The organism is Nocardioides furvisabuli, assembly GCF_021083185.1.
GTDB classification, from domain to species: Bacteria; Actinomycetota; Actinomycetes; order Propionibacteriales; family Nocardioidaceae; genus Nocardioides; species Nocardioides furvisabuli.
In genome coordinates this window covers 115,344-226,791 of the sequence record NZ_JAIGQB010000001.1, presented here as the reverse complement: position 1 = coordinate 226,791, position 111,448 = coordinate 115,344, and the positions used below count along the sequence as shown (strand labels likewise).

The window sequence follows — 111,448 nt, the reverse complement described above, 5'->3', positions numbered from 1 at the left end:
GACCTGCAGGTCGTGCCCGCCGCGCACGGCGAGGGCGCCGGGCTGGTCGGCTGCGCCCAGCTCGCCCTCGACGCGGTGCTGTCCCCCGCCGCGGTCGACGCGGCGCTCAGAGGCTGATCAGAGGTCGATCAGCACCTTGCCGACCGCGCCGTCCTCGACGGCCGCGTGCGCCTCGGCGGTCCGCTCGAGCGGGTAGTGGTGCAGCGGCAGGCCGTGCTCGTCGCCGACGCCGTACGCCCCGTCGGCGACCGCGGCGTTGACGTCCTCCGCCGCCGCGCGCAGCGCCTCCTGCCCGACGGTGTAGAGCAGCACCCACTGGAAGCGGGCGTTGGTGGAGAAGGTCTCCCGCACGCTGAGCGTGACCTCGTCGCCGCCGTTGTTGGCGTAGATCGCGATCGTGGCGCGCGGCCTGATGACGCCGAGGTCGAGGCGGAGATTCTGCGCCGGGGCCACCTCGACGACGAGGTCGACGCCCCCGGGCGCGAGGTCGCGGATCGCGGTGGCGGTGTCGCCGTCGCGGTAGTTGACCACGTGCTGCGCCCCCGCGGCTCGGGCGAGGACGGCCTTCTCGTCGCTGCTCACCGTGCTGATCACGGTCGCGCCGGCCCAGCGGGCGAGCTGGATCGCGGCGTTGCCGACCGCGCCGGCACCGCCCGCAACCAGCACCGTCGTCCCGGCCAGCGCGCCGGGAGCGAGCCGGTCCGGTCCGTCCTCGGACGTGGTGAGGGCCCGGTGCGCGGTGACCGCGGGGACGCCGAGCGAGGCGCCCAGGTCGTACGACGCCGCGTCGGGCAGCTTCGCGACGTTGGCCACCGGGAGGACCACCAGCTCCTGCGCCGTGCCGCCGGGGCGGGTGTGCTGGGCGAGCATCGTCCAGACCCGGTCGCCGACCGCGAGGTCGGTGACACCTGGGCCGACGGCGTCCACGTCGCCGGCGCCGTCCTGGCCGGGGACGATCTCGGGGAAGGCGAGCTTCCCCATGCCGCCGGCGCGGAACTTCCAGTCGGTCGGGTTGACCCCGGCGCGGACGATCCGCACCCGCACCTCACCGGGTCCGGGCTCGGGGGCCTCGCGCTCGACCAGCTCCAGCACGGAGGAGTCGCCGCTCTCGGTGTAGACCACTGCACGCATCAGGTGTCCTTCCTCGGGGGATCGTCGTTCGAGGGGCCCAACACCGGCGGGCGCCGGACTATGCCTCGGCGTGCGCAGGCATCGGCAGTGCCAGACTCGGTGCCATGGCTGTCATCGAGCTGCACGACATCGTCAAGACCTTCGGCACCACCCACGCGCTCGACCACCTCGACCTCACCGTCGAGCAGGGTGAGGTGCACGGCTTCCTCGGGCCCAACGGCGCCGGCAAGTCCACCACCATCCGGGTCCTGCTCGGACTGCTGAGGGCCGACTCCGGCACGGTGACCATGCTCGGTGGTGACCCCTGGCACGACGCGGCGACGCTGCACCGCCGGCTGGCCTACGTGCCGGGCGATGTGTCTCTGTGGCCGAACCTCACCGGCGGGGAGGTCATCGACGTGCTCGCCCGGATGCGCGGCGGGCTCGACGAGGCGCGCCGCGAGGAGATGCTGGAGCGCTTCGACCTCGACCCGACGAAGAAGGCACGCACCTACTCCAAGGGCAACCGGCAGAAGGTCGCGCTCGTCGCCGCACTGGCCAGCCGCGCCGACCTCTACCTCCTCGACGAGCCGACGTCCGGCCTCGACCCGCTCATGGAGGCCGAGTTCCAGGAGGCGGTCCTCGAGCTCAAGCAGGAGGGCGCCACGATCCTGCTCAGCTCCCACATCCTCGCCGAGGCCGAGGCGCTCGCCGACCGCATCAGCATCATCCGCGCCGGGCGGGTCGTGCAGTCCGGGACGCTGGCCGAGCTGCGCCACCTCACCCGCACCACCGTCATCGCCGAGACCGACCGCCCCGCGACCGGGATCGCCGGGGTGCCGGGCGTCCACGACCCCGAGATCCACGGCAACCGGGTCACCTTCGACGTCGACTCCGACCACCTCGACGCGGCCGTCACCGCGCTCGCCGGGCTCGGCGTACGCTCCCTCGCCGCGCACCCGCCCACGCTGGAGGAGCTCTTCCTGCGCCAGTACGGCGACGAGGTGGACGCATGAGCGCCCACCCGCCCAGCACGTCCGTCACCGGCGTTGGGCACCTCCTGCGCCTGGTCCTGCGCCGCGACCGCGTACGCCTGCCGGTGTGGGTCGTCGGCCTCGGCGGCACCATCGTCGCCAGTGCGCTGGCCGTGCCCCCGCTCTACGACACCCCCGAGAAGATCGCGGGCTACGCCCGGATCGTCGGCACCAGCCCGGTGAGCTACCTGATGGCCGGTCGCCAGGTCGGGCTCGACACCCTCGGCGGCATCGTCGCCAACGAGATCTCCCAGGTCGCCCAGCTCGGCATCTGCCTGATGGTGGTCTTCCTCGTCGTGCGCCACACCCGCGCCGAGGAGGAGTCCGGGCGCGCCGAGCTGCTCCGCTCCACGGTGCTGGGCCGCCACGCGGCCACCCTGGCCGGTCTCGTCTACGGCGTCGCGACCGCGTTGCTCATCGGCGCCGTCACCACCCTCTCGATGCTCGGAGCCGGGCTGGACGCCGGTGGGAGCCTGACGTACGGCACCGGGCTGGCTCTTCTGGGCGTGGCCTACACCGCGGTCACGCTCGTCGCCGTGCAGCTGTCCACCTCGGCCCGCGGAGCACTCGGCCTCGCCGGCGCGGCGGTCGCCGTCGGCTACCTGGTGCGCGGCCTCGGCGCGATGGAGGACAACGCGCTCGTGTGGCTCTCGCCCTTCGGCTGGGCGCAGGGCATGGACGCCTTCGGTGACGAACGCTGGTGGCCCGCGGCGCTCCTGCTCGGGTTCACGGCGCTCCTGCTGGCGGTGGCCGCGCGGCTGATGGCACACCGTGACTTCGGCGGCGGGCTGCTCGCCACCCGGCCCGGTCCGGCACGCGCGGGCCGGTTGCTGGGCACGCCGTTCGGCGTCGCGGCCCGCCTCCAGCGCGGCCTGCTCATCGGCTGGGGCGTCGGGTTGTTCCTGCTGGGCATGCTCTACGGCGCGGTGATCCCGACCGTTCCCGACCTGATCGCCTCCAACCCCGAGGTGGCCGACGTCCTCGGCGCGTCCGGGCGGGCAGCCGAGGACGCTCTCGTGGACGCCTTCCTGGCCTACATCCACCTCTTCATGGCCGTCGTCGCGTGCGGCTTCGTCGTCTCCTCCGTGCTGCGTCTGCGCGCGGAGGAGGAGGCCGGCCGCTCCGAGGTGGTGCTGGCGACGCCGGTCAGCAGGACCAGCTGGATGGCGGCGACCACCGCCCTCGCGCTCGTCGCTGCGGTCAAGCTCACCGTGATCATGGGGCTCGGCCTCGCCGTCGGCTACGGCCTCGGCAGCGGCGAGTGGGACCAGGTCCTTCCCCAGCTCGGCGGCCAGCTGGCCTACCTGCCCGGCACCCTGGTCGTCGGCGCTCTCGCCGCGGCGCTCCACGGCCTGCTCCCCCGCGGGACCGGGCTGGCCTGGGCCGCGGTGGCGCTGATCGCACTCCAGGTCATCCTCGGCCAGCTCCTCGGGCTCCCCGGCGCCGTCCAGGCGATCTCACCGTTCTGGCACCTGGCCGCGGTGCCGGTCGACGACTTCGAGGTCGTGCCGTACGCCGCCCTGCTCCTGCTGGCCGCGGTGCTCGTCGCGGCGGGACTGTGGGGCTACCGCAGGCGGGATGCCGTCGCAGGCTGAGCGAGCTCCCAGTAGTCGCGGTCGTGGTGCACCAGGGGGCGCACGTCCGGGTCCCCGACCACCACCTCGTCGACCTGCATCAGGGCCAGCACCGACGCACCGGCCGGCACCCGGTTCGTCACCCGGCCGTGCAGCTGGCTCGCCGCCCCGGTGAGCGCCAGCCGCCCGTCGGGCAGGACGTCCCACCCCAGCGCCGCGTCGAACGCACCCGGCCCCGGCCTGGCGAGTGCGGTCGCGACCGGTCGCTGCGCCGCGCTGAGGACGTACACGCCCACCCGCGCACCGTCCGCGAGCGCGAGCGCGAGACGGCTGGAGCTCGCTGCGGAGAACGAGACGATCGCGGGGTCCGCGCTGACCGACGCCACGCTCGTCATCGTCGCGCCGACGGGGCCGGCCTCGTCGTGCACGACCACCACGCACACGCCCGCGGCGTGCCGACGGAAGGCGCGCTTGAAGAGCTCGGCCTGTGCTGGAGCGATGGCGGGACGGTGCATGACACGACCGTACGAGGTCACGTGCACTTCAGCGCCAGCGGTCGTGGCACACCTCACCCCACGAGGACGACGTGGAACGTCCGCGGGCCGTGGACTCCCTCGACCCGGTCGAGCTCGATGTCGCTGGTGGCGGACGGGCCGCTGATCCACGTGAGAGGTCGGGCGGGGTCGAGCAGGGCGATCGCGTCGGGCACGTCGTCGACGACCTGGCTCGCGTCGACGACGCACACGTGCAGGTCGGGGACGAGGGTGATCGCGCGCCGACCCTGGTCGGGCTGGTGGTCGAGGACGACGGTGCCGGTCTCGGCGATGCCGACGGCCGCGCGGGTCACGACGGCGTCGTACGCGTCGAGCTCGGTGGCGGTGAAGTCCTCGTCGACCACGGTGCCGGGGAGGTCGAGCCCGAGGGCCGGGGGCACCACGGCGCGGGCCGACCCGAGCACACCGCGGACCACCTGCTCCACCTCGCCGGGAGCGCAGCGGGTGACCACGGCGCGGTAGTCCTCGACGCGCTCGACGAAGAGCGTGACCAGGTCGCCGCGGTCGGGGGCTCGCGGTGCGGGTGGCACGTCGACCGCCGGGGAGACGTCGGCCAGCGCCTGGCGTACGCCCCGCAGGATGTCGTCGCGCGCGCTCATCGGACTCCCCCGTCGCGTCCGCCGTCCGTGCGGTCCCACCAGTCCCGGAACGACTCCTCCGGCGGCGCTGGCAGGTCCCGGGCGCCGGTCCAGCCGGCGGCGGGCCCGGGCAGCCGACCGGCTGCCGGGCGTCCCCCCGGGAGGGTCGTGCGGGAGAACCGGCCGAAGACCCGGCCGGCGAGGCCGGAGGCGCGCTCGACCCACGCGAGCCTGCGCGAGTCGGAGAACGCCCAGGCGGCGGCCTTCATTGCGACCGCCTCGGCCTTGGGGACCCGGTCGGCGCGGTGGGAGTCGACGACCGCGGCGCGCTGGTCGACCAGCACCGACGGGATGTCGATGCGCACCGGGCAGACCTCGAAGCACGCCCCGCACAGCGAGGAGGCGTACGGCAGCGACGCGGTCTGCTCGTCGGAGACGCCGTTCATGAGCGGGTTGAGGATCGCGCCGATCGGACCGGGGTAGACCGAGCCGTAGGCGTGGCCACCGACCCGCTCGTAGACCGGGCACACGTTGAGGCACGCCGAGCAGCGGATGCAGCGCAGCGCCTGGCGGCCGACGTCGTCGGCCAGCGCGCGGGTGCGCCCGTTGTCGAGCAGCACGACGTGGACCTCCTGCGGACCGTCGCCGGGGGTCACGCCGGACCAGGTGGAGGTGTAGGGGTTCATCCGCTCGCCGGTCGACGAGCGCGGCAGCAGCCGCAGCAGTGGGTCGAGGTCGGCCCAGGTGGCGACGACCTTCTCGATGCCGACCACGCTGACCAGCACCTCGGGCAGCGTCAGGCACATCCGTCCGTTGCCCTCGGACTCGACCACCACGAGGGTGCCGGTGTCGGCGACGGCGAAGTTCGCGCCGGACACGGCGACCTTCGCGCGGAGGAACTTCTCGCGCAGGTGAGCGCGGGCGGCGGCGGCCAGGACCGCCGGCTCGTCGGTCAGCTCAGCCGGGGCGGGACGGCCCACGTCGCCCATCCGGCGCAGGAAGAGCTCGCGGATCTCCGCGCGGTTGCGGTGGATCGCCGGCACCAGGATGTGGGAGGGCAGGTCGTCGCCGAGCTGCACGATGAGCTCGGCCAGGTCGGTCTCCCAGGCCGCGATGCCCTCGGTCTCGAGCGCCTCGTTGAGGCCGATCTCGGCGGTGGCCATCGACTTCACCTTGACCACCTCGTCGGCGCCGTGGGCCTTGGCCACCGCGGCGACGATCGCGCACGCCTCCTCGGCGTCACGGTCCCAGTGGACGGTCGCGCCGGCACGGACCAGCGACGCCTCCAAGGTCTCGAGGTGGGTGGCCAGGTCGCGCAGCGCGGCCTCCTTCACCCCGGCCCCGGCGAGCCGCAGCTCCTCCCAGTCCTCGACCTCCGCCACGACCTTCGCGCGCTTGTCGCGGATCACGTGGGTCGCGTGGGCCAGGTTGCGGCGCAGCTGCGTGTCGCCGAGCGCCTCGCGCGCCGCGGCCGGGAAGGCCGGCATCCCGACGAAGGTGCCCGTCATCCCAGCTCCCCCTCGGTGTCCTCGGTCGAGGCCAGCACCTCGGCCAGGTGCATCACACGTACGCCGGCACGCTGGCGCGAGAGCATGCCGCCCACGTGCATCAGGCAGGAGCTGTCGCCCGCGACCAGCACCTCGGCGCCGGTGTCGCGCACGTGGCGCGCCTTGTCGGCGCCCATCGCGATCGAGGTGTCCGCGTTCTTCAGCGCGAACGTGCCGCCGAAGCCGCAGCACTCGCTCGCGTGCGGCAGGTCGACCAGCTCGATCCCGCGCACCGCCTCGAGCAGCCGCGTCGGACGGTCGCCGACGCCGAGCATCCGCAGGCTGTGGCAGGTCGGGTGGTAGGTCGTCCGGTGCGGGAAGTAGGCCCCGACGTCGGTCACCCCCAGCACGTCGACGAGGAACTCCGACAGCTCGTACGTCCGCGGTCCGGTCCCGGCGACCGCGGCGGCCAGCGCCGGGTCGCCCGAGCGCTCGGCCACGATCGAGTGCTGGTGCCGCGCGGAGCCCGCGCACGAGCCCGACGGCGTGACGATCGCGTCGTAGCCGGCGAACGCGTCGACGAAGCGGCGTACGACCGGCACGGCCTCGTCGAGGTAGCCGGTGTTGACCATCGGCTGACCGCAGCACGTCTGCGCCCGCGGGAAGTCGACCTCGACGCCGAGACGGCGCAGCAGCCTCACGACGGCCTTCCCCGTGTCGGGGAACATGGCGTCGTTGACGCAGGTGATCTGGAGGGCGACCCTCACGCCTCGGCATCCTGCCACGGACGACTCCGAGTAGCCTCGCGCCATGGGCCGGGTCGATGTCGCGCGGTGGAGGGCGATCCTCGTCCAGCTGGTCGTCTTCGCGTGCGTCGGCGGTGCGTTCAACGTGCTCTACGGCCTGCTCTACGTCCTGCTGCGGGCAGAGCTCAGCGCCCAGCCGGCGAACGCGATCGCCCTGGTGCTGTCGACCATCGCCGGCACCTTCGGGCACCGCCGGATCACCTTCGGCGTCCGCGGCACCGAGCGGACCGCGAGACACCAGGCGCTGGGCCTGGCGCTGCTGGGCTTCAGCCTCGCCGTCACTGCCGGATCACTGTGGCTGCTGGGGGCCCTGGTCGACGCGCCGTCGCGCACGCAGGAGGTGGCGGTGCTCGTCGCGGCCAACCTCAGCACGGGCCTCGTCCGGTTCTTCGTGTTCCGGATGGTCATGGTGGGTCGGAACAGGAGACGCCCCCAGGGTCTCGGGTCCCCGGGGGCGTCAGAGCCGCCTGTCGGAATCGAACCGACGACCTAGTCATTACGAGTGACTCGCTCTACCGACTGAGCTAAGGCGGCGTGGTCCGCCGAGGAGTGCTCGGTGGACCGCGGGCGAGTATACGGAGCGGGCGCCCCGGGACTGAAATCAGCCCCGCTCGCCCATGGACGGCCGGGCTAGGGTCGAGTCGTCCGTAGAACTTTCAACGAGGAGGATCCATGCCCACTCGCTCCGCACGCACTGCCTGGAACGGCGGACTGCAGGACGGCTCCGGCCAGGTCGAGCTGACCAGCTCCGGCGTCGGGACGTACGACGTCTCGTTCCCCAAGCGCGCCGCCGAGGAGGCCGGAGGCACCACCAGCCCCGAGGAGCTCGTGGCTGCCGCCCACTCCTCGTGCTACGCCATGCAGCTCTCGGCGCTCATCGCCGAGGCCGGTGGCACTCCGCAGTCCCTCGAGGTCACCGCCGACGTCGAGCTCGGTGAGGACAAGGACGCTGGCGGCTTCAAGCTCACCGGCATCACCCTCACCGTCCGCGGCGAGGTCGACGGACTCGACGAGGCAGGCTTCAAGGACGCGGCCGAGAAGGCCAAGCAGAGCTGCCCGATCAGCAAGGCGCTCACGGGCGTCGACATCACGCTCGACGCGGCGCTCGAGGGCTGACCACCGGCCCCTCTCTGCGTCATGCGGACCTGCACCCATGGGTGCGGGTCCGTATGACGTTCGAGGGGTCCGGCGAGAGAGCCGCTCAGCAGGTCGTGCCGTCGGCCGGCACGTCGCCCGCCAGGAGGTAGTCCTCGACAAGGGTGTCGATGCACTCGTTGCCGGCGTTGTAGGCGGTGTGGCCGTCGCCGTCGCGCTCGACGAGCACGCCGGAGTCGAGCTGGCCGGCGAGGGTGCGCGCCCACTTGAGCGGCGTCGCGGGGTCGCGGCTGGTGCCGAGCACGACGATCGGCGCCGCACCCTCCCCGCGGATCGTCAGCGGCTCCTCGCTCGAGGTCACCGCGATGCCGCGACAGCTCGTCATCCCCCAGGCGAAGACCCGCCCGAAGGTCGGCGAGGCCTCCTCGAAGACCTCGAACAGCGCCGGCACCTTGCCGAACGGCACCGACGTGGGGTCGTCGAGGCAGTTGATGGCGTAGTTGGCCTCGATCGAGTTGTCGACATAGGTGCCGTCGGCGTTGCGCGAGGCGTACGCGTCGGCGAGCTGCATCAGCGCCGACCCCTTGCCCTCCAGCGCCGATGCCAGCGCGGTGCTGAGCAGGAACCAGTAGTCGCGGTTGTAGAGCGGCGTGATGATGCCGTAGAACGCGTTGCCGACCGTCAGCTCTCGCTCGCCCGCCGGGAGCGGCTTCTCGTCGATCGTGTCGAGCAGGCCGCTGATCGTGGCAAGACCCTCCTCGACGCTGTCGCCGAGGAAGCAGTTGTCGGTGGAGTCGAGGCAGTTCTGCACGTAGGCGCGCAGCGCGGTCTCGAAGCCCTCGGCCTGGTCGAGCGAGAGAGACTGCGGGTCGAGCGCCACGTCGACGGCGCCGTCGAGCACGAACCGCCCGACCTGCTCGGGGAACAGCTCGGCGTAGGTCGCACCGAGCTTGGTGCCGTAGGACGCGCCGAAGTAGGTCAGCGTCTCCTCCCCCAGCGCCGAGCGGAGCACGTCCATGTCGCGCGCGGCCTCGGTGGTGGTCACGTGCCCGACGACCGGGCCGGAGTTCTCGACGCACTTGTCGCCGTAGGACAGCACGCCCTCCCGGTAGGCGGCCTGCTCCTCGGGGGTGTCCGGGGTCGGGTCGCCGGCGAGGGAGGCGTTGAGCGCCTCGTCGCTGAGGCAGTCGACCGGCGCCGAGCGGCCCACCCCGCGGGGGTCGAAGCCGACGACGTCGAAGCCCTGGAGCAGTGGCTCGCGGAAGACCTGACCGGCAGCAGCGGCGTACGACGTCCCGCGGGCGCCGGGACCGCCGGGGTTCACCACCATCGAGCCGACGCGCTCGCCGCTGGCGGGCACGCGCAGCAGCGCGAGGTCGATCGCCTCCCCCTGCGGCTCGGAGTAGTCGACGGGCACGGTGAGGAGGCCGCAGTCGTGCTCGTCGTTGGTCTCGCACGGCTGCCAGTCGATGCGCTGGGAGTAGAGGTCGGCGAGGTCCGGCGCAGGCGCCTCGGTGACCGACGCGGGCGGTGGCGTGGTCGGCGAGGGTGTCGGGCGAGCGGTCGGGCCGCTGTCGTCGGGCAGCGCACCGCGGATCGCCAGACCCACGGCGGCGAAGGTGGTGACCGCCAGGACCAGCACGGCGATCACGGCGACGACCCGCTTCACCGACGACCTGCCGGCAGTCGCAGCGCGACCATCATCGACTCGAGGGCCAGCTGTGGGGGCACGTTGAACTCCAGCATCTGCTCGCGGGCGGTGAAGATCGCGTCGATCATGCGCAGCAGCTCCTCGGACGTCGCGGCACGTGCGAGGGTCTCGACGTCGCCACGCAGCTCCTCGTTGACCAGCATGCCCGGGGCGCCCATCGACAGCGCGATCGCGTCGCGGTAGACCGAGACGAGGTCCATCAGCGCCCGGTCGATCACGTCGAGCACGCGGCGCTTGGCCTTCTGCTTCTGCAGCTTCTCCAGCGAGGAGAGGGCCGCGCGGTAGGAGCGGCTGGCGAGGTCCTTGCGCTCGCTGCCGAAGATCGACTGGAGGTCCTTGAGCTCGCGCTGCTCGGTCTCGGCGGTGATCGCCTCGGTCTCCACCTTGGCCAGCTCGTTGAGGTGGGTGGCCGCGGTCATGCAGCTCCCGATGCCGGTCAGCCGGGCGGGCAGCGACACGATCTCGCGGCGCCGGCTCCGGGTGCCCTCGTCGACGCAGAGGGCGCGGGCGCGACCGATGTGGCCCTGGCTGGCGCGGGCGGCGAACGACGCGACGGTGGCGTCGATCCCGGAGCGGACGAGGAAGTCGGTGATCTGCTCCCCGGTCGGGGTGGCGAGGGTGACGTGGCGCGAGCGCGAGGCGATCGTGGGCAGCACGTCGGCGCGGGTCGGCGCGCACAGCAGCCAGACCGTGCGCGGCGTGGGCTCCTCGATCGCCTTGAGGAGGGCGTTGCCGGTGCGCGGGTTCTCGGGCGTGCCGAGGCGGTCGGCGTCCTCGATGACCACGATCTGCCAGCGACCCACCGACGGGAACTTCGCCGCCGCCTGCACGAGGTCGCGCATGTCGTCGACGTAGAGCACGGACGTCTCCGAGCGCACCCACTTGATGTCGGGGTGGGAGCCGCTGATGCCGAGACGGCACGGCTCGCACTCACCGCACCCGGTGCGGGTCTCGCACTGCAGCGCCGCGGCGAAGGCCCGCGCGACGTTGGACCGGCCCGAGCCGGGCGGGCCGGTGAAGAGCCAGGCGTGGGTCATCCCCTCACCCGCGGCCGCGTGGCGGAGCGTGTCGAGGACGGCGCGCTGGCCGACCAGGTCGTCCCAGACGCTCATCGCGTCCCCAGCAGGGGCGAGATGCGCTCCTGGATCGCGGCGGCGATCTCCTCGACCGGGGCGCGGGCGTCGAGGACGACGTAGTGGTCGGGGTCGGCGGCCGCGAGGTCGAGGAAGCCCTGCCGGACCCGCTCGTGGAACTCCAGCGACTGGCCCTCGATCCGGTCGCGCCCGTCGAAGCGGCCCAGGCCGGCCTCCGGCGCGAGGTCGAGGACGACGGTCAGGTGCGGGCGCAGGTCGTGGGTGGCCCAGCGGGCGACCGCCTCCACCTCGGCGACGTCGAGCGTCCGGCCCGCGCCCTGGTAGGCCAGGGTCGAGTCGACGTAGCGGTCGGTGATGACGACCTCGCCGCGCTCCAGCGCGGGCAGCACGACGTGGTCGACGTGCTCGGCCTTGTCGGCGGCGTAGAGCAGCGCCTCCGTGCGGTCGGACAGGTCACCGGTGGCGGGGTCGAGGACGATCCGCCGCAGCTCCTTGCCGACCGGGGTGTCGCCCGGCTCGAAGGTGAGCAGCACCGTCTCGCCGCGCGCGACCAGCCAGTCGTGGAGCAGCCGGGACTGGGTCGACTTGCCGGCCCCCTCGCCGCCCTCGAAGCAGACGAAGAGCCCGGTCTCCGACACCACGCCAGCGCTCACGTGGCACACCCTACGGGCGGGCGCCCACACCCGCCGCGGCGCCGATGCCCAGACCCGCAGACGCGCAGGCATTGGTGAGCCCACGACCGCGCCGCCCCGCGTGGCAGGCACGACTCGGAAGACCAATGTCCGCGCGTCTGCGGGAGGTCCGGGTCAGGACTTCTTCGCCGCAGCCTTCGTCGTCTTCTTGGCAGCAGTCTTCTTCGCAGCAGTCTTCTTCGCCGGCGTCTTCTTGGCGGCGGTCTTCTTGGCCGGTGCCTTCTTCGCGCCCTTCTTGGCCGCCTTCTTCGCCGGACCGCGCTCGCGACGCTCGGCGAGCAGCTCGGCCGCTCGCTCGAGGGTGAGCGACTCGACGGTGTCGTCCTTGCGGAGCGTGGCGTTGTACTCACCGTCGGTGACGTACTCGCCGAAGCGGCCCGCCTTCACGATCACCGGCTGCCCGGAGACCGGGTCGTTGCCGAGCTCCTTCAGCGGCGGGGTGGCCGCACCGCGACCGCGCTGCTTGGGCTGGGCGTAGATCGCCTTGGCCTGGTCGAGGGTGATGCCGAAGATCTGGTCCTCGGAGGTGAGGCTGCGCGAGTCGGTGCCCTTCTTGAGGTAGGGCCCGTAGCGACCGTTCTGAGCGGTGATCTCGGTGCCGTCCTCGTCGGTGCCGACGACGCGGGGCAGGTCGAGGAGCTTGACCGCCTCCTCGAGGGAGACCGTGTCGAGGGTCATCGACTTGAAGAGCGAGCCGGTGCGCGGCTTGGCGCTCTTCGGCGCGTCCTCGGGCAGCACCTCGGTGACGTAGGGGCCGAAGCGACCGTTCTTCGCCACGATCTGGAGCCCGGTCTCGGGGTGGTTGCCGACGACCTGCTCCTCGCCGGCCGGGTTGGCCAGCAGCTCCTTGGCCTTGGCCACGGTGAGCTCGTCGGGCGGGAGGTCGTCGGGGACGTTCGCACGCACCGGCGCGCCGGCCTCGCCCTCGCCCGGGCCCTCGACGTAGGGGCCGTAGCGACCCACGCGGAGGTCGATGCCCTCGCCGATCGGGAAGGTCGCCATCTCCTTGGCGTCGATCTCGCCGAGGTCGGTGACGAGCGTCTTGAGCCCGACCACCTCGCCGGCGCCGTAGTAGAACTCGCCGAGCTCGGTGGCGCGGTCCTTGCGACCGCCCGCGATCTCGTCGAGCACGTCCTCCATCGAGGCGGTGAACTCGTAGGACACCTGGCGCGGGAAGTGCTCCTCCAGCAGCCGGATCACCGAGAAGGCCAGCCACGCCGGCACCAGCGCGGTGCCCTTCTTGTAGACGTAGCCGCGGTTGAGGATGGTGCCGATGATCGAGGCGTACGTCGACGGACGGCCGATCTCACGGTCCTCGAGCTCCTTGATCAGCGTCGCCTCGGTGTAGCGCGACGGCGGCTTGGTCTCGTGGCCCTCGGGCGACAACGTGGCGGCCGAGACGGCGGCGCCCTTGGTGAGGTTGGGCAGGCGGGTCTCGGCGTCGTCCTTGCGCTTGGACGCGTCGTCGATGTCCTCGACGTAGGCCTTGAGGAAGCCGTGGAAGGTGATCGTGCGACCGCTGGAGCTGAAGACGACGTCGCGTCCGTCGGCCGCGGCGCCGCCGATGCGGATCGTCACCGAGTTGCCGACCGCGTCCTTCATCTGCGAGGCGACGGTGCGCATCCAGATCAGCTCGTAGAGACGGAACTGCTCGCCCGACAGCCCCGTCTGGGCGGGCGTGCGGAACGACTCGCCGGCCGGGCGGATCGCCTCGTGCGCCTCCTGGGCGTTCTTGACCTTGGACGCGTAGGTGCGCGGCGAGTCGGGGAGGTACTCGGCACCGTAGAGCTCGCGGACCTGGTCGCGAGCGGCACCGACGGCTGCTCCCGACAGCGTCGTGGAGTCCGTACGCATGTAGGTGATGAAGCCGTTCTCGTAGAGCCGCTGCGCGACCGACATCGTCACGCTCGCGCTCATGCCGAGCTTGCGGCTGGCCTCCTGCTGCAGCGTGGTGGTGCGGAAGGGGGCGTACGGCGAGCGGCGGTAGGGCTTGGACTCGACCGAGCGGACGTCGTACGACGTCTCGGTGAGGCCCGAGGCCAGCGCCTCGGCGTCGGCGCGGCTGAGGTGGACCCGCTCGGCCTTGCCCTTGAGCTCGCCGGTGTTGTCGAAGTCGGAGCCGCGGGCGACGCGGACGTCGTCGACGCTGTGGAGCTTGGCGGGGAACATCCGAGGGTCGTGACCGGTGCCGGCGTCGAAGGTGGCGTCGAGGTCCCAGTAGGACGCGACGCGGAACTTCATCCGCTCGCGCTCGCGGTCGACCACCAGGCGGGTCGCCACCGACTGCACGCGGCCGGCGGAGAGGCCGGACATGACCTTCTTCCACAGCACCGGGGAGACCTCGTAACCGTAGAGGCGGTCCAGGATGCGGCGCGCCTCCTGGGCCTCGACGAGGTCGTCGTTGATCTGGCGCGGGTTCTCGACCGCGGCGAGGATCGCGGGCTTGGTGATCTCGTGGAAGACCATCCGGTGGACCGGCAGGCCCTTCGGCGGCTTGAGCTCGTCGAGGAGGTGCCAGGCGATCGCCTCGCCCTCGCGGTCCTCATCGGTGGCGAGGTAGAGGGCGTCGGCCTCCTTCACCAGCTTCTTCAGCTTCGCGATGTGGCTCTTCTTGTCGCGGGGCACGACGTAGTAGGGCTCGAACCCGTTGTCGACGTCGACCGCGAGGCGGCCCCACGGCTTGTCCTTGATCTTGGCCGGGGTGTCCGCGGCGTTGTTGGGCAGGTCGCGGATGTGCCCGATCGAGGACTCGACGACGTAGTCCGCGCCCAGGTAGCCGCCGATGGTGCGGGCCTTGGCCGGGGACTCGACGATGACGAGCTTTGCCACTTCTGTTGCTCCCTCAGGTGTGCGCTGCGATGTTGCTCAGCGCCGCAACGGTAGCGCCACATCCGGACTTCGCCACTCCGGGCGAGCTCCGGCGACCCGTCCCGGGCCACTTTCGGACCCTCGGCCTGTGGATGACACCCCGTCCGGAGCGACCTGTGGACGAGGGTCCCTCGGTGTCGGAACCGGTGCTCACGGTGGACCCACGCCCACTACCCAGGAGGACCGATGTACGACCACCGCTACGACACGCTGCTCTGGCCCGAGCCCCGGGAGCGGCTCCACGAGGGCGGCCGGCTCAGCCACCTCGTCTTCGTCGACGGACGGCTCGTCGACGCGTGGAGCGAGCGTGTCGAGGACAGCACATACGCCGACGTGGCGCGACGCCACGACGAGGACCTGCGACCCCCGGTGGTCCAGGCCCCGCCGCCGCTGCCGCGACACGAGCAGGCGCTGCGCTGGCTGGACTGCGTGGCCGGCAGCCGCGAGGAGCTGCTGGCGATGACCGGCTCCCCCGTCGCGCTGCCGCGCCTGCGCGACCACCTCGACCCCGTCGCCGACGAGGCGTGGCTGGTCGCCGACGAGCTGCTGGGCGACCTGCGCGAGACGCTGCTGCCCGCCGACCTGGCCGCGCCGCTGAGGGAGTGCCTGCTCCTGGCCCGCGACCGGCTGCCCGAGCTCGCCGAGCGGATGACACCTGCGCGGCTCGCGGGAGGTGTCGCGTGGGTCGTCGGCAAGGCCAACGCGGCCATCGGACCGGAGGGGCCGATCACCCAGGTCCGGGTCGCCGACCTGCTCGGCACGTCCTCGCTCAACGCGTGCGGCAACCAGGTCCTCGGGCACGTGCGGCGCCTCGGCTGGGACAGTGCGCGGCCGTGGTCGTGCGGCGCCCCGGCGCTGCTGGCGGTCGGGCGGGTCGAGCTGCTCGCGGCATCCGTGCGCCGCGACCTCGTCGAGCTGCGCGACACCTCGCTGGCCGAGCAGGCGCGCGACGACGCAGCGCTCACGCCGGTCCGATGACCTCCAGGAAGCCCTCGCTCACGAGCTCGCGCACGACGGGGAGGTAGGTGCTCTGCAGCTGGTCGGCGTCGGTGTCGGTGAGCTGGGCGAGCGCCCCGAGGAGTTGGCCCACGCCCAGGTCGCCGTCGCACGCGCCGAGGAAGGCGGCCTCGACGGTGTCGGCGGTGCGAGCACGGCGGAAGCCACGCTGCTGGCGCAGCACGATCGCCTCGGGGTCCTCCGCTCCGGGACGGCCGACCGCCTCCTGCTGGACGTCCTCGCGGGCACGCAGGGAGGTGCCCATCAGCGCGTCGTCGGTGAGGCCGCGCAGGTCCTCCACGGCCGTGCCCCAGTCGTGGATCGCCGCACCGATGGGCTGCTCGACGTCGTAGGGCCACTCGAGGAGCTCGTGGCGAGCGGCGGTCCCGGCTCCGAGGCGCACGTTGATCCAGCCGAAACCGATGCCTTCGATGCCGCTCTCCTCCAGCCACGACAGCCAGGTGTCGTAGCGACGGGCGTAGTCCGGCCCGCCGTGGTGGCCGCTGTCCTTGAGCCACAGCTCGACGTAGGACGCCGGGTCGAGGGTCTCGCGCTGCACCACGAGCGCGTCACAGTCGGCGCGCAGCCAGGAGCCCAGGCGCTCGTCCCAGGGGCGGCCGTCGACGATCGACCAGTTGGCCAGGACCTGCAGCCAGCCTCCCTCCGCGAGGTGGTCGGGGCCCGTGCGCACGATGTGCTCGACGACGCGGTCGCCGGGCAGGCCGGAGTCGCGGTAGACCAGCCGCTCGCCGGTCGCCGGGGAGATCACGAAGGGCGGGTTCGTGGCGATCAGGTCGAAGCGTTCGCCGGCGACGGGCTCGAAGAAGGACCCGTCGCGCACGTCGACGGAGACGTCGTTCAGCGCGGCGTTGAAGCGGGTCATCCACAGCGCACGGGCGTTGACGTCGGTCGCGACGACGTGGTTCGCGTGCGCGGCGAGGTGGAGCGCCTGGACGCCGCAGCCGGTGCCGAGGTCGAGGGCGCGACCGACGGGCTCGCGCATGGTGAGCTGGGCCAGGCTCGTCGAGGCGCTGGAGATGCCGAGCACGTGGTCGGCGCCGACAGCGACCGGGGCGCCGTCGAGCCCAGGGGTCAGGTCGGAGACCACCCAGAGGTCGCGGTCCTCCTCCACCTCGGAGGTCGCGTAGGGCCGACAGTCCATCCGTGCCGCGACCTCGCCGACGCTCTGCTGGAGGAGCCCGGCGTTGCAGAGCCGGTCGACGAGGCCGGGAAGCGTCCGCTCGGCATCGGCGCGGTCGACCGGGGACTGCAGCAGGAAGAGCCGCACCAGCGTGTCGAGCGCCGAGCCGGACGACGTACGCCGCAGCGCGGGGAGGGTCTCGTTGCGCCCGAGCGCGCGGTGCGCGTCCTCGCCGATCGCCTCGGCGACCCGGTCGTAGGTGAAGTCGGCGGCGAGCAGCGCCTCACGGAGCGGCGCAGCGAGGTCCAGGTCGTCGGGCATGGCGCCAGCCTCCCAGACCGCCGCGGCCCGATCGCCTTCCGCTCCGGGGCTTCCGTATCAAGACTGGAGCCTCACCCCCGAAGTTTCGGGGGTGAGGCTCCAGTTTCCCCGGGTACCCGGGGATCGCGACCGAGGGGCCGCGGCCGCGTCAGGCGTGGTCGGGGTGCGGGGTGAACGACGACGAGCCGGCGTTGTCGCCGTCGTCGGAGATCACCACCTCGCGCCGCTTGGACACGACCACCGCGCCCGCGATGAACGCGACCGCGACCAGCGCGATCACGATGCGGAGCGCGTCGTTCTGGTCGTCGCCGACGCTCAGGGAGACGACCGCGCTCGCGATGAGCAGCGAGACGAGGTTCATCACCTTGATCAGCGGGTTGATGGCCGGGCCGGCGGTGTCCTTGAACGGGTCACCGACGGTGTCACCGATGATCGTCGCCTCGTGGGCGGCCGAGCCCTTGCCACCGTGGTGGCCGTCCTCGACCAGCTTCTTGGCGTTGTCCCACGCACCACCGGCGTTGGCCAGGAAAACAGCCATCAGGGTGCCGGTGCCGATGGCCCCGGCGAGGAAGCCGGCCAGGGCGGTCGCACCGAGGCCGAAGCCCACGGCGATCGGCGCCAGGACGGCCAGGATGCCGGGCGTCACGAGCTCGCGCAGCGAGTCCTTGGTGACGATGTCGACGACCTTGCCGTACTCCGGACGACCGGTGCCCTCCATGATGCCGGGGATCTCGCGGAACTGGCGGCGGACCTCCATCACGACCGCGCCGGCAGCGCGGGCGACCGCGTTGATGGCGAGGCCGGAGAAGAGGAACACCACGGCCGCACCCAGCAGCACGCCGACGATGACCGCCGGGTTGAAGACGCTGAAGTCCAGCAGGTAGGCCTCGTCGAGGCCGACGTTGGCCTCGGCCAGCGACTCGAACACCGACGTGGCGTACGAGCCGAACAGCGCGGTCGCGGCGAGCACGGCCGTCGCGATCGCGATGCCCTTGGTGATGGCCTTGGTGGTGTTGCCGACCGCGTCGAGCTCGGTGAGGATCTGCGCGCCGGCGGGGCTGACGTCGCCCGACATCTCGGCGATGCCCTGGGCGTTGTCGGAGACCGGGCCGAAGGTGTCCATCGCGACGATGACGCCGACGGTGGTCAGCAGGCCGCAGCCGGCCAGGGCCACGGCGAACAGCGACACCGTGAGCGCCGCGCCTCCGAGGAGGTAGGCACCGAAGACCGCGGCACCGATGACGAGGGTCGTGTAGACCGCCGACTCGAAACCGACCGACAGCCCGGACAGGATGACGGTGGCAGGACCGGTGATCGAGGTCTTGCCGACGTCCTTGACCGGGCGGTACTCGGTGCCGGTGTAGTAGCCGGTGAGGGCCAGGATGCCGGCCGACATCACGATGCCGATGACCACTGCGGAGGCGGCGATGAAGCGGGGGTCACCGTCGGCGCTCGTGAGGTCGGCGGCGATGTTCGTGAACTCCGAGAAGCTGCTCGGCAGGTAGAGGTAGGACAGCACGACGCTCGCCACCGCGGCGATGCCCGAGGAGATGTAGAACGACTTGTTGATCGTCGTCAGCCCGTTCTCGTCAGCCTTGGGCTTCGTCAGGTAGACGCCCGCGACCGCGGTGAGGGCACCGATGGCAGGGATCAGCAGCGGGAACACCAGGCCCTTGTCTCCGAAGGCCTGCGAGCCGAGGATCAGCGCGGCGACCAGCGTGACGGCGTACGACTCGAAGAGGTCGGCGGCCATGCCGGCGCAGTCGCCGACGTTGTCGCCCACGTTGTCGGCGATGGTCGCGGCGTTGCGCGGGTCGTCCTCGGGGATGCCCTGCTCGACCTTGCCGACCAGGTCGGCGCCGACGTCGGCGGCCTTGGTGAAGATGCCGCCACCGACGCGCATGAACATGGCGAGCAGCGCCGCGCCGAAGCCGAAGCCCTCGAGCACCTCGGGCGCCGAGGCCTGGAAGAACAGCACGACGAGGCTGGCGCCCAGCAGGCCGAGGCCCACGGTGAGCATGCCGACCATCGCCCCGGTGCGCAGGCCGATCGTCATCGCCGGCTCGCGGCCGGTGGACTCGGCGGCTGCCGCGACGCGCAGGTTGGCGCGGACCGCGAGGTTCATCCCGAGATAGCCCACGGCTGCCGAGAAGCCTGCGCCGACGATGAAGAACACCGATCGGAAGATCCGCACGGTCATGTCGTCGGCCGGCAGCACGAGCAGCGCGAAGAACGCGATCGCCGCGAAGATGGCAAGGGTCCGGAACTGCCGGGTCAGGTAGGCGTTGGCGCCTTCCTGCACGGCCTGGGCGATGGTCTTCATGCTGTCGGTGCCTTCGCCGGCGGCCAACACCTGCGACCTGAACATCGCGGCCATCCCGAGCGCGCCGAGCGCGATCAGGGCGACGACGACGACCAGGACCAGGTTGGTGCCTTCGAGCTCCGGCTTCACGAGCGCGGGCAGGATCCCCGTCATGCGCGTCCTCCTAGGACTGATACGTCAACCTCGAACGCGCCGGAGTCTACGCAGACGTGACCCAGATCACGTGGCGGCGTGACCTACGCCACACTGCGCAACTGGACCGGAGCACGACAAACCCCTCCGAACCTGCTTGGAGGGGGAGGTGCAAGCGCAGGGGCGGCGTCAGGCGCCGGACGCGCCGACGGCGTCGTGGATGACGAAGACCTTCGCCAGGCCGGTGATGCGGAAAATCTTGAGCAGGCGCTCCTGGGTGCAGACCAGGTCGAGCGAGCCGTCGTGGGCGCGGACCTTCTTCAGCCCCCCGACGAGCACGCCGAGGCCGGTGGAGTCGAGGAACTCGACGGCCTCGAGGTCGATGACGATGTCGTAGGTGCCGGCGCCGACGAGGTCGGTGATGCAGTCGCGCAGCTTGGGTGCGGTGTAGACGTCGATCTCCCCGCCGACGGCCACGACGGCGCGGCCGTCCACCTCGCGCGTAGCAAGGGTGAGATCCACGACTGCTCCCCGGTCCCCGAACTCGTTCGGACAGTGCGCCTGCGGGCACGCGAGTGCCCCTTTTTCTTTCCGGGTCGTATCAAACCACGAGTCACAAGGGTTGCGCAGGACTCCCCTGCACTTGGGGACGGGCCACACTCCACCGCTCACCGTCCCAGGCGTTTGCCAGACTGCGTGGGTGAGCCAGTCCCCACTCCGCGCGCTGCCCCCGGTCGACGAGCTCGTCCGACGGCTCACGGGGGTGCCGGGTCGCGAGGAACGGCTTCAGCACCTCGAGGTGCTGCCCGCCCGGGAAGCGGTCCACGAGGACTGGCCGGACTGGGTGCCCGACGACGTACGCGGTGCGTTCGCCGCCCAGGGCGTGGCCCGTCCGTGGCGCCACCAGGTCGTCGCCGCCGACGCCGCCCACGCCGGCGACCACGTCATCGTCGCCACCGGAACCGCGTCCGGGAAGTCGCTGGCCTACCAGGTGCCGGCGCTCTCCGCGATCCGCGCGGCCCGTGGTCCCCGCGGCGAGCGGGGCGCCTCGGTGCTCTACCTCGCGCCGACGAAGGCGCTGGCGCACGACCAGCTCGCGGGCCTGGAGTCGCTGCGCCTCGACGTACGCCTCTCCGCGCACGACGGCGACAGCTCGCGCGAGGAGCGGGACTGGACCCGCGACCACGCCGAGTACGTCCTGACGAACCCCGACATGCTGCACCGGTCGTTGCTGCCCTCGCACCACCGCTGGGCGCGGCTGCTCGGGTCGGTGACGTACGTCGTGGTCGACGAGTGCCACCACTACCGCGGGGTCTTCGGCGCGCACGTCTCGCACGTGCTGCGGCGGTTGCGACGGGTGTGCGCGATGTACGGCGCGCACCCGACCTTCGTGCTCGCCTCGGCCACCGTCGCGCAACCGGAGGTGACCGCGGCGCGGCTGACCGGGCTCGACGTCGTCGCGTTGACCCGTGACGACTCACCGCGCGGCACGGTGTCGCTGCTGCTGTGGGAGCCGCCCTTCACCTCGCACGCCGGTGAGAACGGCGCCCCGGTGCGGCGCGCCGCGTCGTCCGAGGTCGCCGACCTCCTGGCGGACCTGGTCGCCGAGGACGTGCGCACCCTGGCCTTCATCCGATCGCGCCGCGGCGCCGAGCAGGTGGCACTGACGGCGGCCGGGCTGCTCGCCGAGGTCGACCCGTCGCTGCCGGGACGGGTCGCGGCCTACCGCGGCGGCTACCTCCCCGAGGAGCGTCGGGCACTGGAGTCGGCGCTGAGGCGCGGCGACCTCGTCGGGCTCGCCGCCACCAACGCCCTCGAGCTCGGCATCGACATCAGCGGCCTCGACGCCGTCCTGATCGCCGGCTTCCCCGGCACCCGCGCTGCCTTCTGGCAGCAGGTCGGGCGCGCCGGCCGCGGTGCGCAGGACGCGCTCGGCGTGCTGGTGGCCAAGGACGACCCGCTCGACACCTACCTCGTCACCCACCCCGAGATGCTGATCGGGGCGCCGGTGGAGGCGTCGGTCTTCGACCCGTCGAACCCGCACGTCATGGGCCCGCACCTGTGCGCGGCGGCGCAGGAGGCGCCCCTCACCGAGGTGGACCTGCCGCTCTTCGGGCCGACGGCGCGCGAGGTCCTGGACCAGCTCGTCGGGCTCGGGCTCCTGCGGCGGCGCCCGCGCGGGTGGTTCTGGACCGACTCCGGCCGCGCGGCCGACCTCGCCGACATCCGCTCGGCGGGCGGCTCGCCGGTGCAGCTCATCGAGGCCGGCACCGGCCGCGTGGTCGGCACGGTCGACGCCGGCGGCGCGCACAACCAGGCGCACCCGGGCGCCGTCTACGTCCACCAGGGCGAGACCTGGCTGGTCGAGGAGCTCGATCTCGAGCACCACGTGGCGACGATGCGCCGCGACGAGCCGGCGTACAGCACCACGGCGCGCGAGACCACCGACATCAGCATCGTGGCCACCCACGAGCGCCGGTCGTGGGGTGGCTGCGAGCTCGCGCTCGGCGAGGTCGACGTGTCGCACCGGGTCGTGTCCTTCCTCAAGCGCCGCCAGCCCGGCGGGGAGGTGCTCGCCGAGGAGCCGCTCGACCTGCCCGAGCGGACCCTGCGCACGAGCGCGGTCTGGTGGACGGTCCCCGACGACGTGGTCACCGAGTCGGGTGTCCCGCTGCTCGACGTGCCGGGCGCGGCGCACGCCGCCGAGCACTGCTCGATCGGCCTCCTGCCCCTCTTCGCCACGTGCGACCGCTGGGACATCGGAGGGGTCTCGACCGCGCGTCACGCCGACACGGGCCTGCTCACCGTCTTCGTGTACGACGGCCACCCGGGCGGCGCCGGTTTCGCCGAGCGGGGCTTCCGGACGGCGCTCGCGTGGCTCTCAGCCACCCGCGAGGCGATCGCGAGCTGCGAGTGCGCGAGCGGGTGCCCGTCGTGCATCCAGTCGCCGAAGTGCGGCAACCAGAACAATCCCCTCGACAAGCCCGGCGCCATCGCCCTGCTCGATGCCCTCCTCGCGGGTGCGCCCCACGAGGAGGAATGACGCTAGATTCGCGGCATGGTGATCCTCGGTCTGGGCCTGCTGATCCTCGGCGGCATCGCGATCATCTCTGCCGTCTTCGTCAGCGAGCCCGGGTCGGATGGTGAGCTGCTGGGCTTCGACGTCACCACGCTCGAGTCGTTCTTCGTCGGCGTCGCCGCGGGCGCGGCCATCCTGTGGGGCTTCTCGATCCTCAAGTGGGGCACCCGCCGCAGCCTCGCGCACCGCAAGGAGCGCAAGGAGCTGACCAAGCTCAACGAGAAGCTCGAGCGCGCCGAGGCCGAGCGCCGCGACGACGGCCCCGAGCGCGACACCGTCTGAGGGGCCTACCCCGGACCGGCCCGGGCCTCCGCGCTGACCCGCACGTCGCGCCACGGCACCCGTGGTCCGGGAACGGAGACCGCGACCGTGACCTCACGCCCCACCACCTGGCACCGGTCGAGGGAGGCCGCGTTGGCTGCGGCGACCCGGGCGGCTGCGGCGCACGCCGTCGCCGGGTGGTCGGCCCCGCCCAGGGCGGCCAGGTCGGCGGCCGCCTGTGCCTGCCGTTGCGCGGTCACCAGACCTCCCGCGGCGGCGAGCCCGGTCGCGACGAACATCAGCACCGCCGCCATCGCCACCACGAGGACCGTCGCGGCGCCGGTGTCGCGGCGCGACCATCCGGTCGCCCTCACGACGCCTCCGCCAGCGCCACCGCGTCGGCCGACACCGTGACGCCCGGCAGTGCGCTGAGCAGCCCTCCCGGGCCTGCCACCCGGACGCTCGTGGTGACCTCGACCTGGCCGGCACCCTCCTCCACGCTCACCCGGGCCCCGTTGGGGGCGATGCGGAGCGCCACCGCCCGCGCCGAGGAGGCGTCGTCACCCCGCGCCACGGCGCGCGCCGCCTCCCGCGAGGCGTCGATCACCCGCACCTGGGCCGCGCCGAGGGCCAGCATCCACACCAGCCCGGCGGTCAGCGCGACGAGCAGCGGAATGCCGAGGGCGAGCTCGGCGGTGGCCGACCCTCTCTCGCACCGAGCCCGCCTCCCCATCAGCCGATGCCCAGCAGGCCCATGACGTGGTCGAAGAGCCGCTCGAGCAGCTGGTCGCCGAAGCGACCGGTCAGCAGCGTGTAGAGCAGTCCCGCGAAACCGGCCCCGGCAGCCGTTCCCACGGCGTACTCCGCCGTGGTGATGCCGGACTCGTCGTGGCGTCGGATCTTCATCGCTTCCCCTGTCGTCCCGGGGCTCCCGATGAGCCCCGCTGCCTCCACCCTCGGGCGCCCGAGCGGACCCGCGCACCCGTCCGGTCCCGGGCCTGTGGATCGCGACGTCCCGGGGCGGCATGTGGACGGAAGACGGCCCGTCACGGGGCCACCGTGGCGAAGAGCGAGGCGACGGTCGGCACCACGCCGAGCAGCAGGAAGGCCGGCAGCAGGCACACCCCCAGCGGGACCGCGGCCGACACCCCGACCTTGCGGGCGGCGTCCTCGGCGCGGGCCAGCGACTCGCGCTCGAGCTCGTCGGCCAGTCGCTCGACGGCCTGCACGACCGAGGCGCCGGAGGCCTGGGAGCGCACCATCGTGCGGGCCAGCGGCGCGAGCGCGGGGTCGCGGGCGAGGGTGTCCCAGGCGTCGGCGGCCGACGCGCCCCACCGCGAGCGCTCGACGACGGGCGCCAGGCGCTCGGCCGTAGGACCGGGCATCGCCATGCAGACCCGGGCCAGCCCGGAGACGGGTTCGGCGCCCGCGCGCAGCGTGGAGGCGAAGAGGGCGACGAGGTGCGGCAGCGAGTGCTCCACCTCCTCGCGCTCCCGGCGCGAGGCCGACGACTCGGCCCGGGCCAGCACGTGCCGGGCACCGAAGGCGGCGACGACCGCGGCCACCACCCCGGCGACACCACCGACGACGAGCCAGGCAGCGAGCGCGACGCCGACCACGGCGACAGGGCGCACGCCGGGCCGGGCGACGGTGCGCTGCCGGGGAGGCGCCACCGACGGGGGCAGCCAGCACAGGGTGGCCGCAGCCGCGGCGAGGACGGTCACCCACGTCATGGCGCGGCTGTCCGGTCCGCCAGCCTCTCGATCCACCACAACCCCAGCCCCAGCAGGGCGAGACCCAGCACGAGGCAGCCGATCCCGACGGGGGTCGCCAGCAGGAAGGCCCAGGGGTCCGATCCCGCACCCGAACCCATCAGCAGGACCGCGAGCGGCAGGCACGCGACGAGGCGGGCCGTGGCGCGCGCCGAGGCCAGCTCCGAGTCGATGAGGCGGCGCGTGCGCCGGTGGGCGCGGAGGCCACGAGCGGTGCGCTCGAGGGCGGCCGCGAGGCCGTGCCCCGAGTCGTGCGCGACCTGCCAAGCGCCCGCGACCCACCGGAGGTCGATGGCGCCGCGGCGCTCGAGGGCCAGGCGCCGCATGGCGTCGGGGACGTCCGCGCCGAGGCGGGCGGCCTCCACCGCGACGTCGAGCGGTGGCCACCGCTGCGCCGCCGAGGCCAGTGCGACCCCGGCCGGTCGGCCGGCTGCCAGCTCGGCAGCCAGGAGGTCGCACACCTCGAGCACCGCCGCCTGCGCGGCGGCGGTCTCGCGACGGTTCGCCCACCACCCCGCGGGGCGCGTCCGAGGCTCGCCAGGACTCGCCGGCTCCCGGACGGCCCCCGCCCCTCCCGCCGGGACCCACGCCGCCACCGCGGCCGCGGCGAGGATCGCCACCAGCCACGCGCTCACGCGACGACCGACCCGAGCCGAGCGGCCAGGCTGGAGGCAGCCGGCCCGCGCACCACGCGGTCGGCCTCGAAGGTCACCGCGGTGCGCAGCACCACCAGCCCTGACGCGTCGCGCTCGGGCACCCCGAGTTCGAGGACCCGGCGCCGACCGTCACGTCCGCGACCGAGGTGGATCACCACGTCCAGCGCGGCGGCGAGCTGGCTGTGCGCCGCCTCCCGCGGCAGCCCGGCGGCCAACGACAGGGCCTCGATCCGGGCGGGCACGTCGGCTGCGGAGTTGGCGTGGAGGGTGCCGCAGCCGCCGCCGTGGCCGGTGTTGAGGGCGGCGAGCAGGTCGACCACCTCGGCCCCGCGCACCTCCCCGACCACCAGCCGGTCGGGTCGCATCCGCAGCGCCTGGCGCACGAGCGTCTGGAGGGTGATCTCGCCGGCGCCCTCGATGTTGGGTGGCCGACTCTCCATCGCGACCACGTGCGGGTGCTCGGGTCGCAGCTCGCTGGCGTCCTCGACCAGCACGATGCGCTCGCCGGTGTCGACGAGGGACAGCAGGGCCGACAGCACCGAGGTCTTGCCGGTCCCGGTCCCGCCGGTCACGAGGAAGGCGCAGCGGGAGTCGACCACCTCCTCGAGCAGGAAGGCACCGTCCGGCGGCACCGCTCCCGCCGCGACGAGCTCGGGCAGCGTCCAGACCCGGCCGCGCGGCACCCGCAGCGACACGACCGTGCCCGAGCGGGCGACCGGGGACAGCACGGCGTGGAAGCGGGTGCCGTCAGGGAGGCGTACGTCGGCGTGCGGAGTGGCGTCGTCGAGGCGCCGACCGGCCGAGGCCGCGAGGCGCTGGGCGAGCCGGCGGACGGCGGCGTCGTCGGGGAAGGACACCGTGGCCCGCTCGAGACCCGCACCGCGGTCGATCCACACGTCGTCGGGCCCGTTGACCAGCACGTCGGTCACGTCGGGGAGTCGCAGCAGCTCCTCGAGCGGCCCTGCGCCGAGCACGTCGCGGCGGAGCAGGTCGTGCACGGCGAGCACGGTCGCGTCCCCCACGGGCGATCCCGACGCCCGCAGTGCCTCGGCCACCCGGTGGGGCGTCAGGTCGCCGACGGAGCCGGCCAGCCGACGGCGTACGTCGTCGAGGACGGCGGTGGGCACCGCCGGCACCGTGGGGGCGTTCATGCCGCCTCCAGGAGGCTGCGCGCGGCCCGCGCGAGCGGTCCCCGACCGGTCAACGGGCCGAGGCCGCGATCGACCGCGGCGGACAGGCCGCGCTGGTCGGCGACGGACGCCACCACGGGCAGCCCGGTCACCCGCTCCGCATCCGCGTCGCCGAGCGCTCCGGGGCGCACCACCAGTCCTGCATCCGCCTCGCGGCCCAGCGTCGCGACGAGCCGAGCGGTCGCGGCGAGGGCCGGCACCGTGGTGGGCGTGACCACGAGCAGGTCGTCGCACCGCTCGACGAGCTCGCCCAGGCACGGGTCCTGCCGGGCGAGGTCGAGCACGACCAGGTCGTGGCCGCGCGCCGCCGACGGGAGGATCCGGCGCGCGGTCGGCACGTCGAGCCGCCGCTGCAGGCCCGACCAGGTCAGCACGCCGAGGTGGTCGCGGCGCGGGACCCCCTCCCGCAGCGCCCGCGCACCGAGGCGTCCGGCCGTGTCGGCCAGCCCCTCCCACCGCACGCCGGGGCGCTCCTCCATCCCGAGCAACCGGTCCACCCCCGCACCGAGCGGGTCGGCGTCGACGAGCAGCGTCGGTGCGCGCAGGGCGTGCCACTGGGCGAGCGCGCAGGCGAGCGTCGTCGCCCCGGCCCCGCCCGCTCCGCCCACCACGCCCACGGTGCGGCCCGGGGAGGCGCGCTCGCCCACGTCGGCCAGCGCCTCCACCAGCCACGGAGCCGCGTCCGGCAGGTCGACCACGGACGTCGCCCCGATCGCCACCGCGGCCCGGAAGACGGTGTCGGCCGGCGACAGGCCGACCACGTGCACGTCGGGCCGTCGCGGCGGGGCGAGCGCCACGACCTGCTCGGCGAGGTCGACCCCGACCAGCACCAGCTCGGCGCGGCTCCAGGTCGCCAGGCAGAGGGCGGGGTCGCCGCCCACCTCCACCTCGACGCCCGCCGCCGCGCAGAGCGGGACGACGGCGTCGTGGACGGGACCGGAGCGGGTGAGGAGGAGGACGGGCATGGGGGCGAGCCTGCGCCGGGCCACCGACGCCGGCCAGTGCGGCGTACGCCTCCCTGTGGACAGGGCCTCCCGGAGCCGCCTGTGGACGGTTGGTGGCCCGTCCCACGTGTGCCATGCCCCCTACGATGAGCCCATGACCCGCCCGACCGCGGCCTTCTTCGACCTCGACAAGACGATCATCGCCAAGTCGAGCACGTTGGCCTTCAGCCGCGAGTTCCAGGCGGGCGGCCTCATCTCGCGGCGCGCGATGCTGCGCTCGGCCTACGCCCAGTTCGTCTTCTTCACCGGCGGCGCCGACCACGACCAGATGGACAAGATGCGGTTGTTCATGTCGCAGCTGTGCGCCGGCTGGGACGTGGCCACGGTGCGCGAGATCGTCCACGACACGCTCGACAACATCGTCGAGCCGCTCGTCTACGAGGAGGCCGTGCGGCTGATGGAGGAGCACCGCGCGGAGGGGCGCGACATCGTCATCGTCTCCGCCTCCGGCGCGGAGGTGGTCGAGCCGATCGGCCAGATGCTCGGCGCCGACCGCGTGATCGCCACCCGGATGGAGATCGTCGAGGGGAAGTACACCGGCAACATCGACTACTACGCCTACGCCGAGGAGAAGGCGCGTGCGATCGAGCACCTCTCCGCGACCATCGGCTACGACCTCGACGAGTGCTACGCCTACAGCGACTCGGTCACCGACGTGCACATGCTCGAGGTCGTGGGGCACCCGTTCGTGGTCAACCCGGACCGGGAGCTGCGGCGGACGGCCGTCGCCCGCGAGTGGCCGGTGCTGAGCTTCGTGCGCCCGGTCGCGCTCCGCTCCCGTGTGCCGCTCCCGCCGGCGCGCCCCACCCTCGCCGCCCTCGCGGTGGGCGGCGCGATGGCCGCCGGTGGCGTGATGTGGGCCAATCGTCGGCGCCGGCCCACCTGATCGGCACCCGATCGCCGGCTGATCCCCGTGCACCCACCGCCGGAGGCAGAAGTCAACCCTTGAACGTGGCGCCCGGCAGGACTAGAACTGAGTCAGAACTCCAGAGCAGCACGTGATCCAGGTACCCACGCGGCGATCCACCCATCCGATGGGGTGCTAGCCATTCGGGATCTTCCCGAGGGCGGCGACTTAGAGAATGCACGCTTGGTAGCCACGGCATCACGTGTCAGCGGCGGCACCCGATCCTCGTGAACGGGTGCCGCTCGCATGCCCGGACCGGTGCGGCTCACCCCCGAAGCGGCGAGGCCTCGGCGCCCGCGGAGAACGCCTCCGCGCCGTAGAGCGCCCACGCGTGCACGCCGCGGGGCCCTCCGTCGCTGTAGGCGCGCAGGTTCGACTCGTACGCCGCCCGCTGGGCCAGGTGCCCGGCCTCGGGCACGACCAGCGACTTGGCGTCGACGCCGCGCGAGACCAGCACCAGGCGCTCGAGGGCGCGGGCGACGATCCCGTTGTGGGAGGCGAAGGGCGCCGCGGTGGCGACGTCGGCGTGCGCGATCGCGGCCACCAGGAGCGCGGGGGCGTCGGTGTCGGACAGGAGCAGCTCGGCCACGCCGCGCAGCCGGTCGGCCGAGGCCGCGTCGCGCGGGCGGCCGAGCTCGTCGGCGGACAGTGCCGAGGAGGCCACGACCGTGTGCAGCCGCGCGATCGCCTGCAGGGGCGCGGTCTTGAGCAGTGGTGCCAGGCCCAGCATGGAGGTGGAGAGGCGTACGGCGTCGGCGGCGATCTCGTCGGTCTCCCCCGCGCGGACCTCCTCCAGGCTCGAGGACGAGCCCTCCAGGACGGCGCTCGCGTGGGCGCCGCGCAGCAGCGACTCGGCGGTCAGCTCCGGCGACGTACGCCGCAGGCCGCGGTCGCGCAGCATCACGTCGATCCCGTCGCGGGTCCCGGCATAGGCCGAGCGGACCCCTTCGAGGTCGGTGAGCCAGGCGAGCGGGTCGGTCATGGGAAGGAACGGTAGTCGTGACGACCTCCGGCCCCGAGCGCGCGTCCCACCCGGTCCGGTCGCGCTGACGGACCCGGCTGATCTCCGAGGGACCACGGGCCGGAGTTCTGACGACCGATACGGTGATCCGGATGAGCGACAAACTCCCCGAGCCCCCCGCCACCGTCGACCGCGCGCGGTCCTTCGGTGCCGTCGCCGAGGCCTACGACCGGGGTCGTCCGGGCTATCCCGCCGAGGCGGCCGCGTGGCTCGCCGGCGGAGAGGCCAAGGTCGTCCTGGAGCTGGCGGCGGGCACGGGGAAGCTCACCCGGCAGCTCGTCGACCAGGGCCATGCGGTGTTCGCCACCGAGCCCGACGAGGCGATGCTCGAGGTGCTGCGCGAGCGCGTGCCGGAGGTGAGCGCGAAGGTCGCGACCGCCGAGGAGATCCCGGCCAACGACCGCTCCGTCGACGTGGTGGTGGTCGCGCAGGCGTTCCACTGGTTCGACCACGAGGCAGCGCTGCCCGAGATCGCCCGGGTGCTCAAGCCGGGCGGTCACGTGGCGCTGGTGTGGAACAGCCGCGACGAGCGGATCCCGTGGGTGCGGCGGATGGGCGCCATCCTCGGGCGCCAGGACCTCGACACCTCGTCGGCCGAGCACCTCGTGCACAGCGACCTGTTCGGCTTCATGGAGGAGACGACCTTCAAGCACTGGCAGGAGATCGACCGGGAGTCGATCCTCGACATGGCCCGCTCGCGCTCGAGCTTCGCGGTGATGGACGAGGCGGAGCGCGAGCGCCACCTCGCCGAGGTGCTCGCCTTCTACGACGACTTCGGGCGCGGCATGGACGGCATGCGCGTCCCCTACGTCACCCGCTGCTACCGCGCGGTGGTCGTCGACCGCGACGAGCCGCCGAGCCACACCGATCACCCGGACGGCTCCGACGACGAGGGGACGGACGGTCCGGTCGTCAGCGACGGGACCGACACGGACATGCTGCTCATCGACTTCCGCTGAGTCCGCAACCTCCGGGGCCGCACGCGCGTCACACGACCGACAGCACCACCACGAGCTCGGGGGACCCCATGCGACGTACGACGACACTGACGGCCCTGGCGCTGATCGGCCTGGCCGTCCCTGGCCTGGCACTGCTCGGCCCGAGCGCCGCCACCGGTGCCGCCGGGACCTGCCAGGGCCGGACCGCGACGATCGTCGGCGATCCCGGCCGCGCGGTTGTCGGCACCGAGGACTCGGACGTCATCCTCACCCACGGCGCGACCGCGGTGCACGCGCTGGGCGGCAACGACCTGGTGTGCGTGACGGGACGACGCACCGTCTCCGTCACCGTCGAGGCGGGCTCGGGCGACGACGTCGTGGACGCTCACGACGGGCCCGGCCAACCCGTCCTCGCCGACCTGGGCACCGGCACCGACACCTTCCTCGGCGGACCCGGGGACGACCGTGTCGAGCTGGCCTACCCCGACAACACGTCAGGGATCGACGTGGTCCGGGGTGGGGAGGGCGACGACCAGCTCCAGCTGCAGACCGGCCCTGGGGCCGCCGTCATCGACAACGCCGCGGGTGGCTTCACCTCCGCGGGCGTCCTGCTCGCCCAGTGGTCGGACCTGGAGGACTTCTGGGTCATGACCCCACCGGCCCCGCGCCACCTCACGTTCGAGGGCTCGACGGCACGCGACCGGCTGGTCCACGACTCCTGGCAGCCCGCTGTGCTCGACGTCGACCTCGGCGCCGGCGACGACGTCGTCGAGACCCGCCTCCCGCCGCTCTCCGGAAGTCGGCTCGAGGGCGGCAAGGGCACCGATCTCGTGGCCATCGCCTCGGAGGGCTCGCCGCTCGCACTCGACCTCGCGCTCGGTCGGCTCGGCGTACGCCTTCCGGACCCCTACGACGTGGACGCAGCCGGCTTCGAGGACGCCGAGGTCTTCGCACCCGAGGTCCTCCTCGCCGGCACCCGGGGCGACAACCGGCTCGGCGTCATGGCGTGCGCCGGTGTCGTGACCGGGCGCGCCGGCGACGACGTGCTCCGTCGGCAGTACGACGCCACGTTCGAGACCGACCTCGACTGCTCCGACTCGCTCACCTTCTCGGGCGGCCAGGGCAGCGACCGGTTCCGGGGCCACGGTGGCGACGACACGATCTCGGGCGGACCCGGCCGGGACGTCATCAACGGCCGCGGCGGTGACGACCTCGTCCGCGGCAACGGCGGCGCCGACCGGATCTGGGGCAAGGGTGGTGACGACACCGTCTACGGCGGCGGTGGCGACGACCGGATCGTGGGAGGTCCCGGTCGTGACCGGGCCCTCGGCGGCCAGGGCCGCGACCGGTGCGATGCCGACGTGGAGAAGAGCTGCGAGCGCTGAGGTGCGCCCGCGGCTAGTCTCCGAGCGTGGCGAGATGGAGGTGGCGGCGTACGTCGCTGGGCGGTGAGGCCGACCGCGCCGCGTTCCGCGCGCTGCACAACGCCTCCCTCGCCAGCCCCGCGCTGCGGGAGGGCCTGACGACCGCGAGCGCGGAGAGGTCGGTGCGCCACCTGCGCGCGTTGCTCGGCACCCCGGCCGCGGGGCTGGGCGACACCAGCGGGCTGCTGGCGTGGGACGGCCTCGGCGGCCACCACCGCAGCCAGCTCGCCGCCACGATCAGCCAGGTCGCGGAGACCGGGCGCACGATGATCGTCGACGAGCGCACGCTCGTGTGCGACGACGGCGGCTGCCAGGTGCGGCAGGCGATCGTGAGCCCGCTGGTCGTCGAGGACACCCTCGTCGGCGCGCTGGTGGTCGGCGCCCCGCACACCACCGGCGGCCTCGTGCGTGCGGCCGACGAGGTGGCGTCGTGGGTGAGCGGGCAGCTCGAGCTGGCCGAGCTCGACCTCTCGCGCAACCGGCTGATGGAGGCCGAGGTGCGTGCGCTGCGGGCCCAGATCAGCCCGCACTTCATCTACAACTCGCTCGGCGCGATCGCCAGCTTCGTGCGCACGGACCCCGACCGCGCCCGCGAGCTGCTGCTGGAGTTCGCCGACTTCACCCGCTACTCCTTCCGCCGCCACGGGGAGTACACGACCCTCGCCGAGGAGCTGCGCTCGGTCGAGCGCTACCTCCTGCTCGAGCAGGCCCGCTTCGGCGAGCGGCTCCAGGTGCGGCTCAAGATCGCGCCGGAGGTGCTGCCGGTGGCGGTGCCGTTCCTGTGCATCCAACCGCTGGTGGAGAACGCCGTACGCCACGGGCTGGAGGCCAGCGCCGACAAGGAGGACGGCGTCGGTCGGCTCTCCATCACCGCTCGCGACCTCGACCAGGAGTGCATCATCGAGGTCGAGGACGACGGCACCGGTGAGGACCCCGAGCGGGTGCGGCAGGCGCTTGCCGGCGACGCCTCGATGGACTCGGTCGGACTGGGCAATGTGGATGCGAGGCTTCGCAACGCCTACGGCGACGACTACGGTCTGGTCGTCGAGACCGCACCCGGCGCCGGCACGAAGGTCATCGTGCGGGTGCCCAAGTTCGCCCCGGGAGTCCAGGTATGACGCAGCTCAAGGTGCTCGTCATCGACGACGAACGCCCCGCCCTCGACGAGCTGACCTTCCTGCTCGGCCGCGACCCGCGCATCGGCGAGGTGCGCGGCACGGACTCCGCGACCGAGGCGCTGCGGGTGCTGCAGGCCGAGGAGGTCGACGCGGTCTTCCTCGACATCCAGATGCCCGGGCTGACCGGGCTCGACCTGGCCCAGGTGCTCTCGCGCTTCAAGGCCCCGCCACCGGTGGTCTTCGTGACCGCCCACGAGGAGCACGCGGTCGCGGCCTTCGAGCTGCGCGCGGTCGACTACGTCCTCAAGCCGGTGCGCGAGGAGCGCCTCGCCGAGGCCGTACGCCGCGTGGTGGAGGCCGGCGCCCCGGTGCCGTCCGGCGACGTGCAGATCCCCGTCGAGCGCGGCGGCGTCACCCGCTTCATCAACCGCTCCGAGATCACCCACGTCGAGGCGCAGGGCGACTACGCCCGGCTGCACACCGCCGAGGGCTCGCACCTGGTCCGCACGCCGCTGTCGTCGCTCGCCGAGCAGTGGGCCTCGGCCGGCTTCGTGCGGATCCACCGCTCGGTGCTGGTCGCGCTCCCCCACGTCGAGGAGGTGCGCAGCGAGGGCGGCCGGGTGAGCGTGGTGGTCGGCGGGTTCGACCTGCCGGTGAGCCGGCGACACACCCGCGAGCTCCGGTCGGTGCTGACGAAGCGGGAGCCGCTCGCGTGAGCGAGCAGCCGCCGCCCCGGGTCCGGGTCACCGGCCCGCCGCGGCGGCGCGCGTCCGGCGTACGGTCTGCCGGGACGCGCGAGATCGACGCGGAGACCGCGCTGGGCGAGGTCTTCATGCGCTCGCTGCTGCGCGAGCAGCTCCTCCTGGCGCTGCGGGTGCTGGCGGTGCTGGCGCTCAGCGTCGGGCTGCTGCCGCTGGCCTTCCACCTCTTCCCCGCGCTCGGCGAGGTCCGGGTGGGGCCGTTGCCGCTGGCGTGGCTGCTGCTCGGGGCCCTGACCTATCCGTGGCTGGTGCTGCTGGGCTGGCTCTACATCCGCCGCTCGGAGGCCAACGAGCGCGACTTCGCCGACCTGGTCGGGTCGGTCATCCCGGAGGAGCCACGGTGAGGGCCTCGTGAACGCCGACATGGTGCCTGGCGTCGTCGCGGTCATCCTGGTCTCGGTCGCGACGCTGGCGATCGGCACGTGGGGCCTGCGGATCTCGCGCACCACGAGCGACTTCCTGGTCGCCTCGCGGACGGTGCGGCCGCGGCTCAACGCGAGCGCGATCGGTGGGGAGTACCTCTCTGCAGCGTCCTTCCTCGGCGTCGCAGGCCTGCTGCTGACCTTCGGCGCGGAGATGCTCTGGTACCCCGTCGGCTGGACGGCGGGCTACCTCGTCCTGCTGGTGCTCGTCGCTGCCCCGCTGCGCCGCTCGGGGGCGTACACGCTGCCGGACTTCGCCGAGGCGCGGCTGGGCTCGCGCGGGGTGCGCAAGCTCTGCTCGGTGCTGGTCGTGGGCATCGGCTGGCTCTACCTGCTGCCGCAGTTCCAGGGCGCCGGCGTGACGCTGCGCTCGACGATCGGAGCGCCGCCGTGGGCGGGGTCGCTGGTCGTCGCGCTGGTGGTGCTGGCGTCGGTGAGCCCGGGCGGCATGCGCTCGATCACCTTCGTGCAGGCCTTCCAGTTCTGGCTGAAGCTGACCGCGCTGCTCGTCCCGGTCTTCGTCCTGCTGGCGGTGTGGGCGGCCGACGGGGCGCCCGACCCGACCACCACCGCGGCCTCGTCGTGGTCGGTCCCGCTGGCCACGGGCGGTGGCGTCGGGCTCTACACGACCTACTCCCTCATCGTCGCGACCTTCCTCGGCACGATGGGCCTGCCGCACGTGGTCGTACGGTTCTACACCAACCCCGACGGCCGGGCGGCACGTCGTACGACGCTCGCGGTGCTGGTGCTGCTGGGCGTCTTCTACGTCCTGCCCCCGCTGTACGCCGCCCTGGGCCGGATCTACGCCCCCGACCTGATCGACGGCCGGTCCGACGTGCTCGTGCTCGAGCTGCCGTCGCTGATGGTGGGCGGGCTGCTGGGCGCCGTGCTCACCGGGCTGGTCACCGCGGGCGCCTTCGCGGCCTTCCTGTCGACCAGCTCGGGCCTGACTATTGCGGTCGCGGGCGTGCTGTCGCAGGACGTGACCGGGCGGCGGTGGGGCTCCTACCGCCTCGGCGGCGTCGCGTCGTTCCGCGTCGCCGCGGCCATCGCGGTGGTCGTGCCGCTGCTTCTCTCCCTGCCCGCGCAGGACGTCGCGGTGGCGCGGACTGTGGGCCTGGCCTTCGCGGTGACCGCCTCGACCTTCGCGCCCCTGCTGATGCTGGGGATCTGGTGGCGTGGCCTGACGCCCGCTGGTGCTGTGGCTGGGCTGCTGGTGGGCGGGCTGGGGTCCGGTGCCGCCGTCGCCTGGACGCTGGCGACCTCGACCTCCACCGGCTGGACCGCCGCGCTGCTCGGGCAGCCGGCCGCCTGGTCGGTGCCGGCGTCGCTCGCGACCATGGTCGTCGTCTCCAAGCTGACCGCCGCGTCGGTGCCCGCGCACGCTGGCCGCTTCATGGTGCGGCTCCACACGCCCGAGGCCGTCGACCTCCAGCGCTAGCCATTCTCGCTGGTCGAGTAGCCGAGCGAGAAACGAGCTCGGCGTATCGAGAGCGACTCGACTCGCCTCCCGGTGGTCGAGCAGGCCAGCGAGCAACGAGCTCGACGTCGCACGAGCGAAGAACGGGCGCCGCCCCGGCGTCAGCGGGCGTCGTCGTGACGAGGAGCGGCGCGGTGAGGGCGACAGCAGCAACGTCCCCAACACAAGCCTTGATCATGGCCAGGAGGCTTAGGTCCCCTGTGAGCCGCATTCACAGGGCGAACCGGCGATCAGTGGTGGCAGACGGATGACCTCGCTGCTACGTCCGGCTTGCGCCTAGCTCGAGGCACCGGGATAGCGCCCGCACGGGTTACCAACCGGCGCTGCACCCCGCCGCTTGTCGGCGACGTCCGGATGTGCGGCGGACCGGTGTGCGTCCGTTGACGCCAACGGACCATTCGTCTCGTTGAGCTACTAGCGGATGCGCACCGCAAGCAGGATGCTCGTGGGATGACATCACGAATAATCCGCGCCGGAGAGGGCGAAGTCCTTGGTCCGCCCCTGGGATGCCGTGACCGCTTCCTAGTGGACTCGAAAGACTGGAGCGGGAATCTGGGCGTAGTCGAGCACTTGCTCGCGCCGCACTCGATCGCTGCCCCGATGCATCGCCACAGCAGGGAGGACGAGTTCAGCCTCATCCTGGAAGGGCGCGTCTGGTTTGTGGCAAGCAACGAGGAACATGTCGCCGAGGTTGGTGACCTGGTGTTCAAGCCACGCGGCGAGTGGCACACGTTCTTCAACGCCGCAGACGAACCTGCCCGGTTGCTGGAGCTGATCTCACCGGGTGGCTTGGAGGAGGCGTTCAAGCTCATCGACACGGACACCGATGACTTCGGCCCTGACTTCGACCTTGGTCCCTACCTTGCTGCCTACGGCCTCGACGACGACTTCGAAGCCACCGCACCCATCATGGAGAAGTACGGGCTGACATTCGGGTGAAGCACCGACAGCCACGACAGTTCGGCTCCGAGGTCCACTGCACCGTCGGGCTATGCCGCCACGAGTGCACCTGCCCGCCGACCACACGTGCGATCGCACGTGAGGTGACCCGTCGTCGAAGGGGCCAGTCGTGAGTCATCCGACCATCTTTGCCGTCTCCGACCTGCGCGCGGTGTTGAAGGGGGTCGCGAGGGTGAACCCGACCTTCATGTCGACCGAGGACACGGCGACGGCACTGCGTGAGCTGGTGCGGGCCTGGCCGTCGCACGGAGCGAGCACCCGCTGGATCGCCGCCTGCTCCGGCGATCAGGAAGATGCGCCGGCACCTCACCCCACCGCCAGCCGATACCCCCGCTTCACGACGGTGAGCACAGCCTTCGTGCCGATCGCAGCCCGAAGCCGCGCCACCGCCATCTCCACAGCGTGCTCCGACCCCGCCTGCCCCGAAGGCAAAGCAGCAAGCAGCGCCCGCCGCGAGACCACGAACCCGGGGTTCACCAGCAGCGCCATCAGCACAGACAGGGGCGCGGGCGACAGCTCCACGGGCACCCCGTCGAGCAGCAGCGAGTCGGAGTGCACGATCAGGGTCCGCCCGTCGGAGAGCCGAACGTCGACGCCGTCACGTCGCGTCGGGAGCTCGGTCTCGAGCTGCTTGATCATCCCGGCCAGGCGGGAGCGGTCGGGGAAGATCGTCGGCACGCCCCACATCTCGAAGGCGGCCGCGGTGACCGGGCCGACGCACGAGGCGACGACGTCGGACTGGAAGGCGGAGACGATGTCGTCGCGGCGCCCGACGCTGTAGGCCGCCTCCATCAGTGCGGCCACGGCCGGCGCTGACGTGAAGGTGACGGCGTCGAGCTCGCGGTCGGCGATGAGGTCGATCAGGTGGAACATCGGCGACGGGTCGTCGGCCGACTCCACGCGGTAGATCGGGACGGTCACCACCGACGCGCCCTGGCGGCGCAGCGCGTGGGCGGCCATCGACAGCGACTGCCCGTGCTCCTGCACCACGATCCTCTTGCCGGTGAGGTCGCGCCCGCGCAGGTGCGCGAGCACGTCCTCGAAGCACTCCGACTCCGGCGACCACAGCTCGCGCAGGCCGTGGCGGCGCAGCACGCCGACGCTCTTCGGCCCGCGGGCGAGGATCTCCGAGGCGCCGAGGGCGGCCACCAGGTCGTCGTACAGATCCGCTTCGGTCGCGGCGTCGAGCCACGCCTTCATCCCGATGCCGGTGGTGGCGAGGAAGAGGTCGACGGGCGCGGAGACCACGTCGCGGGTGGCGGCGAGGAGCTCGGCCAGGTCGACGTGGTTGGGCTCCATCGACAGCGCTGCCGCCCACTCGACCTTCGCGCCGCGACGCTCCAGCAGCGCCACCTGCTCGTCCGCCTTGCGGGCAGCGGTCACCCCGATCCGGAAGCCCTCCAATGGACTTGTCTCAGTGCGGGGCAGGCTCACCGGACGCCCCTGACGAGCACGACACCGTCGACCACCGAGACGTCGTACGACGGGACGGACACGGACGCGTCGTCCAGGCAGGCGCCGGTGCGGAGGTCGAAGGCCTGCTTGTACATCGGCGAGCTCACGACCGGTGCGTCTCCACGGGTTCCCACGATCCCGCGGGAGAGCACCGACGCACCGCTGAAGGGGTCGACGTTGCCGATCGCGTGGACCGAGCCGTCGTGGGTGCGGAAGACCGCGATCGCGACGCCGTCGACCAGGGCGGCGACGCCGCCCTCGAGCGGGATGTCGGCGACGGCGCACAGGGCGGTGGCCCGGGCGACGTCCATCACGAGGGTGCTCCCACGGGGATCAGCGCGGGGGCGATCGGCTGGATCTGGTCGCGCTCGGTGGTGAAGGCGATGGTCGGGTCGGGGGTGTCGGGGGCGTTGACGAAGGACACGAAGCGCTCGAGCTTGGCCGGGTCGGCCAAGGTCGCTGCCCACTCGTCGGCGTACCCGCCCACGTGCCGCGCCATCTCCGCCTCGAGCTCGGCGCCCAGTCCGAGAGAGTCGTCGACGACGACTTCGCGGACCCGTTCCAGCCCGCCCTCGAGCTGCTCGATCCACGTGGAGGTGCGCTGGAGGCGGTCGGCGGTGCGGACGTAGTACATGAGGAAGCGGTCGAGGTACGACACCAGCGTCTGCGTGTCCAGGTCGCCGGCGAGCAGCCGAGCGTGGGCCGGCGTGGCGCCGCCGTTGCCGCCGACGTAGAGGTTCCACCCCTTCTCCGTCGCGATGACGCCGAAGTCCTTGCCGCGCGCCTCCGCGCACTCGCGGGCGCACCCGCTGACGCCGCCCTTGAGCTTGTGGGGGCTGCGCAGCCCGCGGTAGCGCAGCTCCAGCGCGATCGCGAGGCCCACCGAGTCCTGCACGCCGAAGCGGCACCACGTCGAGCCGACGCACGACTTCACCGTGCGCAGCGACTTGCCGTAGGCGTGGCCGGACTCGAAGCCCGCGTCGACGAGTCGCTTCCAGATCGCCGGCAGCTGCTCCATCCGGGCACCGAAGAGGTCGATGCGCTGGCCGCCGGTGATCTTGGTGTAGAGCCCGTAGTCGCGCGCCACCTCGCCGATGACGATCAGCTTCTCCGGGGTGATCTCGCCGCCGGGGATGCGCGGGACGACGCTGTAGGTGCCGTTGCGCTGGATGTTGGCGAGGTACTTGTCGTTGGTGTCCTGCAGCCCGGCGGTCGCGGGCTCCAGGATGTGGGTGCTGGTCTGGCTGGCCAGGATGCTCGCGATCGCCGGCTTGCAGACGTCGCAGCCGCGGCCGGTGCCGTGGGCCTCGACGATGTCGTCGAAGCGGCGGTAGCCGTGCACCGCGACGACGTCGAAGAGCTCCTGCCGGGTGAGCCGGAAGTGCTCGCACAGGCCCTTGTCGACGACCCTCCCGACGCTGGCGAAGTGCTCCTCGACGAGGTTCTTCACCGTCGGCACGCACGAGCCGCAGGTGGTGCCGGCGCGGGTGCACTGCTTGACGTCGGCGACGCCCTCGCAGCCCTGCTCGGCGACCGCGTGGAGGATGTCGGCCTTGGTCACGTCGTTGCACGAGCAGACCTGCGCCTCGTCGGGCATGCCGAGCCGGACACCGCTGCCCGCGGGCAGGATCAGCTGCTCGGGGTTGTCGGGCAGCGCGAGCCCGCTGCTGACCATCGGCCGCAGGATCCCGTACGCCGACGCGTCGCCGACCAGGATGCCGCCGAGCAGCCGCCGACCGTCCTCGCTGACGACGAGCTTCTTGTAGACCCCGCTCACCGCGTCGGCGTACGTCAGCTCGAGCGCCCCCTCGGTGGTCGCGAAGGCGTCGCCGAAGCTGGCCACGTCGACGCCGAGGAGCTTGAGCTTGGTGGACATGTCGGCGCCGGTGAAGGTGCCGGGGCCGTCGAGGAGCGCGTCGACCACGACCTCGGCCATCGCATATCCCGGCGCGACCAGGCCGTACATCGTGCCGCCCGGCGCCGCGCACTCGCCGATCGCGAAGACGTGCGGGTCGGCGGTGCGGCACTGCTCGTCGACCAGTACGCCGCCACGCGGGGCCGTCTCGAGGTCGCACTCGCGGGCCAGGGCGTCGCGCGGGCGGATGCCGGCGGAGAAGACGACGACCTGCGCCTCGACGACCTCCGTCCGGGCGCCCTCCTCGGTGCCGGCCTGCCTCACACGCAGGCCGGTCACGCTGCGGTCCCCTTCGATCTCTTCGGTCAGGACGCCGGTGTGGACCTGCACGCCGAGCTTCTCGACGTGGCGCACGAGCGTCACGCCCGCGACGTCGTCGAGCTGGACGGGCATCAGTCGCGGCGCCATCTCGACGACGTGGGTGTCGAGGCCGAGCTGGACGAGCGCGTTGGCCGCCTCGAGCCCGAGCAGTCCGCCGCCGATCACGACGCCGCTGGTCGCGGCCTCGCTGGCGGCCTTGATCGCCTCGAGGTCCTCGATCGTGCGGTAGACGAAGCAGCCGTCCTTGCCGCGCCCCTCGACCGGCGGGACGAAGGGCGCCGCGCCGGTCGCGAGGACGAGCACGTCGTAGTCGTGGACCGTGACCGCGCCCGGCTCCCCCCGCTGGTCGAGGAGGGCGCCCTGGCGCCCGTCACGAGACCCCGCCGACGGCGGGGACACGACGGTGACGGTGCGCGCCGCACGGTCGATCTCGGTCACGACGCTGTCGAGCACGAGCCGCACCCGCGGGTCGTCGTACACCCCTCCCGGCAGGAGCGAGAGCGCCTCTGCGCCGTCGGGATGGCCGAACCAGCTCGTGAGGCCGACGCGGTCGTACGCCGCCCGCGGCTCCTCGCCGAACACGACGATGTCGTGGGTCTCGGTCAGGCCGCGCTCGACGGCGGCCTGGGCGAAGCGGTGGCCCACCATGCCGTGCCCGACGACGACGATCCTCTGGCGCTTGGTCATGCCGAGGACGGTAGGAAGGCGATGTTGTCAGCGGGCTCCGCGAATGTTTCGGGCGTGAAAACTGGGTGGCACGGGCTCACTGCGGCCTTCGGGGTTACCTTGGCCACATGCCCACATCGATCGAAGCCTGGTGGCCCCGGCTGTCGCAGGAGACCCGGGACTGGCTCGTCGCCCACAACGGCGACGAGGTGACGCCCACCGTGATGGCGGAGATCAACCGTGCGGGCGGCCTCGTGTCGACCGATGCGTGGGGCGCGGGGCACGACACCCCGCAGGGTGCCTACCTCCCCGACGACGTCGTCGACTGGATCGAGGCGGTCGCCAACGGCGAGGTGCCGCCGCGCTAGCGGCCCTCAGTCCACCACCGGCAGGTGCACCACGACGTCCTTCATCCGCATCGCACCGACCACGCGCGAGCCGAAGCCGACGTACATGTCCGAGATCGGCGCCACCGTCAGGAAGAGCGTCTTCCCGGCCGGCACGTCGACCGCGACCGACGGCAGCTCGATGCCCGTGCGGAGCTTGTTGATCACGACGCCGCTCTCGCGGACCGGGAGCATGTTGTTCTGCACGATGCGGGCGTCGAGCGGGCTGGTGCCGACCGACAGGCCGAGGAAGGCGCGGTTGTCGAGGCCGAGCGTGGTGAGGGTGGCGTCGAGCTTCGAGGAGCCCGCGATGGTGAGCGGGCCCTGCGCGATCGGGTAGGCGATCGGGGCGCCGACGCCGACGGTGCTGACGACCTCGCCGAGCTCCACCGCAGTGGTGGGCGCGGAGGCCGGCACGGTGACGCAGCGGTCGCCGGCGGCGGTGGTGAGGTGCAGCTGGCCGAGGCCCTTCAGACCGGTCTTCACGCCCTTCAGGTTCTGCGTGAGGAAGCGCAGCCCGAGGTCGGCGAAGGTCGGGCTGCCGAGCATCGGCGAGCAGGCGTCGCTGGTGGCGAGCGGGACGTCGAGGTTGCTGCCGAACGGCAGGGCCGACGGCAGGGTGTGCCCGCCGTTGTAGCCGACCAGGATGCTCTGCGCGCGGGCCTTGTCGGTCAGCGCGCGACGGAAGTTCTTCAGGCCCTGGTCGAGCGGGAAGAGGTTGTCGGTCGCGCCCTGCCCGAAGAGCACGGGGATGTCGAGCCTGCGCCCCTGGCGCACGTGCCACTCCGGGCCGTTGCGGTCGAGGAAGTCGTGGAGGTACGCCGGCACGTGGCCGGTCGCGGTCGCCTCGGCGAAGCCGCGGAGCACGATCGGCGGCAGCGCGTCGGTCGGCAGCGCGGCGGCGGTGAGGGCGGTGGCCCACTCCGTTCGCGGGACGCCCTGCGGGAAGAGGCTCTCGGTCAGGCTCGACCAGGTGATCTCCGGGACGAGCGCGTCGAAGCGCGTCGCGCCCTTGTCGCGCAGCTCGCTGAAGGCGCCGACGAACTGGTAGCCGCCGCCGTAGGACCCGCCGATCGCGCCGAGCACCGGGTCGCCGGGCTTCTGCTTCTTCACCCACGGCTGCGCGGCGACGACGTCGACGACCTCCTGGACGTCCTTGCCCTCGACGTCGGGGTTCTCGATGTGGGCCTGGCCGCCGCTCTCCCCGAAGCCACGTTGGTCGAAGCTCAGCACGCCGAAGCCTGCGTCGGTGAGGTAGGCGAACGCCGTCGGGTCCGTCGTACGACTGCCGCCCCAGCCGTGGCTGTGCAGCACCATCGGCACCGGTCGGTCCTTCGTCGCGCCGGCCGGGCGGAAGAGCGTGAAGCAGATGTCCACCGGGGCTGTCGTGCCCGGGTCCGGGACGCTGGTCAGGCAGCCGTCGGTCGTGGTGACGGCGTCCGCGGCGGTGGCCGGCGAGGCGACGTACGGGACCGAGGCGAGCGCGAGGACGCCCGCGACGGCGGCGGTGGTGCGGCTGACGAGGTGACGGGGCATGGCTTCTCTCCTGCGATGGGGTCACTCGAGACAACGAGTGGCCCCGCCCGCGGCTACGCACCCCGCCAGCCGCGGTCCCCTCAGCAGTCGTGCGCGTCGGCCGCGGCGATCCAGGTCCCGACCATCTCGTCGGCCAGCGTCGAGCCGGCCCCGAAGTACTCCAGGCCCTTGCCGTCGGCGCCGTTCGGCGTCGGGATCCGCCCGGTGCCCTTGGGGTCGCCGATCGTCATCTTATCGAAGATCTTGATCCCGACCGGCATGCCCTCGGCGCGCAGCGCGCCGTAGCCCGCATCGGCGGCCTCGTCGCACGCAGCCCGGTAGCCGAAGACCAGGTCGGCCCCCGTCTCGGCCGAGACGACGAACCAGTTGCTCGACGCCGGGGCGCTGAGGGAGTACATCGGCACGTAGCAGTGGTGCGCGCTGGCGCTGGTCGCGGTCACGGCGACCGCCGCAGCCGCTGCGGCTGACACGACGCCGAAGCGGCGGATGGTGGCTCTCATGGTGCTGACCCTTTCGTCACGGACCCCCGTCGGGTCTCGGTGCCACCAGTGCACCCGTCAGGCCCGGGCGGCGACCACGGCGTGGACCCGCACAGTCCTCGTACAGTTCCGCGCACTGCGAGAAACATGACCTCAATCTGCGCCGTACGCCTGTGGCCCCGGTCGTGCGCCGGTGCGATGTTCGCGACACGCCTCTCGGGACTCACGAGGGAGCCCACGATGCCAAGACGCCGCTCCACGCTCGCCGCGACCGCCCTCCTGGTCGCCGCCCCGCTGCTCGTCGCAGCCGCGGCACCCGGGGCGTCCGAGCCGCCGGCCGCCGCAGCCGCGGCCGCGCCGACCAACGGCATGATCGCGGCCTTCGCCTGGCGGGCCGGTGCGCACGTCTCCGACGACCTCGACCTCGTGGTGATGAACGCCGACGGCTCCGGGGCGCGAACGCTCGTCCCGGCGGCCGCCAAGCGCAGCCTGTGCGGCTTCGACCTCGACTGGTCGCCCGACGGCAACCGCATCGCCTGGGCGTCCGCCAACCAGGTGTGGACCGTCGACGCCGACGGCACCGACCGCGCGTCCGTCGCCACCGGCTGCGTCACCCACCTCGAGTGGTCGCCCGACGGCACCACGCTCGCCGTGGAGATCGATTCGCGCACCGGCCTGCTCACCGTCGCGACCGGTGCGTTCCGATGGCTCCGGACCTGCGACTACGGCGAGCTCGGTGCCACCTTCTCCCCGGACGGGTCGAAGATGGCATCGGTCGGCACCGCCGACTGCGACCAGGACCCGATCGGGTGGGGGATCTACGGCTTCGACGTCGCCGACGGGAGCCTCGACGCCCGCTACGCCGACACCAACCTGCGCAGCCAGCCACCCAACGGGATGCTCGCCGCCATCCCGTCCGGGGCCGAGTGGCACCCGAGCCAGGACCTCGTCCTCACCACCATGGCCGACGGCTCCCTCGGTGGCAGCTGCCACCCACTCGGCCAGACGGGGAGCTGGTCCAACGCCGACCTCTACACCGTCGCCGCCACCGCCGACGCCCCGCTGGTGAAGGTCGGCTCGACCTCCGGTGAGTACGAGCTGTCCGAGCGCGATGCGAGCTGGTCACCCGACGGCACCCGGATCCTGTTCGCCGGCGACCGCAACGCCTCGTGCCAGAGCGGGAGCTACGTCCGCTCGGCCACCGAGCTCTGGACGATGAACGCCAACGGCACCTCGGCCACCAAGATCTGGACGCCGTGGAGCGTCGAGCTCGGCTTCGTCGGGTCGAGCTGGCAGCCGTGCACGGCCGCGACCACGACGTGCGTGCCCGTCGTGCCGCCCGACCCGGACGCGGACGACGACGGTGTGCCCGACGCCGTCGACGCGTGCCCTTCGGTTCCCGGTCCGGCCGACAACGCCGGCTGTCCGGTCGAGGACCCGCCGCCGGACCCGACCGACCCCACGGACCCGACGGGCCCGACGGGCCCGACATCGCCCACCGTCCCGACGGCGCCGACGATGCCGACCGTGCCGCCGTCGGCCGCACCGCCGAGCCGGATGGACGCCCCGCGCGTGATCAAGCGTGGTCGCAAGGTGATCGTGCGGTGGGCCGCCGCCCGCGACAACGGCAGCGCCATCACCCAGTACGTCGTCGACATCAGCCGCGGCCGGGACAAGAGGGCGGCACCGTGGGCCCGCAAGGTCGTCTACAAGGGGCTCGAGCCGGGCCGCTACAGGTTCCGGATCACGGCCGCCAACGCGGCAGGGCAGTCCGACCCCAGCCCCTGGGCGAGGGTGCGGGTAAAGCGCTGAGGTCGCGCCGGAGCCGCGGCGTGGACCCACAGACGTCTCTCACAGCCCCTCACGCCTGCCGCGTCGCCAGCTCGAGGCCTGCGCCCCATCCCGGGGCGCGGCCACCTGCGGGCGGTCGGATCGCGTCCATGTCGTGGCCGGACCGTGCCAGCACCCACGCGACGGCGGAGTTCGAGTTCCACATCTCGCCGAGCGCCAGCTCGTCGCGGCCCCACACCAGCGGCGGGACGAGGGCGAGGAGCTCCAGCACCCGAACGGCCCGGGCCGGGTCCTCCGTCGTGCGGACGGGGCTGTCGACCGCCTCGGCGACGTCGGGGATGCGACCGCCGGCCCAGCAGCGCAGCTCGTAGCGCAACGCGCGGAAGCGACCGAGCCGGGCGGACCCGACGGGGCCCTCGCAGAGCACGCCGCGGTCGCTGTCGGTCACGTTCCACACCGGCCCCATCTCCCCACCCGCCCGCGCCGAGGGGCAGCCAGTAGAGGTCGACCCATGAATCCACTGGCTGCCTCCCCCTCGTGCCGCCAGAGAACCAAGAAGCGGCGCGGAGCCGACAGGGCCGAAGGTCCCGAGGTCGGCAGTCAGGTCTCTCCCAGCGCGAACAAGGTCAGCTGCATGCCGTCGGGAGCGGCGACGCGGGCGTTGCGGTCGCCCCAGGGCGTCTCCTTCGCCCGCGCGACCGCCGTGGCACCGGCCCCGACGAGCGTGGCTGCCGCCTCGTCCGCGTCGGAGACCCGGAGGGCGAACCGGACCGGGCCCGAGACCCGGGCACCGACCTCGAGGTCGTCGACCATCGCCGCCTGCGCCTCGTCGAAGAGCTCGAGCGTCGCGCGTCCCGCGTCGAGCAGCAGCACCCGACCCTGGTCGCTGCTCCAGTCAGCGAGCTGCGGCAGGCCGAGGCCGTCTCGGTAGAGCCGCACAGCGGCGTCGAAGTCCTCGACGGTGAGGGTGATGCGGAACTCCTGGACACCGGTCATGCGTCGATGATCGGACCTCAGGTGCACGTGAGGTCAAGGGTCGCCCCCTCAACCCACCGGCACCCGCACCGGCCCGACCTCGCCCACGAGTCGCCGTACGGCGTCCGCGCACCCGCCGCAGCCGGTGGTCGCGCGGGTCCGGTCGACGCACTCCGCCACCGTCCCGCACGCCCGGATCTCCCCCGCGCTGACGCCGGCGCAGGCGCAGACCTCGGCCTCGTCGGGCAGCGTGGTGGGGGCGTCGGCGGCCTCGGGCAGCAGCAGCTGGCCGGGCTCGTCGGGTCCGAGGATGGTGCCGCGGTCGTAGAGCTGGGTGATCAGCCCGACGCGCGACAGGTCGCCGACGAGCGCGGCCGCGACGATCCGTCCGCCGTGGACCACCAGGCGCCGGTGCGAGCCGGCGATCGGGTTCGTCACCTCGACGACCTCGCCCTCGGCGGTCCGCGGATCGCCCAGCACGGCGACCTCGAGGCCGGTGGCGCGCAGCCGCGCGACGCTGCGCAGGCCGTCGTACGCCGCCTCCTCGCCGCGCAGCACGCGGGCCAGCACCTCGGCCTGCTCCCAGGCCGGTGGGACGAATCCGGTCGTGCGCCGACGGTGCTCCGCGCAGTCGCCGATGGCGTGCACGCGGTCGTCGGTGACGCTCGTGAGCGTGCTGTCGACGACGATCCCGCGGCCCACCATCAGCCCGGCGCGACGTGCCAGCGCGGTCGACGGCCGGCCGCCGGCGGTCAGCACGACGAGGTCGGTCGGGAGCAGGGCGCCGTTGTCGAGCTGGACGCCGTCGTCGGTCATCCGGACCGCGCGGGCGCCGGTGTAGACCTCGGTGCCGAGGCGGCGCAGGTCGCGGGCGAGCACCCCGCCCGCCGCCGGGCCGACCTGGCCGGCGAGGAGGTGGTCGGCGCCCTCGACGACCTCGGTGAGCACTCCGCGCACCGACAGGGCACGGGCGACCTGGAGGCCGAGGAGGCCTCCGCCGACGACCACGGCCCGCGATGGTTTCGAGGCTCGCTGCGCTCGCACCTCGACCACCGACTTGTCGAGGCGGCGGCAGTCCGCCAGGCTCCGGAAGGGATGGACCTTCGGGTGGAGCGTGCCGTCGCGCCGCACGAGCCCGCGGATCGGCGGGAGGGTGGGGATCGATCCGCAGGCCAGGACGAGCCGGTCGTAGGCGATGCGTTCCCCGTCGACCAGCACCACCTCGCGCGTGTCGCGGTCGAGCTCGAGCACCCGCGCACCGAGCCGCAGGTCGAAGCCCTGCGCGGCGAACCACTCCGGCGAGCGCAGGGTCAGCGCGTCGGCGGAGTGCGTGCCCTCGAGGACCGCGGAGAGCAGGATCCGGTTGTAGGGCGCGTGCGGCTCGTCGGCGAGCACCGTGAGGCGTACGTCGGCGCCGACGAGCTGCTCGGCGAGACGGACGGCGGCCATGCCACCGCCGACCACGACGACCCGCTCAGCCACGGCCCACCGCCGCGAGCCGCGCGGCGCACACCTTGAACTCCGGCATCCGCGAGGCCGGGTCGAGCGCGTCGTTGGTCAGCCGGTTGGCGCCGACCCAGTGGAACGGCACGAAGACCGTGTCGGGGCGGATCGTGGTCACCACCCGCGCGGACGCGGTCATCGTCCCGCGGCGCGTCGAGACCTGCACCGCCTCGCCCGTGGCGAGACCGAGCCGGCCGGCGAGGAGCGGGTGCAGCTCGACGAACGGGCCGTCGTCGGGAAGGTCGCGGACCCGCCGGGTCTGCGCGCCGGACTGGTACTGCGCGAGCACCCGCCCGGTGGTCAGGTGGACCGGGTAGTCGTCGTCCGGGACCTCTGCCGCGCCGCGGTGCTCGACGGTCAGCATCCGGGCCCGGCCGTCGGGGTGGTTGAACGACGAGGCGAAGAGCCGTTCACCTCCCCAGAAGACGCCACCCTCCTCCCGGATCCGGTCGTAGGTGATCGTCGAGTAGTCCGCCGGCCCGCCCGCCGAGGCCCGCCCCAGCTCGGCGAAGACCTCCTCGGGATCGGTCGCGAAGGTGGCCGTGGACCCCAGCCGCTCCGCGATCGCGGCGATGACCTCGAGGTCCGACCGCACGCCGGACGGCGGGGTGATCGCCTCCTGCCGCAGCACCACCCGTCCCTCGAGGTTCGTCATCGTGCCGGTCTCCTCGGCCCACTGCGTCACCGGCAGCACCACGTCGGCGATCGCGGCGGTCTCCGACATCACCACGTCGCACACCACCAGCAGGTCGAGCGCCTCGAGGCGCGCGGTGACCTGGGTGGCGTTGGGCGCGCTGACGACGATGTTGGAGCCGAGGACCAGCATCGCGGAGGGGCCGTCGTCGGTGCCGCAGGCGTCGAGGAGCTCGTACGCCGACCGCCCGGGGCCGGGCAGGGAGTCGGGGTCGACGCCCCACACGCCGGCGACGTGGGCGCGGGCCGCGGGGTCGTCGATGCGGCGGTAGCCGGGCAGCTGGTCGGCCTTCTGCCCGTGCTCGCGCCCGCCCTGGCCGTTGCCCTGCCCGGTGAGGCAGCCGTAGCCCGCACCGCGCGTGCCGACCATGCCGAGGGCCAGGGCAACGTTGATCCACGCCAGCACGGTGTCCGAGCCGGTGGAGTGCTGCTCGGCGCCACGGGCGGTGAGCACCATGACGCGCGGTGAGCCGGCGAGCACCGCCGCGAGCTCCCGCACCTGCGCGGCCTCGATGCCGGTCACCCGCTCGACCCGCTCGGGCCACCACGGCGCGACCGACTCCTTCACCTGCGCCCAGCCGGTCGTGCGGGCGGCGAGGTAGTCCTCGTCCACCGCACCGGCGGCGACGAGCAGGTGCAGCAGGCCGAGGGCGAGCGCGAGGTCCGTGCCGGGCACCGGCTGGAGGACGAGGTCGGCGCGGTCCGCGGTCGGCGTACGCCTCGGGTCGATGACGACGACGCGACCGCCACGGGCGCGCAGCCGGTCGAGGTGGCGCGCGGCCGGCGGCATGGTCTCAGCGAGGTTGGACCCGACGAGCACCAGCACGTCGGTCTCCTCCACGTCGGCGAGCGGGAAGGGCAGGCCGCGGTCGAGGCCGAAGGCGCGGATCCCTGCCGAGGCTGCTGAGCTCATGCACCAGCGGCCGTTGTAGTCGATCTGGGAGGTGCCGAGCGCGACGCGGGCGAGCTTGCCGAGGGCGTACGCCTTCTCGTTGGTCAGCCCGCCGCCGCCGAAGACCGCGACGCCGTCCGGGCCCTTCTCCGCCTGCGCGGCGCGGATCCCGGCGGCGACCCGGTCGAGCGCGTCGTCCCACGACACCGCCGCCCACTCCCCCGTCGCCCGGTCGCGCACGAGGGGCGAGGTGAGCCGCTCGCGACCGCCGTACAACCCGGCCGCCGCCCAGCCCTTGCGGCACAGCGCGCCGGCGTTGACGGGGAACTCCTCCCACGCCGACACCTCCGGCACACGCCTGCCGGTGAGCCGCATCCCGCACTGCAGCGAGCAGTAGGGGCAGTGGGTCTCGGTCGCCATCAGGTCACCGCTCAGATCCCGGCGCCGGCCAGGCTGTGGGCCCGGACCTCGGCGGGGCGGCGCAGGTAGACCGCCCAGGTCACCGCACCGCAGACGACGTAGAAGACGGTGAAGACCAGGAAGGCGCCCTTGGTGGCGGACATCGGGTCGGCCACCCACGGTGCGCTGAAGGCCATCGGGATGAGGAAGCCGCCGATGGCGCCCACCGCGCCGATCACGCCGATCGCGGCGGAGGCCTGCTTGGTGCCGGCCAGCAGGGCGGCGGTGCGCTCGGGGGTGCCGGCCGGCGTGGCCCGCTCGGCCTCGGTGCGCCAGATGGCCGGGATCATCTTGTAGGTCGAGCCGTTGCCGATGCCGGTCGCGGCGAAGACGCAGAGGAAGAAGCCCAGGAACCACGGGAACCACGACTGGTTGGCAGACGCGATCGCCGGGTCCGCGGTCGGGTTGGGGGTGAGCTGCACGAGTGTCCAGAGCACGGCCAGGGTGAAGACGACCATCGCGGCGAACGCGCCCAGCGTCACCTTCGCACCGCCCAGGCGGTCGGCCAGCCAGCCGCCGAAGGGCCGGGTCGCGGAGCCGACGAGGGCGCCGAGGAACGCGAAGTAGGCGAAGTAGATGCCGGTGCCCAGCGGCGCCGGCTCCGGCACCCAGAAGTTCAGCTTGATGAGCAGCGGCATCGCGGCGGAGTAGCCGATGAAGGAGCCGAAGGTGCCGATGTAGAGGAATGCCATGATCCACGTCTGCCGCTTGCGCACGACCTGCAGCTGCTCGCGTGGCGAGGACTTCGCGGTGCTGAGGTTGTCCATGAAGAAGTACGCCGCGAGCGTCGCGACGATCGCGAGGCCGGCGTAGACCCAGGCCGCGCGCTGCAGGTCGATCCCGCCCTCGGAGGCCTTGACCAGGCCGAAGATCCCGGCGCCGCCGACGATGACGGGCAGGAGGAGCTGGATCAGCGCGACTCCCACGTTGCCACCCGCGGCGTTGAGACCCAGCGCCGCGCCCTTCTTGGCCGCGGGATAGAAGAAGTTGATGTTGGCCATCGAGCTGGCGAAGTTGCCGCCGCCGAGGCCGGCCGTGGCGGCGATGAGGCAGAACACCCAGTACGGCGTGTCCGGCCGCTGCACGGCGTACGCGAAGCCGAGCGTGGGGATCAGCAGCAGTGCCGCGCTCGCCATCGTCCAGTTGCGGCCGCCGAACCTCGGCACCGCGAAGGTGTAGGGCAGGCGCAGCATCGAGCCGACGAGGTTGGGCAGGGCCACCAGCAGGAAGAGCTGCTGCGGCGTGTAGTCGAAGCCGGTCGCCACCAGGAAGGCCGAGCTCACGCTCCAGATCAGCCACACCGAGAAGCCGAGGTGCTCGGCGAAGATCGACCAGACCAGGTTGCGCCGGGCGACCCGGCGGCCTCCTCCCTCCCAGAAGTCGGGGTCCTCGGGACGCCAGTCCTCGATCCAGCGACGGCTACGGCGGGTGGGGGTCTGCGTGCTCATGGCAGCAGCGTGGTGGGCGACTGTGACGTGCGCGTGGGCCCGGCGGTGGCAGGACCGTCACGTTTCCCTCACGACCTCACGGACCTCACCGCCTCACGGTCCCGGCCGGCTCCGGACGCACGAAGAGCCCCGGCCGCACGAGGCGGACGGGGCTCTTCGAGGAGATGTCAGGCGATGCGGACGTTCTCGGCCTGGGGACCCTTGGGGCCCTGGGCGAGGTCGAACTCGACCTTCTGGTTGTCCTCGAGCGACTTGTAGCCGTTGGACTGGATCGCGGAGAAGTGGACGAACACGTCCTCGCCGCCGCCGTCCTGCGCGATGAAGCCGAAGCCCTTGTCAGCGTTGAACCACTTGACGGTGCCCTGAGCCATGATGTGTTTCCTTTGTTTTCGTTCGCGGGCTGTGTGCCGGCGACCTGCTGAAGACATCCACCTGATGGAGTCCAGCGAACCGAAAACCAGGAGTAAGAACACGAGCCGCACATCGTGAGCGGCCAGGACGATCCGGGGATCGTCCCTTCAACAACGACCAGCGTACGCCATCGGAGCCGGATGCGGGACTTCGTGGAGCGTGGTGACCGTTTCGAGCGCGGTGGCAGGATCGTTGAAGGTGAAGTGAACCTGAGCTCGAGGAGCGTCTGTGATGGGTGCGCACGACCTGCTGCCGATGGGCGAGGTCTCCCGGCGCAGCGGCTTCGCCGCGTCGGCGATCCGCTACTACGAGGCCGAGGGACTCCTCGAGGCGCACCGCTCGGCCGGTGGGCAACGCCGGTTCGAGCGCAGCGTGCTCCGTCGCCTGGCCTTCATCCGCGCTGCCTCCAACGTCGGGCTGAGCATCGAGGAGATCCGCGGGGAGCTCGCCCGGCTTCCCGGCAACCGCACCCCCACCAAGGCGGACTGGCAGCGCATCTCGCGCCACTGGGGCCGCCGCCTCGACGAGCAGATCGCCGCGCTCGAGCGGCTCAAGGGCGGCCTCGACGGCTGCATCGGCTGCGGCTGCCTGAGCCTGCGCAGCTGCGCCTTCTCCAACCCCGACGACGTGCACGCCGAGCGCGGGGCGGGTGCCCGGCTGCTGCCCGACACGTTGCGGCGGCCGCACCCGACGCGGCGTACGTCCGGGTAGTCCACCGGGAAGTGGCTGACGAGGTCGGGTAGTCCACCGGGAAATGGCTGGCGGGGACGGGACGGGACGACCACATCCCGGTGGACTACCGAGGGTCACGGGCGGCGGCGACACCCCGGGCTCAGGACTCCCGCAACCCCGCCTGCAGCTCCGCGAGCGCGTCCTCGAGGGTCACCCGCGGCGACCAGCCCCAGCCGCGTGCCCGGTCGGCGCGGATCTGACCGGTCCATGCGGGCTCGTCGTCCCACGACGGCTCGAGCCCGAGGGCGGACGCCACGGCCCCGAGGTAGTCGCGCTGCGTCGCCGGACCGCTGGCGACGTTGACCGGGGTGCAGCCGCCCGCGACCGGTCCGGTCGCCGGGTCCGACCCGGCGGGGATGGCGCCGGTGGCGAGGTCGGCGGCGATGGCCGCCAGGTCGTCGACGTGCACCCAGGCGAAGGTCGCCTCGGCGACGGCGTGCTGCTCGGCCGGGTCGGCCGCGATGTCCCGCGGGCGGATGGCGTTCCACACCGACGACCCGCCCGGGCCGAGGATCGCGGGCGGGCGCAGCAGCACGCGGGTGGTGCCGGCCAGCCGCTCGAGGGCGGCGTCGGTGTCGCGCTTGATCACGCCGTACGCCGACGACCCGTCGGGCACCAGCGCACCGTCCTCGTCGACGTCCCCCACCCCGGGGCTGCGGTCGTAGACACCGGCCGTCGAGACGTGCACCAGCAGGGGTACGGCGGCGGCGACCGCGGCCTCGGCGATCACGAGCGTGCCGTCGAGGCCCACGCGGCGCTGGTCCTCGGCGTCCGAGCCGAGCGGGTGGACGGTGGTGACGAGCGCGTCGGCACCCGCGACCACGGTGTCGGCGAAGGCCGGGTCGGCGAAGTCTCCGACGTGCTCCTCGACGCCCGGAGCGCTCGGCGCGGTGCCCACCCGGCGTACGACGGCGCGCACGGCGGCACCCCGCTCGGCCAGGGCGGCCACCACGTGGCTGCCGACCAGGCCGTTGGCACCGGTCACGACGACGACGGGATCAGGGACGTGTGAGGTCATGGACCCCACCTTGTCACTCCGCAGAAACCCGCCTCGGCAGCACCACGTGGGCGACGACCGCGACCCAGACGGGGGCGAACACCAGGCTGGTCAGCACGTCGGTGGGGTGGTGGGCGCCCTCGTAGAGGCGGCTGGCCGCGACGACCAGCGGGACGGCGTACAACGGCCACACCCAGCGGCTCGCGCCGGCCACGGTGCGGGTGAGGTGGACGGCGAGGGCGGCGTAGACCACGACCGAGGTGGCGACGTGGCCCGACGGGAAGCTGTGGTCGGGCACGAGGCCCGGGTCGAGGATCTCGACCGGCGGGCGGTCGCGGGTGATGAACCACGTGGCCACGAGGTAGAGCGCGAGGGTGCCGACCACCAGCACGCCGTAGTAGACGAGCAGGCGGCGCGAGCCCTGCCGGCGCCAGGCCACGAGAGCGATGACGACGGCCAGGGCGATCCCCACCACGGTGTCCGCGACGTGGCTTCCGGCGGCCGCGACGACGTCGAGGGCAGGTGTCCGCCGCTCCTCGATCCCCACCGCGACGCTGTCGTCCCACGGGTCCACCACCGACGCCAGCGGTCCGGTGAGCAACCAGCCCACGGCGAGGACGGCCAGGGTCAGCAGCACCCAGGCGGAGGCGAGGACGCGTACGCCGTCGCGGCGGGTGTCGGTGTCGGTCACGGGGCGAAGCCTCGCACCCCGACCGCTCGTCGTACGCCACCCGCCGCCCACCGCTCGGCGGGCGCCATCGACAGACCGACCGGACCGCGCCACTGCCGCACGGATGTGACGGCTGCCACGGTGATCGCGGTCACAGTGCGTGACCAGGACCCCCTTGCGAGAGGACGACGCCGTGACCACCGAGGCACCCGACCAGGCAGCGCGCCACGATCCGGTCTACGACCGGCTCCACGAATCCAGTGAGTTCACCGAGCTGAGGAAGCGCTACCGCGGCTTCGTCATCCCGGCCACCGTGGCCTTCCTGGCCTGGTACCTGCTCTACGTCTTCATGTCGAACTGGGCGGGTGGCTTCATGGCCGTCCAGGTCGTGGGCAACATCAACGTGGCCCTGGTCTTCGGGCTCCTGCAGTTCGTCACGACCTTCGGGTTGGCGTTCATGTACAGCCGCTACTCCAACGCCAGGCTCGACCCGCTGGCGCGCAACCTCGAGCAGTCCTACCGCGACCAGGCCGGCACCACCGGAAAGCGGGGCCAGGCATGAGTGACCAGTTCCTGACCACGTTCCTGTTCCTGTCGGTCGTCGCGCTGACGGTCGGCATCACCTTCTGGGCCAGCCGCCAGACCAAGACGGCCACCGACTTCTACTCCGGTGGCCGGTCCTTCTCCGGCTTCCAGAACGGCCTCGCGATCGGCGGCGACTACATGTCGGCCGCGTCGTTCCTCGGCATCTCCGGCGCCATCGCGGTCTACGGCTACGACGGCTTCCTCTACTCCATCGGCTTCCTCGTCGCGTGGCTCGTCGCCCTGCTGCTGGTGGCCGAGATGCTCCGCAACGCCGGTCGCTACACGATGGCCGACCAGCTCGCCTTCCGGATGAACCAGCGCAAGGTGCGGACGGCGGCGTCCGTGTCGACCGTGGTCGTCTCGATCTTCTACCTGCTGGCACAGATGGTCGGCGCCGGCACGCTCGTCGCGCTGCTCCTCGGCGTGGACAGCGAGGCGATCAAGAACATCACCATCGTCGGGGTGGGCGTGCTGATGATCTTCTACGTCGTGGTCGGCGGCATGAAGGGCACGACCTACGTCCAGATCACCAAGGCGGTGCTGCTGATGCTCGGCTCGGCGCTGATCGTGGTGCTGGTGCTCGCGAAGTTCGACTTCAACCTGTCCTCGCTGCTCGGCGCCGCCGCCGAGAACTCCGGCAAGGGCGACGCGTTCCTCCAGCCCGGACTGCAGTACGGCAGCACGCTGACGTCGCAGATCGACTTCCTGTCGCTCGGCCTGGCCCTGGTGCTCGGCACCGCGGGCCTGCCTCACATCCTGATCCGCTTCTACACGGTCCCGACCGCCCGGGACGCCCGTAAGTCGGTGCTGTGGGCGATCGGCCTGATCGGCGCGTTCTACCTGATGACGCTGGTGCTCGGCTTCGGTGCCGCGGCGCTGCTGGACCGCGAGGCCGTCGACCCGGCCGTGGGCGGAAACCAGAACCTCGCCTCCCCGCTCCTCGCCGAGGCGGTCGGCGGTGGCGCCGGCTCCACGGGTGGCGCTGTCCTGCTGGCACTGATCGCGGCGGTCGCCTTCGCGACGATCCTCGCCGTGGTGGCCGGCCTGACGCTGGCCAGCTCGTCGTCGGTGGCGCACGACCTCTACAAGGGAGTGCTCAAGAAGGACGAGGTGGTCAGCGAGAAGGACGAGGTGCGGGTCGCCCGCATCGCCGCCTTCGCGATCGGCGCCATCGCGATCGTGCTGTCCATCCCGGCGCAGCGCCTCAACATCGCCTTCCTCGTGGCCCTGGCCTTCGCGGTGGCGGCGTCGGCGAACCTGCCGGCGATCATCTACAACATGTTCTGGCGCCGCTTCAACACCCGTGGCGCCACGTGGAGCATCTACGGCGGCCTGATCTCCGCCGTCGGCCTGGTGCTGCTCTCGCCCGTCATGTCGAGCCTGCCGACCTCGATGTTCCCCGACGCGGACTTCGCGATCTTCCCCCTCAACAACCCGGGCATCGTCTCGATCCCGCTGGGCTTCCTGCTCGGCTACATCGGCACGATCACCAGCCGGGAGCCCTCGGCAGAGGAACGCTTCACCGAGCTCGAGGTCCGCGCCCTGACCGGTGCCGGCGCCGAGGGCGCGACGCACCACTGATCCGCACGACCGCGCCGCACGCGCGCCGACGCCCCGGGGACAGATGGTCCCCGGGGCGTCGGCGTTGTCGTCGTACGGGTGGTGCGAGTGGTCAGATCCCGCTGCCCGGCAGGATGACGGCGCCGTTGACGGTCATCACCCCTCCGTCGTTGTAGGCGTCGGGGCCCTCGGGAGCGGTGTTGGCCTCGAAGGTGATACCGGTCGCGGTGAGGGTGCCGGTCGCGGAGTTCCACAGCCCGCCGCCCTCGTTGGTGGCGCTGTTGCCGGCGATCCGGCCGTTGGCCCAGGTGACCGTGCCCGCACCGGTGATGTGCAGGGCTCCACCGTTGCCGGGTGCTGCGCCGGTGGCGTTGTCCACGGCGTTCACGTCAGCCAGGTCGGCCGTGCCCGCGTTGACCTCGATGGCTCCGCCGGCACGGGGCGCGGAGTTGCCGTTGAGGTTGGTCCCGTTCAGCTCGAGCGTTCCGCCGAGCGACAGGACGCCGCCACCCGAACCGGCGGCCCCGGTGGCCTTGTTGTTCTCGATGGTCGAGCCCGAGACGGTCAGCGCGCCGCCGTCGTCGTAGATCGCGCCGCCACCCTGGTCGGCCGCGGCACCGGTGGCGACGTTGCCGCGCAGGTGGGTGTCGGTGACCGTCATGGTGCCGGTGGCCGAGTTCCACAGGCCGCCACCCTCGACGGCCGTGTTGTCGTGGACCTTGCTCTGGCCGACCTCGACCTTGCCGGCACCGGTCAGGTGCAGGCCGCCGCCGTTGCCGGGTGCGGTCCCGGCGTTGTTGCCCTGGAGCGTCGTGAGCATCACCTTGGTGGAGCCGACGTTGGCCTCGATCCCGCCGCCTGCGCGGTTGGCCGCGTTGTTCGTGATGGCCGAGCCGCTGATCGCGAGCGAGCCGAGGTTGTTGAGCGCCCCGCCGCCCGAACCGGCGGCGCCGGTCGCCTTGTTGGCGTCGATCGTGGTGGAGGTGATCGACGTCGTGCCGTCGGAGTAGACGCCACCGCCACCCTGGTCCGCAGCAGCGCCGGAGGCGGTGTTGCCGGAGATCGTGGAGCCGGTGATCGTCATCGTCCCGGCGGCTGCGTTCCACAGACCGCCACCCTCGACGGCCGTGTTGGCGAGCACCTTCGTGGTGTCGACGGTGACCTTGCCGGCACCGGTGAGGTGCAGGCCGCCGCCGTTGCCCGGGGCCGCTCCGGTGCTGTTGCCCTCGATCGTGGAGGCGACCACGGTCGTCGTCCCGCCGTTGGCCTCGATGCCCCCGCCGGCGCGGGGGGCGCTGTTGCCCTGCACCTCGGTGGTCGACAGGGCGAGCGTGCCCAGGTTGTTGAGCACGCCTCCGCCGGAGCCGGCCGCGCCGGTGGCCGAGTTGGTCTCGATGTTGCTGGCACGCACGGTCAGGACGCCACCGTCGTTGTAGAGACCGCCGCCGCCCTGGTCGGCTTCCGCACCGGCCGCGGTGTTGTCGCGGATCGTGGTGCGCTCGACGGTGAAGTCGCCGGTGGCGGAGTTCCACAGGCCACCACCCTCGGCACCCGCGGTGTTGTTGGCCACCAGGCTGCCCTTGACCTTGACGCTGCCGGTGCCCGTCAGGTGCAGGGCACCGCCGTTGCCCGGGACCGCGCCGGTCGTGTTGCCGGTCAGGCGGCTACGAGCGATCACGGTCGTGCCGCCGCTGGCCTCGATGCCACCGCCTGCGCGCTCGGAGGAGTTCCGCCTCACGCGGCTCTCGACGATCCGCAGCATCCCGCCGTCGTTCATGACCGCGCCGCCCGACGCCCCTGCCCCGGTGACCGTGGACTCGAGGAGGCTCGACTTGCGGACCTGGACGTCGCCGCGGCTGCGGATGAGGCCGCCGCTCTCGGTCTCGGCCGGTGCTCCGTTGCGCAGGCGCAGTCGCTTGATGACCAGGCGGCTCCCCGTGCGCACGTCGAAGACGCGGTCGACGCCCTTGGCGTTGATGGACTTCCCGCGACCCATGACAACCAGGCTGCCCCGCACGTCGAGGTCACCGCGGCCGGCTCCGCCCTTGCTGTTCTTGCCGGTCGCGAACTTGATCGAGCGCAGCAGGACGATGCGGTCCTTGCCGGAGGTCTTGTTGGCCTTGCGCACGGCCATGCGCAGCTGCTTCTCGGTGCGTACCTTGAAGACTCGCTGCTTCTTCGCCTGCTGCGTCTTCGCAGCCGTCTGCTGCGACTGGCCCTGGACCGACGCCTGCGTGGTGTCGGCCGCGCTGGCCGGTGCCACCGCGAAGGCGGCCAGTGCGAGTGCTGATGCGGCCACGCCGGTGGCCGCCCGCAGCCCTGTTGTCCTCAGTGCTGACATCGCTGTCTGCCCTTCTGGTCGTCGTCCGGCGGACGTGCCGTGCTCCGCCTCTGGTCGGCCCGCTCGTGCGGGTCGACATCGGTGGATACGGCGCCGGGACCGGTCGCGTTCACCGGGCCCCGCGATGAACGCGGCGGTGCCTGGCGCCGTACACACGGGTGTGACCGGCAGACTGGACGGCGTGAGCGACCCCGACGGAGCGGTCCCGTCCCTGGCGGACGAGGACGGTGTGACGGCGGCCTACCGGTTGCACGGCGCCGAGGTCTACCGCTTCGCCCTGCGGGGGCTGGGGGACCCGATGGCCGCCCAGGACGTCACCCAGGAGACGTTCGTGAAGGCGTGGCGCCACGCCGAGCGCTACGACCCGGAGGTGGCGTCGCTGCGGGTCTGGCTCTACGGCATCGCCCGCAACACGATGATCGACCACGTGCGCGCCGCCGCGGTCCGGCCCTGGGACAGCCAGCTCGCCGAGCCGCCCACGGTGGAGGCGGCCGCCGGCTCGATCAGCGACCAGGCCGACGCCCTGCTCGACGGCTGGCTGGTCGAGGAGGGCCTGCGCCGGCTCGCCCCCCACCACCGGGAGGCGCTCGTGCAGACCCACCTGCGCGGACGTCCCTACGACGAGGTGGCGACGGAGATGGCGATCCCGGTCGGCACCCTGCGCAGCCGGGTCTTCTACGCGATGCGAGCCCTGCGGGCCGCGATGGATGAGATGGGAGTGAGCCTGTGAGCGTCTCAGAGGAGGGTCATCGCGAGCTGCGGGAGCTGCTGGGCTCCTACGCCCTGGGCCACCTGCCCGACGACCAGGTCGCCCGGGTGCGTGCGCATCTCGACGGCTGCCGCGCGTGCCGCGCCGACCTCGACGACCTGCTCCCCGTCGTGCGACGGCTCGACGCGGTGGACGCCGACGCCTTCGGCGACGTGCCCGCACCCCCGCCCGGCCTCGGTGACGACATCTGGCAGGCCGTGTCCCGCGAGCGCGCCCAGCGCGACGCCGTACGGGAGTCCGCCGGGCGCGTCCGCACCCGGCCGGAGCGCATCCGCGTCCTGGCCGCCGCAGCTGCGGTGGTGGTGGCACTCGGGGTCGGCGGTGCCGTCGGACGAGCGACCGCACCCGAGCCCGCCTCCGTGCCGACCGAGGCCATCTCGATGCGGGTGGCGCCGGGCGACCCCGTGAGCATCGAGAGCGCCGACCTCGTGGCCCACACCTGGGGCGTCGAGCTGCGGATCGTCGCGGCCGGCTTCACCGAGGGCGAGACCTTCCGCGCCTCGTTCCGCACCGACGACGGCGCATTGGTGCCGGCCGGGGAGTTCCTGGGGGTCGGCTCGTCGCGGATGACCTGCTTCCTCCAGTCCGCGAGCCTGCGCGAGGACGTCACCCAGGTGCTGGTGACGGACGAGGCGGGCACCACCGTCGTCTCCTCGGACCTCTGAGCGAGTCCCCCCGCCCGTCCACCGCACGCCCCAGACCGCCCGTCGCGCTCCGAAGGACCGGACCTGTCGACGACCCGCCCCCGCGCAGTAGGTTCACGTGACGACAATCACGTACAACGGGAGATCGCAGATGAGCAGTGAGACCCTCTCCAACCTGTCCCGCGAGGACCGGCGGTTCGAGCCCCCGGCCGCCCTGGCCGCCGACGCCAACGTCAAGGAGGAGGCGTACGCCCGTGCCGACTCCGACCGCGAGGCCTTCTGGGCCGACGCCGCCGAGCGGCTCGACTGGGGCCGGAAGTGGGACCAGGTCCTCGACTGGTCGAACCCGCCCTTCGCGAAGTGGTTCGTGGGAGGCACCCTCAACGCCTCGGTCAACTGCGTGGACCGCCACGTCGAGGCCGGCAACGGCGACAAGGTGGCGATCCACTGGGTCGGCGAACCGGACGACGACACCCGCGACATCACCTACTCCCAGCTCAAGGACGACGTGTCCCGGGCCGCCAACGCGCTGATCGAGCTCGGCGTGAAGAAGGGCGACCGCGTCGCGATCTACATGCCGATGATCCCCGAGGTCGTCGTCGCGATGCTCGCCTGCGCCCGCCTCGGCGCCCCCCACACGGTCGTGTTCGGCGGGTTCTCCGCCGACGCCCTCGCCTCCCGCATCACCGACTGCGAGGCGCACGTCGTGATCACCTCCGACGGGGGCTACCGCCGCGGTGCGGCCAGCGCGCTCAAGCCGGCCGTCGACGAGGCCGTCGAGAAGACCGGAGACCTGGTGCGCCACGTCCTCGTCGTACGACGTACGGGCCAGGACGTCGACTGGCACGACGAGCGCGACGTGTGGTGGCACGACGCCGTCGACGGCGCCCCTGCCGAGCACGAGCCCGAGATGCACGACTCCGAGCACCCGCTCTACGTCATGTACACCTCCGGCACCACCGGCAAGCCGAAGGGCATCCTGCACACCACCGGCGGCTACCTCACCGGCACGTCGTTCACGCACTGGGAGGTCTTCGACCTCAAGGCGGACACGGACGTCTACTGGTGCACCGCCGACGTCGGCTGGGTGACCGGCCACTCCTACCTGGTCTACGGACCGCTCGCCAATGGTGCGACCCAGGTGATGTACGAGGGCACGCCCGAGAAGGGCCGCTGGTGGCAGATCATCCAGGACCTCAAGGTCACGATCTTCTACACCGCGCCCACCGCGATCCGGACGTTCATGAAGCAGGGTCGCGAGATCCCCGACGCCTACGACCTGTCCTCGCTGCGGCTGCTCGGCTCGGTCGGTGAGTCGATCAACCCCGAGGCCTACATCTGGTACCGCGAGGTCATCGGCGGCGAGCGCTGCCCGATCGTCGACACCTGGTGGCAGACCGAGACCGGTCAGATGATGATCAGCCCGCTGCCCGGCGTGACCGCCGGCAAGCCCGGCTCGGCGATGAAGGCGCTGCCGGGCATCGCCGTCGACGTGGTCAACGACGAGGCGGAGCCGGTCGGCAACGGCAGCGGCGGCTACCTCGTGATCCGCGAGCCGTGGCCCGCCATGCTCCGCACGATCTGGGGCGACGACCAGCGCTTCAAGGACACCTACTGGTCGCGCTGGGAGGGTCTCTACTTCGCCGGCGACGGCGCCAAGCTCGACGACGACGGCGACATCTGGCTGCTCGGCCGCGTCGACGACGTCATGAACATCTCCGGCCACCGCCTCTCCACCACCGAGATCGAGTCGGCCCTGGTGTCGCACCCGAAGGTCGCCGAGGCGGCCGTGGTCGGCGCCGCGGACGAGACGACCGGCCAGGCGGTGTGCGCCTTCGTCATCCTCCGCGACTCCGCGGGTGACGGTGGCGAGGACATCGTCGAGGAGCTGCGCCGGCACGTGGCGAAGGAGATCGGCGCGATCGCCAAGCCACGCCAGATCATGGTCGTGCCCGAGCTGCCCAAGACCCGCTCGGGCAAGATCATGCGCCGGCTGCTCAAGGACGTCGCCGAGCACCGCGAGGTCGGCGACGTGACGACGCTGGCCGACTCGACGGTCATGGACCTGATCAAGACGAAGGAAGGGTCCTCGGCCTCCGACGACTGACCGCTCCTGCTCTGCGTCAGACGAACCCGCACCCATCGGTGCGGGTTCGTCCGACGTCCGGGGTCGTCACCGGCGTCCGCTAGTTTCGGGTGGTGACCGACTCCACGCTCGCCGACGTCGCCGTCATCGGCGGCTCCGGCTTCTACTCCTTCCTCCCCGACCCGACCGAGCACGTGGTCGAGACGCCGTACGGCGAGCCGTCCGCGCCGATCGGGGTCGCCGAGGTGGCTGGGCGCCGGGTCGCCTTCCTCCCCCGGCACGGGCGCCACCACGACCACCCGCCGCACGCCATCCCCTACCGCGCCAACGCGTGGGCGCTGCGCTCCCTGGGCGTACGCCAGGTGCTGGCGCCGTGCGCCGTCGGCGGGCTGCGCGACACGGTCGCGCCCGGCGACCTGGTCGTGCCCGACCAGCTCGTCGACCGCACCCACCGCCGCATCGGGTCCTTCGTCGAGTCCGGCGCGGTCCACCTGCCCTTCGCCGACCCCTACTGCCCGGGCGTCTCCGCGGCGCTGGCCGGCGCCGACGCGGACGTGCGGGCCGGCGGCACCATGGTCGTCGTCGAGGGGCCGCGCTTCTCCACCCGCGCCGAGTCGCGCCACTACGCCGACCAGGGCTGGGACCTGATCAACATGACCGGGGCCCCCGAGGCGGCGCTCGCCCGCGAGATGGGCCAGTGCTACGCCCCGCTCGCGCTGGTCACCGACATGGACGCCGGCGCCGAGTCGGGCGACGGGGTCGGGCAGGAGGAGGTCTTCGCGCTCTTCCGCCAGAACCTCGAGAGGCTCACCGGGCTGCTCACCGGGGCCATCGAGGCCCTTCCCGCCCCGGAGGGTTGCACCTGCTCGACGTGGGCGGACGGCGTCGACCTGACCTACGAGGTCCCGGGCGCATGAGGGTCCTGCTCACCGGCGCTGCCGGCTTCATCGGCACTGCGATCGACCGCGCGCTCACCGAGGCCGGGCACGAGGTCGTCGGTGTCGACCTGATGCTGGACAGCGCCCACGGCTCCAGCACCCCGCCCGAGGGCGTCCACCAGCTCGACGTCCGCGAGGCCGGGTCGCCGGAGTGGGCCGAGCTGCTGCGCGGCGTCGACGTCGTGTGCCACCAGGCCGCGCTGGTCGGCGCCGGGGTCCGCGTCGGCGACCTGCCGGCGTACGCCTCCCACAACGACCTCGGCACGGCCGCCCTGCTCGCGGCGATGCACGACGCCGCCGTCGACCGGCTGGTCCTGGCCTCGTCGATGGTGGTCTACGGCGAGGGGCGCTACACCTGCGCGCTCCACGGCGACCAGCAGCCGCCGCCGCGTGACCTCGCGGCGCTCGAGGGCGGCGACTTCGACAACCACTGCCCCGTCTGCGCGGAGCCGCTCGCGTGGTCGCTGGTCCCCGAGGACGCCCGCCTCGACCCGCGCAGCAGCTATGCCGCGAGCAAGCTGGCCCAGGAGCACTACGCCGCGTCGTGGGTCCGGCAGGCCGGTGCCGGAGCCGTGGCCCTGCGCTACCACAACGTCTACGGCCCGGGCATGCCGCGCGACACCCCCTACTCCGGGGTCGCGGCGATGTTCCGCTCCTCCCTCGAGCGCGGCGAGCGGCCGCAGGTCTTCGAGGACGGCGGGCAGGTGCGCGACTTCGTCCACGTCGCCGACGTGGCCCGCGCCAACGTCGCCGCGCTCGAGCAGGTCGTCGCCGAGTCGGTGCCGCGCTACGCCGCCTACAACGTCTGCTCCGGCACGCCCGTCACCATCCTCGACGTGGCGACCCGCGTCGCGGAGGGCACGGGGCGCGACATCGCCCCGCAGGTGACCGGCGGCTTCCGCGTCGGCGACGTACGCCACGTGGTGGCCTCGCCCGCGCTCGCCGCTGCCGAGCTGGGCTTCACGGCGTCGGTCGACCCGCACGACGGGCTCGCCGACTTCGCCACCGCACCGCTGCGCGCCTGAGGCCTCACCAGGTCGTGTAGAGCAGGTGCTGCACCACCAGCGCGGTGAGCACCTGCAGCCCCAGCCCCCAGCGCCGCCAGCCGCCGGGCAGCAGCGCCAGCGACAGGGTCAGCCACGGCACGAACGGCAGCCAGATCCGCTCGACCTCGGCCTTCGACATCCGGCTGAGGTCGGCCGCGGCGACCGCCGCGGCACCGGCGAGCGCCAGCACCGCGAGCGTGCGCGCCTCGCCGACGTGACGGCGCGCCGCCACGGCCAGTCCGGCGCCGAGCAGGGGGCCGCCCGAGACGAGCAGCGCCCCGAGGTTGCCCCACATCCAGTACGTCGCGGGCCGGGTCGCGGCGATGCCGTCCCAGTAGCGCTCGACCAGCACCGGGTAGGCCTCCCACCATGCGAAGCCGAGGACGGCGAAACCCAGCACCACGACCAGCGCGGCACCCGCCGCGACCGGCAGCGGCCACCACGAGCGGGCGAGGAGCAGCACCGCGAGGGCCGGCAGGCCGAGCAGCGGCAGGCCGAAGGAGCTCATCACGCACCAGCCCAGGAGCAGCCCGGCCACGACTCCCCAGCCGATGAGGCGGCCGCGGGAGGGCGACGTCGCGGAGGCGGCGAGCGCAGCCAGCCCCCATGCGCCGAGCGCGGCGAACACCGCGTCCGCGGACACTGCCAGGAACACCGCTGCCGGCGTCAGCACCAGGAAGGGCGCGGCGAGGCGGGCTCCCCGGTCGACGCCCAGCGCGCGCAGGGCGACCAGGGTCGCCACCGGGATGCTGGCCGCCACCGCGCAGACCACGAGCGCGGCCGCGAGGTCGCCGCCGAGGCCGATCGCGACGAGTCCCACGAAGAACAGCAGGGCACCGGGCGGGTGGCCGGCGACGTGGATCGGCCAGTTGTCCGGGTGGGCCTTCGGGATCCGCTCGACGTAGCCGGCGAGCAGGGCCGGCACGTCGCCGACCGTGCGGGCGGTGACGAGGTACTCCGTGTCGTTGGTCATCACCCGCGTCAGTCCGGCGGAGCCGTCGACCAGCGCCAGCGACACCAGCCACACCAGCCCGACGACGTACGCCGTCAGCAGCAGGCGTCGCCACGACCAGGCCAGCGCCCAGGCCTCCGCGCGCCACACCCCGAGGCCGGCGACGAGCAGCGCCGGCACCGTGCCGAGGCCGACCTTCGCCTGCCAGAACCCGTGGGTCGGCGGCACGCCCAGCATGTCGCTGCGCGCGTCGACGTCCCACCCGGTCAGCGGCGGGACGACGAACGACGCCAGCAGCACCAGCGCCGCCACCGACAGGCCGATCGCGGCCCGTCTCCCGGCGCGTGCGGTCGTGCCCCCCTCGGTCATGCCGCCGAGCCTAGGGGCCGCCTGCGCGCGACCCCCGGCCCTGCGGCGCGACGTCACAGTTTTGTAAGCCGAAGGGTGAGCCCGGGCTGCGTGCGAGTGGCTACGTTCGACACCATGACCCACGACACCGTCTGCGACCTGGTGCTGCCCTGTCGCGACGAGGCCCCGGCGCTGGGCGACCTGCTCTCCCGCGTGCCGGCCGAGTTCTCCGTCGTGGTCGTCGACAACGGCTCGCGTGACGGCACCGCGGAGGTGGCCGCGGGCCTCGGTGCACGCGTGGTGGTCGAGCCGACGCCCGGCTACGGCTCCGCTGTCCACGCCGGGATGCTGGCCGCGACCCACGACTACGTCGCGGTGATGGACGGTGACGGCTCCTTCGACCCCGCCGACCTGCGGCGCCTGCTCGCCGACGTCCGCGAGGGCCGTGCGGACATGTCCGTCGGCCGACGCCGCCCCACCGGTCGCGGCGTGTGGCCGTGGCACGCCCGGCTGGGCAACGCCCTGATCGCCGCCTGGCTGCGCCGCTCGATCGGGATGGACGCCCACGACATCGCGCCGATGCGGGTGTGCCGGCGCCAGGCGCTGCTCGACCTCGACCTGCGCGACCGCCGCTTCGGCTACCCCGTCGAGCTGCTCCAGGCCGTCACCCGCGCGGGTTGGCGGATCAGCGAGCACGACGTCGACTACCACCCTCGCGCCGAGGGGACCCGCTCCAAGGTCTCCGGATCCGTGACCGGGACCGTGCGCACGGCCCGCGACTTCTGGCGGGTGCTGTCGTGAGCGGCCTCACCGTCCTGGTGATGGCCAAGGCACCCGTCGCGGGCCGGGCCAAGACCCGGCTCGCCGCACACACCGGTGACGACGTCGCCGCCGACCTCGCCGCCGCGGCGCTGCTCGACACGGTGGCCGCCGTCGAGGCGACGCCCGGAGCGCGCGGTCACCTGGCGCTGGCCGGCGACCTCGCCGACGGCGCGCGCGGCGCCGACCTGGCCGACGCAGTCCGGGGCTGGACGATCACGCCCCAGCGGGGCCGCACCTTCGCCGAGCGGCTCGTCGCCGCGCACGAGGACGCCGGCCACGGCCCGGTCGTCCAGGTCGGCATGGACACCCCGCACCTGACGCCCGCCCTCCTGCTCGGCGCGGCGCGCGACCTCGAGGCGTACGACGCCTGCCTGGGGCCCGCGCCCGACGGCGGCTGGTGGGTGCTGGCCCGCCGCGACCCCCGCGTCGCGGCTCCACTGGCCACGGTCGCGATGTCCACCGCCGCCACGCACGACGACACCCGGGCCGCGCTCCTCGCAGCCGGCCACACCGTGGGGGCGACCGCCCTGCTCCGCGACGTCGACACGATCGACGACGCGCACGAGGTGGCCCGGCTCGCACCCGGGACGCACTTCGCGCGCGCCCTCCGGGCGTGGACCGGCAGCACGGCGGTGGCACCGTGACCGCCGAGCGGTCCTTCACCGAGGTCTTCACGTCCGCGCTGCGCGGGGTGCCGACCCACGTGGTCCACGCGTACGACGACATCTTGATGCCGCTGCCGGTCGCGTCCTGGACGGGACCGGCCGACGCCGCCGACCACGCGCTGCTCGACCTGTGTCACGGCCCCACGCTCGACATCGGCTGCGGTCCCGGTCGCCTCACCCAGGAGCTCGCCCGCCGCGGCCACCGCGCCCTCGGCGTGGACCTGGTCGCCGAGGCCGTGGCACAGACCCGACGTCGCGGGGCGGACGCGCTCGTCGCCGACGTGTTCGGTCCCCTGCCCGACGAGGGCCAGTGGTCCAGCGTGCTGCTCGCCGACGGCAACGTCGGCATCTGCGGCGAGCCGCGCCGACTGCTCGGCCGGGTGCGCGAGCTCCTGCACCCGGGTGGGCGGGCCGTCGTCGAGGTGAGTGCCCCCGGCACCGGATCGACGTCGGGGTGGACGGTCATCGAGGGCGCCGGCGCCCGCAGCCGGCCCTTCCGCTGGGCGCAGGTCGCCGCCGACGACGTCGCCGTTGTCGCCGTGGCCGCCGGACTCGTGGTGCACTCCCTGCACGAGCTCGCCGGGTGTGGACGCTGGGCCGCGGTCCTCCAGGCCCCGTCGTGAGGGTCCCGCACCCCGACCACTTCACCTCGCGGCTGCGCAGCCCGGCCGTCGCGGCGCGGGTCGGCGTCTGGCTGGGCATCAGCTTCGGCACCTGCTTCCTCACCGGTCTGGTGAGCCACTGGGCCCAGCTGCCCTCGCCCGCCATCGGCTTCCCCACCTCGCCCGCCTGGGGCTACCGCTTCACCCAGGGCCTGCACGTCGTGACCGGCTGCGCCGCGGTGCCGCTGCTGCTGGTGAAGCTGTGGACGGTCTACCCCCGCCTCTTCGAGCGCGTCGACCCGCGCGCCGGCCGGCGCCTGGTCGCCGTCGGCCTCGAGCGCGTGTCGATCGCCGTGCTCGTGGCCGCCTCGGTCTTCCAGCTCGCGACCGGGCTGGCCAACGCCGCGCAGTGGTACCCCTGGCGCGAGTTCTCCTTCCGCACCACCCACTACGCACTCGCCTGGGTCGCGATCGGCGCGCTGCTGGTGCACGTCGCGGTCAAGCTCGAGGTGATCCGTGCCGCCCTCGGCGCCGACGTCGACGACACCACCGACGACCGCGAGAGCGCCGTGGAGCCGGGCCCCGTCTCGCGCCGCGCACTGCTGCGCACCACGTGGGCGGCCGCCGGCGTCGCGGTCCTCGCCACCGCGGGCGGCACCGTGCCGTGGCTGCGGCGGGTCAGCGTGCTGGCCGTGCGCACCGGCGAGGGCCCCGGCGGCGTACCGATCAACAAGAGCGCCGCCGCGGCCGGCGTCACCGCCACCGCGGCCGACCCGGGCTGGGCGCTCGAGGTGGTGGTCGGCGGGGACGTACGCTCCCGGCTCGGGCTCACCGACCTCCGCGCGCTGCCGCAGCACACCGTCGACCTGCCGATCGCCTGCGTGGAGGGCTGGAGCGCGCAGGGCCGGTGGTCGGGCGTACGCATCTCCGACGTGCTCACCGCGGCCGGGGCGACGGGTGGGCGCGACGTGCTGGTCACCTCGCTCCAGCAGAGCGGTGCCTTCCGGCGCACGGTCCTGCCCGGCGCCTTCGCCGACGACGACCGCACGCTGCTCGCGCTCGACCTCGCCGGCGAACCGCTGTCCCTCGACCACGGCCACCCGTGCCGGCTCGTCGCGCCCAACCGTCCCGGCGTGCTGCAGACCAAGTGGCTGGCATCGCTGGAGGTCGACGCATGAGCGCGGTCCGCTGGGTCCTCGGCTGCCTCGGCGTGCTCGTCGGGGCGTACGGCGCCTGGCTGGCGCTGACGCGGCAGGACCTCGTCCAGCTCGCAGAGGTCGCGCTGTGGCTGGCCGCCGCCGTCGCCGTGCACGACGTGCTGGTCGCCGGCACCGTCGTCGGGGCGACGCTCGTGGGTCGTCGCGCCCTGCCCCGCCCGTGGCACGCTCCCGCCACGCTCGGCCTCGTGGTGTGGGGCAGCGTGTCGGTGATGGCCGTGCCGGTGCTGGGCAGGTTCGGCGCCCGCACCGACAACCCGACGCTGCTCGACCGGCCCTACCTCGCCACCTGGCTGGCCCTGACCCTGCTCACCCTCGCCGCGATCGGCGTGGCCGGGCTGGTCCGCTCGCGCCGGACGGAGGCCTGAGGTGGCGCGCGTGCTGGTCGTCGACGACGACGTCACGGTCCGCGAGGTCGTCGTGTCCTACCTCCTCGCCGCCGGCCACGACGTGGCGGAGGCCGGCGACGGTGCGACCGCGCTCGCCGAGCACGCGCGCAGACGCGCCGACCTGCTCGTCCTCGACGTGATGATGCCGGGGATGGACGGCCTCGAGGTGTGCCGCCGGCTGCGCCTGGCCGGTGACGTGCCGGTCATCCTGCTCACCGCGCTCGGCGCCGAGCAGGACCGCGTCCTCGGCCTCGAGACGGGCGCGGACGACTACGTCACCAAGCCCTTCAGCCCCCGCGAGCTGGTGCTGCGCGTCGACTCGGTGCTGCGCCGCAGCGCCGGCGACCACGCTCCCGAGCTGCCGCCGGTGACCGTCGACGGCGACCTCGTCGTGGACCGCAGGCGCCGCACGGTCGTCAAGGACGGCGAGGCGCGCGCCTTCACCACGCGCGAGTTCGACCTGCTGGCCTTCCTCACCGGCCACCCCGGGCAGGCGTTCAGCCGTGAGGAGCTGATGACCCAGGTGTGGGGCTGGTCCTTCGGCGACTCCTCGACCGTCACCGTCCACGTGCGCCGGGTGCGCGAGAAGGTCGAGGCCGACCCGACCGCGCCCGTGCGGCTGGTGACCGTCTGGGGCATCGGCTACCGCTGGGACGCCGCGTCGTGAGCGAGCAGCTCCAGGTCCTCGCGGTGGCGGCCGGTGGCGGCGCGGTCGTCGGCGTCCTCGGCCTGCTGGCCGGCTGGCTGCTGCGCCGCCGGTCGCTGCGCTGGCAGCTCGCGCTGGTCGCTGTCGTGTCGGTCACCACCGTCCTCGTCGGCGTGGTGGCGATCGCACAGCTGATGTTCCTCTCGCGCCACGACCTCGGTGTGGTCATGCTCGTGACCCTCGCGGCCGCGGTGGTCTCACTGGCGGTCGCCGCGATCCTGTCCGAGGCGCTGGTGCGGTGGTCGCGCCGGGTCCGGGCGGAGGTACGCCGCATCGGTGGCGGCCTGCCCGAGGGACCCGCGCCGCACGCCCCCGCCGAGCTGCGCGACCTGGCCGGCGAGCTGGCTCGGGCCCGCCACCGGCTGGAGGAGGCCGCGGCCCGCGAGTCCCGCCTCGAGGAGTCCCGGCGCGAGCTCGTCTCCTGGGTCTCCCACGACCTGCGCACCCCGCTGGCCGGGATCCGGGCGATGGCCGAGGCGCTCGAGGACGACCTGGCCGTCGACCCGGCGCGCTACCACCGCCAGATCCGCGGCGAGGTCGACCGCATGGTCGAGATGGTCGACGACCTCTTCGAGCTCTCGCGCATCCACGCCGGGGTGCTGCGCCTCCAGCCGGAGGTCGTCCTGCTCGGCGACCTCGTCAGCGAGGCGATCGCGGGCGCCGACCCGGTCGCGCGCGCCCGCCGCGTACGCCTCGAGGGCGACGTGCAGCCCGGCCTCCAGGTCGCCGTCGACCCCGCCGGGCTCGGCCGGGTGCTGGGCAACCTCATCGTCAACGGCATCCGGCACACCCCGGCCGACGGCTCGGTGCACGTCGCCGCACGCTCGGTGGACGGCGGCGTCGAGCTCGAGGTCACCGACGGCTGCGGCGGCATCGACGACGAGTCGCGCGAGCGGGTCTTCGACGTCGGCTACCGCGGGTCCGCGGCGCGCACGCCCGAGTCGCCGCTCGACGACGTGCACACCTCACGTGCCGGGCTCGGCCTGGCGATCGTCAAGGGCATCGTCGAGGCGCACCACGGAGCCGTGGCGGTGGCCAACGTCGGTGCCGACGAGGCGGGCGTGGCCGGCTGCCGCTTCGTCGTACGCCTGCCGGCGCCGATCTGACTACCCACCGTCAGGACGTGACGGTCTCCCGGTCCTCGTCGACCACGTCGTCCTCGCCGTCGTCGGTCGGGCCGCTGGTCGAGGCCAGCAGCACCACGACACCCACGATGGCGGCGAACAGCGAGGCCAGCAGGATCGCGATCTTCGCCTCCTCGGTCAGCAGCTCGGCGCCCGGGAAGGACAACCCGGCGATGAAGATCGACACGGTGAAGCCGATGCCGGCCACCGCTCCGAGGCCGACGACCATCGGCCACGAGGTGCCCTCGGGCAACCGGGCCAGGCCGAGGCGGACGGCCAGGTAAGAGGTGAGGAAGATGCCGACCGGCTTGCCGACCACCAGGCCCAGGATGATCCCGAGCCCCACCGGCTCGGTGAAGACCTTGCCGATCGCGCCCAGCTCGACGCCCGCGTTGGCCAGGGCGAAGATCGGGAGCACGACGTAGGCCGACAGCGGGTGGAGCGAGCTGAGCAGCCGCTCCACGACGGACACCGACTCCTTGAGCAGGAAGCGCAGGCGGGCGAGCTCGTCGGGGTTGAGGTTGCGGTCGCGCAGCGCGTCGGTGGCGTAGCCGCGCGCGACCTCCTCGTTGAGCAGCGGCTTCGCCGGAGCGAGCAGGCCGATCGCGACACCGGCCAGGGTGGCGTGCACGCCGGACTCCAACAGGGCGAACCACACGCCCACGCCGAGGATCGCGTAGACCACGACCGACCAGACCCGCAGCGCCCGGGCGAGCACCATGACCGCGAGCAGGCCGATCGCGATCGCCAGCCAGGTGAGCGAGAGGTCGCTGGTGTAGAAGACCGCGATCACCAGGATCGCGCCGATGTCGTCGACGATGGCGAGCGTCAGCAGGAACAGCCGCGCCGCCGACGGGATGCGCCGCCCGAGCACGCCGAGGACGCCGACCGCGAAGGCGATGTCGGTGGCCATCGGGATGCCCCAGCCGGCGTTGCCGTCGCTGCCGGGCGGGTTGAGCGCGAGGTAGAGCGCGGCGGGCACCACCATGCCGCCGATCGCGGCGACGATCGGCAGCGCTGCCGTCTTGGGGTCGCGCAGGTCGCCGTTGACCAGCTCGTACTTGATCTCGAGACCGACGACGAAGAAGAAGATCACCATCAGCGCATCGTTGACCCAGTGCTGGATCGACTCGTCGAGCTGCAGCGGACCCGCGTCGATGACCAGGTGGGCGTGCCACAGCGCGTCGTACGACGATGCCCACGGGCTGTTGGCCCAGATCAGCGCGGCGGCGGCGGCGAGCAGCAGCAGGATCGAGCCGGCCGCCTCCACCCGGAGGAACTCCCGGAACGGCCGCGCGACCAGCCGCGCCAACGGCTTGTTGCTGGCGATGTAGACCGGCCCGGACTCCCAGAGGTCGTCGTCGGGGGCCGGGTCGTGCGGGCTGTTCTGGCGTGAGGCCATGCGGGGGCGCATCCTTCAGGGGTCGTCGGGGAACCGTGTCCGCGACGACACGTCACGGGCCGACCAGACTTCCCGGCTCACCTGTGGCTGCAGTCTAGTCGGACCCGTTGGTAGGGTCACAGCCGTCAGCCCCCGAGCGTTCACCGAAGGACCGCCACACATGGCCAACGAACCGATCAAGGACACCGATCCGACGCTCGGCAAGCTCGTCATGGACGCGCAGCGCGACATCTCGACCCTGATCTCGCAGGAGATCGCGCTGGCCAAGAGCGAGATCAAGGTCAGCGTCCGTCACGGCGGCCTCGGCGTCGGCCTCTTCGCCGGCGCGGCCTTCCTCGGCCTGCTCGCGGTGATCATGCTGTCGGTCGCGATCGCCTACTTCATCCACTGGAACGGCGCCGGCCTCGACCTGCACTGGGCCTTCCTGATCGTCTTCGGCCTCTACGTCCTCATCGCCGCGCTGCTGGCCTTCGTCGGCCTGAAGCAGGTCAAGCAGGTCAAGGCCCCCGAGCGCGCGATCGAGCAGGGCAAGCAGATCCCCTCGGCACTCAAGGGCCGCGGCTAGTTCTCTCGGTGATCGAGTAGCCGGCGAGGCACGAGCCGGCGCATCGAGATCCCGCCACACGCCCCCGCGGTGAGTGGCGCAGGTTCTGCGCGCCCGAGACGTGTCTCACGCACCGCCAGCCCGGGACGTACGCCGACTCAGCGCACGCAGGTGCCGGTGTCGACCGGGGACTCCCGGGTGACGCCGGCGGCAGCTGACCCCGCGACCTGGCTCGCGGTCAGCGCGTAGCCGGTGTCCCGGTCGCTGACGGAAGCGGCGAAGACGAGGCCCGCGACCTCGCCGGCCGAGGTGACGATCGGGCCGCCGGAGTTGCCGGGGCGGATCAGCGCGCGCAGCGAGTAGACCTGGCGGATCACGGTGCCGTCGCCGTAGATGTCGGGCGAGCGCAGGCGCTGCTCGGCGCGGATGCGGCCCGACTGCACGTCGTAGGGGCCGTCCTCGGGATAGCCCAGCACCGCGATCGGGTCGCGTGGCCCGGCCTCGGTGGCGAAGGCGAGCTGCGGCACGCCGACGTCGGGCACCGAGAGCACGGCGATGTCGAGGTCGGCGTCGTAGAGGACGACGGAGGCGACGACGCTCGAGCCGCCCACCTCGACCTCGGGACGGGTGACGCCGGCGACGACGTGGGCGTTGGTCATCAGCCGGCCGGGGGCGTAGAAGAAGCCGGTGCCCTCGACGCCGCTCCCGCAGCCGTTCGCCCCGCGGACCTTGACCACGCTGGCCCCGGCCGCCATCACGTCGGGGTCGGTGAGCATCCGCGGGTCGCCGGGCTTGACCGCGACGATCCGCTCCGGGGCGAAGGGCTCGAGGTAGCGCGGGAAGAAGGTCGTGCCGACGACGTTGTTGAAGGTCGCCAGCACCTTGCCCGAGTCGGGCGGCAGGGTCTGGTCGACGCGGGCCAGGATCGCGGAGTCGCGCACCAGCGGCGTGATCGCGCCGATGCGCGTGCCGGAGACGGCCACGCCGAGGGCCCACGCCACGAGCAGGACGGCGACGGCGCTCAGGGCGGACCCGCCCACGGCGTCGAGCGCGCGCACCGGCTGCCAGGTGATCCGGTCACGAAGCCGGGCGCCGAACCACTGGAAGACCGCCTGCCCCAGCGACGCCGACAGGATCACGATGAAGAGCGCACCGAGCGAGACCCAGAGCGAGGGGGCTGCGTCGCCGAGCGCCAGCGGCGCCACCCAGATGCCGAGCAGGCCCCCGATGAGGAGGCCGGCGGTGGCAGCCGCGCCGGTGATGAAGCCCTGCCAGTAGCCCGAGAGCGCGTAGATCCCCACGAGCGCGACCAGGCACCAGTCGAGGACGTTCATCGTTGCTGCTCCTCGAGCCTGGTGTGGGGGCTGGCGTGGTCCGGCCCGGGATTGGGCGCCAGGTCGGACTGTCGGGGCTCACCCTGCAGCATGTGGTCCGGCAGGTCACGCACCCGCGCCCGGTCCCAGCTCTCGTCCCAGCCGAGGTAGGAGAACAGCCGGGCGATGATCCCGGCGGTGAAGCCCCACAGGATGACGTCCTTGCCGGGCCCGATCAGGAAGCCCGGGCCGGTCCAGCCGCTGGGGTGGCGCACGTTGATCCGGTGCTCGGGGTCGAGCAGCTCGGCGATCGCCACGTGGTGGATCTCGTGCACCTCGTCGGGGCTCGCGATGCGCACCTGGCCGCGGTCGCGCCAGTAGCCGAGGATCGGGGTGACCGCGAAGTTGCTGGGCGGCAGCCACAGCTCGGGCAGCTCGCCGAACACCTCGACCTCGGAGGGCTCGAGGCCGATCTCCTCGTGGGCCTCGCGCAGCGCTGCCTCCACGGGCGTCTCGCCGGCGTCGAGCGAGCCACCCGGGAAGGACACCTGGCCGGGGTGGGAACGCATGTGGTGGGCGCGCTCGGTGAGGAGCAGCTCGCCACGGTGGGCGAGGTCGTCGGGAGCGGTGGGGTCGTCGTCGCGGTCGGCGAACACCATCAGCACCGCCCCGCGCCGCGCGTCCGCGTCCTCCGGCGGCATGAAGCGGGTCAGCTCGTGGACCGTGATCGTGGAGGCGGCCTCGACCACCGGGGCCAGCCACCCCGGCAGGGACGTCACAGGTCGACCCCGAGGTGCTCGGCGACGAGGGCCTTGAGCTCGTCCATCGACTCGACGCCGCCGGAGTCCTGGCCCACGACGACACCGTCGGCGTCGACGAAGACGAAGGCCGGCAGGCCGCGACGTGCCACCGCGAAGGTGCTCTCACCCATCAGCTCGCCGCCCGGGTCGGCGACGGACGGGTACGTCGCCCCGGTCTCCTCGGCCAGCGCGAGCGCACCCTCGGGGTTCACGTCGTTGAAGTCGACGCCGACGATGCGCACGCGGTCGGCGTACTTCTGGTGGAACTCCTCGAGCACCGGCATCTCGTCGCGGCACGGCTCGCAGAACGCCTGCCAGAGGTTCACCACCAGCGGTCCGCGCAGCGACGACAGCTCGACGTCGGGACCCCCACCCAGGCACGGCAGCGTCAGCTCCGGCAGGCCGCCCTCGACGGGGTCGCCGGTGCCGGGCTCGCAGTCGTCCATGCCGATGCGCGCCTTGACCTCGCGCAGCTCGGAGGTGTCGACCCGCACGTCGGGAGGGCGTACGTCGAAGCCCCCGCCGTCGTCGGACGTGCACGCGGTCAGCGACGCGACGAGCAGCGCCGCGAGGAAGACCTTCCTCATGCGGGCCCCTGGGTCTTCACGAGCTTCTCCGCCTCGACCGGGTCGGTGGGGCCCGCGCCGAAGGAGGGGCACAGCCGCGCGACCGGGCAGGCGCCGCAGGCGGGCTTCTTGGCGTGGCAGCGCCGACGGCCGTGCCAGATGAGGTGGTGCGACAGCATCGTCCAGTCGCGCTTGGGGAAGAGCGCGCCGACGGCGTGCTCGACCTTCACCGGGTCGGTCTCCTCGGTCCAGCCGAAGCGGCGCGCGAGCCGGCCGAAGTGGGTGTCGACGGTGATGCCGGGCTTGTCGAACGCGTTGCCGAGCACGACGTTGGCCGTCTTGCGGCCCACCCCGGGGAGGGTGACGAGGTCCTCGAGCCGGTCGGGCACCTGGCCGTCGAAGCGCTCCACGAGCGCCTGGCTGAGCTTGAGCACCGAGTCGGTCTTGGCGCGGAAGAAGCCGAGCGGGCCGAGCAGCTGCTCCATGTGCTCGCGCGGGGCGGCGGCCATCGCCTCGGGCGTCGGGTAGGCCGCGAAGAGCGCGGGGCTCGCGGCGTTGACCCGGCGATCCGTGGTCTGCGCGGAGACCACGGTGACCACCAGGCACTCGAAGGCGTTGGTGAAGTCGAGCTCTGCGCGGGCGTCGGGATAGGTCTCGGCGAGGATCCGGTCCATCTTGCGGGCCCTGCGCACCAGTGACGTGTCGGGCTTGGCGCTCACAGTGGGGGCAGGCACGCGCCCAGCCTACGGTCCGGCACCGACACGCTCCCGATCGACGACTTCCCTCTGCCACACCGGCCCTCAGTGGCCGTTGTGAGCCAGACCACGGCTAGGATCGTGCCGATCCCGAGGGCTCGGCACCGGGCCCGGCACGGGACGCACTCACTTGGAGGATCAACGTGGACAACGACGTGCTTCGGCAGGCACCGCTGTTCAGCTCGCTCGACGACGAGGCGGCGACCGCGCTGGGCGGTTCGATGGCCGAGACCACGCTGCGTCGCGGCGACGTGCTCTTCCACGAGGGCGACTCGGGCGACAAGCTCTACATCGTCACCGAGGGCAAGGTGAAGCTCGGCCGGTCCTCCTCCGACGGCCGCGAGAACCTCCTGGCGATCATGGGCCCCGGCCAGATGTTCGGTGAGCTCTCCCTCTTCGACCCGGGTCCGCGCTCGGCGACCGTCACCGCGGTCACCGACGCCACCTTCGGCTCGCTGTCCCACGACGACCTGCTGCGCTGGCTCGACGGCCGCCCGCAGGTGGCGCGCGGCCTGCTCTCGCAGCTCGCCGCCCGGCTGCGCAAGTCCAACGACGTCGTCGCCGACCTCGTCTTCTCCGACGTGCCCGGCCGCGTCGCCAAGGCCCTGCTCGACCTCGCCGACCGCTTCGGCCGCACGGCCGACGACGGCGTCCACGTGCACCACGACCTCACCCAGGAGGAGCTCGCCCAGCTGGTCGGCGCCTCCCGCGAGACGGTCAACAAGGCGCTCGCCGACTTCGCCTCGCGCGGCTGGCTGCGCCTGGAGCCCCGCTCCGTGGTCATCATGGACCTCGAGCGCCTCTCGCGCCGCGCCCGCTGACACCTCTCTGCCACACCTGACCCCGGCCGCTCCGGAACTTCTCTGCGGTCACTGCCACCCGGCACCACGCCAGCGCGCGTCGTACGTGGTGAGGTGCTGGTCTTCGGGGGAGGTTCGACGTGATCACAGGGGATGAGTCGGGCTTCGACGCCTTCGTGGCGGGGCGTCAGGCTGCCCTGTCGCGGACGGCGTACCTGCTGACCGGCGACCACCACCTCGCGCAGGACCTCGTGCAGGCCGCGCTGCTGCAGGCGGCGAGGCACTGGACGCGCATCCACACCTCGCCCGAGGCGTACGTCCGGCGCGCGATGTACCACCAGAACATCTCCTGGTGGCGCCGCCGCCGCTTCGCCGAGTCGCCGCTGCTCGGGCACGACGGCACGGCCGACGCCGTCGACACCGACCTGCGGCTGACCCTCGACCAGGCGCTCGCCCGCCTCACCGCCAAGCAGCGGACCGTGCTGGTGCTGCGCTTCTACGAGGACCTCACCGAGGTCGAGACCGCACGTGCGCTCGACCTCTCGACGAGCACCGTGAAGTCCACGACCCGGCACGCGCTGGCCCGGCTGCGGACGCTGGCCCCCGAGCTGGCCGACCTGATCGGAGCAGACGCATGAGCGACGACCTGCGCACCCGGATGCACCACGTGGCCGACGAGATCACGCCGCTCCCCGTCTCCGACGACCTCTGGCGTCGTGGGCAGGCCGCCCGACACCGGGCTCAGGCGCTCGCGGTGGCCGCGGTCCTCGTGGTCCTGGCCTCCGTCGGCGGCGGCGCCGCGCTGTGGTCCACATCGGACCGGGAGGCGCGTACGGCGTCGGGCGAGGTGCCCGGGGGCGGTGCGATCCCCAGCCGGATCGTGGACGTCCCGGCCGATCTGGACGTGACCACCGACCTGGCCGTGGGGCGGGGTTCGGCCGCGTTCATCTCGCGCGATCGTGAACCTGTCGTCATCACCGCTGCCGACGGCGTGGCCCACCGGCTCGAGCTGGCCGGATGGGCGTCCGACGCTGATGCCCCGGGCACCACCCGGCTGAACCAGGCGCTGGCCCTGTCGCCCGACGGCGCCCGCCTCGCGTGGCAGGGGGCCGATGACGAGAGCGGTCGAGCCACGATCAACGTGCTCGACCTCGCGACCGGCGACGCGAGCACCTACCGCCCCCTCCCGCCGGACGAGGGGCTGCGACTGAGGGAGATGTCGTGGTCGCCCGACTCCTCATGGCTCGCGTGGATCGCAGACGCTCCGCCCACCGCCTGGGTGGGACGGCTCCGTCCCGGACCGGAGCCCGACAGCCAGGCCCACCGGGTGCGCGCCAACGTCCCGGACGTGGCGGTCGACACCCTCGGCACCCTCGTCCACGGCTCGGCGGCCGGTGGCCTGGAACGGATCCGTTCCACCGGCGACACCTCCCCCCTCACGCCCGGGAAGGACGTCGACGTCACCTCTCTCGGCGCCGGTCGGTTCTCCCCCGACGGGCGCTACCTCGCGCTGCGCTCGTCGCTCGACCCCGTGTCGTACACGTTCGACACCGAGGACAGGAAGCTGCTGGAGCACCCGTTCCCGGACGGGACCTTCGAGGACGGGTTCGTCATGCCGCAGGGATGGCTGGACGACCGCCTCCAGCTGCTCCTGGTGCAGGAGTCCAGCGCTCCGGACCGGGCCGAGCTGGTGGTCACCACGCCCCGGGTCGGCGCGACGAGCACGTGGCGACGCGCCGTCGCCGTGGTCGACGCGGGGCCCGCAGCGAGCCTGAGCCTCGCCGTGGACCTCATCCCCGACCTCGACGGCACCTCGTCGCAGGAGCTCACCCACGACTTCGACGACCCCGCCGAGGATCCGCCGACGCCGCTGGGGATCGAGCTCTCCCTCTTCATCGGCCTCAGCGTGGCCGCGGCGATCGCGCTGCTGCTCGCGCTGCGGTGGCTCTGGCGCCGCGTGCTCTCGTAGTCCACCGGGAAACGGTCGCTGGGCACGCCGCCGAACGACCACATCCCGGTGGACTACCCCGACGCGACGACCACATCCCGGTGGACTACCGAGCCACGGGTCCGTACGACGGTCAGCGGGGATCGCGCCCGGCGAACGACACCAGCCGGTCGTACGCCGACGCGTCCTCCGCCACCTCCACCGGCGGGCCGAAGGCCGGGCCGCGGTTGTCCGCGGTCAGCCCCTGCTGGAGGAAGGCCAGCCCGCGCTCGGCCACCTCGTCGTCGAGCGGAAGCGGCCGGTCGAGCGCGCGGACGAGGTCCCAGGTGTGGACCGCGAGCTCGGCGGTCTGCCGGTCGGCCTGCGCCACGCGGTCCTCGGGTTGACCGTGCCAGTGGTGGATGAGGTCGTCGGCGTGCGAGCGGAAGTGCGCGGGGAGCGCGTACGGCTCTACGCCGGTGCCCGCCCTCCAGTCGACCTCCTCGCCGTGGGCCAGCTGCAGGAAGCGTCGCGGGGCGGCCGCGAGGTGGTCGGCCAGCTCCCGCACGGTCCAGCCCTCGCACGGCGTGGGCCGGCCCCAGTCGTCCGCGTGGACGGCGGCGAGCGCGTCGCCTGCCTGGTCGAGCGCGCGGGACAGGACGACGACGGACCGGTGCTGGGTGTCCATGCCCCCACTCCACTCCTGCCGGAGGCGTGCGCGCAAGCCCTACTTCGGGGAGGCGAGGTGGGCCAGCTGCGCACGCACCGAGAGCTCCGCGGCCCCCCACAGCACCGGGTCGACGTCGGCGTAGACGACCTCCACGATCGCGCGGGCCGGGTCGTCCGTGGGAGGCAGGTCGCGCAGCGCGTCGCGGACCTGGTCGAGGCGCTGCTTGCGGTGGGCGAGGTAGAAGTCGAGCGCACCGAGGGCGTCGTCGATCACGGGCCCGTGGCCGGGCCACACGGACGCGATCCCCTGCTCGCCGCACAGCGCGTGGAGCCGCTGGAGGGAGGAGAGGTAGGCCCCGAGCTGGCCGTCGGGGTGCGCGACGACGGTGGTGCCGCGGCCGAGCACGGTGTCGCCGGTGAGCACCGCCCGGTCCTGCGGCACGACGAACGACAGCGAGTCCGCCGTGTGCCCGGGCGTCGCCACGACGTGCACCTCGAGGTCACCGACCGACACCACGTCCGCCTCGCCGAGTCCTTCGGAGCCGAGGCGGTGGGCCGGGTCGAGGGCGCGTACGCCGCACCCGTGGCGCTCGGCGTACTCCCGTGCGGCCTCGCTGTGGTCGGCGTGGTGGTGGGTCAGCAGCACGACGGCCACGTCGCCGGCGGCGGCGTCGACGGCGTCGAGGTGGCTGGGGATCGAGGGTCCGGGGTCGACGACCACCGAGCGCGAGGAGGACGGGTCGCGCAGCACCCACGTGTTGGTCCCGTCGAGGGTCATCACGTCGGCGTTGGGCGCCAGCACGCAGGTGCCGGTGTCGCCGAAGGAGCCCCCGTCCCAGCTCACCGGTTCGCCATCAGCGCTGTGTAGTGCGGCGGCGTCGACAGGATGAACTCGTCGCCGTCGGCCACGACCTCGGGCATGAACATGTCGACGATGCGGTCCTGCGCCGCCGCGAGCACCGCGTCGGGGTCGGCGAGCCGGCCGATCTCGAGGCAGGTCAGCCAGGTCGGCGGCAGCATCAGGATCTCCTCCTGCTCGACCTTGGCCACCGCGTCCAGCGCACCCGCCCACGTCACCGACGACGACTCGGTGGACACGTCGCGGGTCACCTGTCCCTCCGGCAGCCGTGCGACGAAGAACCAGGTGCGGTAGCGCCGAGGCTCGAAGACCGGCGTCAACCAGCCCGACCACGCGCCGAGCAGGTCGGTGCGCAGCACGAGCGAGCGCTTCTCGAGGAACTCCGTCAGCGAGATCTCGCGCGACTCCAGGGCGACCCGGTCGGCCTCCCAGTCGTCACCCGTCGTGTCGGCGACGACGGAGTCCGCGCCGGTGCCGGCGAGCAGCACGCCGGACTCCTCGAAGGTCTCGCGCACAGCCGCGCACACCAGCGCACGGGCCTTCGGCTCCTCGCACCCGAGCCGCTCCGCCCACTCCGCGGGGGTGGGCCCGGCCCAGAGGCCGCGGTCGACGAGCTCGTCGTCGAAGTCGCGCGGGTCGACACCACCACCCGGGAAGACGCACATCCCGCCGGCGAAGGCCATCGAGGTCTGCCGCCTCAGGAGGTAGACGTCCGGCCCCGCCGCTCCGGGACGCAGCAGCACCACCGTGGCTGCGTCGCGCGGCTCGGCCGGCGAGGCGTCACCGGACGCGTACGCCCTGGCCTGGGCGACGAGGGCGTCGGGCAGCGGGAGGCGCCGCACTCAGACCTCGACGACGATCTCGACCTCGACCGGCACGTCGAGCGGCAGCACGGAGACGCCGACGGCGGACCGCGCGTGCTTGCCGGCCTCGCCGAAGACCTCGCCGAGCAGCTCGGACGCGCCGTTGGCGACCTTCGGCTGGCCGGTGAAGTCGGGTGTGGAGGCGACGAAGACGACGACCTTCACCACGCGCTTGACCTGGTCCAGCGAGCCGATCTCGGCCTTCACCGCGGCGAGCGCGTTGAGGGCGCACTGTCGGGCGCACTCGTAGCCCTGCTCCTCGCTCACCTCGCCGCCGAGCTTGCCGACCGCGATCATCTCGCCGTCACGCGCGGGCAGCTGACCGGCGGTGAAGACGAGGTTCCCGGTGCGGGCGGTGGGCTGGTAGGCCGCGACCGGAGGCACGACCTCCGGGACGGTGATCCCGAGCTCGGCCAGGCGCGCCTCGGCCGACACGTCAGGCCGCCTTCGGGCGCTTGAGGAAGGCCACCAGACCGCCCTGGGCGTTGGTGTGGATGGCCACCAGCTCCCAGCCGTCCTGGCCGAAGTTGTTGAGCATGAGCGCTTCGTTGTGGAGCGGAATCGGCGCCACCTGGTATTCCCACTGGGTCATGGATCGCACCCTACTCGGGCCGCACCCGACGCGGCGCGGCGTCCTCCCGTGGGCTGACGTGCCGGCCGCGTCCGGCGTCTAGGGTCCGCACCATGCGCGATCCCCGACACTCCGACCCCTGGCGGCTCGGCCCGCGCGGCCGGTGGTGGTTCGACGCGGCCCTGACCCTGGGCCTGCTCGTCCCGGGCTTCCTCGGCCACCTGATGGCCGGACAGCCGCTCGCCGCGCTCCTGACGGCCGTCCAGGTGGCCCCGCTGTGGTGGCGACGGGTCCACCCGAGCGCGGTCTTCGCGGCGGTCGCCCTCGCGAGCGCCGCCCAGGCACCGCTGCACGACCTGCCGATCTTCGGCCAGCTGGCCTTCCCGATCGCCGTCTACTCGGTGGCCCGCTGGAGCCCGCGACCGCACGGCGTCGCGGCGCTGCTGGTCGGCTACACCGGGTCGGTCGTGGCCGCCTGGAGCTGGATCGGCGGCTTCGGCGCCCCGACGATCACCCTGTCGGCCGTCACGCCCTACGTCGTCAGCATCGGCGCGATCGTCACCGCAGCCTGGGCGCTCGGCTTCGCCGCGCAGCAGCGGGAGAGGTACGTCGCCTCGCTGGTCGCCCGAGCCGAGCAGGCCGAACGGATCGCCGAGCGCGAGGTGGAGCTCGCGGCGCGCGACGAGCGCTCGCGCATCGCCCGCGAGATGCACGACGTCGTCGCGCACGGCCTGTCGGTGATCGTGGTGCAGGCCGACGGCGCCCGCTACGCCGCAGCCAAGGACCCCGACCTCGCCGTCGGCACGCTGGCGACGATCTCGACCACCGGCCGGGAGTCGTTGACGGAGATGCGCCGGCTGCTGGGCCTGCTCCGCGACGGCGACACCGGCGTCGCGCCGCAGCCCGGCCTCGACGACGTACGCCACCTCGTCGACGAGGCGCGGGCCGCCGGGATGGAGGTCGACGCCGACCTCCCGGAGGCTGCCCCGGACGTCCCGGACGGCGTCGGCCTGGCGGCGTACCGGATCGTGCAGGAGTCGCTCACCAACGTCCGCAAGCACGCCGGGCCCCGTGCCACGGTGACGCTGCGGGTCACCGTCGGGCCCGCGGTCGAGGTGGAGGTGCGCGACGACGGGCGCGGCGCGGCCGCGGCCTCGGACGGGCGCGGGCTGGGCGTCACCGGGATGCGCGAGCGCGCCGCGGTGCACGGCGGCACGCTGGAGGCCGGACCCGCCCCGGGTGGCGGGTTCGCGGTGTCTGCGAGGCTGCCGCTGTGAGCGAGCAGGCCGTGACGGCACCGATCCGGGTCTTCCTGGTCGACGACCAGCAGATGGTGCGCGCCGGCTTCCGGATGCTGGTGGAGAGCCAGGACGACATGGTCGTGGTGGGCGAGGCGGGCGACGGCGGCCAGGCGCTGGAGCGGCTCGCGGTCACCGCCGCCGACGTGGTGCTGATGGACGTCCGGATGCCACGGCTCGACGGCGTCGAGGCCACCCGGCGGCTGCTGGCGGTCCCGGGCGCCCCGCGCGTCATCGTGCTCACCACCTTCGACCTCGACGAGCACGCCTTCGCCGCGATCCGCGCCGGCGCCTCGGCCTTCCTGCTCAAGGACGCCGCCCCGCCCGACCTGCTGGGCGCGATCCGGTCGGTGGTGGCAGGCGACGCCGTCGTGGCACCCAGCACCACCCGCCGGTTGCTCGACCACTTCGCCGCCCTCCCCGACCCCGGTGTGCCCGCGGTCGCCGACGCGCGGGTCGAGCTGCTCACCGAGCGCGAGGTCGAGGTGCTCACCCTCATCGCGCGCGGACGCACCAACACCGAGATCGCGGTCGAGCTCGTCGTCGCCGAGACGACCGTGAAGACACACGTCGGGCGGATCCTGGCCAAGACCGGGTCGCGCGACCGGGTGCAGCTGGTCGTGCTGGGCTACCAGTCCGGGCTGGTCGCCCCCTGACCCGTCCTCCCCAGGTCGTACCCAGGTCGTACGCCGCGCGCCGGCGTACGACCCCGGACCGACCGCAGGTCCGTGCCCGGGACCGACGATCGCGGGGCCGCCGACCGCGAGCGTTGTCCCCATGACGACGACACTCCACACCGGCATCGGATCCCCGACCGGCACCGCCACCGCGGCCAGCGCCCGCGGGCTGAGCCGCACCTACGGCGACGGCGACAGCACCGTCCACGCCCTGAGGGGTGTCGACCTCGACCTGCCCGCCGGCCGCTTCACCGCGATCATGGGGCCCAGCGGCTCGGGCAAGTCGACCCTCATGCACTGCCTGGCCGGCCTCGACGCCGCCACCTCCGGCACCGTCACGGTCGCCGGGCGCGACCTCGCCGGCCTCGACGACACCGCGCTGACCCTCTTCCGCCGCGAGCACATCGGCTTCGTCTTCCAGGCCTTCAACCTGCTCCCGATGCTGACCGCCGGGCAGAACATCCTGCTCCCGCTCGAGCTCGCGGGCCGGGCCGTCGACCGCGAGCGCTACGACCAGGTGGTCGGGGTCCTCGGCCTCGCCGACCGGCTCGGCCACCTGCCCAGCCAGCTCTCCGGCGGTCAGCAGCAGCGCGTCGCGATCGCCCGCGCCCTCGTCACCCAGCCCGACATCGTCTTCGCCGACGAGCCCACCGGCAACCTCGACAGCGAGGCCAGCGCCGAGGTGCTCGGCCACCTGCGCCGCTCGGTCCGCGAGCTCGGCATGACCGTGGTGATGGTGACCCACGGCCTCGACGCAGCGGCGTACGCCGACGACGTCGTCGTCATCCACGACGGTGCGGTCACCGCGCACCTCACCGACCCCGACCAGGACGCGCTCGTCGCCGCACTGCGCGGGGGGATCGCCTGATGCGCACCGTGCTCGTGGCGTCGGTGCGCCACCACACCCGCAGGTACGTCGCCGCGTCGGTCGCGGTCGCGATCGGCGTGGCCTTCATCGTGGTCGTCGGGATGCTCACCGGGGCCACACGCGCCGGGCTGACCGCCGACGTCGGCGCCCCGGTCGCAGGCGTCGACCGGGTCGTGACGACGTACGACTCCCGCGAGGTGAGGCGGCTCGTCGAGGTGGCACTCGACCGCGACATCCCGGTCCTCACCCTCGGCTACGCGATGGAGCCGGTCTCCCGCGACGGAGTCCAGCTCGCCGCGACCGCCGACGTGTCGGAGGTGTCGCTCGACCCGCGCCTGCAGTGGCAGGAGCTCGAGGACGGCCGGTTCCCCGCCGCGGCGGGCGAGGCCCTGGCCGACGTGAATCGCGCCAAGGGCAACGGGGTGCGCCTCGGCGACGTCGTCCGGGTCGGGACCGGGGACGGGGGCGTCGACGTGGAGGTCGTCGGGATGGTCGACAGCCCGGCCGCCCGCAGCGCCGCGTTCTACGTGCCGTGGGAGGACCTGCGCCGCTTCGAGGACACCCTCTGGGTCGACGCGATCGCGTGGGGCGGCTCGGAGGACCTGGCGCGGGCGACGGCTCCCGAGGCCGGCGTCGAGTCCGCCGCCGACTGGACCGCCGCCCGGCAGGCCGAGATCTCACGGGGCGTGGACGTCATCGCGCTCCTGGCGCTGCTCTTCGTCGCGATCGCCCTCTTCGTCGGCGCGCTGGTCATCACCAACACCTTCTCGATCCTCTTCGCCCAGCGGATGCGCGACTTCGCGCTGCTGCGGTGCGTCGGGGTCACCCGCCACCAGCTGCGCCGCGCGATCCGGCTGGAGGCGCTGGCGCTGGGCCTGGCAGCAGCCGCCGTCGGGGTCGTCGTCGGTGTCGCGGCCGGCGCCGGCGTGGTGGTCCTCGTCCGGCGCTGGTTCACCGACGTGGGTCCTGCCGCGCTCGACCCCGCTTGGGCGCTGTCGGCCTTCGCCGTCGGCACGCTGGTCACCCTCGGGGCGGCCTGGCTGCCGACGCGCACGGCGACGAGGGTCGCCCCGCTGGCCGCGCTCCGCCCCGACACCGGCGTCGACGTCCGGTCTGCGGCGGGGCGCTGCCGCCTCGGGCTGGCCGCGCTCTGCCTCGTCGGCGGCGGGGTCCTGCTCGCGTTGGCCGTCTCGGGGAGCTCGGTGCCCGCCATGCTCGCGGGCGGCATGGTGTCCTTCATCGGCGTGCTGCTCGTGGGACCGGTGCTGGTGCCCCGGATGATCCGGCTGGCCGACCACCTGCCCGGCGGCGGTCCCGTGCGCCGGCTCGCCACCGGCAACGCCGTGCGCAACCCACGGCGTACGGCGACCACCGCGGCGTCGCTGCTGGTGGGCGTCACCCTCACCACCGCCATCCTCACCGGGCTGGCGTCCTCGCGGACCGCGATCGACCGCGACATGGACGCCTCCTACCCCCTCGACGCCACCCTCACCGCCACCGGAGCGCCGCTCGGGACGTCCTTCGTGGACCGGGTGGCCGGGACCGAGGGCGTCACCGACGCGCGGGTCCTGGACGGCACCGTGGCGCGGGCCGGCGGGCTGGAGGTCCCGCTGCTGGGCTCGGCCGGGGGCGACGTCGTCGTCCGCGGTCCTGCCGACCTGTCCCCGCCCGACGGGACGGTCCTGCTGCCGTACGCTGTCGTCGAGGAGCTCCCCACGCGGCTGGGGGCCCGGGTGTGGGAGGACCACGAGCTCACGGTGGTGGTCGCCGGCCGCGAGCACACGCTCCGCGTCGAGACCGGCAGCGGCTGGGGCCGCGCGGGCCTGGTCTCACCGGCCACGCTGTCGGCGCTCGACGCCGACCCCCGTCCGATGGCGGTCTGGGCCCGCGCCGGTGGTGGCACGGACGCGGAGGACCTCACGGGCGACCTCGCGGCACTCGCCGCAGCGGCCGGCGCCGAGCTGGACGGCGGCTTCGGCAACCGCAGCTGGGTCTACCTCCAGCTCGACATCATGACCGGTGCCGTCATCGGTCTGATGGCCGTCGCGATCCTGATCGCACTGGTCGGCATCGCCAACACCCTCGGGCTCTCGGTGCTCGAGCGGGCGCGCGAGAACGCACTCCTGCGGGCCATGGGACTCACCCGCCGGCAGCTGCGGCAGGCGATGGCCGCCGAGGGACTGCTGCTCTCGGCAGCGGCGGCCGTGCTCGGCACGGGCATCGGACTGGTGTTCGCCTGGACCGGGGTGCAGGTGATGGTGGGCAGCGTCGTCGACGACGCCGGGTTCACCGTGCCGGTGGCGCAGGTGGGCGCGGTCGCCGCCGTCGCGGGGCTCGCCGGTCTGGCCGCGTGCGTCGTGCCCGCCCGCCGCGCGGCGCTCGTCACGCCGGCCGCCGGGCTCGCCGCGGACTGACGCCCGCGCCTCTCGGTGGTCGAGGGAGGAGCCGCCGGGGGTGAGGACGCGGGATCCCCGGCGGCACTACATTCCGGTCATGGAGCGCAGCGAAGCGGCCGAGAGCCGTGAGAAGAACGACGGGCTCGACCCGTTCGAGAGGTTCGTCGCCGTGTCGACGAGGGCCATCAGCCGGGCGCCGTTCTTCGCGGTGGTCGTGGCGATCGTGGTCGTCTGGGCGGCGAGCTATCCCCTGTGGAAGTCAACGACCAAGTGGGAGCTCGCGATCCACACCTTCGGCGCGGTGCTCTCGCTGCTGCTGCTCGTGCTGCTGGAGAACGCCGGGCGCCGCAACACCGAGGCGATGCAGGAGAAGCTCAACGTCATCGCCGACGCCCTCGCAGCGCTCATGGACTCACGCGCCGCGGACGACCCCCGGCTCCGCGCGGCTGTCGAGGACCTGCGTGACGCGGTCGGGCTGGAGGAACGGCACTGACCTACGCCGCCAGCAGGCGCAGGGTCTCCTCACGCGCCGGCGAGGTGCGTACGTCGGTGCCGGTCGCCGCACCCGCGACCGGGTGCACCATCACCTCGTCGACACCGTAGGTCTCCGCGAGCTCGGCGAGCTGCTGACGTGCCTGCTCGGGCGAGCCGACGATCCAGCGCCGTGCCATCGCGGCGCCGACCGAGCGCTGCTCGGGGGCCATCTCGACCGCCTCGGCCTGCTCGACCAGGCGCTGCGGGTGCAGCGGTGCGCCGGTGCGCAGCGCGATCATCTGCTGCACGTTGGGCAGCGCCCGTCGGCGCGCCTCCTCCTCGGTCTCGGCGACGACGGCGTTGACGGTGAGGAAGGTGCGGGGCTCGGGGTGCTCGGGCGAGGGTCGGTAGGTCGAGCGGTAGAGGTCGAGCGCGAAGGCGGTGCCCTCACCGGAGAAGTGGTGCGCGAAGACGTAGGGCAGGCCCTTCTCGGCAGCGAGCCGCGCGGAGTAGTCCGACGACCCGAGCAGCCACACGTCGGCGACGCTGCGTGCCGACGGCGTGGCGCGCAGGGGCTGGCGCCGCGGGCCGATCTGCACCTCGACGCCCTCGGTCGACATCAACGTGCGGATGTCGTCGACGTACTCCGGGAAGCGGCTGACCGCGTCGTCGGCGGACTCCGCACTGCCGCCGCGCAGGACGTACCTGGTCAGCGGATCGGTGCCGGGGGCGCGGCCGAGGCCGAGGTCGATGCGGCCCGGGTAGGCCGCCTCGAGGAGCGCGAACTGCTCGGCCACCACGAGGGGTGCGTGGTTGGGCAGCATCACGCCGCCCGAGCCGACGCGGATCCGCGAGGTGGCTGCGGCGAGCATCGCGATGATGACCGGCGGGTTGGTCGACGCGACGGCCGGCATGTTGTGGTGCTCGGCGACCCAGTAGCGGCGGTAGCCGAGCTCGTCGGCGACCTGCGCGAGGCCCCGGGATGCGGCGAGCGCGTCGCCGGTGGTCTGGTCGCTGCGGACGGTCACGAGGTCGAGCACGGAGAGGGCAGTCACTGTCGGTGCAGCAGTTCTGCGCGTGCGGATATTCCGATTGACCTCAGGTGCACCTGAGGTCCTAGCGTCCTCGACGTGAGTGCCACCACGACAGCGCCGCGCGAGCGGATCCTCTCCCCCGCCTACGCCGCGACGACCGTCGCGATGTTCGGCCTGATCGCCTTCGTGGCCTTCGAGGCGATGGCGGTCGCCACGATCATGCCGACCGTGGCGCGTGACCTCGACGGGCTCGGCCTCTACGCGCTGGCCTTCGCCGCACCACTGGCGAGCGGGGTGGTCGGGATGGTCGCCGCCGGCACGTGGAGCGACCGGTCCGGCCCGGTGGTGCCCCTGCTCGCGTCGATGGCGCTGTTCTCTGCCGGCCTGCTCGTGTGCGGCCTCGCGCCGTCAATGGAGGTGCTGCTCGCCGGCCGCGTGCTCCAGGGCCTGGGCGGCGGCGCGCTCACCGTCGGGCTCTACGTCATCGTCGGCCTCGTCTACCCGCCGGCGCTGCGGCCGGCGGTCTTCGCCTCCTTCGCCGCCGCGTGGGTGCTGCCTGCCCTCTTCGGTCCCGGGCTCGCCGCACTGGTGGCCGACGTGTGGAGCTGGCGGTGGGTCTTCCTCGGCGCCGTGGCCCTCGTCGTGGTGGCGCTGGCGATGCTCGCCCCCGCACTGCGCGGCCTCGAGCCGCACGCGGAGGGCACGTCGACCCCGCGGTCACGGCTGTGGTGGGCGGTCCTGGGCGCCGTCGCGGTGCTGGTGCTCGAGCTGCTCGGCTCCGCGACCGGCACCACCGCTCTGGGCGCGCTGCTGGCGCTGGCGCTGGTGTGGGTGGCGCTCGGCCGGCTGCTCCCGGCCGGCACCAGGCGGGCCGCCCGCGGCCTTCCCGCCGTCGTCGCCACCCGGGGCCTGCTCAGCGCGGTCTTCTTCTGCGCCGAGGCCTACATCGTCTACGTCCTGCAGGACCACTGGGACCTCGGCCCCGGCCGCGCCGGCATCGCGCTGACCTGCGTGGGTGTCGTCTGGGCCACGGCCAGCCAGGTGCAGTCACGGCTCGGCGAGCGCGTCTCCCACCCGCGGGCGATGCTCGTCGGCACGGCGCTCGTGCTGGTCGGCACCGGCTGCCTGGCCGCCTCCGTGCTGCTGGTCGACGCGGGTGCGCGGCCGTCCGCGCTGCTGCCGGGAGCGGCGTACGTCTTCGCCGGGGCGGGGATGGGCTTCGCCTACCCGCGCACCGGCGTCGCGATGCTCGAGGCGTCGTCGGACCGTGACCGCGGCTTCAACTCCTCCGCGCTCTCGGTCGCGGACTCGCTCGGAGCTGCGCTGGCCCTGTCGCTGGCCGGGGCGGTGTTCGCCGTCACCGAGCGCACCGGGACCGACCCGTTCCTCGCGGTGTTCACGATGGCGGCCGCGACAGGCGTGCTGGGCATCGTCGCCGCGTCGCGCACCGGCGTACAGCGGGATGACGAGCGTCCGGCCGGCCCCACGGGGGTGTGAGGGACCGACCGGACGGTTCGGGGGATGACCGCTGGGGTCAGGACGCCTCGCCGAGGGTCGGGTAGTCGGTGTAGCCCTCGGCGCCCCCGCCGTAGAAGGTCTCCTGGACGGGCTCGTTGAGGTCGACGCCCTTGCGCCAGCGCTCGTCGAGGTCCGGGTTGGCCAGGAACGGGCGACCCACCACCACGGCGTCGGCCAGGCCGGTCGCGAGGAGCTTCTCCACCGAGTCGAGGGTGGTGACGTCACCGAAGCCGTCGTTGAGGAGCACGACGCCGTCGAAGCGCTCGCGCAGGTCGCGGACCAGCGCCTCGAGGGGCTCCAGCGGGCTGGCGAGCAGGCTCAGGTAGGCCAGGCCGAGGGACGAGACCCCGTCGACCACGGCGCGGTACGTCGAGGTGAGGTCGGGGCCGAGCTCCTCGCCCACGCCGTTGAACGCGTGGCCGGGGCTGAGCCGCAGGCCCACCCGGTCGGCGCCGATCGCCTCGGCAACGGCGGCGACGACCTCGACCACGAAGCGGGCGCGGTTCTCCGGCGAGCCGCCGTAGACGTCGTCGCGCAGGTTGATCGTCGGGTCGAGGAACTGGTGCAGCAGGTAGCCGTTGGCGGCGTGGACCTCGACACCGTCGAGCCCGGCCGCGACGGCGTTGCGCGCTGCGGTGACGAAGTCGGCGACCAGGCCGGCGATCTCGTCGGTCTCCGGAGCGCGCGGCACGTCGTGGGCCTTCGGGCCCTCGGCGGTGATCATCTCGCCCGGCGCCTGCACGGCGCTCGGGGCGACCGTCTCCACGCCGTCCTTGTTGTCGGCGTGGGCGATGCGACCGGCGTGCATGAGCTGCGCGACGACGACGCCGTCCTTGGCGTGCACGGCGTCGGCCACCAGGCGCCAGCCCTCGACCTGCTCGTCGGTGTAGAGGCCCGGCACGTTGAGGTAGCCCTGGCCCACCTGGCTCGGCGCGGTGCCCTCGGTCACGATGAGTCCGGCCCCGGCGCGCTGGGCGTAGTACTCGGCGTTGAGGGCGGTCGGGGCGTGACCGGCACCGGCGCGGTTGCGCGTCAGCGGCGCCATCACGAAGCGCTGAGGGAGCTGCCAGCGGCCGACGGTGAGGGTCTCGAATGCACGGGACATGGGGGTGCTGCCTCCAAGAAGTTGAGGACTGTACGACCGTCCTCAGCGACCCCGGAGCCGTCGTTGTTCCCCGATGAGCCCCGACGAGAGATGGCTCACAGGGCACCCCGTCGATCCGGGTAGTCCACCGGGACGTGGTTGCTCGCGACCCCCAAGAACGACCAGATCCCGGTGGACTACCCCGGCCCCACGACCAGATCCCGGTGGACTACCGCGGCCCGGCTCAGGACAGCTCGGGGCCCGTCTTCTCCCGCACCTCGTCCTCGGTGACACCGGGGGCGAGCTCGACGAGCCTGAGCGCGCGGTCGCCGAGGGTGCCCGAGGGCGCCACCTCGCCGGTCACGGGGTCGATCACGTCGATGACCGCGAGGTCGGTGATGATCCGCTGGACCACGCGCTTGCCGGTGTAGGGCAGGTCGCACTCGTCGAGGATCTTCAGCGAGCCGTCCTTGGCGGTGTGCTCCATCAGCACGATCACGCGCTTGGCGCCGTGGACGAGGTCCATCGCGCCGCCCATGCCCTTGACCATCTTGCCGGGGATCATCCAGTTCGCGATGTCACCGTTGACCGAGACCTGCATGGCACCGAGGATCGCGGCGTCGATCTTGCCGCCGCGGATCATCCCGAAGCTCTGCGCGGAGTCGAAGAACGACGCACCCTTGCGCAGCGTCACCGTCTCCTTGCCCGCGTTGATCAGGTCGGGGTCCTCCTCGCCCTCGAAGGGGTACGCCCCCACGCCGAGGATGCCGTTCTCCGACTGGAGCACCAGCTCCACGTCGTCGGCGACGTAGTTGGGCACCAGTGTCGGCAACCCGATCCCGAGGTTGACGTACGACCCGTCCGTCAGCTCCGAGGCGGCACGTGCGGCCATCTCCTCACGACTCCAGCTCATGTCAGCCTCCCAGTCCGTGCGTCGCCGCGTCGTCGACCAGCGCCTCGTCCGCCGAGCCCGCGGAGTCCGGCCGCGGTCGTGTGGTGACCTTCTCGATCCGCTTGTCCGCGGCCTGCTCGGGCGTGAGCGCGACCACGCGCTGGACGTAGACGCCGGGGGTGTGGACGTCGTTGGGGTCGAGCTCACCGGGCTCGACGAGGTGCTCGACCTCGGCGATCGTGGTGCGCCCGCACATCGCGGCCAGCGGGTTGAAGTTGCGCGCGGAGTCGCGGTAGACCAAGTTGCCGTGACGGTCGCCCTTCCAAGCCCGCACGAGCGCGAAGTCGGCCACGATGGCCTCCTCGAGGACGTACTCCTTGTCCCCCTCCGCGGTGGAGAAGACCCGCGTCTCCTTCGGCGGGGACGCCACGATCACGTTGCCCTCGGCGTCGTACTTCCACGGCAGGCCGCCCTCGGCGACCTGGGTGCCGACGCCGGTCGCGGTGTAGAAGCCCGGGATGCCGGAGCCGCCGGCGCGCATCCGCTCCGCGAGCGTGCCCTGCGGGGTCAGCTCGACCTCGAGCTCACCGGAGAGGTACTGCCGGGCGAACTCCTTGTTCTCCCCCACGTAGGAGGAGATCATCCGCCGCAGGCGCTTCGCGAACAGCAGCCGGCCCAGGCCCCACTCGTCGACGCCGCAGTTGTTGGAGACGGCCTCGAGGTCCGAGGTGCCCGCCTCCAGCACGGCATCGATGAGGACCGACGGGATTCCGCACAGTCCGAATCCGCCGACCGCGAGGGTCGCTCCGTCCGGGATGTCGGCGACAGCCTCGGCCGCCGAGCTGACCACTTTGTCCATGCGCGGCACCCTAGCGGCCGTGTGACCGCGGCCACTGTGTGGGCCGGGGCCACACTTTCGCCCCCCGCGTGTGCGCACCCGCGCCCTACGCTGGAGGCGTGAGCGCCCACCCCGACCGGCCCGTCGACTGGCCCCAGGTCCGCCTGCACGTGGTCACCGGCAAGGGCGGCACCGGCAAGTCGACCGTCGCCGCCGCGCTCGCGCTCGCCCTGGCCTCCTCGGGGCGCAACGTCCTACTCTGCGAGGTCGAGGGCCGCCAGGGCATCGCCCGGATGTTCGACGTCGACCCGCTGCCCTACGAGGAGCGCCGCATCGCCAAGGGCGCCCCGGACGCCACGGGACGCGCGGGGCAGGTCAACGCGCTCCACATCGACCCGGAGTCGGCGCTGCTGGAGTACCTCGCGATGTACTACAAGCTCGGGCGCGCAGGGAAGGCGCTCGACCGCTTCGGCGTCATCGACTTCGCCACCACCGTCGCCCCCGGCGTGCGCGACGTCCTGCTCACCGGCAAGGTCTACGAGGCCGTGCAGCGTCCCGCCCGGTCGGAGAGGAAGTCCGGCCGCGGTCGTGACCCGGTCCGGTACGACGCCGTGGTGCTCGACGCCCCGCCCACCGGCCGGATCGGCCAGTTCCTCGGCGTCAACTCCGAGCTCGCCGGCCTGGCCAAGGTCGGCCCCGTCAAGAACCAGGCCGACAACATCATGGAGCTGCTGCGGTCCCCGCGCACCGCCGTGCACCTGGTCACCATCCTCGAGGAGATGCCCGTGCAGGAGACCTCCGACGGGATCGCGGAGCTCCGGGCGGCCGGGCTGCCCGTGGGTGGCGTGGTGGTCAACCTGGTCCGCCCGCAGGCGCTCGGCGCCGGCGCGCTGGCCCGGGTCCGCGAAGGTGGGGTCGACCCCACCGCGATCGCCTCCGAGCTGACCCGCGCGATGGTCGACGTCGACGCCGGCCTGGTGGGCTCGCTGCTCGACGAGGCCCGCGACCACGCCGTACGCCGTCAGCTGGAGGACGAGCAGCGAGCGCTCGTCGCCGCCGAGGGCGTGCCGACCTACGAGCTGCCCCGCATCGCCGGCGGCATCGACCACGGGGCGCTGCTCGAGATGGCGCACCTGCTGCGCGAGCAGGGGATGGCATGAGCACCCCGGCTGTGCGGCAGGCCGACGCGCCGGTGCTGGACGTCGACGCGCTGCTCGACGACCGGAGCACCGAGATCATCGTGTGCTGCGGCTCCGGGGGCGTCGGCAAGACCACGACCTCTGCGGCGCTCGCCCTGCGGGCAGCCGAGCGCGGACGCAAGGTCGTCGTGCTGACCATCGACCCGGCCCGGCGCCTTGCGCAGTCGATGGGCATCGAGCAGCTCGACAACACCCCGCGTCCGGTGGCAGGCGTCGACCCCGCCGGCGGCGGGTCGCTCGACGCGATGATGCTCGACATGAAGCGCACGTTCGACGAGGTGGTGGAGAGCCAGGCGAGCGCCGAGAAGGCGCGCCAGATCCTGGAGAACCCGTTCTACGTCGCGCTCTCGAGCTCGTTCGCGGGCACCCAGGAGTACATGGCGATGGAGAAGCTCGGCCAGCTCCACCGCGATGCGCTCGCCGACCGCACCTACGACCTGATCGTCGTCGACACCCCGCCCTCGCGCTCGGCGCTGGACTTCCTCGACGCGCCGGAGCGGCTCTCGAGCTTCCTCGACGGGCGACTGATCCGGCTGCTCATCGCGCCGGCCCGGGGTCCGGCGCGACTGATGACGGCCGGCTTCTCCGTGGTGACCAACGCGCTCGGCAAGATCCTCGGCGGTCAGATGCTGCGCGACGTCCAGACCTTCGTGACCGCGCTCGACACGCTCTTCGGCAGCTTCCGCCAGCGCGCCGAGCAGACCTTCGCGCTGCTCCAGGCCGACGCGACGGCGTTCGTCGTGGTGGCCGCGCCCGAGCCCGACGCGCTGCGCGAGGCGGCGTACTTCGTGGACCGGCTCACCGACGACCACATGCCGCTGGCCGGCATGGTGGTCAACCGGGCCAGCCCGTCGGCGCGCACGGAGCTGTCCGCGGAGGAGGCGATCACCGCCGCCGACCGGCTGCGTGCCGGCGACTCGTCGTCGCTCACCGCCGGCCTGCTGCAGCTGCACGCCGACCGCGTACGCATCATCGAGCGCGAGCAGCACCTGCGCGAGCGCTTCGTCGCCTCGCACCCCGGCGTGCCGACGGCGGTGGTGCCCGCCATGGCGAGCGACATCCACGACCTCGACGGCCTGCGGGAGATCGGCGAGGCCCTGGCGCACCAGGGCTGAGGCGTCTCAGACGGAGACGGAGGGCGCCTCGACCTTGGTGCGGGCGGTCTCCAGGATGGAGCGCCACGACGAGTCGGGGCGGCGGCGCAGCAGCGCACGACGCTCACGCTCGGTCATCCCGCCCCAGACACCCCACTCGATCTGGTTGTCCAGCGCCTCGGCGAGGCACTCGGTCCGCACGGGGCATCCCGCGCACACCTGCTTCGCCTTGTTCTGCTCGGCTCCGCGCACGAACAGCGCGTCCGGAGTGTCGCTCTTGCATGCAGCGCGTGCTGCCCAGTCCTCGACCCACATAGTCAATCCCCACGGTTCGTGTGAGCCGATCGGCCGCCCCCATAGCGGCCATTCCCGACTCGAGTAGAAAAGTAAACGAATCGCTACCACCACCGGCAGGGCCAGGTGGTTCAAATCGCATAGTCCGATGTGACTATCCGGCTGCGCGGCTGGGATTCCGTCTGGTATGCCCGCTCCCCGTACTCTGGTGCCCATGTCTTCACGCTCACCCTCGTCGTCGGAGCGCTCCACGGGACGCCCTGAGGCCGGTCGCGTCGCCTCCCACCTCGCGGTCATGGGAGCCGTCGCAGTGGTCATGGGTGTCCTCACCGCCTGCCTCGCCATCCCGTTCGCCGGCCTCGTCGGCGTGGCGGCCAAGGACGTCAGCGCCGGAATGGTCGACCTGCCCGAGTCGCTCGAGGCCAAGGACCTGTCGCAGAAGACGCGCATCTACGACGTCAACGGCAACCTGATCGCCTCCCTCTACGACCAGAACCGGATCAACGTCCCGCTGGGCTCGATCTCGCGGCCGATGGTGAAGGCGATCGTGGCGATCGAGGACTACCGCTTCTACGACCACGGCGCCCTCGACCTCAAGGGCACGCTGCGTGCCTTCATCACCAACCAGGCCAACGGCGGCTCGGTGCAGGGCGGCTCGTCGATCACCCAGCAGATGGTGAAGCAGACCCTGCTCTACCAGGCCGAGACCGACGAGGAGCGCGCTGCGGCGACGGAGGAGACCTACGCCCGCAAGGTCCGCGAGCTGCGCTACGCCATCGCCTTCGAGAAGAACCACACCAAGGACTGGATCCTCGAGCGCTACCTCAACATCGCCTACTTCGGCGACGGCGCCTTCGGCGTCCAGGCGGCGGCGCGCCACTTCTTCTCCAAGAACGCCAAGGACCTCAACCTCCTCGAGTCGGCCACGCTCGCCGGCCTGGTGAAGAACCCCGTCGGCTACGACCCGGTCGACAACCCCGAGCGCGCCGAGAGCCGCCGCAACGTCGTGCTCGACCGCCTCGCCCAGCTCGGCGTGCTGACCGAGAAGAAGGCCGAGCGCCTCAAGGGCAAGCCGATCGGCAAGACCCTGAAGATCGAGAACTCCCCCAACGGCTGCCAGCAGTCGCGGGCACCGTTCTTCTGCGACTACGTCGTCAACTGGCTGCTGAAGGACCCCGTGCTGGGCGACACGCCCAAGGAGCGTCGTACGACGCTCAAGAACGGCGGCCTGACGATCAACACCACGATCGACCTCGACATGCAGAAGGCTGCCGACGACTCGGTCGCCTCGCACGTCTACCCGACCGACCAGGCCATCGGTGGCCTGGCGATGGTCGAGCCGGGCACGGGCGACGTCCGTGCGCTCGCGCAGTCGCGCCCGATGGGCAAGGACAAGGCCGCGGGCCAGACCTACCTCAACTACGTCGTGCCGAAGAAGTACGGCGACGCCAACGGCTTCCAGGCGGGCTCGACCTTCAAGGTCTTCGTCCTCGCCTCGGCCATCAACCAGGGCATCCCCCTGAGCACGGTGATCAACGCCCCGGAGGAGATGAACATCCCCGACGAGGAGTTCCAGAACTGCGACGGCCCCTACGCCGGTGATGGCGAGGGCTGGAACGTTTCCAACTCCACCGGCTCGGGTCCCTTCAACCTCTACACCGGCACCCAGCAGTCGGTGAACACGTTCTTCGCCCAGCTCGAGGTGCAGACCGGCATGTGCGAGCCGCTCAAGCTCGCCGCCGACATGGGCGTGAAGGTCCCGCTGGCACAGAAGGTGCCGTCGTGGATCCTCGGCGTCTCCGACAGCAACCCGCTGGAGATGGCCCAGGCGTACGCCACCTTCGCCGCGCGAGGGCTGCACTGCGACCCGCGCCCGGTCACCGAGGTGCGCGACTCCTCTGGCGAGGTGCTCAAGGAGTTCGCCGCGCAGTGCGAGCAGGTGATGCCCGGCGCGACCGCGGACGCGGTCAACGACATCCTGCGGGGCGTGATGGAGCCGGGCGGGTTCGGCCAGAACATCGCGATCGACAAGCCGTCGGCGGGCAAGACCGGCACCAACCAGAACAACATGTCGGTGTGGTTCGCCGGCTACACGCCCACGATCGCGACGGCAGCGATGGTCGCCGGCGCCAACGAGTTCGGCGAGTGGGTGAGCCTCAACGGGCAGGTCGTCGGCGGCAGCCCGATCTACGAGGCCTTCGGCTCGACCGTCGCCGGCCCGATCTGGGGCGACGCCATGTCGGCGATCTCGGCCAAGCTCGCCTACGAGGACTTCCAGGCCCCGCCCGGCGACGAGATCGCCGGCGTGCTGAGCACGGTGCCCGACGTCGCGGGCCAGGGCGTCGAGGCGGCCACTGCGACGCTCGAGTCTGCCGGCTTCAGCGTCGCCGACGGCGGCCAGGTGAACTCCGAGGTCGCCGCGGGCTCCGTCGCCTCCACCTCTCCTTCGGGCGGTACGTCGCTGAGCAGCGGCGACACGGTGACCCTCTACACCTCGACGGGCTACGTCCCGCCGCCTCCGTCGAACGACGCCGGCAACGGCAACGGCAACGGCGGCCGCGGCAACGGCAACGGCAACAACGGGCAGGGCAGGGGCGGCGGGCGCCGCTGACCCCGGCCCGGCGCGGGGCGAGCCTCAGCCCAGCTGCCTGCGCACCTCGGCGGCGACGGCGCCGCCGTCGGCACGCCCCTTCACCTGCGGCGTGACGACGCCCATCACCTTGCCCATGGCGCGCATGCCCTCGCCGGCCGCGCCGGTCTGCTCGACGGCTGCGGTGACGAGCGCGGCGATCTCGGCCTCGGTCAGCGGGGTGGGGAGGTAGCCAGCGATCACCTCGCCCTCGGCGGCCTCCTTGGCCGCCATCTCGTCGCGACCGCCCTCGGCGAAGGCGGTGGCTGCCTCGCGGCGGCGCTTGGCCTCCGACGACAGCACCCCGAGGACGTCCTCGTCGGACAGCTCACGCGCCTCCTTGCCGGCGACCTCGGCGTTGGTGATGGCGGTCAGCACCATCCGCAACGTCGAGGAGCGCAGCTCGTCCCGCGCCTTGATGGCGGTGGTGAGGTCGGCGCGCAGACGGTCCTTCAGAGCACTCATGACGACCATTGTGGCAGCCTTGGCGAATGGCTTTCCTCCCGCTCGTGCGCCGCACCATGACGCTCGGCGCGGTCGCCGGCGCAGGCCTGGCGTCGTACGCCGCCTGGGAGGCCCGGCAGTACACACTGCGGCGCGTCACCGTCCCGCTGCTGCCACCCGGCCACGCGCCGATGAAGGTGCTGCACCTCAGTGACATCCACATGGCGCCCGACCAGCGCGCAAAGCAGGAGTGGCTGCGTGGGCTCGCCGCGCTCGAGCCCGACCTGGTCATCAACACCGGCGACAACCTCGCCCACGACCGGGCGGTGCCGGTGGTCGCGGACGCGCTCGGCGGCCTGCTCGACGTGCCGGGCGCCTACGTCCTGGGCTCCAACGACTACTGGGTCCCCGGCATGCGCAACCCCCTGCTCTACCTCCTGCCCGACACCGGCAAGCGGCACACGTCCGGCCGCCAGCTGCCGTGGCCCGACCTCAAGGACCGCTTCGACTCCGCCGGCTGGGTCGACCTCACCAACGGTTTCGGTGCGCTCGAGGTGGGCGGCACCTCGATCGCCTTCGCCGGCGTCGACGACCCGCACCTGAAGTACGACGACCTGGCCCGGGTCGCCGGTCCCGCCGACCGGGAGGCCGACCTGCGGCTCGCGGTCACCCACGCGCCGTACCTCCGCGTCCTCGACCAGTTCGCCGCCGACGGCTACGACGCGATCATCGCCGGCCACACCCACGGCGGCCAGGTGTGCCTGCCGGGAGGACGTGCGCTCACGACCAACTGCGACATCGAGCCGGCCCGGGCCCGCGGCCTGCACCGCCACCCGGCCGACTCCGCTGCCGGCGACGCCGCCTCCGCCTGGCTGCACGTGTCCGCGGGTCTCGGCACCAACCCCTACGTCCGCTTCCGGGTGGCCTGCCGCCCCGAGGCGACGCTGCTGACGCTGACCTGAGGCTGTCCACGCAAGACCTCCCCCCACCCGTCCCAGCAGGCCGGGGCGATTTCGGAGGGCGTCGACCGCTCCGGTATGCTCGCCCGCGTTGCCCGGACTGGAGTTCTCGGTCCGGGCGGCGGGCTGTGGCGCAGCTTGGTAGCGCGCCTCGTTCGGGACGAGGAGGCCGCAGGTTCAAATCCTGTCAGCCCGACACCCAGACCGCCGGACCTGCACTGCAGGTCCGGCGGTGGGCATTTCGAGGCTGGCCTAGCGGGTGACGGCCAGGTCGAACTGGGCGATCACCGTCACCGGCGCCTCGCCCGCAGCCGACCGGACCTGCCAGGCACCTTCGACGTACGTGCCGCACGACTCCGGGACCGCACGCGCTCCTGGGGCGAGGCAGGCCAGCGTCATGACCCGCCCACCGGGGAACACCTGGGTCCGCGGCAGCGAACGTCCCTCGAGGCCGAGGCCCACCGACGTGACGGTGGCGAGCGCCCGGTCGTCCACCGAGCTGTTGCGCTGGAGCGCGTCGGTGAGCCGGTAGCGGACGTAGAGCAGCTCAGCGGACGGAAGGGACGTCGGCACGTCGATGCGGATGCGCTCCGGGCCCAGGTCCGTGCCGTCGGCGGCGACGACGAGGTCCTCGACCCCCCACGTCCGGTCGGCCAGGACGGGGCTGCTCGGTGGCCGCAGCCGCAGGCGGTCCATCGGCTCCGTGGTCGATATCCAGTGGGTCACCTGCAGGTCGTCCCCGTCGAGGAGCTCCGTCTCGACGTACTCGCTGTCCGGGGCCAGCGCGACCGGCGGGTCGTACGCACGGGTCGTCGGTTCCTCCGCGACTGCCGCGGGCGGATCGACCTCGGCCGCGACCCTCTGCTCTCCCGACCGTGACAGCAGGGCCGCGCCCGCGAGGACCACCATGACGACGAGCAGCCCGGTGAGACCGACGCCGACCACCAGGTGTCGGGCACGCCGTGGCCCAGGCGTCACGGGCGGCAGCTCCTCGACGGGGTCGTCGACAGCAACGGGGGCGGCAACGGCCCCGGCGGTGAAAGCTGCAGGAGGCGGACCCGTCGGTGCGGTCGCCGATCGGTCCGGTGCATTGCGCCTCGAGGCCGCCGCAGTCAGCCGTAGCCGGGGCGTCTCACCCGGCGCACGGCGCGGCGCGCCCGAGGCGAGCCCCAGCGGGGTGAGCGGGGCGAACTCCGGCGGGAGGTCCGGGGTACGCCGGCGGGTCAGGTCGGCGTTGCTGGGGTCTGCCATCACTCGCTCCTCGGGGTGGGCTCGCCCACGGCCGTCGCGGTGACGACTGCGAGGTTCTGGTAGCCGCCCCGGCTCGGGTCGAACGGGCCGGCGCAGGTGACCATCACCAGCCGGTGCGCCCCGGTGGGTGAGTAGACCCACGGGTGGGCGGATAGCGGGCCCTTGGCGAGCAGTCGCAGCGAGCTCACGACGTACTCCTGGCGCAGGGTGTCCGAGGTCAGCACGACCGTCTGGCCCCGGCGCACGCCCAGGAGCTCGGCGTACGGTCCCAGTCCCTTCCGCTCGGAGTCGACATGAGCCGACACGAGCACCGAGCCGAACGGGTCGCCGATGCGCGACCCGCCGCGCCACCAGCCGGCCACGTCGACGTCGGACGGCACGTCGAGCTTGCCGTCCGGGGTCGTCGTCACCGCGACGACCGGCACCACGGTGCCGCTCGGCAGCACGGTTCGCTGCGGAGACTCGGGTGCCACCGAGCCGGTGCGGGGCGCGGTCGCGGCCAGGGCCGGCCGAGGCGCCTGCGCGACCGGCTCCGGGGTCGGCTCGACGACCGGGGCGCCACCGGCGGTGGGAGCGGCACCGCCGCGGACCACCACGAGGGTGACGAGGACGGCGACGACGGTCCCCACGGCCACGCCGGCCGCCAGCCGGCGTACGACTCTCCCCTGCCGGGCCGCGTGCCGTCCGGTCGGCTGGCTCACGACGAGGCGACGACTGCGTGGCGCCTGCGGCTCCAGCCGTACGCCCCCGCGCCGAGCGTGACGAGCGCCGCCAGCAGTGCGGTCATCGCAGTCCAGCGGGACGTCCCGGGTGCCACCTCGATGGCGCCGGAACCGGCGAACGCGGACACCTCGATGCCCGCCGCGAGGCCGGCGCTGCCCGCGTCGATCGACGTGGGCGCGTCGCCGCCGCTCGACGCGAGCGGGATGCTGTGCGTGATGACGTCCATCGACGCGTCCCGGGCGTTGCCGACGGCGTAGACCATCGTGGCCGAGGCACGTGCGAGACTCACGTCCAGCGGCCCGAGGATGGGCCGGGTGGTGAGACCCGACGGCACCAGCTCGGCGACGTGCGCGCCCTCGGCGACGTCCGCGGTGGCGAACTCCCCGTTGGCGATGTTGCGGAAGACCACGGTCCCGTCGAGGCGGACGTCGGCGGGTGCGACCGAGGCCGTGTGGGCGATCAGCACGCGCGCCTTGCCCGCTGCGATGGGATCCGTCGGGGTCGCGTAGAGCGTGGCGAGCGGCTGGCCGCCGACCTGCGCGGGGCGGTGCACCACGAGGTCCTGGACCGACCCGGCCTCGAGGTCCACCGCGGTGTCGACGACCACGTCGCCGCTCTCGTCGATGAACCTGACCTGGTGTGCGCCCGCCGGGACCGTGAACGGGCCGAGCACCTCGCCGGTCGCGGAGCCCTCGCTCACGACCTCGTCGTCGATCTCGACGTGGAGGCTCTCGTCCGGCACGGCCTGCACGACCATCAGCCGAGCCGTCGCCTCCTGCGGGGCGGCCTGCGCCACACCCGCGAGGGACGACAGGCCCAGGGCCAACGAACCCACCAGCGACAACCACGCGATTCTCTTCATGCCGTGCTCCTGCTCCTCGGGCGCGCCCCTGCGCGTCTCTGGCGATGCTTCGCGCAGGGCCACGGCCCGGATTGCGGATCAGCGCCAGGCAACTCTCCTGTGGCTGCTCCGTGGGTCACCGTTGACCTCTCGTTGTCACCCGGAGCCACTGTGGACTAGACCTCCGGCCCCGCGCGGATGGCACACTGCCTCCATGGCTGACCCGGGCGAACCCGACGACGGACCCTCTCTGGAGATGCCCGCCTTCTCGCTGCGGCGGAGGAAGCCCGCGTCCGAGCGTGCGGAGCCGCCGACTGCCACCCCCGCAGTCGAGGCCGAGCCCGGGCCGGACCGGGCGGACGAGCCGGTACGCCGTCGCGAGCCGCGCCGGCTCCCACCCGTGGCACTGACCGGCCTGCCCGCCGCGGCCGTGACCGGCGTCGTCGTCGGCGTTCTGGCGGTTCTCCTCGCCTGGCTGGCCGGCGCCGGCTGCAGCGCCGTACGCGGGACGTCGTCGTGCGGCGGCGCGACCGGTCTGCCGCTCCTGCTCGCCGGCCTGGTCCTGCTCGCGTGGGCGGGCAGCCTCCTGCTGCGCGCCCTCGGGGTCGCCGACGCCAGGTCCACGAGCGTCCTGGCCGTCGGGATCATGGCCGTTCTCGTGATGGTCTTCCTGCTCGGCTCGCTCGACGAGTGGTGGGCGCTGGTCGCCGTGCCGCTGGCGGCCGCCGTCGGCTACGGCGCCTCGTGGTGGGTGACCTCGTCGGTCGTCGGCGACAACGGCGAGGCACCTGTGCCCCGCGACGTGCGCTGACGGAGGGGTTGTCAGGCCCTCCCGCACGTTGTCAGGCCATGCAGAGGCCGACAACCTCGGGGATCCCCGGCCGGCCGGGGATCCCGAAGGAGCGCATCACCGAGCGGCGGCGATCAGCTCCGCGATCTGCACGGTGTTGAGGGCAGCGCCCTTGCGCAGGTTGTCGTTGCTGATGAAGAGCGCGAGGCCGCGGTCGTCCGGGACGCCCGGGTCCTGCCGCAGCCGTCCGACGTAGGACGGGTCCCTGCCGGCAGCCTTGAGCGGGGTCGGCACCTCGTCGAGCTCGACACCCTCGGCCGAGGCCAGGATCTCGCGGGCACGGGCCGGGGTCATGGGCTGCGCGAACTCCGCGTTGACCGCGAGCGAGTGTCCGGTGAAGACCGGCACCCGCACGCAGATGCCGGAGACCAGCAGGTCGGGCAGGTCGAGGATCTTGCGCGACTCGTTGCGGAGCTTCTGCTCCTCGTCGGTCTCGTTGAGGCCGTCGTCGACGATCGATCCGGCCATCGGCAGCACGTTGTAGGCGATCGGCTCCACGTACTTCACCGGCTCCGGGAACGCGACCGCCGAGCCGTCGTACGCCAGCTCGCGGGCCTTCTCGCCCGCCTCGGCCACGCCGCGGGCGAGCTCGTCGACGCCGGCGACGCCCGAGCCGGAGACGGCCTGGTAGGTCGAGACGATGAGCCGCTCCAGCCCTGCCTCGTCGTGCAGCGGCTTGAGGACCGGCATCGCGGCCATCGTGGTGCAGTTGGGGTTGGCGACGATGCCGCGGCCGGCCTCGACGACGCCGGACATCGCGCCCGGGTTGACCTCGGCGACGACCAGCGGGATCGCCGGGTCCTTGCGGAAGGCGCTGGAGTTGTCGATGACGATCACGCCGGCGTCGACGAACTTCTGGGCGAGCGCGCGCGACGTCGTGGCGCCGGCGGAGAAGAGGGCGATGTCGAGACCTGCGGGGTCGGCGGTCTCCGCGTCCTCCACGGTGATCTCGCGGTCGCCGAAGGGCAGCACCGTGCCCGCCGAGCGGGAGGAGGCGAAGAAGCGGACCTGGTCGGCGGGGAAGCCCCGCTCAAGCAGGATCTGGCGCATCGCGACGCCCACCTGCCCGGTGGCGCCGACGATGCCGAGGTTGACGCGTGCGCTCATCGGCCGGTGCCTCCGTAGACCACGGCCTCGACCTCGTCGGCGTCGAGGTCGAACGCGGTGTGGGTCGCGCGTACGGCGTCGCCGACGGAGCTCTCGTCGACGATCACCGAGATGCGGATCTCGGAGGTGGAGATCATGCCGATGTTGACGCCGGCGGACGCGAGCGCGCCGAAGAACTTCGAGGTGATGCCGGGGTGCGAGCGCATGCCCGCGCCGATCAGCGAGACCTTGCCGATCTTGTCGTCGTAGAGGAGCTTGTCGTAGCCGACCTCGGCCTGGATGCGCGCCAGCGCGGTCATCGCGGTCTGCCCGTCGGTGCGCGGCAGCGTGAAGGAAATGTCGGTGAGGCTCGTCGCGGCGGCCGAGATGTTCTGCACGATCATGTCGAGGTTGATCTGGGCGTCGGCCAGCGCCTCGAAGATGCGGGCGGCCTCGCCGACCTTGTCGGGGACGCCGACGACGGTGATCTTCGCCTCGCTGACGTCGTGGGCGACTCCGGCGATGATGGGCTGTTCCATGGTCTCTTCCTCGGGTCCGTCGAGACCGGGGTCGCTCATGACCCAGGTTCCCTGAAGCTGGCTGAACGACGAGCGCACGTGGATCGGGATGCCGTAGCGGCGGCCGTACTCCACGCAGCGCAGGTGCAGGATCTTCGAGCCGCACGCGGCCAGCTCGAGCATCTCCTCGTAGGAGACCCCTGCGAGCTTGCGCGCGGTGGGGACGATGCGCGGGTCGGCGGTGAAGACGCCGTCGACGTCGGTGTAGATCTCGCAGACGTCGGCCTCGAGTGCGGCGGCCAGCGCGACGGCGGTGGTGTCGGTGCCACCGCGCCCCAGGGTGGTGATCTCCTTGGTGTCCGCGGAGACGCCCTGGAAGCCGGCCACGATGACGATGTGGCCCTCGCCGATGGCCTGGGTGATGCGCCCCGGCGTCACGTCGATGATCTTGGCCTTGCCGTGCACCGAGTCGGTGATCACGCCCGCCTGCGACCCGGTGAAGGAGCGCGCGGTGTAGCCGAGGTCGCTGATCGCCATCGCGACCAGCGCCATCGAGATGCGCTCACCGGCGGTCAGGAGCATGTCCATCTCGCGCGCGGGCGGCAGCGGCGAGACGCCGTTGGCCAGGTCGAGGAGGTCGTCGGTCGTGTCGCCCATGGCGGACACGGCGACGACGACGTCGTGGCCGGACTTCTTGACGTCCACGATACGCCGCGCGACGCGCTTGATGGCGTCGGCGTCGGCGAGCGAGGAGCCGCCGTACTTCTGCACGACAATGCCCACGGTTGGTCCTCGGGATCGGGGTGCGGCCGTCAGCGGCCGCCTTCGACTGACGAGCCCGTCGGCGTCGTTGCCGGCAGGCCGTGCCCGATTCTACGGCTGCTCGGCCGGGTCGACCTCCAGCATCTCATCGGCGACCGCGACCGCGGCCGCGTTGGCGACGAAGTCGGTGTCGAAGCGGTCGTGGGCCACGACCGTGAGCAGCGCGTTCAGCGCGGCACCGGCGAGGTTGCCCCAGTTGTTGACGTAGGAGAACTGCCACCACCACAGCGCCTCCTCGACGTTGCCGGCGCGGAAGTGACGCAGGCCGTTCTCGAGGTCGATCGCGATCGAGGCGAGGTCGTCGGACAGACGGCTCTCGACCACCTCGGGGACATAGGGGTCGAAGACGAAGGTGTAGGAGTCGATGCCCTCGAGCATGTCGGCCAGGCGCAGCCGGAGCTCGTCGATGTCGGCCTCCGGGCCCACGTCGGGCTGGAACTCCTCGCGCGGGGCGAAGTCGGTCTGCGCACCCAGGCGGGCACCCGCGAGCAGCACCTGGCTGATCTCGAGCAGCAGCAGCGACACGGCCTCCGAGCCGTTGCCCTCGCGGGCGATCTCGCGCAGGGCGAGCAGGAAGCTGGTCACCGAGTCGGCGATCTGCTCCTCGAACCTGATCTGGTCGGCGTCGGTCATTGTGCTGATCTCCTTCCGGCGAATGCGCGGCCGAGCGTGACCTCGTCGGCGTACTCGAGGTCACCGCCCACCGGCAGTCCACTCGCCAAGCGGGTGACGCGCAAGCCCATCGGCAGGAGCAGGCGCGTGAGGTAGGTCGCGGTGGCCTCGCCCTCGAGGTTGGGGTCGGTGGCGAGGATGACCTCGGTGACCGTGCCATCGGCCAGTCGGGGCATGAGCTCCTTGACGTGGAGCTGGTCGGGTCCGATGCCGTCGATCGGCGAGATCGCCCCGCCGAGCACGTGGTAGCGGCCGCGGAACTCGCGGGTGCGCTCGATGGCGACGACGTCCTTGTACTCCTCCACCACGCACAGCACGCTCGGGTCGCGCCGCTCGTCGCGACAGATCCGGCACTGCTCGTCCTCGCTGACGTTGAAGCAGACCGAGCAGAACTTCACCCGCGCCTTGACCTCGATCAGCACGTCGGCGAGACGGCGTACGTCGACGGGCTCGGCCTGCAGCAGGTGGAAGGCGATCCGTTGCGCGCTCTTGGGACCGACGCCGGGCAGTCGGCCCAGCTCGTCGATCAGGTCCTGGACGACGCCCTCGTACAAATGAAGCCCCTCAGCCCAGGCCGGGGAGGCCGAGGCCGCCGGCCCCGCCGCCGAGACCGTCGGTGAGCGGGCCCATCGACTCGCTCGCCAGGGCCTCGGACTTGGCCCGGGCGTCACGGTAGGCCGCGACGATCAGGTCGGAGAGGTCCGAGAGGTCGTCGGGGTCGTTGCCGTCGAACTCCCCGGTGCGGATCGTGACGCCCACCAGCTCGCCGACGCCGTTGACCGTGACCGAGACAGCGCCGCCGGCGACGGTGCCGTCGACGGTCTGGCGGGCGAGGTTGGCCTGCGCCTCCTCGAGCTGCTGCTGCATCTGCTGGGCCTGCTGGAGCAGGGCGTTCATGTCGAAGCCGCCGCCGCCGAGGGCGTCGAAGGGGTTCTGGGTCATCGGGTCTCCCGCGTCGTGGATGGGACGTGCATCAGTCGTTACGGATCTCTTCGATCAGCCGCGCGCCGAGCGTCTGGCTCAGCAGGGACTCGGTGTCGAGCGCGGCCGACTCGGCGTCCGGGTCGTCGGGGTCGACGTCGTCGTCGGCCGACCGGACGGGCTCGGACGCCTCGGGAGTGCCTCCTGCACGGGCAGCCTCCAGCGCCTCGCGGGCCGGGGCTGCGGACACGACGGGCGCCGGAGCCGGAGCCGGTGCGTCGGGCGCGGCGGACTCACCGGTGACCCACGACGGCGGGCCGTCGGGGGCGTCCGCGGCGGGGGCGGGGACAGCGCCGGGCTGCGGAGGCGCGTCGGTGGCCGGCCGGCGCACCACGGGTGCCTCCGCGGCGGCACCGGACTGGTCGACGATGGACTCCACGCGCCAGTCCATGCCGACGACGTCGATCGCGGCCTGGCGCAGGATCTCGTCGCAACCGCCGTTGACGAAGGAGTCGCGCGCGCCGGAGTTGGCGAAGCCCACGGTCAGGCGGGTGCCGTCGACGTCGACGACGTGGGCGTGCTGCGAGAGCACCATCCACGCCAGGCGGCGACGGTTCTTGGTCTGCTCGAGGATGTCGGGCCACAGGCGGCGTACGTCGACGAGGCTGAGACCGCCGCGCGGTCCTGCCGGCTGCTCGGCCACCGGCGTGCCCGGGGCGGCCGGCGTCGTCGGCTCCGGCGCGGGCTCGGCCACCGTCGGCGGAGGCTGCGGCGGCTCGGGCAGCGAGGTGGGCATCGGCGGGGGTGGCGCGGGGCCGTCGTCCCGCACCGGGGCCGGGGCCTCCGGCCGCGACGGCGCCTCGGCAGCAGGAGCGGTCGGCACCGGAGGCGGCGGAGCGGGCTCGTCGGCACGCGCGGGGGCGGGGGTTGCTGCGGCCGGCGCCGCCTGCGGGGCCGCGGGAGCCGGCGCAGCCGCTGCCCGCGCGGGGGTGGCGGGAGCCGGTGCGCCGGTGACGTCCATGCGGCGCTCCAGGCGCTCCAGGCGCGCCATCACGCCATCGGCGGTGTGGTCGGCGCCCGGCAGCAACACGCGGGCGCAGAGCAGCTCGAGCAGGAGGCGGGGAGCGGTGGCACCGCGCATCTCGGTCAGCCCGGAGGCGACGATGTCGGCGGCGCGACTGAGCTCGATCGCCCCGAAGCGCGCGGCCTGGGCCACCAGCCGCTCCCCCGCGTCCTCGGCGACGTCGATGAGGCCCGTCGCCGGGGCGTCGGGCACGGCCGTGACGATGACCAGGTCGCGCAGGCGGCGCAGCAGGTCCTCGGTGAAGCGGCGCGGGTCCTGGCCGGTCTCGACGACCTTGTCCACGACCGAGAAGACCGCGGCACCGTCGCGGGTGGCGAAGGCCTCGACCACCTCGTCGAGCAGCGAGTCGGGAGTGAAGCCGAGCAGGTCGGTGGCCAGCTTGTGGGTGACCCCGCCCGGACCGGCGCCGCCGAGGAGCTGGTCGAGCACGGACAGCGTGTCGCGCGCGGACCCCGCCCCGGCGCGCACGACGAGGGGGAGGGCGGCCGACTCGATGGTGACCCCCTCCTCACCGGCGAGCTGGGAGAGATAGTCGCTCAGCAGGCGCGGCGGGATCAGCCGGAAGGGGTAGTGGTGGGTGCGCGAGCGGATCGTCGGCAGCACCTTGTCGGGCTCGGTCGTGGCGAAGATGAAGCGCAGGTGCGGCGGTGGCTCCTCGACCAGCTTGAGCAGGGCGTTGAAGCCCTGCGTGGTGACCATGTGGGCCTCGTCGATGATGTAGACCTTGTAGCGGTCGCGCACGGGGGCGAAGAACGCCTTCTCCCGCAGGTCGCGCGCGTCGTCCACACCGCCGTGGGACGCGGCGTCGATCTCGATGACGTCGATCGAGCCGGGTCCGCCGCGGGCCAGGTCCCGGCAGCTGTCGCACTCGCCGCACGGGTCGGAGATCGGCGCCTGCGCGCAGTTGAGCGCGCGGGCCAGGATCCGCGCCGAGGTGGTCTTGCCGCAGCCGCGCGGGCCGGAGAAGAGGTAGGCGTGGTTGACCCGGTTGGCAGCCAGCGCGGCCCGCAACGGCTCCGTCACGTGGTCCTGCCCGATGACCTCCTGGAAGGTCTCGGGCCGGTAGCGGCGATAGAGCGCGAGCGGTGACTCCACGTCGTGAACCCTAACCGTGTCCACCCACAGCGACCATGTCCCCGCCCCCTGAGGTGGAGGGGACATGAAGAGGCCCCCCACGCACCCGTCAGAGCTCACTGACCCTTGCTGCCTTCCGGCCCTGGGGGATTGGGCGAGGTGACGCCACGTGGGGGGTTGCCGGGAGTCTAGGCCGAGCGCCACGGGCTGCCCAAACCGAGGGCTCGCAGGGGACTCGGCCGGCGCCGCAGCCGGGCGATTTCACCGCCCACCGAGCCGACCGGTACTCTCCTCGGCGGAGGTATCGCCTAGTGGCCTATGGCGCTCGCTTGGAAAGCGGGTTGGGTTAATAGCCCTCGGGGGTTCGAATCCCCCTACCTCCGCTGACACGAGGCCCCGCACCGATCACGGTGCGGGGCCTCGTCGTTCGTCGGTGGCGTACGCCGCTCAGCGCAGCTGGGCCCGGAGGCCGTAGCGCCACTCCTCGGAGATCAGCAGGCTGCCCTCATCGAGGCGCCGCTCGACCGCGTCGACGAGCATCCGCGAGGCACCCTCGGGGTAGACGCGGTCCCACGACAGCTCGGCACGGTGCTCGAAGACGTTGTGGATGACGCTGGTCATCAGCGCCTTGTCGATGGGCGGGGCGAGGAAGTTGCTGCCGGCCAGGAAGGTCTCGGAGCGGTCGGAGCCGAAGCGCAGGGTCACGCACGGCACCTGGAGCACGTTGGCCTCCTCCACGATCGAGCCGGAGTCGGTCACGATCACCGCGCACATCGACATGGCGGCGACCACGTCGAGGTAGCTGTCCCACACGGGGGTCGAGATCAGCGCTTCGCCGTACCTCGCCTCGAGGTCCTCGAGCCACTGGCGGCGACCGAAGTTGTCGATCGCGGCCTCGGTGCCGAGCAGGCGGATGAAGAGGACGTGGTGTCCCTGCTCGAGCAGCTCCTCCATGGCGTCCATGAGCAGGTTGAAGCGGTCGCGGTTGGTGGTGTTCTCGCGGCGGTGGACGCAGAAGCGGAGGAAGGAGCCGTCGCCCATCTGCGGGAACTTCTGCAGCACCTGGTTCTTGTCGCTGCCCGCCACCGCCTGCGCGAGCGCGTCGACGACCGAGTTGCCGACGACGTCGATGGCGGCCGGCGCGAAGCCCTCGTCGACGAGGAACTCGCGGTTGAGCTCGACCGGCGCGGCGTGCAGGTCTGTGCCGGCGTCGGCGACACGCGTGTTGAACTGCTCGGGTGAGGGCTCGCGGCTGCCCTTGGTCCAGCTGTTGCGGTCGATCGACTGCTCGCGGAACGCCGCCCAGTCCAGGTCGGCGCCCTGGTCGAGCCAGCCCTGCAGCACCTCCGGCTTCGGTGACAGCGTCCGCAGGCCCGCCTCGACGTGGACCAGCGCCTGGCGCTCGCCGAAGGTGGCGAGCGCGCCGGCCATCGCGGTGGTGGTGTCACCGTGCACGTAGGTGATCGGGAAGCCGCCGCGCTCGGCGAAGCCGCGCAGGTAGAGCGCGAGCTTGGCGGTGATCCCGGAGACCAGGTCGTTGACGCCGCCGCGCACCTCGAGGTTCACGTCCTCGCGGACACCGAACTCGTCGAGCATCGACTGCGAGAGGTTGTGGTCGTAGTGCTGGCCGGTGTGGCACAGCACGACGTCGTGCCCGCGGTTGCGCAGCTCGTGGTAGATCGGCGCCTGCTTGATGATGTCGGGCTTGGTGCCGACGACGACGATGTGCTGGCTGTTCTCGTGGGACATGGGTTCCTTCGTGCGAGGGTGAGGGCGCGGCGGGCAGGACGCCCGGTGTCAGAGGAGGTCTTCGCGGGTGCTGGCCGCGAGCAACGAGCGGAGCCGCTCGAGGGTGGGGGTGTCGAGGACCTGGTCCTTGTCCAGGACGTAGACGGCGTCCTCGTGGGTGACGATGATCAGGTTGCTCGCACCCAGCGTCACGACCGGGCGTCCGTCCATGCTCGCCACCAGCACGTTGTCCGCGCCCAGCTGGAGCGCCGGACCGATCGAGGTGACCCGTTGGTCGGCGAGGACGCGTTCGAGGCGGGTCCAGGTGCCGACGTCGGTCCACCCGAGCTGTCGCGGCACGACGAGGCACTCCATCCCGGCCCACAGGAGCGGATAGATCTCGTGCCCGCCGATCGCGGCACCGCGGTAGCCCTGCTGCGAGGGGGTCGCGCGGGCGAAGCGCTCGATCGAGTCGAAGA

Annotated in this window: 111 protein-coding genes, 3 tRNA genes and 1 other RNA gene (2 of these 115 only partly in view); 50 read left to right on the top strand and 65 right to left on the bottom strand. The window is 72.8% G+C overall.

What is annotated here, in order from left to right; genetic code table 11:
• Positions 1-117: the 3' end of an ROK family transcriptional regulator gene (locus K4G59_RS01040; protein WP_231248631.1), read on the top strand. The gene continues 1,089 nt to the left of window position 1, outside the view; 117 of the gene's 1,206 nt are visible here — the last part of the coding sequence; the start codon falls outside the window, past its left edge; its stop codon occupies positions 115-117.
• Here the strand turns inward: K4G59_RS01040 and K4G59_RS01035 are convergent, their stop codons facing one another.
• The gene (locus tag K4G59_RS01035; RefSeq protein ID WP_231248630.1) at positions 118-1,131 is read right to left on the bottom strand and encodes an NADPH:quinone reductase; all 1,014 of its coding nucleotides are present in this window, start codon (positions 1,129-1,131) and stop codon (positions 118-120) included.
• A 104-nt stretch (positions 1,132-1,235) separates the two neighbouring features.
• Here K4G59_RS01035 and K4G59_RS01030 point away from each other — a divergent pair, with 104 nt between their 5' ends.
• Both K4G59_RS01030 and K4G59_RS01025 read left to right on the top strand, forming a co-directional pair.
• Positions 1,236-2,126: an ABC transporter ATP-binding protein gene (locus tag K4G59_RS01030; protein ID WP_231248629.1), complete on the top strand. Its 891-nt coding sequence runs from the start codon at positions 1,236-1,238 to the stop codon at positions 2,124-2,126.
• Entirely contained in the window at positions 2,123-3,739 is a 1,617-nt protein-coding gene (locus K4G59_RS01025) for an ABC transporter permease (protein WP_231248628.1), read from the top strand. Before K4G59_RS01030 ends, K4G59_RS01025 begins: the two co-directional genes overlap by 4 nt.
• On the opposite strand, the gene K4G59_RS01020 is transcribed toward K4G59_RS01025, so the two are convergent.
• The 4 genes from K4G59_RS01020 to K4G59_RS01005 are packed head-to-tail and all read right to left on the bottom strand — an operon-like array spanning position 3,709 to position 7,182.
• A complete protein-coding gene (locus K4G59_RS01020; protein ID WP_231248627.1) occupies positions 3,709-4,233 on the bottom strand; it encodes a flavin reductase family protein in 525 nt (174 codons plus the stop codon). The genes K4G59_RS01025 and K4G59_RS01020 overlap by 31 nt on opposite strands.
• 53 nt (positions 4,234-4,286) lie before the next feature.
• Positions 4,287-4,871: a LutC/YkgG family protein gene (locus K4G59_RS01015; RefSeq protein WP_231248626.1), complete on the bottom strand. Its 585-nt coding sequence runs from the start codon at positions 4,869-4,871 to the stop codon at positions 4,287-4,289.
• Positions 4,868-6,358: a lactate utilization protein B gene (locus K4G59_RS01010; RefSeq protein WP_231248625.1), complete on the bottom strand. Its 1,491-nt coding sequence runs from the start codon at positions 6,356-6,358 to the stop codon at positions 4,868-4,870. The genes K4G59_RS01015 and K4G59_RS01010 overlap by 4 nt, the downstream gene beginning before the upstream one ends.
• On the bottom strand, positions 6,355-7,182 hold the full coding sequence (locus K4G59_RS01005) for a (Fe-S)-binding protein (protein WP_372461786.1): 828 nt from the start codon (positions 7,180-7,182) through the stop codon (positions 6,355-6,357). The genes K4G59_RS01010 and K4G59_RS01005 overlap by 4 nt, the downstream gene beginning before the upstream one ends.
• Here K4G59_RS01005 and K4G59_RS01000 point away from each other — a divergent pair.
• Positions 7,148-7,636 (top strand): GtrA family protein, encoded by a 489-nt coding sequence (locus K4G59_RS01000; protein WP_231248623.1) that lies wholly within the window; start codon positions 7,148-7,150, stop codon positions 7,634-7,636. The two genes, K4G59_RS01005 and K4G59_RS01000, sit on opposite strands and share 35 nt — an antisense overlap.
• Here K4G59_RS01000 and K4G59_RS00995 read toward each other — a convergent pair.
• A tRNA-Thr gene (locus tag K4G59_RS00995) sits at positions 7,605-7,677 on the bottom strand. The genes K4G59_RS01000 and K4G59_RS00995 overlap by 32 nt on opposite strands.
• Before the next feature lie 138 nt (positions 7,678-7,815).
• On the opposite strand from K4G59_RS00995, the gene K4G59_RS00990 reads away from it, so the two are divergent.
• On the top strand, positions 7,816-8,259 hold the full coding sequence (locus K4G59_RS00990) for an OsmC family protein (RefSeq protein ID WP_231248622.1): 444 nt from the start codon (positions 7,816-7,818) through the stop codon (positions 8,257-8,259).
• A gap of 85 nt (positions 8,260-8,344) precedes the next feature.
• On the opposite strand, the gene K4G59_RS00985 is transcribed toward K4G59_RS00990, so the two are convergent.
• From K4G59_RS00985 to topA, 4 genes are all read right to left on the bottom strand, one after another.
• Positions 8,345-9,907: an alpha/beta hydrolase gene (locus K4G59_RS00985; RefSeq protein ID WP_231248621.1), complete on the bottom strand. Its 1,563-nt coding sequence runs from the start codon at positions 9,905-9,907 to the stop codon at positions 8,345-8,347.
• Entirely contained in the window at positions 9,904-11,061 is a 1,158-nt protein-coding gene (locus K4G59_RS00980; RefSeq protein ID WP_231248620.1) for a DNA polymerase III subunit delta', read from the bottom strand. The genes K4G59_RS00985 and K4G59_RS00980 overlap by 4 nt, the downstream gene beginning before the upstream one ends.
• Positions 11,058-11,696: a dTMP kinase gene (gene tmk / locus K4G59_RS00975; RefSeq protein WP_231248619.1), complete on the bottom strand. Its 639-nt coding sequence runs from the start codon at positions 11,694-11,696 to the stop codon at positions 11,058-11,060. The genes K4G59_RS00980 and tmk overlap by 4 nt, the downstream gene beginning before the upstream one ends.
• Positions 11,697-11,849: 153 nt before the next feature.
• A complete protein-coding gene (gene topA, locus K4G59_RS00970; RefSeq protein ID WP_231248618.1) occupies positions 11,850-14,564 on the bottom strand; it encodes a type I DNA topoisomerase in 2,715 nt (904 codons plus the stop codon).
• A 225-nt stretch (positions 14,565-14,789) separates the two neighbouring features.
• Here topA and K4G59_RS00965 point away from each other — a divergent pair, with 225 nt between their 5' ends.
• Positions 14,790-15,581: a hypothetical protein gene (locus K4G59_RS00965; protein ID WP_231248617.1), complete on the top strand. Its 792-nt coding sequence runs from the start codon at positions 14,790-14,792 to the stop codon at positions 15,579-15,581.
• Here the strand turns inward: K4G59_RS00965 and K4G59_RS00960 are convergent.
• From K4G59_RS00960 to K4G59_RS00950, 3 genes are all read right to left on the bottom strand, one after another.
• Positions 15,565-17,061: a DUF7059 domain-containing protein gene (locus tag K4G59_RS00960; RefSeq protein ID WP_231248616.1), complete on the bottom strand. Its 1,497-nt coding sequence runs from the start codon at positions 17,059-17,061 to the stop codon at positions 15,565-15,567. The genes K4G59_RS00965 and K4G59_RS00960 overlap by 17 nt on opposite strands.
• Positions 17,062-17,209: 148 nt before the next feature.
• Complete coding sequence (locus tag K4G59_RS00955; RefSeq protein WP_231248615.1) at positions 17,210-19,537, bottom strand: sodium-translocating pyrophosphatase; 2,328 nt, start codon at positions 19,535-19,537, stop codon at positions 17,210-17,212.
• 168 nt (positions 19,538-19,705) lie between these two features.
• Complete coding sequence (locus K4G59_RS00950) at positions 19,706-20,038, bottom strand: anti-sigma factor antagonist (protein ID WP_231248614.1); 333 nt, start codon at positions 20,036-20,038, stop codon at positions 19,706-19,708.
• Positions 20,039-20,216: 178 nt separating this feature from the next.
• On the opposite strand from K4G59_RS00950, the gene sftH reads away from it, so the two are divergent.
• Together sftH and K4G59_RS00940 are read left to right on the top strand one after the other, a co-directional pair.
• A complete protein-coding gene (gene sftH, locus K4G59_RS00945; protein ID WP_308189318.1) occupies positions 20,217-22,559 on the top strand; it encodes a DEAD/DEAH box helicase in 2,343 nt (780 codons plus the stop codon).
• 15 nt (positions 22,560-22,574) lie between these two features.
• Positions 22,575-22,877, top strand: a complete 303-nt coding sequence (locus K4G59_RS00940) for a hypothetical protein (protein WP_231248613.1) — start codon at positions 22,575-22,577, stop codon at positions 22,875-22,877.
• A gap of 5 nt (positions 22,878-22,882) precedes the next feature.
• Here the strand turns inward: K4G59_RS00940 and K4G59_RS00935 are convergent, their stop codons facing one another.
• From K4G59_RS00935 to ssd, 7 genes are all read right to left on the bottom strand, one after another.
• Entirely contained in the window at positions 22,883-23,230 is a 348-nt protein-coding gene (locus tag K4G59_RS00935) for an Rv3654c family TadE-like protein (protein ID WP_231248612.1), read from the bottom strand.
• Complete coding sequence (locus K4G59_RS00930; protein ID WP_231248611.1) at positions 23,227-23,589, bottom strand: TadE family protein; 363 nt, start codon at positions 23,587-23,589, stop codon at positions 23,227-23,229. Before K4G59_RS00930 ends, K4G59_RS00935 begins: the two co-directional genes overlap by 4 nt.
• Positions 23,589-23,762: a DUF4244 domain-containing protein gene (locus K4G59_RS00925; protein WP_231248610.1), complete on the bottom strand. Its 174-nt coding sequence runs from the start codon at positions 23,760-23,762 to the stop codon at positions 23,589-23,591. Before K4G59_RS00925 ends, K4G59_RS00930 begins: the two co-directional genes overlap by 1 nt.
• 140 nt (positions 23,763-23,902) lie before the next feature.
• Positions 23,903-24,589: a type II secretion system F family protein gene (locus tag K4G59_RS00920; protein WP_231248609.1), complete on the bottom strand. Its 687-nt coding sequence runs from the start codon at positions 24,587-24,589 to the stop codon at positions 23,903-23,905.
• Entirely contained in the window at positions 24,586-25,263 is a 678-nt protein-coding gene (locus tag K4G59_RS00915) for a type II secretion system F family protein (RefSeq protein ID WP_231248608.1), read from the bottom strand. Before K4G59_RS00915 ends, K4G59_RS00920 begins: the two co-directional genes overlap by 4 nt.
• Positions 25,260-26,435, bottom strand: a complete 1,176-nt coding sequence (locus K4G59_RS00910) for a TadA family conjugal transfer-associated ATPase (RefSeq protein ID WP_231248607.1) — start codon at positions 26,433-26,435, stop codon at positions 25,260-25,262. Before K4G59_RS00910 ends, K4G59_RS00915 begins: the two co-directional genes overlap by 4 nt.
• Positions 26,432-27,439, bottom strand: coding sequence for a septum site-determining protein Ssd (gene ssd, locus K4G59_RS00905; protein ID WP_231248606.1), 1,008 nt, complete (start codon positions 27,437-27,439; stop codon positions 26,432-26,434). The genes K4G59_RS00910 and ssd overlap by 4 nt, the downstream gene beginning before the upstream one ends.
• A gap of 133 nt (positions 27,440-27,572) precedes the next feature.
• Between ssd and K4G59_RS00900 the strand changes: the two genes are divergently transcribed.
• Positions 27,573-28,364, top strand: a complete 792-nt coding sequence (locus tag K4G59_RS00900; protein ID WP_231248605.1) for an HAD-IB family hydrolase — start codon at positions 27,573-27,575, stop codon at positions 28,362-28,364.
• Between the two features lie 286 nt (positions 28,365-28,650).
• On the opposite strand, the gene K4G59_RS00895 is transcribed toward K4G59_RS00900, so the two are convergent.
• Positions 28,651-29,367 (bottom strand): Fic family protein, encoded by a 717-nt coding sequence (locus K4G59_RS00895; RefSeq protein ID WP_231248604.1) that lies wholly within the window; start codon positions 29,365-29,367, stop codon positions 28,651-28,653.
• 131 nt (positions 29,368-29,498) lie between these two features.
• Here K4G59_RS00895 and K4G59_RS00890 point away from each other — a divergent pair, with 131 nt between their 5' ends.
• The 7 genes from K4G59_RS00890 (at position 29,499) to K4G59_RS00860 (ending at position 36,488) form a co-directional block, all read left to right on the top strand.
• Entirely contained in the window at positions 29,499-30,365 is an 867-nt protein-coding gene (locus K4G59_RS00890) for a class I SAM-dependent methyltransferase (protein ID WP_231248603.1), read from the top strand.
• Positions 30,366-30,433: 68 nt separating this feature from the next.
• Positions 30,434-31,729 (top strand): calcium-binding protein, encoded by a 1,296-nt coding sequence (locus tag K4G59_RS00885; protein ID WP_231248602.1) that lies wholly within the window; start codon positions 30,434-30,436, stop codon positions 31,727-31,729.
• A 26-nt stretch (positions 31,730-31,755) separates the two neighbouring features.
• Complete coding sequence (locus tag K4G59_RS00880; RefSeq protein ID WP_231248601.1) at positions 31,756-32,886, top strand: sensor histidine kinase; 1,131 nt, start codon at positions 31,756-31,758, stop codon at positions 32,884-32,886.
• A complete protein-coding gene (locus K4G59_RS00875; protein WP_231248600.1) occupies positions 32,883-33,602 on the top strand; it encodes a LytR/AlgR family response regulator transcription factor in 720 nt (239 codons plus the stop codon). Before K4G59_RS00880 ends, K4G59_RS00875 begins: the two co-directional genes overlap by 4 nt.
• The gene (locus tag K4G59_RS00870; RefSeq protein ID WP_231248599.1) at positions 33,599-33,991 is read left to right on the top strand and encodes a hypothetical protein; all 393 of its coding nucleotides are present in this window, start codon (positions 33,599-33,601) and stop codon (positions 33,989-33,991) included. Before K4G59_RS00875 ends, K4G59_RS00870 begins: the two co-directional genes overlap by 4 nt.
• 7 nt (positions 33,992-33,998) lie before the next feature.
• Positions 33,999-35,510: a sodium/solute symporter gene (locus K4G59_RS00865; RefSeq protein ID WP_308189317.1), complete on the top strand. Its 1,512-nt coding sequence runs from the start codon at positions 33,999-34,001 to the stop codon at positions 35,508-35,510.
• Between the two features lie 489 nt (positions 35,511-35,999).
• Positions 36,000-36,488 carry a cupin domain-containing protein gene (locus tag K4G59_RS00860; RefSeq protein ID WP_231248598.1) on the top strand — a complete coding sequence of 163 codons (489 nt, stop codon included), beginning with the start codon at positions 36,000-36,002 and terminating at the stop codon, positions 36,486-36,488.
• 135 nt (positions 36,489-36,623) lie between these two features.
• On the opposite strand, the gene K4G59_RS00855 is transcribed toward K4G59_RS00860, so the two are convergent.
• The 4 genes from K4G59_RS00855 to nirB are packed head-to-tail and all read right to left on the bottom strand — an operon-like array spanning position 36,624 to position 40,887.
• A complete protein-coding gene (locus K4G59_RS00855; protein ID WP_231248597.1) occupies positions 36,624-36,767 on the bottom strand; it encodes a hypothetical protein in 144 nt (47 codons plus the stop codon).
• A gap of 48 nt (positions 36,768-36,815) precedes the next feature.
• Entirely contained in the window at positions 36,816-37,943 is a 1,128-nt protein-coding gene (locus K4G59_RS00850; protein WP_231248596.1) for a uroporphyrinogen-III synthase, read from the bottom strand.
• Positions 37,940-38,275 (bottom strand): nitrite reductase small subunit NirD, encoded by a 336-nt coding sequence (gene nirD, locus K4G59_RS00845; RefSeq protein ID WP_231249250.1) that lies wholly within the window; start codon positions 38,273-38,275, stop codon positions 37,940-37,942. The genes K4G59_RS00850 and nirD overlap by 4 nt, the downstream gene beginning before the upstream one ends.
• Positions 38,275-40,887: a nitrite reductase large subunit NirB gene (gene nirB / locus K4G59_RS00840; protein WP_231248595.1), complete on the bottom strand. Its 2,613-nt coding sequence runs from the start codon at positions 40,885-40,887 to the stop codon at positions 38,275-38,277. The genes nirD and nirB overlap by 1 nt, the downstream gene beginning before the upstream one ends.
• Before the next feature lie 107 nt (positions 40,888-40,994).
• On the opposite strand from nirB, the gene K4G59_RS00835 reads away from it, so the two are divergent.
• Positions 40,995-41,234 (top strand): hypothetical protein, encoded by a 240-nt coding sequence (locus K4G59_RS00835; protein WP_231248594.1) that lies wholly within the window; start codon positions 40,995-40,997, stop codon positions 41,232-41,234.
• Positions 41,235-41,240: 6 nt separating this feature from the next.
• Here the strand turns inward: K4G59_RS00835 and K4G59_RS00830 are convergent, their stop codons facing one another.
• A complete protein-coding gene (locus K4G59_RS00830) occupies positions 41,241-42,788 on the bottom strand; it encodes an alpha/beta hydrolase (protein ID WP_231248593.1) in 1,548 nt (515 codons plus the stop codon).
• A gap of 80 nt (positions 42,789-42,868) precedes the next feature.
• On the bottom strand, positions 42,869-43,288 hold the full coding sequence (locus tag K4G59_RS00825) for a hypothetical protein (RefSeq protein ID WP_231248592.1): 420 nt from the start codon (positions 43,286-43,288) through the stop codon (positions 42,869-42,871).
• Positions 43,289-43,507: 219 nt separating this feature from the next.
• On the opposite strand from K4G59_RS00825, the gene K4G59_RS00820 reads away from it, so the two are divergent.
• Positions 43,508-45,079 (top strand): fibronectin type III domain-containing protein, encoded by a 1,572-nt coding sequence (locus tag K4G59_RS00820; protein WP_231249266.1) that lies wholly within the window; start codon positions 43,508-43,510, stop codon positions 45,077-45,079.
• Positions 45,080-45,128: 49 nt separating this feature from the next.
• On the opposite strand, the gene K4G59_RS00815 is transcribed toward K4G59_RS00820, so the two are convergent.
• The 6 genes from K4G59_RS00815 to K4G59_RS00790 all read right to left on the bottom strand — a co-directional run bounded on the left by K4G59_RS00815 (position 45,129) and on the right by K4G59_RS00790 (position 51,399).
• On the bottom strand, positions 45,129-45,506 hold the full coding sequence (locus K4G59_RS00815) for a hypothetical protein (protein ID WP_231248591.1): 378 nt from the start codon (positions 45,504-45,506) through the stop codon (positions 45,129-45,131).
• 152 nt (positions 45,507-45,658) lie between these two features.
• A complete protein-coding gene (locus tag K4G59_RS00810) occupies positions 45,659-46,054 on the bottom strand; it encodes a VOC family protein (protein ID WP_231248590.1) in 396 nt (131 codons plus the stop codon).
• A 48-nt stretch (positions 46,055-46,102) separates the two neighbouring features.
• The gene (locus K4G59_RS20315; RefSeq protein ID WP_231248589.1) at positions 46,103-47,515 is read right to left on the bottom strand and encodes an FAD-dependent oxidoreductase; all 1,413 of its coding nucleotides are present in this window, start codon (positions 47,513-47,515) and stop codon (positions 46,103-46,105) included.
• On the bottom strand, positions 47,508-49,541 hold the full coding sequence (locus K4G59_RS00800; protein ID WP_231248588.1) for a molybdopterin oxidoreductase family protein: 2,034 nt from the start codon (positions 49,539-49,541) through the stop codon (positions 47,508-47,510). Before K4G59_RS00800 ends, K4G59_RS20315 begins: the two co-directional genes overlap by 8 nt.
• An 11-nt stretch (positions 49,542-49,552) precedes the next feature.
• Positions 49,553-51,028: an MFS transporter gene (locus K4G59_RS00795; RefSeq protein ID WP_231248587.1), complete on the bottom strand. Its 1,476-nt coding sequence runs from the start codon at positions 51,026-51,028 to the stop codon at positions 49,553-49,555.
• A 167-nt stretch (positions 51,029-51,195) separates the two neighbouring features.
• Positions 51,196-51,399 (bottom strand): cold-shock protein, encoded by a 204-nt coding sequence (locus tag K4G59_RS00790; RefSeq protein WP_207083637.1) that lies wholly within the window; start codon positions 51,397-51,399, stop codon positions 51,196-51,198.
• Positions 51,400-51,670: 271 nt separating this feature from the next.
• On the opposite strand from K4G59_RS00790, the gene soxR reads away from it, so the two are divergent.
• Entirely contained in the window at positions 51,671-52,150 is a 480-nt protein-coding gene (gene soxR / locus K4G59_RS00785) for a redox-sensitive transcriptional activator SoxR (RefSeq protein WP_231248586.1), read from the top strand.
• A gap of 121 nt (positions 52,151-52,271) precedes the next feature.
• Here the strand turns inward: soxR and K4G59_RS00780 are convergent, their stop codons facing one another.
• Together K4G59_RS00780 and K4G59_RS00775 are read right to left on the bottom strand one after the other, a co-directional pair.
• On the bottom strand, positions 52,272-53,189 hold the full coding sequence (locus K4G59_RS00780; protein WP_231248585.1) for an NAD-dependent epimerase/dehydratase family protein: 918 nt from the start codon (positions 53,187-53,189) through the stop codon (positions 52,272-52,274).
• Positions 53,190-53,202: 13 nt separating this feature from the next.
• Positions 53,203-53,859 carry a phosphatase PAP2 family protein gene (locus K4G59_RS00775; protein ID WP_231248584.1) on the bottom strand — a complete coding sequence of 219 codons (657 nt, stop codon included), beginning with the start codon at positions 53,857-53,859 and terminating at the stop codon, positions 53,203-53,205.
• 172 nt (positions 53,860-54,031) lie between these two features.
• On the opposite strand from K4G59_RS00775, the gene K4G59_RS00770 reads away from it, so the two are divergent.
• Together K4G59_RS00770 and K4G59_RS00765 are read left to right on the top strand one after the other, a co-directional pair.
• Positions 54,032-54,400 (top strand): DUF485 domain-containing protein, encoded by a 369-nt coding sequence (locus tag K4G59_RS00770; protein WP_231248583.1) that lies wholly within the window; start codon positions 54,032-54,034, stop codon positions 54,398-54,400.
• A complete protein-coding gene (locus K4G59_RS00765; protein WP_231248582.1) occupies positions 54,397-56,004 on the top strand; it encodes a monocarboxylic acid transporter in 1,608 nt (535 codons plus the stop codon). Before K4G59_RS00770 ends, K4G59_RS00765 begins: the two co-directional genes overlap by 4 nt.
• 91 nt (positions 56,005-56,095) lie before the next feature.
• On the opposite strand, the gene K4G59_RS00760 is transcribed toward K4G59_RS00765, so the two are convergent.
• Positions 56,096-58,324, bottom strand: a complete 2,229-nt coding sequence (locus K4G59_RS00760; protein ID WP_231248581.1) for a beta strand repeat-containing protein — start codon at positions 58,322-58,324, stop codon at positions 56,096-56,098.
• 181 nt (positions 58,325-58,505) lie between these two features.
• Between K4G59_RS00760 and K4G59_RS00755 the strand changes: the two genes are divergently transcribed.
• The 5 genes from K4G59_RS00755 to K4G59_RS00735 all read left to right on the top strand — a co-directional run bounded on the left by K4G59_RS00755 (position 58,506) and on the right by K4G59_RS00735 (position 63,786).
• Positions 58,506-59,054, top strand: a complete 549-nt coding sequence (locus tag K4G59_RS00755; RefSeq protein ID WP_231248580.1) for a sigma-70 family RNA polymerase sigma factor — start codon at positions 58,506-58,508, stop codon at positions 59,052-59,054.
• Positions 59,051-59,758: an anti-sigma factor family protein gene (locus K4G59_RS00750; RefSeq protein WP_231248579.1), complete on the top strand. Its 708-nt coding sequence runs from the start codon at positions 59,051-59,053 to the stop codon at positions 59,756-59,758. The genes K4G59_RS00755 and K4G59_RS00750 overlap by 4 nt, the downstream gene beginning before the upstream one ends.
• A gap of 130 nt (positions 59,759-59,888) precedes the next feature.
• Positions 59,889-61,844, top strand: a complete 1,956-nt coding sequence (gene acs / locus K4G59_RS00745) for an acetate--CoA ligase (protein WP_231248578.1) — start codon at positions 59,889-59,891, stop codon at positions 61,842-61,844.
• A gap of 92 nt (positions 61,845-61,936) precedes the next feature.
• The gene (locus K4G59_RS00740) at positions 61,937-62,740 is read left to right on the top strand and encodes an S-methyl-5'-thioadenosine phosphorylase (protein WP_308189316.1); all 804 of its coding nucleotides are present in this window, start codon (positions 61,937-61,939) and stop codon (positions 62,738-62,740) included.
• Positions 62,737-63,786: an NAD-dependent epimerase/dehydratase family protein gene (locus tag K4G59_RS00735; RefSeq protein ID WP_231248576.1), complete on the top strand. Its 1,050-nt coding sequence runs from the start codon at positions 62,737-62,739 to the stop codon at positions 63,784-63,786. The genes K4G59_RS00740 and K4G59_RS00735 overlap by 4 nt, the downstream gene beginning before the upstream one ends.
• Positions 63,787-63,790: 4 nt before the next feature.
• Here K4G59_RS00735 and K4G59_RS00730 read toward each other — a convergent pair whose 3' ends face one another.
• Positions 63,791-65,128: a hypothetical protein gene (locus tag K4G59_RS00730; RefSeq protein ID WP_231248575.1), complete on the bottom strand. Its 1,338-nt coding sequence runs from the start codon at positions 65,126-65,128 to the stop codon at positions 63,791-63,793.
• A gap of 114 nt (positions 65,129-65,242) precedes the next feature.
• On the opposite strand from K4G59_RS00730, the gene K4G59_RS00725 reads away from it, so the two are divergent.
• Genes K4G59_RS00725 through K4G59_RS00695 form a run of 7 tightly spaced genes read left to right on the top strand, consistent with a single transcriptional unit; the run spans position 65,243 to position 70,614 of the window.
• Positions 65,243-65,908 (top strand): glycosyltransferase family 2 protein, encoded by a 666-nt coding sequence (locus tag K4G59_RS00725; protein ID WP_231248574.1) that lies wholly within the window; start codon positions 65,243-65,245, stop codon positions 65,906-65,908.
• Positions 65,905-66,573 carry a TIGR04282 family arsenosugar biosynthesis glycosyltransferase gene (locus K4G59_RS00720; RefSeq protein ID WP_231248573.1) on the top strand — a complete coding sequence of 223 codons (669 nt, stop codon included), beginning with the start codon at positions 65,905-65,907 and terminating at the stop codon, positions 66,571-66,573. The genes K4G59_RS00725 and K4G59_RS00720 overlap by 4 nt, the downstream gene beginning before the upstream one ends.
• Entirely contained in the window at positions 66,543-67,217 is a 675-nt protein-coding gene (locus tag K4G59_RS00715; RefSeq protein ID WP_231248572.1) for a class I SAM-dependent DNA methyltransferase, read from the top strand. Before K4G59_RS00720 ends, K4G59_RS00715 begins: the two co-directional genes overlap by 31 nt.
• Complete coding sequence (locus K4G59_RS00710; RefSeq protein WP_231248571.1) at positions 67,214-68,374, top strand: molybdopterin-dependent oxidoreductase; 1,161 nt, start codon at positions 67,214-67,216, stop codon at positions 68,372-68,374. Before K4G59_RS00715 ends, K4G59_RS00710 begins: the two co-directional genes overlap by 4 nt.
• Positions 68,371-68,781 carry a hypothetical protein gene (locus K4G59_RS00705; protein ID WP_231248570.1) on the top strand — a complete coding sequence of 137 codons (411 nt, stop codon included), beginning with the start codon at positions 68,371-68,373 and terminating at the stop codon, positions 68,779-68,781. Before K4G59_RS00710 ends, K4G59_RS00705 begins: the two co-directional genes overlap by 4 nt.
• A gap of 10 nt (positions 68,782-68,791) precedes the next feature.
• The gene (locus K4G59_RS00700) at positions 68,792-69,469 is read left to right on the top strand and encodes a response regulator transcription factor (RefSeq protein WP_308189315.1); all 678 of its coding nucleotides are present in this window, start codon (positions 68,792-68,794) and stop codon (positions 69,467-69,469) included.
• Positions 69,466-70,614, top strand: a complete 1,149-nt coding sequence (locus tag K4G59_RS00695; RefSeq protein ID WP_231248568.1) for a sensor histidine kinase — start codon at positions 69,466-69,468, stop codon at positions 70,612-70,614. Before K4G59_RS00700 ends, K4G59_RS00695 begins: the two co-directional genes overlap by 4 nt.
• 10 nt (positions 70,615-70,624) lie before the next feature.
• On the opposite strand, the gene nhaA is transcribed toward K4G59_RS00695, so the two are convergent.
• Positions 70,625-72,034 carry a Na+/H+ antiporter NhaA gene (gene nhaA, locus K4G59_RS00690; RefSeq protein ID WP_231248567.1) on the bottom strand — a complete coding sequence of 470 codons (1,410 nt, stop codon included), beginning with the start codon at positions 72,032-72,034 and terminating at the stop codon, positions 70,625-70,627.
• Positions 72,035-72,194: 160 nt separating this feature from the next.
• On the opposite strand from nhaA, the gene K4G59_RS00685 reads away from it, so the two are divergent.
• Positions 72,195-72,599, top strand: a complete 405-nt coding sequence (locus tag K4G59_RS00685) for a phage holin family protein (protein WP_231248566.1) — start codon at positions 72,195-72,197, stop codon at positions 72,597-72,599.
• Positions 72,600-72,736: 137 nt separating this feature from the next.
• Here the strand turns inward: K4G59_RS00685 and K4G59_RS00680 are convergent, their stop codons facing one another.
• The 4 genes from K4G59_RS00680 to nth are packed head-to-tail and all read right to left on the bottom strand — an operon-like array spanning position 72,737 to position 75,931.
• On the bottom strand, positions 72,737-73,912 hold the full coding sequence (locus K4G59_RS00680; protein WP_231248565.1) for a MarP family serine protease: 1,176 nt from the start codon (positions 73,910-73,912) through the stop codon (positions 72,737-72,739).
• Positions 73,909-74,670 (bottom strand): NUDIX hydrolase, encoded by a 762-nt coding sequence (locus K4G59_RS00675; RefSeq protein ID WP_231248564.1) that lies wholly within the window; start codon positions 74,668-74,670, stop codon positions 73,909-73,911. Before K4G59_RS00675 ends, K4G59_RS00680 begins: the two co-directional genes overlap by 4 nt.
• Positions 74,667-75,278 (bottom strand): TlpA family protein disulfide reductase, encoded by a 612-nt coding sequence (locus K4G59_RS00670; RefSeq protein WP_231248563.1) that lies wholly within the window; start codon positions 75,276-75,278, stop codon positions 74,667-74,669. The genes K4G59_RS00675 and K4G59_RS00670 overlap by 4 nt, the downstream gene beginning before the upstream one ends.
• Complete coding sequence (nth, locus tag K4G59_RS00665) at positions 75,275-75,931, bottom strand: endonuclease III (RefSeq protein ID WP_231249249.1); 657 nt, start codon at positions 75,929-75,931, stop codon at positions 75,275-75,277. Before nth ends, K4G59_RS00670 begins: the two co-directional genes overlap by 4 nt.
• A gap of 224 nt (positions 75,932-76,155) precedes the next feature.
• On the opposite strand from nth, the gene K4G59_RS00660 reads away from it, so the two are divergent.
• From K4G59_RS00660 to K4G59_RS00650, 3 genes are all read left to right on the top strand, one after another.
• Positions 76,156-76,833, top strand: a complete 678-nt coding sequence (locus K4G59_RS00660; RefSeq protein WP_231248562.1) for a Crp/Fnr family transcriptional regulator — start codon at positions 76,156-76,158, stop codon at positions 76,831-76,833.
• Between the two features lie 119 nt (positions 76,834-76,952).
• Positions 76,953-77,450: a SigE family RNA polymerase sigma factor gene (locus K4G59_RS00655; RefSeq protein WP_231248561.1), complete on the top strand. Its 498-nt coding sequence runs from the start codon at positions 76,953-76,955 to the stop codon at positions 77,448-77,450.
• A complete protein-coding gene (locus K4G59_RS00650; RefSeq protein WP_231248560.1) occupies positions 77,447-78,781 on the top strand; it encodes a WD40 repeat domain-containing protein in 1,335 nt (444 codons plus the stop codon). Before K4G59_RS00655 ends, K4G59_RS00650 begins: the two co-directional genes overlap by 4 nt.
• A gap of 112 nt (positions 78,782-78,893) precedes the next feature.
• On the opposite strand, the gene K4G59_RS00645 is transcribed toward K4G59_RS00650, so the two are convergent.
• Genes K4G59_RS00645 through sp36 form a run of 5 tightly spaced genes read right to left on the bottom strand, consistent with a single transcriptional unit; the run spans position 78,894 to position 81,722 of the window.
• Positions 78,894-79,427: a TIGR03086 family metal-binding protein gene (locus K4G59_RS00645; protein ID WP_231248559.1), complete on the bottom strand. Its 534-nt coding sequence runs from the start codon at positions 79,425-79,427 to the stop codon at positions 78,894-78,896.
• 39 nt (positions 79,428-79,466) lie between these two features.
• The gene (locus K4G59_RS00640; RefSeq protein WP_231248558.1) at positions 79,467-80,252 is read right to left on the bottom strand and encodes an MBL fold metallo-hydrolase; all 786 of its coding nucleotides are present in this window, start codon (positions 80,250-80,252) and stop codon (positions 79,467-79,469) included.
• Complete coding sequence (locus K4G59_RS00635; RefSeq protein ID WP_231248557.1) at positions 80,249-81,109, bottom strand: NUDIX hydrolase; 861 nt, start codon at positions 81,107-81,109, stop codon at positions 80,249-80,251. The genes K4G59_RS00640 and K4G59_RS00635 overlap by 4 nt, the downstream gene beginning before the upstream one ends.
• The gene (locus K4G59_RS00630; protein WP_224273609.1) at positions 81,110-81,565 is read right to left on the bottom strand and encodes a RidA family protein; all 456 of its coding nucleotides are present in this window, start codon (positions 81,563-81,565) and stop codon (positions 81,110-81,112) included.
• Position 81,566: 1 nt separating this feature from the next.
• The gene (sp36, locus tag K4G59_RS00625; protein ID WP_165356019.1) at positions 81,567-81,722 is read right to left on the bottom strand and encodes a Sp36 family protein; all 156 of its coding nucleotides are present in this window, start codon (positions 81,720-81,722) and stop codon (positions 81,567-81,569) included.
• Between the two features lie 92 nt (positions 81,723-81,814).
• Here sp36 and K4G59_RS00620 point away from each other — a divergent pair, with 92 nt between their 5' ends.
• The 5 genes from K4G59_RS00620 (at position 81,815) to K4G59_RS00600 (ending at position 87,433) form a co-directional block, all read left to right on the top strand.
• Positions 81,815-82,978 carry a sensor histidine kinase gene (locus tag K4G59_RS00620; protein ID WP_231248556.1) on the top strand — a complete coding sequence of 388 codons (1,164 nt, stop codon included), beginning with the start codon at positions 81,815-81,817 and terminating at the stop codon, positions 82,976-82,978.
• A gap of 11 nt (positions 82,979-82,989) precedes the next feature.
• Complete coding sequence (locus K4G59_RS00615; protein WP_231249248.1) at positions 82,990-83,655, top strand: response regulator; 666 nt, start codon at positions 82,990-82,992, stop codon at positions 83,653-83,655.
• 121 nt (positions 83,656-83,776) lie between these two features.
• On the top strand, positions 83,777-84,544 hold the full coding sequence (locus K4G59_RS00610; protein WP_231248555.1) for an ABC transporter ATP-binding protein: 768 nt from the start codon (positions 83,777-83,779) through the stop codon (positions 84,542-84,544).
• Positions 84,544-86,958: an FtsX-like permease family protein gene (locus K4G59_RS00605; protein ID WP_231248554.1), complete on the top strand. Its 2,415-nt coding sequence runs from the start codon at positions 84,544-84,546 to the stop codon at positions 86,956-86,958. Before K4G59_RS00610 ends, K4G59_RS00605 begins: the two co-directional genes overlap by 1 nt.
• Before the next feature lie 79 nt (positions 86,959-87,037).
• Positions 87,038-87,433 (top strand): low affinity iron permease family protein, encoded by a 396-nt coding sequence (locus K4G59_RS00600; protein ID WP_231248553.1) that lies wholly within the window; start codon positions 87,038-87,040, stop codon positions 87,431-87,433.
• Between the two features lies 1 nt (position 87,434).
• Here K4G59_RS00600 and K4G59_RS00595 read toward each other — a convergent pair whose 3' ends face one another.
• Positions 87,435-88,469: an LLM class flavin-dependent oxidoreductase gene (locus tag K4G59_RS00595; protein ID WP_231248552.1), complete on the bottom strand. Its 1,035-nt coding sequence runs from the start codon at positions 88,467-88,469 to the stop codon at positions 87,435-87,437.
• A gap of 75 nt (positions 88,470-88,544) precedes the next feature.
• Here K4G59_RS00595 and K4G59_RS00590 point away from each other — a divergent pair, with 75 nt between their 5' ends.
• Complete coding sequence (locus K4G59_RS00590; RefSeq protein ID WP_231248551.1) at positions 88,545-89,945, top strand: MFS transporter; 1,401 nt, start codon at positions 88,545-88,547, stop codon at positions 89,943-89,945.
• A 37-nt stretch (positions 89,946-89,982) separates the two neighbouring features.
• On the opposite strand, the gene K4G59_RS00585 is transcribed toward K4G59_RS00590, so the two are convergent.
• From K4G59_RS00585 to K4G59_RS00575, 3 genes are all read right to left on the bottom strand, one after another.
• A complete protein-coding gene (locus K4G59_RS00585; protein ID WP_231248550.1) occupies positions 89,983-91,071 on the bottom strand; it encodes an alkene reductase in 1,089 nt (362 codons plus the stop codon).
• A 223-nt stretch (positions 91,072-91,294) separates the two neighbouring features.
• Positions 91,295-91,963 carry a 3-oxoacid CoA-transferase subunit B gene (locus K4G59_RS00580; protein ID WP_231248549.1) on the bottom strand — a complete coding sequence of 223 codons (669 nt, stop codon included), beginning with the start codon at positions 91,961-91,963 and terminating at the stop codon, positions 91,295-91,297.
• A gap of 1 nt (position 91,964) precedes the next feature.
• Positions 91,965-92,801: a CoA transferase subunit A gene (locus K4G59_RS00575; RefSeq protein ID WP_231248548.1), complete on the bottom strand. Its 837-nt coding sequence runs from the start codon at positions 92,799-92,801 to the stop codon at positions 91,965-91,967.
• A 98-nt stretch (positions 92,802-92,899) separates the two neighbouring features.
• Here K4G59_RS00575 and bagA point away from each other — a divergent pair, with 98 nt between their 5' ends.
• Together bagA and bagB are read left to right on the top strand one after the other, a co-directional pair.
• Positions 92,900-93,940: an ATPase BagA gene (bagA, locus tag K4G59_RS00570; RefSeq protein WP_231248547.1), complete on the top strand. Its 1,041-nt coding sequence runs from the start codon at positions 92,900-92,902 to the stop codon at positions 93,938-93,940.
• Positions 93,937-95,094, top strand: a complete 1,158-nt coding sequence (gene bagB, locus K4G59_RS00565; protein WP_231248546.1) for an ArsA family ATPase — start codon at positions 93,937-93,939, stop codon at positions 95,092-95,094. The genes bagA and bagB overlap by 4 nt, the downstream gene beginning before the upstream one ends.
• Before the next feature lie 6 nt (positions 95,095-95,100).
• On the opposite strand, the gene K4G59_RS00560 is transcribed toward bagB, so the two are convergent.
• Positions 95,101-95,388, bottom strand: coding sequence for a WhiB family transcriptional regulator (locus K4G59_RS00560; protein ID WP_231248545.1), 288 nt, complete (start codon positions 95,386-95,388; stop codon positions 95,101-95,103).
• 193 nt (positions 95,389-95,581) lie between these two features.
• Here K4G59_RS00560 and K4G59_RS00555 point away from each other — a divergent pair, with 193 nt between their 5' ends.
• Positions 95,582-97,978, top strand: coding sequence for a penicillin-binding protein (locus tag K4G59_RS00555; RefSeq protein WP_231248544.1), 2,397 nt, complete (start codon positions 95,582-95,584; stop codon positions 97,976-97,978).
• A gap of 24 nt (positions 97,979-98,002) precedes the next feature.
• Here K4G59_RS00555 and K4G59_RS00550 read toward each other — a convergent pair whose 3' ends face one another.
• Complete coding sequence (locus K4G59_RS00550) at positions 98,003-98,461, bottom strand: GatB/YqeY domain-containing protein (protein WP_231248543.1); 459 nt, start codon at positions 98,459-98,461, stop codon at positions 98,003-98,005.
• A 26-nt stretch (positions 98,462-98,487) separates the two neighbouring features.
• Between K4G59_RS00550 and K4G59_RS00545 the strand changes: the two genes are divergently transcribed.
• Positions 98,488-99,402 (top strand): metallophosphoesterase, encoded by a 915-nt coding sequence (locus tag K4G59_RS00545; RefSeq protein ID WP_231248542.1) that lies wholly within the window; start codon positions 98,488-98,490, stop codon positions 99,400-99,402.
• 119 nt (positions 99,403-99,521) lie between these two features.
• Positions 99,522-99,595 (top strand) — tRNA-Pro (locus K4G59_RS00540).
• 56 nt (positions 99,596-99,651) lie between these two features.
• Here the strand turns inward: K4G59_RS00540 and K4G59_RS00535 are convergent.
• Genes K4G59_RS00535 through K4G59_RS00525 form a run of 3 tightly spaced genes read right to left on the bottom strand, consistent with a single transcriptional unit; the run spans position 99,652 to position 102,235 of the window.
• Entirely contained in the window at positions 99,652-100,650 is a 999-nt protein-coding gene (locus K4G59_RS00535; protein ID WP_231248541.1) for a hypothetical protein, read from the bottom strand.
• On the bottom strand, positions 100,650-101,351 hold the full coding sequence (locus tag K4G59_RS00530) for a class F sortase (protein WP_231248540.1): 702 nt from the start codon (positions 101,349-101,351) through the stop codon (positions 100,650-100,652). The genes K4G59_RS00535 and K4G59_RS00530 overlap by 1 nt, the downstream gene beginning before the upstream one ends.
• Positions 101,348-102,235 (bottom strand): DUF4397 domain-containing protein, encoded by an 888-nt coding sequence (locus K4G59_RS00525; protein ID WP_231248539.1) that lies wholly within the window; start codon positions 102,233-102,235, stop codon positions 101,348-101,350. The genes K4G59_RS00530 and K4G59_RS00525 overlap by 4 nt, the downstream gene beginning before the upstream one ends.
• A gap of 193 nt (positions 102,236-102,428) precedes the next feature.
• Between K4G59_RS00525 and K4G59_RS00520 the strand changes: the two genes are divergently transcribed.
• On the top strand, positions 102,429-103,025 hold the full coding sequence (locus K4G59_RS00520) for a hypothetical protein (RefSeq protein ID WP_231248538.1): 597 nt from the start codon (positions 102,429-102,431) through the stop codon (positions 103,023-103,025).
• Between the two features lie 96 nt (positions 103,026-103,121).
• Here K4G59_RS00520 and K4G59_RS00515 read toward each other — a convergent pair whose 3' ends face one another.
• The 7 genes from K4G59_RS00515 to ffs all read right to left on the bottom strand — a co-directional run bounded on the left by K4G59_RS00515 (position 103,122) and on the right by ffs (position 109,420).
• Positions 103,122-104,171 (bottom strand): aspartate-semialdehyde dehydrogenase, encoded by a 1,050-nt coding sequence (locus K4G59_RS00515; RefSeq protein WP_231248537.1) that lies wholly within the window; start codon positions 104,169-104,171, stop codon positions 103,122-103,124.
• Positions 104,168-105,451: an aspartate kinase gene (locus K4G59_RS00510; RefSeq protein ID WP_231248536.1), complete on the bottom strand. Its 1,284-nt coding sequence runs from the start codon at positions 105,449-105,451 to the stop codon at positions 104,168-104,170. The genes K4G59_RS00515 and K4G59_RS00510 overlap by 4 nt, the downstream gene beginning before the upstream one ends.
• A 90-nt stretch (positions 105,452-105,541) precedes the next feature.
• Positions 105,542-106,123 (bottom strand): DUF5063 domain-containing protein, encoded by a 582-nt coding sequence (locus tag K4G59_RS00505; RefSeq protein ID WP_231248535.1) that lies wholly within the window; start codon positions 106,121-106,123, stop codon positions 105,542-105,544.
• Entirely contained in the window at positions 106,120-106,716 is a 597-nt protein-coding gene (gene recR, locus K4G59_RS00500; RefSeq protein WP_231248534.1) for a recombination mediator RecR, read from the bottom strand. Before recR ends, K4G59_RS00505 begins: the two co-directional genes overlap by 4 nt.
• A gap of 10 nt (positions 106,717-106,726) precedes the next feature.
• On the bottom strand, positions 106,727-107,104 hold the full coding sequence (locus K4G59_RS00495; RefSeq protein ID WP_231248533.1) for a YbaB/EbfC family nucleoid-associated protein: 378 nt from the start codon (positions 107,102-107,104) through the stop codon (positions 106,727-106,729).
• Positions 107,105-107,135: 31 nt separating this feature from the next.
• Positions 107,136-109,262, bottom strand: a complete 2,127-nt coding sequence (locus tag K4G59_RS00490; protein ID WP_231248532.1) for a DNA polymerase III subunit gamma and tau — start codon at positions 109,260-109,262, stop codon at positions 107,136-107,138.
• 68 nt (positions 109,263-109,330) lie between these two features.
• Positions 109,331-109,420: signal recognition particle sRNA small type (gene ffs / locus K4G59_RS00485), an RNA gene on the bottom strand.
• Between the two features lie 118 nt (positions 109,421-109,538).
• Here ffs and K4G59_RS00480 point away from each other — a divergent pair.
• Positions 109,539-109,624: transfer RNA gene (locus K4G59_RS00480), tRNA-Ser, on the top strand.
• A gap of 64 nt (positions 109,625-109,688) precedes the next feature.
• On the opposite strand, the gene K4G59_RS00475 is transcribed toward K4G59_RS00480, so the two are convergent.
• Positions 109,689-110,990, bottom strand: coding sequence for a UDP-N-acetyl glucosamine 2-epimerase (locus K4G59_RS00475; RefSeq protein ID WP_231248531.1), 1,302 nt, complete (start codon positions 110,988-110,990; stop codon positions 109,689-109,691).
• Positions 110,991-111,038: 48 nt separating this feature from the next.
• Positions 111,039-111,448, bottom strand: partial view of a sugar phosphate nucleotidyltransferase gene (locus tag K4G59_RS00470; RefSeq protein ID WP_231248530.1) — the 3' end only. 658 nt of this gene lie beyond the right edge of the window; the window shows 410 of its 1,068 coding nt (coding positions 659-1,068); its start codon lies off the right edge, out of view; its stop codon occupies positions 111,039-111,041.

What these genes read in the sequence shown, in the direction of transcription:
- K4G59_RS00585 (WP_231248550.1), bottom strand. Translation starts at nt 91,071, where the DNA reads ATGTCCCGTGCATTCGAGACCCTCACCGTCGGCCGCTGGCAGCTCCCT.
- K4G59_RS01015 (WP_231248626.1), bottom strand. Translation starts at nt 4,871, where the DNA reads ATGAGCGCGCGCGACGACATCCTGCGGGGCGTACGCCAGGCGCTGGCC.
- K4G59_RS00535 (WP_231248541.1), bottom strand. Translation starts at nt 100,650, where the DNA reads ATGGCAGACCCCAGCAACGCCGACCTGACCCGCCGGCGTACCCCGGAC.
- K4G59_RS00955 (WP_231248615.1), bottom strand. Translation starts at nt 19,537, where the DNA reads ATGACGGGGATCCTGCCCGCGCTCGTGAAGCCGGAGCTCGAAGGCACC.
- K4G59_RS00965 (WP_231248617.1), top strand. Translation starts at nt 14,790, where the DNA reads ATGTACGACCACCGCTACGACACGCTGCTCTGGCCCGAGCCCCGGGAG.
- K4G59_RS01010 (WP_231248625.1), bottom strand. Translation starts at nt 6,358, where the DNA reads ATGACGGGCACCTTCGTCGGGATGCCGGCCTTCCCGGCCGCGGCGCGC.
- K4G59_RS00765 (WP_231248582.1), top strand. Translation starts at nt 54,397, where the DNA reads ATGAGTGACCAGTTCCTGACCACGTTCCTGTTCCTGTCGGTCGTCGCG.
- sp36 (WP_165356019.1), bottom strand. Translation starts at nt 81,722, where the DNA reads ATGACCCAGTGGGAATACCAGGTGGCGCCGATTCCGCTCCACAACGAA.
- K4G59_RS01035 (WP_231248630.1), bottom strand. Translation starts at nt 1,131, where the DNA reads ATGCGTGCAGTGGTCTACACCGAGAGCGGCGACTCCTCCGTGCTGGAG.
- K4G59_RS00545 (WP_231248542.1), top strand. Translation starts at nt 98,488, where the DNA reads ATGGCTTTCCTCCCGCTCGTGCGCCGCACCATGACGCTCGGCGCGGTC.
- K4G59_RS00930 (WP_231248611.1), bottom strand. Translation starts at nt 23,589, where the DNA reads ATGGGGAGGCGGGCTCGGTGCGAGAGAGGGTCGGCCACCGCCGAGCTC.
- K4G59_RS00920 (WP_231248609.1), bottom strand. Translation starts at nt 24,589, where the DNA reads ATGACGTGGGTGACCGTCCTCGCCGCGGCTGCGGCCACCCTGTGCTGG.
- K4G59_RS00685 (WP_231248566.1), top strand. Translation starts at nt 72,195, where the DNA reads ATGGCCAACGAACCGATCAAGGACACCGATCCGACGCTCGGCAAGCTC.
- K4G59_RS00895 (WP_231248604.1), bottom strand. Translation starts at nt 29,367, where the DNA reads ATGACCGACCCGCTCGCCTGGCTCACCGACCTCGAAGGGGTCCGCTCG.
- K4G59_RS00735 (WP_231248576.1), top strand. Translation starts at nt 62,737, where the DNA reads ATGAGGGTCCTGCTCACCGGCGCTGCCGGCTTCATCGGCACTGCGATC.
- K4G59_RS00600 (WP_231248553.1), top strand. Translation starts at nt 87,038, where the DNA reads ATGGAGCGCAGCGAAGCGGCCGAGAGCCGTGAGAAGAACGACGGGCTC.
- K4G59_RS00795 (WP_231248587.1), bottom strand. Translation starts at nt 51,028, where the DNA reads ATGAGCACGCAGACCCCCACCCGCCGTAGCCGTCGCTGGATCGAGGAC.
- K4G59_RS00705 (WP_231248570.1), top strand. Translation starts at nt 68,371, where the DNA reads ATGAGCGCGGTCCGCTGGGTCCTCGGCTGCCTCGGCGTGCTCGTCGGG.
- K4G59_RS00575 (WP_231248548.1), bottom strand. Translation starts at nt 92,801, where the DNA reads ATGGACAAAGTGGTCAGCTCGGCGGCCGAGGCTGTCGCCGACATCCCG.
- K4G59_RS00515 (WP_231248537.1), bottom strand. Translation starts at nt 104,171, where the DNA reads ATGAGCGCACGCGTCAACCTCGGCATCGTCGGCGCCACCGGGCAGGTG.
- K4G59_RS00940 (WP_231248613.1), top strand. Translation starts at nt 22,575, where the DNA reads ATGGTGATCCTCGGTCTGGGCCTGCTGATCCTCGGCGGCATCGCGATC.
- acs (WP_231248578.1), top strand. Translation starts at nt 59,889, where the DNA reads ATGAGCAGTGAGACCCTCTCCAACCTGTCCCGCGAGGACCGGCGGTTC.
- K4G59_RS00890 (WP_231248603.1), top strand. Translation starts at nt 29,499, where the DNA reads ATGAGCGACAAACTCCCCGAGCCCCCCGCCACCGTCGACCGCGCGCGG.
- K4G59_RS00525 (WP_231248539.1), bottom strand. Translation starts at nt 102,235, where the DNA reads ATGAAGAGAATCGCGTGGTTGTCGCTGGTGGGTTCGTTGGCCCTGGGC.
- K4G59_RS00790 (WP_207083637.1), bottom strand. Translation starts at nt 51,399, where the DNA reads ATGGCTCAGGGCACCGTCAAGTGGTTCAACGCTGACAAGGGCTTCGGC.
- K4G59_RS00550 (WP_231248543.1), bottom strand. Translation starts at nt 98,461, where the DNA reads ATGAGTGCTCTGAAGGACCGTCTGCGCGCCGACCTCACCACCGCCATC.
- K4G59_RS01030 (WP_231248629.1), top strand. Translation starts at nt 1,236, where the DNA reads ATGGCTGTCATCGAGCTGCACGACATCGTCAAGACCTTCGGCACCACC.
- K4G59_RS00680 (WP_231248565.1), bottom strand. Translation starts at nt 73,912, where the DNA reads ATGAACGTCCTCGACTGGTGCCTGGTCGCGCTCGTGGGGATCTACGCG.
- K4G59_RS00825 (WP_231248592.1), bottom strand. Translation starts at nt 43,288, where the DNA reads ATGAGAGCCACCATCCGCCGCTTCGGCGTCGTGTCAGCCGCAGCGGCT.
- K4G59_RS00505 (WP_231248535.1), bottom strand. Translation starts at nt 106,123, where the DNA reads ATGACCGACGCCGACCAGATCAGGTTCGAGGAGCAGATCGCCGACTCG.
- nirB (WP_231248595.1), bottom strand. Translation starts at nt 40,887, where the DNA reads ATGACCAAGCGCCAGAGGATCGTCGTCGTCGGGCACGGCATGGTGGGC.
- K4G59_RS00990 (WP_231248622.1), top strand. Translation starts at nt 7,816, where the DNA reads ATGCCCACTCGCTCCGCACGCACTGCCTGGAACGGCGGACTGCAGGAC.
- K4G59_RS00910 (WP_231248607.1), bottom strand. Translation starts at nt 26,435, where the DNA reads ATGAACGCCCCCACGGTGCCGGCGGTGCCCACCGCCGTCCTCGACGAC.
- K4G59_RS01000 (WP_231248623.1), top strand. Translation starts at nt 7,148, where the DNA reads ATGGGCCGGGTCGATGTCGCGCGGTGGAGGGCGATCCTCGTCCAGCTG.
- K4G59_RS00725 (WP_231248574.1), top strand. Translation starts at nt 65,243, where the DNA reads ATGACCCACGACACCGTCTGCGACCTGGTGCTGCCCTGTCGCGACGAG.
- K4G59_RS00800 (WP_231248588.1), bottom strand. Translation starts at nt 49,541, where the DNA reads ATGGCGACCGAGACCCACTGCCCCTACTGCTCGCTGCAGTGCGGGATG.
- K4G59_RS00495 (WP_231248533.1), bottom strand. Translation starts at nt 107,104, where the DNA reads ATGACCCAGAACCCCTTCGACGCCCTCGGCGGCGGCGGCTTCGACATG.
- K4G59_RS00760 (WP_231248581.1), bottom strand. Translation starts at nt 58,324, where the DNA reads ATGTCAGCACTGAGGACAACAGGGCTGCGGGCGGCCACCGGCGTGGCC.
- K4G59_RS00810 (WP_231248590.1), bottom strand. Translation starts at nt 46,054, where the DNA reads ATGACCGGTGTCCAGGAGTTCCGCATCACCCTCACCGTCGAGGACTTC.
- K4G59_RS00925 (WP_231248610.1), bottom strand. Translation starts at nt 23,762, where the DNA reads ATGAAGATCCGACGCCACGACGAGTCCGGCATCACCACGGCGGAGTAC.
- K4G59_RS00650 (WP_231248560.1), top strand. Translation starts at nt 77,447, where the DNA reads ATGAGCGACGACCTGCGCACCCGGATGCACCACGTGGCCGACGAGATC.
- K4G59_RS01020 (WP_231248627.1), bottom strand. Translation starts at nt 4,233, where the DNA reads ATGCACCGTCCCGCCATCGCTCCAGCACAGGCCGAGCTCTTCAAGCGC.
- K4G59_RS00830 (WP_231248593.1), bottom strand. Translation starts at nt 42,788, where the DNA reads ATGCCCCGTCACCTCGTCAGCCGCACCACCGCCGCCGTCGCGGGCGTC.
- K4G59_RS00645 (WP_231248559.1), bottom strand. Translation starts at nt 79,427, where the DNA reads ATGGACACCCAGCACCGGTCCGTCGTCGTCCTGTCCCGCGCGCTCGAC.
- K4G59_RS00835 (WP_231248594.1), top strand. Translation starts at nt 40,995, where the DNA reads ATGCCCACATCGATCGAAGCCTGGTGGCCCCGGCTGTCGCAGGAGACC.
- K4G59_RS00960 (WP_231248616.1), bottom strand. Translation starts at nt 17,061, where the DNA reads ATGCCCGACGACCTGGACCTCGCTGCGCCGCTCCGTGAGGCGCTGCTC.
- K4G59_RS00780 (WP_231248585.1), bottom strand. Translation starts at nt 53,189, where the DNA reads ATGACCTCACACGTCCCTGATCCCGTCGTCGTCGTGACCGGTGCCAAC.
- K4G59_RS01025 (WP_231248628.1), top strand. Translation starts at nt 2,123, where the DNA reads ATGAGCGCCCACCCGCCCAGCACGTCCGTCACCGGCGTTGGGCACCTC.
- K4G59_RS00670 (WP_231248563.1), bottom strand. Translation starts at nt 75,278, where the DNA reads ATGAGGAAGGTCTTCCTCGCGGCGCTGCTCGTCGCGTCGCTGACCGCG.
- bagB (WP_231248546.1), top strand. Translation starts at nt 93,937, where the DNA reads ATGAGCACCCCGGCTGTGCGGCAGGCCGACGCGCCGGTGCTGGACGTC.
- ssd (WP_231248606.1), bottom strand. Translation starts at nt 27,439, where the DNA reads ATGCCCGTCCTCCTCCTCACCCGCTCCGGTCCCGTCCACGACGCCGTC.
- K4G59_RS00580 (WP_231248549.1), bottom strand. Translation starts at nt 91,963, where the DNA reads ATGAGCTGGAGTCGTGAGGAGATGGCCGCACGTGCCGCCTCGGAGCTG.
- K4G59_RS00555 (WP_231248544.1), top strand. Translation starts at nt 95,582, where the DNA reads ATGTCTTCACGCTCACCCTCGTCGTCGGAGCGCTCCACGGGACGCCCT.
- K4G59_RS00885 (WP_231248602.1), top strand. Translation starts at nt 30,434, where the DNA reads ATGCGACGTACGACGACACTGACGGCCCTGGCGCTGATCGGCCTGGCC.
- K4G59_RS00980 (WP_231248620.1), bottom strand. Translation starts at nt 11,061, where the DNA reads ATGAGCGTCTGGGACGACCTGGTCGGCCAGCGCGCCGTCCTCGACACG.
- K4G59_RS00900 (WP_231248605.1), top strand. Translation starts at nt 27,573, where the DNA reads ATGACCCGCCCGACCGCGGCCTTCTTCGACCTCGACAAGACGATCATC.
- K4G59_RS00730 (WP_231248575.1), bottom strand. Translation starts at nt 65,128, where the DNA reads ATGACCGAGGGGGGCACGACCGCACGCGCCGGGAGACGGGCCGCGATC.
- K4G59_RS00520 (WP_231248538.1), top strand. Translation starts at nt 102,429, where the DNA reads ATGGCTGACCCGGGCGAACCCGACGACGGACCCTCTCTGGAGATGCCC.
- K4G59_RS00860 (WP_231248598.1), top strand. Translation starts at nt 36,000, where the DNA reads ATGACATCACGAATAATCCGCGCCGGAGAGGGCGAAGTCCTTGGTCCG.
- K4G59_RS00475 (WP_231248531.1), bottom strand. Translation starts at nt 110,990, where the DNA reads ATGTCCCACGAGAACAGCCAGCACATCGTCGTCGTCGGCACCAAGCCC.
- nirD (WP_231249250.1), bottom strand. Translation starts at nt 38,275, where the DNA reads ATGGACGTCGCCCGGGCCACCGCCCTGTGCGCCGTCGCCGACATCCCG.
- nhaA (WP_231248567.1), bottom strand. Translation starts at nt 72,034, where the DNA reads ATGGCCTCACGCCAGAACAGCCCGCACGACCCGGCCCCCGACGACGAC.
- K4G59_RS00610 (WP_231248555.1), top strand. Translation starts at nt 83,777, where the DNA reads ATGACGACGACACTCCACACCGGCATCGGATCCCCGACCGGCACCGCC.
- K4G59_RS00605 (WP_231248554.1), top strand. Translation starts at nt 84,544, where the DNA reads ATGCGCACCGTGCTCGTGGCGTCGGTGCGCCACCACACCCGCAGGTAC.
- K4G59_RS00820 (WP_231249266.1), top strand. Translation starts at nt 43,508, where the DNA reads ATGCCAAGACGCCGCTCCACGCTCGCCGCGACCGCCCTCCTGGTCGCC.
- soxR (WP_231248586.1), top strand. Translation starts at nt 51,671, where the DNA reads ATGGGTGCGCACGACCTGCTGCCGATGGGCGAGGTCTCCCGGCGCAGC.
- K4G59_RS00875 (WP_231248600.1), top strand. Translation starts at nt 32,883, where the DNA reads ATGACGCAGCTCAAGGTGCTCGTCATCGACGACGAACGCCCCGCCCTC.
- K4G59_RS00560 (WP_231248545.1), bottom strand. Translation starts at nt 95,388, where the DNA reads ATGTGGGTCGAGGACTGGGCAGCACGCGCTGCATGCAAGAGCGACACT.
- K4G59_RS00620 (WP_231248556.1), top strand. Translation starts at nt 81,815, where the DNA reads ATGCGCGATCCCCGACACTCCGACCCCTGGCGGCTCGGCCCGCGCGGC.
- nth (WP_231249249.1), bottom strand. Translation starts at nt 75,931, where the DNA reads ATGGACCGGATCCTCGCCGAGACCTATCCCGACGCCCGCGCAGAGCTC.